Origin of the sequence: Parasaccharibacter apium (assembly GCF_002917995.1) — a bacterium.
GTDB classification, from domain to species: Bacteria; Pseudomonadota; Alphaproteobacteria; order Acetobacterales; family Acetobacteraceae; genus Bombella; species Bombella apis.
In genome coordinates, this window is the sequence record NZ_LMYH01000007.1 from 57672 (window position 1) to 173014 (window position 115343).

Annotated in this window: 94 protein-coding genes and 1 tRNA gene (2 of these 95 cut by a window edge); 67 read left to right on the plus strand and 28 right to left on the minus strand. The window is 59.4% G+C overall.

The features are described 5' to 3' along the window. From ASO19_RS03140 to ASO19_RS03150, 3 genes are all read left to right on the plus strand, one after another. Positions 1-1255 carry the 3' portion of an alginate export family protein gene (locus tag ASO19_RS03140; RefSeq protein WP_249079350.1) on the plus strand. The gene continues 194 nt to the left of window position 1, outside the view, so the window shows 1255 of its 1449 coding nt (coding positions 195-1449); the start codon falls outside the window, past its left edge; it ends in the stop codon at positions 1253-1255. Between the two features lie 248 nt (positions 1256-1503). After that, complete coding sequence (locus tag ASO19_RS03145) at positions 1504-3033, plus strand: alginate export family protein (RefSeq protein ID WP_103765366.1); 1530 nt, start codon at positions 1504-1506, stop codon at positions 3031-3033. A 134-nt stretch (positions 3034-3167) separates the two neighbouring features. Beyond that, positions 3168-4583 carry an amino acid permease gene (locus tag ASO19_RS03150; RefSeq protein ID WP_052349139.1) on the plus strand — a complete coding sequence of 472 codons (1416 nt, stop codon included), beginning with the start codon at positions 3168-3170 and terminating at the stop codon, positions 4581-4583. Positions 4584-4703: 120 nt separating this feature from the next. Here the strand turns inward: ASO19_RS03150 and ASO19_RS03155 are convergent, their stop codons facing one another. Next, the gene (locus ASO19_RS03155; protein WP_043561539.1) at positions 4704-5132 is read right to left on the minus strand and encodes an EamA family transporter; all 429 of its coding nucleotides are present in this window, start codon (positions 5130-5132) and stop codon (positions 4704-4706) included. Between the two features lie 334 nt (positions 5133-5466). On the opposite strand from ASO19_RS03155, the gene ASO19_RS03160 reads away from it, so the two are divergent. The 5 genes from ASO19_RS03160 to ASO19_RS03180 all read left to right on the plus strand — a co-directional run bounded on the left by ASO19_RS03160 (position 5467) and on the right by ASO19_RS03180 (position 13514). Then, positions 5467-6867: a carbohydrate porin gene (locus tag ASO19_RS03160; RefSeq protein WP_248460423.1), complete on the plus strand. Its 1401-nt coding sequence runs from the start codon at positions 5467-5469 to the stop codon at positions 6865-6867. Positions 6868-6877: 10 nt separating this feature from the next. Continuing rightward, positions 6878-8044, plus strand: a complete 1167-nt coding sequence (locus ASO19_RS03165) for an NHL repeat-containing protein (protein WP_043560787.1) — start codon at positions 6878-6880, stop codon at positions 8042-8044. A gap of 10 nt (positions 8045-8054) precedes the next feature. Continuing rightward, positions 8055-9251: a Dyp-type peroxidase gene (locus ASO19_RS03170; protein WP_103765416.1), complete on the plus strand. Its 1197-nt coding sequence runs from the start codon at positions 8055-8057 to the stop codon at positions 9249-9251. A gap of 526 nt (positions 9252-9777) precedes the next feature. Beyond that, positions 9778-11223, plus strand: a complete 1446-nt coding sequence (locus ASO19_RS03175) for a YobI family P-loop NTPase (RefSeq protein ID WP_103791297.1) — start codon at positions 9778-9780, stop codon at positions 11221-11223. Beyond that, positions 11220-13514, plus strand: a complete 2295-nt coding sequence (locus tag ASO19_RS03180) for a hypothetical protein (RefSeq protein WP_146046908.1) — start codon at positions 11220-11222, stop codon at positions 13512-13514. The genes ASO19_RS03175 and ASO19_RS03180 overlap by 4 nt, the downstream gene beginning before the upstream one ends. 367 nt (positions 13515-13881) lie before the next feature. Here ASO19_RS03180 and ASO19_RS03185 read toward each other — a convergent pair. Together ASO19_RS03185 and ASO19_RS03190 are read right to left on the minus strand one after the other, a co-directional pair. After that, positions 13882-13958 (minus strand) — tRNA-Arg (locus ASO19_RS03185). A gap of 70 nt (positions 13959-14028) precedes the next feature. Then, positions 14029-15009 (minus strand): lysophospholipase, encoded by a 981-nt coding sequence (locus ASO19_RS03190; protein WP_258036064.1) that lies wholly within the window; start codon positions 15007-15009, stop codon positions 14029-14031. Positions 15010-15106: 97 nt separating this feature from the next. Here ASO19_RS03190 and polA point away from each other — a divergent pair, with 97 nt between their 5' ends. The 3 genes from polA to ASO19_RS03205 are packed head-to-tail and all read left to right on the plus strand — an operon-like array spanning position 15107 to position 19281. Next, positions 15107-17887, plus strand: a complete 2781-nt coding sequence (gene polA, locus ASO19_RS03195; protein WP_258036075.1) for a DNA polymerase I — start codon at positions 15107-15109, stop codon at positions 17885-17887. A gap of 35 nt (positions 17888-17922) precedes the next feature. Then, positions 17923-18585 carry an SCO family protein gene (locus tag ASO19_RS03200; protein WP_043561521.1) on the plus strand — a complete coding sequence of 221 codons (663 nt, stop codon included), beginning with the start codon at positions 17923-17925 and terminating at the stop codon, positions 18583-18585. An 18-nt stretch (positions 18586-18603) separates the two neighbouring features. After that, a complete protein-coding gene (locus ASO19_RS03205) occupies positions 18604-19281 on the plus strand; it encodes an HAD family hydrolase (RefSeq protein ID WP_103765371.1) in 678 nt (225 codons plus the stop codon). Between the two features lie 81 nt (positions 19282-19362). Here ASO19_RS03205 and purD read toward each other — a convergent pair whose 3' ends face one another. Then, positions 19363-20601, minus strand: a complete 1239-nt coding sequence (gene purD / locus ASO19_RS03210) for a phosphoribosylamine--glycine ligase (protein ID WP_103765372.1) — start codon at positions 20599-20601, stop codon at positions 19363-19365. Between the two features lie 75 nt (positions 20602-20676). Here purD and xseA point away from each other — a divergent pair, with 75 nt between their 5' ends. After that, complete coding sequence (xseA, locus tag ASO19_RS03215) at positions 20677-22128, plus strand: exodeoxyribonuclease VII large subunit (RefSeq protein ID WP_103765373.1); 1452 nt, start codon at positions 20677-20679, stop codon at positions 22126-22128. Positions 22129-22213: 85 nt separating this feature from the next. Further along, the gene (locus ASO19_RS03220; protein ID WP_052349135.1) at positions 22214-22615 is read left to right on the plus strand and encodes a hypothetical protein; all 402 of its coding nucleotides are present in this window, start codon (positions 22214-22216) and stop codon (positions 22613-22615) included. A 94-nt stretch (positions 22616-22709) separates the two neighbouring features. Here ASO19_RS03220 and ASO19_RS03225 read toward each other — a convergent pair whose 3' ends face one another. Further along, positions 22710-25508 carry an Rne/Rng family ribonuclease gene (locus tag ASO19_RS03225; protein WP_181005191.1) on the minus strand — a complete coding sequence of 933 codons (2799 nt, stop codon included), beginning with the start codon at positions 25506-25508 and terminating at the stop codon, positions 22710-22712. 597 nt (positions 25509-26105) lie between these two features. Here ASO19_RS03225 and ASO19_RS03230 point away from each other — a divergent pair. From ASO19_RS03230 to ASO19_RS03265, 8 genes are all read left to right on the plus strand, one after another. Further along, positions 26106-26930 (plus strand): N-acetylmuramoyl-L-alanine amidase family protein, encoded by an 825-nt coding sequence (locus ASO19_RS03230; RefSeq protein WP_043561514.1) that lies wholly within the window; start codon positions 26106-26108, stop codon positions 26928-26930. Between the two features lie 192 nt (positions 26931-27122). Further along, positions 27123-28694 carry a 2-isopropylmalate synthase gene (locus ASO19_RS03235; protein WP_103765374.1) on the plus strand — a complete coding sequence of 524 codons (1572 nt, stop codon included), beginning with the start codon at positions 27123-27125 and terminating at the stop codon, positions 28692-28694. Between the two features lie 255 nt (positions 28695-28949). Next, positions 28950-29996, plus strand: a complete 1047-nt coding sequence (locus tag ASO19_RS03240) for a rod shape-determining protein (RefSeq protein ID WP_043560776.1) — start codon at positions 28950-28952, stop codon at positions 29994-29996. Positions 29997-30063: 67 nt separating this feature from the next. Further along, positions 30064-30996, plus strand: coding sequence for a rod shape-determining protein MreC (mreC, locus tag ASO19_RS03245; protein ID WP_086431136.1), 933 nt, complete (start codon positions 30064-30066; stop codon positions 30994-30996). 230 nt (positions 30997-31226) lie between these two features. Beyond that, complete coding sequence (locus ASO19_RS03250) at positions 31227-31793, plus strand: hypothetical protein (RefSeq protein WP_043560774.1); 567 nt, start codon at positions 31227-31229, stop codon at positions 31791-31793. A 172-nt stretch (positions 31794-31965) separates the two neighbouring features. Beyond that, on the plus strand, positions 31966-33801 hold the full coding sequence (mrdA, locus tag ASO19_RS03255; protein ID WP_227449652.1) for a penicillin-binding protein 2: 1836 nt from the start codon (positions 31966-31968) through the stop codon (positions 33799-33801). Positions 33802-33817: 16 nt separating this feature from the next. After that, positions 33818-34972: a rod shape-determining protein RodA gene (gene rodA / locus ASO19_RS03260; RefSeq protein WP_052349127.1), complete on the plus strand. Its 1155-nt coding sequence runs from the start codon at positions 33818-33820 to the stop codon at positions 34970-34972. A gap of 88 nt (positions 34973-35060) precedes the next feature. Next, complete coding sequence (locus ASO19_RS03265; RefSeq protein ID WP_043561507.1) at positions 35061-35717, plus strand: LysE family translocator; 657 nt, start codon at positions 35061-35063, stop codon at positions 35715-35717. A 78-nt stretch (positions 35718-35795) separates the two neighbouring features. On the opposite strand, the gene glyS is transcribed toward ASO19_RS03265, so the two are convergent. Together glyS and ASO19_RS03275 are read right to left on the minus strand one after the other, a co-directional pair. Continuing rightward, a complete protein-coding gene (gene glyS / locus ASO19_RS03270) occupies positions 35796-37901 on the minus strand; it encodes a glycine--tRNA ligase subunit beta (RefSeq protein ID WP_103765375.1) in 2106 nt (701 codons plus the stop codon). Next, a complete protein-coding gene (locus ASO19_RS03275; RefSeq protein WP_081562978.1) occupies positions 37894-38790 on the minus strand; it encodes a glycine--tRNA ligase subunit alpha in 897 nt (298 codons plus the stop codon). The genes glyS and ASO19_RS03275 overlap by 8 nt, the downstream gene beginning before the upstream one ends. 278 nt (positions 38791-39068) lie before the next feature. Between ASO19_RS03275 and ASO19_RS03280 the strand changes: the two genes are divergently transcribed. From ASO19_RS03280 to ASO19_RS03300, 5 genes are all read left to right on the plus strand, one after another. Further along, positions 39069-39854, plus strand: coding sequence for a DUF2076 domain-containing protein (locus ASO19_RS03280; protein WP_043560769.1), 786 nt, complete (start codon positions 39069-39071; stop codon positions 39852-39854). 150 nt (positions 39855-40004) lie between these two features. Continuing rightward, the gene (locus tag ASO19_RS03285) at positions 40005-41621 is read left to right on the plus strand and encodes an FAD-dependent oxidoreductase (protein WP_081562979.1); all 1617 of its coding nucleotides are present in this window, start codon (positions 40005-40007) and stop codon (positions 41619-41621) included. 332 nt (positions 41622-41953) lie between these two features. Further along, the gene (locus tag ASO19_RS03290; RefSeq protein ID WP_081562980.1) at positions 41954-42904 is read left to right on the plus strand and encodes a GNAT family N-acetyltransferase; all 951 of its coding nucleotides are present in this window, start codon (positions 41954-41956) and stop codon (positions 42902-42904) included. A gap of 192 nt (positions 42905-43096) precedes the next feature. Beyond that, positions 43097-44917, plus strand: coding sequence for an aspartate--tRNA ligase (aspS, locus tag ASO19_RS03295; RefSeq protein WP_043560765.1), 1821 nt, complete (start codon positions 43097-43099; stop codon positions 44915-44917). Positions 44918-45052: 135 nt separating this feature from the next. Further along, complete coding sequence (locus ASO19_RS03300) at positions 45053-45868, plus strand: nucleotidyltransferase domain-containing protein (protein WP_258036066.1); 816 nt, start codon at positions 45053-45055, stop codon at positions 45866-45868. On the opposite strand, the gene xth is transcribed toward ASO19_RS03300, so the two are convergent. Both xth and ASO19_RS03310 read right to left on the minus strand, forming a co-directional pair. Continuing rightward, positions 45865-46635, minus strand: a complete 771-nt coding sequence (gene xth / locus ASO19_RS03305) for an exodeoxyribonuclease III (RefSeq protein WP_103765376.1) — start codon at positions 46633-46635, stop codon at positions 45865-45867. The genes ASO19_RS03300 and xth overlap by 4 nt on opposite strands. 27 nt (positions 46636-46662) lie before the next feature. Beyond that, positions 46663-46998 carry a HesB/IscA family protein gene (locus ASO19_RS03310; RefSeq protein WP_043561500.1) on the minus strand — a complete coding sequence of 112 codons (336 nt, stop codon included), beginning with the start codon at positions 46996-46998 and terminating at the stop codon, positions 46663-46665. Positions 46999-47143: 145 nt separating this feature from the next. Here ASO19_RS03310 and ASO19_RS03315 point away from each other — a divergent pair, with 145 nt between their 5' ends. From ASO19_RS03315 to ASO19_RS03355, 9 genes are all read left to right on the plus strand, one after another. Continuing rightward, the gene (locus tag ASO19_RS03315) at positions 47144-48319 is read left to right on the plus strand and encodes a deoxyguanosinetriphosphate triphosphohydrolase (RefSeq protein WP_081562981.1); all 1176 of its coding nucleotides are present in this window, start codon (positions 47144-47146) and stop codon (positions 48317-48319) included. A 180-nt stretch (positions 48320-48499) separates the two neighbouring features. Beyond that, the gene (argS, locus tag ASO19_RS03320) at positions 48500-50311 is read left to right on the plus strand and encodes an arginine--tRNA ligase (RefSeq protein WP_103765377.1); all 1812 of its coding nucleotides are present in this window, start codon (positions 48500-48502) and stop codon (positions 50309-50311) included. Between the two features lie 3 nt (positions 50312-50314). Next, complete coding sequence (locus ASO19_RS03325) at positions 50315-51493, plus strand: SPOR domain-containing protein (RefSeq protein ID WP_052349121.1); 1179 nt, start codon at positions 50315-50317, stop codon at positions 51491-51493. An 18-nt stretch (positions 51494-51511) separates the two neighbouring features. Continuing rightward, a complete protein-coding gene (locus ASO19_RS03330; RefSeq protein ID WP_081562984.1) occupies positions 51512-52273 on the plus strand; it encodes a segregation and condensation protein A in 762 nt (253 codons plus the stop codon). A 34-nt stretch (positions 52274-52307) separates the two neighbouring features. After that, positions 52308-52898 (plus strand): SMC-Scp complex subunit ScpB, encoded by a 591-nt coding sequence (gene scpB, locus ASO19_RS03335; RefSeq protein WP_408868411.1) that lies wholly within the window; start codon positions 52308-52310, stop codon positions 52896-52898. Positions 52899-52914: 16 nt separating this feature from the next. Beyond that, on the plus strand, positions 52915-53538 hold the full coding sequence (gene tatB / locus ASO19_RS03340; protein WP_103765378.1) for a Sec-independent protein translocase protein TatB: 624 nt from the start codon (positions 52915-52917) through the stop codon (positions 53536-53538). Between the two features lie 118 nt (positions 53539-53656). Continuing rightward, positions 53657-54439 (plus strand): twin-arginine translocase subunit TatC, encoded by a 783-nt coding sequence (tatC, locus tag ASO19_RS03345; protein ID WP_043561487.1) that lies wholly within the window; start codon positions 53657-53659, stop codon positions 54437-54439. A gap of 79 nt (positions 54440-54518) precedes the next feature. Further along, on the plus strand, positions 54519-55784 hold the full coding sequence (gene serS / locus ASO19_RS03350) for a serine--tRNA ligase (protein WP_103765379.1): 1266 nt from the start codon (positions 54519-54521) through the stop codon (positions 55782-55784). Between the two features lie 195 nt (positions 55785-55979). Beyond that, positions 55980-57086 carry a hypothetical protein gene (locus ASO19_RS03355; protein ID WP_086431125.1) on the plus strand — a complete coding sequence of 369 codons (1107 nt, stop codon included), beginning with the start codon at positions 55980-55982 and terminating at the stop codon, positions 57084-57086. 78 nt (positions 57087-57164) lie between these two features. On the opposite strand, the gene ASO19_RS09045 is transcribed toward ASO19_RS03355, so the two are convergent. Together ASO19_RS09045 and ASO19_RS03365 are read right to left on the minus strand one after the other, a co-directional pair. Further along, the gene (locus ASO19_RS09045; protein WP_146046909.1) at positions 57165-57959 is read right to left on the minus strand and encodes a toll/interleukin-1 receptor domain-containing protein; all 795 of its coding nucleotides are present in this window, start codon (positions 57957-57959) and stop codon (positions 57165-57167) included. Positions 57960-58512: 553 nt separating this feature from the next. Further along, a complete protein-coding gene (locus ASO19_RS03365) occupies positions 58513-60975 on the minus strand; it encodes a helicase-related protein (protein WP_103765381.1) in 2463 nt (820 codons plus the stop codon). 194 nt (positions 60976-61169) lie between these two features. Between ASO19_RS03365 and ASO19_RS03370 the strand changes: the two genes are divergently transcribed. From ASO19_RS03370 to ASO19_RS03380, 3 genes are all read left to right on the plus strand, one after another. Beyond that, positions 61170-62063 (plus strand): ferredoxin--NADP reductase, encoded by an 894-nt coding sequence (locus ASO19_RS03370; RefSeq protein ID WP_081562988.1) that lies wholly within the window; start codon positions 61170-61172, stop codon positions 62061-62063. A gap of 203 nt (positions 62064-62266) precedes the next feature. Beyond that, on the plus strand, positions 62267-63658 hold the full coding sequence (gene gorA, locus ASO19_RS03375) for a glutathione-disulfide reductase (RefSeq protein ID WP_086431123.1): 1392 nt from the start codon (positions 62267-62269) through the stop codon (positions 63656-63658). 28 nt (positions 63659-63686) lie between these two features. Then, complete coding sequence (locus ASO19_RS03380) at positions 63687-65780, plus strand: FUSC family protein (protein WP_081562990.1); 2094 nt, start codon at positions 63687-63689, stop codon at positions 65778-65780. Between the two features lie 76 nt (positions 65781-65856). Here the strand turns inward: ASO19_RS03380 and ASO19_RS03385 are convergent, their stop codons facing one another. Continuing rightward, entirely contained in the window at positions 65857-66303 is a 447-nt protein-coding gene (locus tag ASO19_RS03385; RefSeq protein ID WP_043560745.1) for a hypothetical protein, read from the minus strand. Positions 66304-66589: 286 nt separating this feature from the next. Here ASO19_RS03385 and ASO19_RS03390 point away from each other — a divergent pair, with 286 nt between their 5' ends. The 4 genes from ASO19_RS03390 to gltX all read left to right on the plus strand — a co-directional run bounded on the left by ASO19_RS03390 (position 66590) and on the right by gltX (position 71159). Beyond that, a complete protein-coding gene (locus ASO19_RS03390) occupies positions 66590-67969 on the plus strand; it encodes a class II 3-deoxy-7-phosphoheptulonate synthase (protein ID WP_103765382.1) in 1380 nt (459 codons plus the stop codon). A 59-nt stretch (positions 67970-68028) separates the two neighbouring features. After that, positions 68029-69204 (plus strand): beta/alpha barrel domain-containing protein, encoded by a 1176-nt coding sequence (locus ASO19_RS03395; RefSeq protein ID WP_103765383.1) that lies wholly within the window; start codon positions 68029-68031, stop codon positions 69202-69204. Between the two features lie 107 nt (positions 69205-69311). Further along, the gene (locus ASO19_RS03400; protein WP_103765420.1) at positions 69312-69761 is read left to right on the plus strand and encodes a hypothetical protein; all 450 of its coding nucleotides are present in this window, start codon (positions 69312-69314) and stop codon (positions 69759-69761) included. A gap of 60 nt (positions 69762-69821) precedes the next feature. Beyond that, positions 69822-71159 (plus strand): glutamate--tRNA ligase, encoded by a 1338-nt coding sequence (gene gltX, locus ASO19_RS03405; protein WP_103765384.1) that lies wholly within the window; start codon positions 69822-69824, stop codon positions 71157-71159. 27 nt (positions 71160-71186) lie between these two features. On the opposite strand, the gene ASO19_RS03410 is transcribed toward gltX, so the two are convergent. The 3 genes from ASO19_RS03410 to cysS all read right to left on the minus strand — a co-directional run bounded on the left by ASO19_RS03410 (position 71187) and on the right by cysS (position 74422). Next, positions 71187-72170 carry an ion channel gene (locus tag ASO19_RS03410; protein ID WP_103765385.1) on the minus strand — a complete coding sequence of 328 codons (984 nt, stop codon included), beginning with the start codon at positions 72168-72170 and terminating at the stop codon, positions 71187-71189. 72 nt (positions 72171-72242) lie between these two features. Continuing rightward, on the minus strand, positions 72243-73025 hold the full coding sequence (locus ASO19_RS03415; protein ID WP_043560726.1) for an RNA methyltransferase: 783 nt from the start codon (positions 73023-73025) through the stop codon (positions 72243-72245). A gap of 8 nt (positions 73026-73033) precedes the next feature. Beyond that, positions 73034-74422 carry a cysteine--tRNA ligase gene (gene cysS, locus ASO19_RS03420; protein ID WP_103765386.1) on the minus strand — a complete coding sequence of 463 codons (1389 nt, stop codon included), beginning with the start codon at positions 74420-74422 and terminating at the stop codon, positions 73034-73036. A 92-nt stretch (positions 74423-74514) separates the two neighbouring features. Here cysS and ASO19_RS03425 point away from each other — a divergent pair, with 92 nt between their 5' ends. From ASO19_RS03425 to ASO19_RS03445, 5 genes are all read left to right on the plus strand, one after another. Beyond that, the gene (locus tag ASO19_RS03425) at positions 74515-75912 is read left to right on the plus strand and encodes an MATE family efflux transporter (RefSeq protein WP_248460447.1); all 1398 of its coding nucleotides are present in this window, start codon (positions 74515-74517) and stop codon (positions 75910-75912) included. 272 nt (positions 75913-76184) lie between these two features. After that, positions 76185-76481 carry a YtcA family lipoprotein gene (locus tag ASO19_RS03430; RefSeq protein WP_081562994.1) on the plus strand — a complete coding sequence of 99 codons (297 nt, stop codon included), beginning with the start codon at positions 76185-76187 and terminating at the stop codon, positions 76479-76481. 15 nt (positions 76482-76496) lie between these two features. Then, entirely contained in the window at positions 76497-77549 is a 1053-nt protein-coding gene (gene mdtN, locus ASO19_RS03435) for a multidrug transporter subunit MdtN (protein ID WP_081562995.1), read from the plus strand. Further along, on the plus strand, positions 77542-79404 hold the full coding sequence (locus tag ASO19_RS03440) for an FUSC family protein (protein ID WP_166651624.1): 1863 nt from the start codon (positions 77542-77544) through the stop codon (positions 79402-79404). The genes mdtN and ASO19_RS03440 overlap by 8 nt, the downstream gene beginning before the upstream one ends. After that, the gene (locus ASO19_RS03445) at positions 79404-81101 is read left to right on the plus strand and encodes a TolC family protein (RefSeq protein ID WP_052349106.1); all 1698 of its coding nucleotides are present in this window, start codon (positions 79404-79406) and stop codon (positions 81099-81101) included. Before ASO19_RS03440 ends, ASO19_RS03445 begins: the two co-directional genes overlap by 1 nt. A 16-nt stretch (positions 81102-81117) precedes the next feature. Here the strand turns inward: ASO19_RS03445 and ASO19_RS03450 are convergent, their stop codons facing one another. Further along, positions 81118-82320, minus strand: coding sequence for an MFS transporter (locus ASO19_RS03450; RefSeq protein WP_103765388.1), 1203 nt, complete (start codon positions 82318-82320; stop codon positions 81118-81120). A 330-nt stretch (positions 82321-82650) separates the two neighbouring features. Between ASO19_RS03450 and rpsD the strand changes: the two genes are divergently transcribed. Beyond that, positions 82651-83268 (plus strand): 30S ribosomal protein S4, encoded by a 618-nt coding sequence (gene rpsD, locus ASO19_RS03455; RefSeq protein ID WP_043560719.1) that lies wholly within the window; start codon positions 82651-82653, stop codon positions 83266-83268. Between the two features lie 90 nt (positions 83269-83358). Further along, the gene (locus tag ASO19_RS03460) at positions 83359-84900 is read left to right on the plus strand and encodes a peptide chain release factor 3 (protein ID WP_043560717.1); all 1542 of its coding nucleotides are present in this window, start codon (positions 83359-83361) and stop codon (positions 84898-84900) included. A 64-nt stretch (positions 84901-84964) separates the two neighbouring features. Here the strand turns inward: ASO19_RS03460 and ASO19_RS03465 are convergent, their stop codons facing one another. The 6 genes from ASO19_RS03465 to aroB form a co-directional block, all read right to left on the minus strand. Next, complete coding sequence (locus ASO19_RS03465) at positions 84965-85906, minus strand: endonuclease/exonuclease/phosphatase family protein (RefSeq protein WP_181005192.1); 942 nt, start codon at positions 85904-85906, stop codon at positions 84965-84967. Beyond that, entirely contained in the window at positions 85899-86591 is a 693-nt protein-coding gene (locus tag ASO19_RS03470; RefSeq protein ID WP_043560716.1) for a carbonic anhydrase, read from the minus strand. Before ASO19_RS03470 ends, ASO19_RS03465 begins: the two co-directional genes overlap by 8 nt. Positions 86592-86870: 279 nt before the next feature. After that, positions 86871-89510 (minus strand): alanine--tRNA ligase, encoded by a 2640-nt coding sequence (alaS, locus tag ASO19_RS03475; protein WP_103765389.1) that lies wholly within the window; start codon positions 89508-89510, stop codon positions 86871-86873. A 143-nt stretch (positions 89511-89653) separates the two neighbouring features. Continuing rightward, the gene (locus ASO19_RS03480) at positions 89654-90070 is read right to left on the minus strand and encodes a GtrA family protein (RefSeq protein WP_166651622.1); all 417 of its coding nucleotides are present in this window, start codon (positions 90068-90070) and stop codon (positions 89654-89656) included. A gap of 215 nt (positions 90071-90285) precedes the next feature. Beyond that, positions 90286-91443: an OmpA family protein gene (locus ASO19_RS03485; protein WP_043560711.1), complete on the minus strand. Its 1158-nt coding sequence runs from the start codon at positions 91441-91443 to the stop codon at positions 90286-90288. Positions 91444-91654: 211 nt separating this feature from the next. Further along, entirely contained in the window at positions 91655-93331 is a 1677-nt protein-coding gene (gene aroB / locus ASO19_RS03490) for a 3-dehydroquinate synthase (RefSeq protein WP_103765390.1), read from the minus strand. Between the two features lie 151 nt (positions 93332-93482). Here aroB and ASO19_RS03495 point away from each other — a divergent pair, with 151 nt between their 5' ends. The 3 genes from ASO19_RS03495 (at position 93483) to ASO19_RS03505 (ending at position 95705) form a co-directional block, all read left to right on the plus strand. Further along, positions 93483-93689, plus strand: a complete 207-nt coding sequence (locus ASO19_RS03495; RefSeq protein ID WP_103765391.1) for a hypothetical protein — start codon at positions 93483-93485, stop codon at positions 93687-93689. 12 nt (positions 93690-93701) lie between these two features. Next, positions 93702-94655, plus strand: coding sequence for a tyrosine recombinase (locus ASO19_RS03500; protein ID WP_103765392.1), 954 nt, complete (start codon positions 93702-93704; stop codon positions 94653-94655). Between the two features lie 81 nt (positions 94656-94736). Then, entirely contained in the window at positions 94737-95705 is a 969-nt protein-coding gene (locus ASO19_RS03505; RefSeq protein WP_043560709.1) for an acetyl-CoA carboxylase carboxyltransferase subunit alpha, read from the plus strand. A gap of 61 nt (positions 95706-95766) precedes the next feature. Here ASO19_RS03505 and ASO19_RS03510 read toward each other — a convergent pair whose 3' ends face one another. Then, a complete protein-coding gene (locus ASO19_RS03510) occupies positions 95767-96528 on the minus strand; it encodes a competence/damage-inducible protein A (protein ID WP_103765393.1) in 762 nt (253 codons plus the stop codon). 138 nt (positions 96529-96666) lie between these two features. Here ASO19_RS03510 and ASO19_RS03515 point away from each other — a divergent pair, with 138 nt between their 5' ends. Next, positions 96667-97560 (plus strand): SMP-30/gluconolactonase/LRE family protein, encoded by an 894-nt coding sequence (locus ASO19_RS03515; protein ID WP_258036067.1) that lies wholly within the window; start codon positions 96667-96669, stop codon positions 97558-97560. Positions 97561-97623: 63 nt separating this feature from the next. On the opposite strand, the gene mutT is transcribed toward ASO19_RS03515, so the two are convergent. After that, entirely contained in the window at positions 97624-98043 is a 420-nt protein-coding gene (mutT, locus tag ASO19_RS03520) for an 8-oxo-dGTP diphosphatase MutT (protein WP_103765395.1), read from the minus strand. A gap of 218 nt (positions 98044-98261) precedes the next feature. Here mutT and ASO19_RS03525 point away from each other — a divergent pair, with 218 nt between their 5' ends. Next, positions 98262-100799 (plus strand): TonB-dependent receptor, encoded by a 2538-nt coding sequence (locus ASO19_RS03525; RefSeq protein WP_258036068.1) that lies wholly within the window; start codon positions 98262-98264, stop codon positions 100797-100799. 56 nt (positions 100800-100855) lie between these two features. On the opposite strand, the gene ASO19_RS03530 is transcribed toward ASO19_RS03525, so the two are convergent. Next, positions 100856-101731, minus strand: a complete 876-nt coding sequence (locus ASO19_RS03530; protein ID WP_103765396.1) for an ATP-binding protein — start codon at positions 101729-101731, stop codon at positions 100856-100858. An 85-nt stretch (positions 101732-101816) separates the two neighbouring features. On the opposite strand from ASO19_RS03530, the gene yajC reads away from it, so the two are divergent. Beyond that, a complete protein-coding gene (gene yajC / locus ASO19_RS03535; protein WP_043561439.1) occupies positions 101817-102173 on the plus strand; it encodes a preprotein translocase subunit YajC in 357 nt (118 codons plus the stop codon). Positions 102174-102278: 105 nt separating this feature from the next. Here yajC and ASO19_RS03540 read toward each other — a convergent pair whose 3' ends face one another. From ASO19_RS03540 to ASO19_RS03550, 3 genes are all read right to left on the minus strand, one after another. After that, positions 102279-102887, minus strand: a complete 609-nt coding sequence (locus ASO19_RS03540) for a superoxide dismutase (protein WP_043560695.1) — start codon at positions 102885-102887, stop codon at positions 102279-102281. Positions 102888-103053: 166 nt separating this feature from the next. Next, positions 103054-103929, minus strand: coding sequence for an NAD(P)-dependent oxidoreductase (locus ASO19_RS03545; RefSeq protein WP_103765423.1), 876 nt, complete (start codon positions 103927-103929; stop codon positions 103054-103056). A 143-nt stretch (positions 103930-104072) separates the two neighbouring features. Beyond that, positions 104073-104678: a LabA-like NYN domain-containing protein gene (locus ASO19_RS03550; RefSeq protein ID WP_103765397.1), complete on the minus strand. Its 606-nt coding sequence runs from the start codon at positions 104676-104678 to the stop codon at positions 104073-104075. 341 nt (positions 104679-105019) lie between these two features. On the opposite strand from ASO19_RS03550, the gene rpoZ reads away from it, so the two are divergent. The 12 genes from rpoZ to rseP all read left to right on the plus strand — a co-directional run. Continuing rightward, positions 105020-105385, plus strand: a complete 366-nt coding sequence (rpoZ, locus tag ASO19_RS03555) for a DNA-directed RNA polymerase subunit omega (RefSeq protein WP_043560688.1) — start codon at positions 105020-105022, stop codon at positions 105383-105385. A 108-nt stretch (positions 105386-105493) separates the two neighbouring features. Next, a complete protein-coding gene (locus ASO19_RS03560; protein ID WP_081563004.1) occupies positions 105494-107815 on the plus strand; it encodes a RelA/SpoT family protein in 2322 nt (773 codons plus the stop codon). Between the two features lie 4 nt (positions 107816-107819). After that, complete coding sequence (gene acpS / locus ASO19_RS03565; RefSeq protein ID WP_081563005.1) at positions 107820-108224, plus strand: holo-ACP synthase; 405 nt, start codon at positions 107820-107822, stop codon at positions 108222-108224. A gap of 123 nt (positions 108225-108347) precedes the next feature. After that, on the plus strand, positions 108348-109190 hold the full coding sequence (lepB, locus tag ASO19_RS03570) for a signal peptidase I (protein WP_043560682.1): 843 nt from the start codon (positions 108348-108350) through the stop codon (positions 109188-109190). Next, a complete protein-coding gene (rnc, locus tag ASO19_RS03575) occupies positions 109187-109939 on the plus strand; it encodes a ribonuclease III (protein ID WP_103765398.1) in 753 nt (250 codons plus the stop codon). Before lepB ends, rnc begins: the two co-directional genes overlap by 4 nt. Continuing rightward, positions 109932-110858 (plus strand): GTPase Era, encoded by a 927-nt coding sequence (gene era / locus ASO19_RS03580; RefSeq protein WP_052349102.1) that lies wholly within the window; start codon positions 109932-109934, stop codon positions 110856-110858. Before rnc ends, era begins: the two co-directional genes overlap by 8 nt. Before the next feature lie 93 nt (positions 110859-110951). Further along, the gene (gene pyrH / locus ASO19_RS03585) at positions 110952-111689 is read left to right on the plus strand and encodes a UMP kinase (RefSeq protein ID WP_043560680.1); all 738 of its coding nucleotides are present in this window, start codon (positions 110952-110954) and stop codon (positions 111687-111689) included. Between the two features lie 74 nt (positions 111690-111763). Then, positions 111764-112330 (plus strand): ribosome recycling factor, encoded by a 567-nt coding sequence (gene frr, locus ASO19_RS03590; protein ID WP_043560677.1) that lies wholly within the window; start codon positions 111764-111766, stop codon positions 112328-112330. 11 nt (positions 112331-112341) lie between these two features. Then, positions 112342-113079, plus strand: coding sequence for a polyprenyl diphosphate synthase (uppS, locus tag ASO19_RS03595; RefSeq protein ID WP_258036069.1), 738 nt, complete (start codon positions 112342-112344; stop codon positions 113077-113079). Next, positions 113076-113846: a phosphatidate cytidylyltransferase gene (locus ASO19_RS03600; protein WP_043560672.1), complete on the plus strand. Its 771-nt coding sequence runs from the start codon at positions 113076-113078 to the stop codon at positions 113844-113846. The genes uppS and ASO19_RS03600 overlap by 4 nt, the downstream gene beginning before the upstream one ends. 95 nt (positions 113847-113941) lie before the next feature. Further along, entirely contained in the window at positions 113942-115126 is a 1185-nt protein-coding gene (gene dxr, locus ASO19_RS03605; protein WP_043560670.1) for a 1-deoxy-D-xylulose-5-phosphate reductoisomerase, read from the plus strand. Next, positions 115119-115343, plus strand: the start of a protein-coding gene (gene rseP / locus ASO19_RS03610) for an RIP metalloprotease RseP (RefSeq protein WP_103765399.1). Its footprint extends 861 nt past the window's final position; only the first 225 of its 1086 coding nucleotides appear in the window; its start codon is at positions 115119-115121; the stop codon falls past the right edge of the window. Before dxr ends, rseP begins: the two co-directional genes overlap by 8 nt.

A 115343-nucleotide genomic window follows, 5' to 3' on the forward strand; every position in this document is an offset into this window, starting at 1 on the left:
CCCGTGGGGTTTTTCGGTGTTCGGGCTGGTTTCGGCCATCGGGTCCACGACGTTGGGTGACGGCGATGCAGAGAGCGTGAGCCAGACCTCCGGCACGCCCCGGCAGGTGAATCTTGAGGATGCCAATCTGGGCGTGAAGATTCCGCTGAATGGGAAAAGACGTCTGATCATCGAGGGGGGACGGCAGAAATTCCAGATTGATGACGGTTTTCTCATGGGGAAGGGAGCCTACAGCTCTGGTGAGCGTGGGGCCTGGTGGTATGCGCCCCGGTTTGCTTTCTCCGGGCCGGGGGTCATCAAGTATGAGGGGACATCCATCCGGTCCGATGTGTTCATGCTGGAGAACAACAGCAACAACCGGCAGACCTACGGCAATGACAAGCCGGAAACGAAGTTTGTCGGTTTTGACGTGACGCTCTTTCGCAGCCGTCCGGATGGAGATGGCGGCTCGTCCTACGGAGACCGGGCGGCCTATGTCACGCTGACCTATTTTTATGTCCGCCATGCCGACAAGGGAGCGGCCTACGATTACTCCAACAGGGCGGACCGTCAGGGCATGAGCGTGACGGCCCTGAGCTGGGGGGGAACGCCCTTTGCGATGAAGAGCCGCCCCTTCACGAAGAACATCACCTTCTATGGCAATTTTGTTTCCGAGCAGAACAGCCACGCAGGCAATGGGTACAAGGGGGTCAGTGCCTATGCCGTCTATGTGGAACCGGGCTATACGTTTTCCCGGGTTCCGTGGCGGCCTCATGTTTTCTACCGTTACACCCGCTTCAGCGGGGGGCGGGATCCCCACAGCCGGACGAAGCACAATTACGATACGTTTTTTCTTTATGATGGTGCCCGTTACACGTACGGCGGTTACTGGCCGGGGGAGATTGTGGGGAACAACATGTCCCCACTCTCCAACATGGAGGTTCATCAGTTTGACATTACCGGTGTGCCGCCCGTCCATCTGCTGAAGAAGGATGATGAGCTGAAGCTTGGCCTGCATTTTTACGATCTTGCCTATCTGTATCCCACGGGCGCAGGCCTGCCTGCGGGTACGAAGCGACATATGTCGGATGAAGTCAACGTTTCAGCAGAATATGCTTTTGATGCGAATACATCCGGTGCGATTGCAGCGGGTGCTGCCTTTTCTGGTCCAGCAGGGCGGGCACTGGCCAAGGCTGGCGTGCCGGATGGACAGACCATGCCGAAGATCCATGGAGCTTCCGGTGTAATGGAAATTTATTTTTATAAACATTTTTAATATTAGCGCCCATCATTCCGTTTCTGTTCTTCTGTCCGGTTTGATACGGAACAGGGCGTGGAAGGGTTAATAAACTGCCATTTAGAGCGTGTTTTCGTGAGGCAGTATCGTCATGATGAAGAAAAAGAATAAATTTTATATTGTCTCCATTTCATAGACTGTACTGATAAACAAGTCAGACGGTCGATAGACAAGGAACGGTTCTTCTGTAATAAAATTGTGAGGAAAATTTCCAAAAGGTTCCTCATATGTCATCAAAACTGCGGAAACTCTTCGTTTCGTTGGCCGTTTTGGGCAACGTTTATGTGATTTCTGACGCTTATGCTGACCAGACACTTGTTGCTACCAGAAACATTTCTCTCAAGGCCTCTCTGGATATTGGGGGTGATGCGTTCTTTCTGCCCAATACCAACTTCGGGACAGGGTCGTACCGTGAAAAGCGGACGGGCGGCTATGCCCTCATCAAGGATACGACGTATGCCGAGCTGTACGGCAAACCCATTCTTGCAGGGCAGTGGAAAACGCCCTGGGGGTTCAGCGTATTCGGGCAGGCATCGGCCATTGGCTCCACGACATTGGGGGATGGCGATGCCGAGAGCATTTCCCAGACGACACGGACCCCTCGTGCGGTCACGCTGGAGGAGGCCAATCTGGGCATAGACCTGCCCTTCAACAAGGAGCGGAAGCTGATCATTGAGGGAGGACGGCAGAAGTTCCAGATTGATGATGGCTTTCTGATGGGGAAGGGTGCTTACAGCTCCGGGGATCGTGGCGCCTGGTGGTATGCGCCCCGGTTTGCCTTTTCCGGCCCTGGTGTCATCAAATATCAGGGGAAGGCGCTGCGGGCGGATGTCTTCATGCTGGAGAACAACACCAACAACAAGCAGACCCGCAATAATGACAGGCCGGAGACCAAGTTTGAGGGGTTTGACATCACATGGTTTCGCAGCAGGCCAGGAGGGGATGGCGGGTCCGTCTACGAGGACAGGGCGGCTTATCTGACCCTGACCTATTTTCATGTGCGGAAGGCGAATATCGGTTCAGCCTACGACTACGCCAATCGTGGGGACAGGCAGGGGATGAATGTCAGTCAGCTGAGCTGGGGTGGTACGTTCGTGCCCATCCGGGCGCTGGGCATCTCAAAGCACTTCACGCTCTATGGCACATTCGTTTCCGAGCAGAACAGCCATGCGGGCAATGGTTACAAGGGGGTCAGTGCCTATTCGACATATATCGAGCCAGGCTATACGTTCACCAGCCTGCCATGGAAGCCGCACGTCTTTTACCGTTACACCCGTTTCAGCGGGGGGAAAAACCCACATAGCCGGACAAAGCACAATTATGATACGTACTTTCTGTACGATGGGCGCCGGTATACCTATGGTGGCTACTGGCCGGGGGAAATCACGGGCATGTATCTGTCTCCCCTGTCCAATATGGAGATCCATCAGGTGGATCTGACAGGTGTCCCACCTGTCCATCTGTTGCGCAAGGCGGACGAGCTGAAGCTCGGCCTGCATTTCTACGACCTGTCTTTTCTCTACCCCACAGGGTCGGGTTTGTCTCGCAATGTGGGGCGCCACATGTCGGATGAGCTTGATTTCTCCGCAGAATACACGTTTGATGGCAACACATCAGGAGCGATCGCTGGCGGTGTTGCTTTTGCGGGGCCAGCGGGAAAGGCACTGGCAAAGGCCGGTGTTCCGGGAGGTATGCCTATGCCGCCCATACATGGGACATCAGGTGTGCTGGAGCTTTATTTTTACCGTCACTTCTGAGAAGGAACGGAGTTTTAATCTGTTCCGGCTTCCATTTTGACAGTAGATGTTACAAAATGGGAATGACTTAGCGGAGAACCCGTCATCTACTGGATGGGCGATTTGCACAGCCAACTATTCATAAGGACCTTTTCATGAAGGAACCCACCACTGACCAGGCTCAGGCCGAAGATAAGGGGCTCTCGAGTCGTCATATTGCGATGATTGCCCTCGGCGGCGTGATCGGCGCCGGGCTTTTTGTTGGTAGCAGTGCCGCCATTGCCAAAGCGGGACCAGGCATTGCGCTTGTGTTCGTTGTCGTCGGATTCCTGATCATGGGGATCATGCGGATGCTTGGCGAGATCGTTGTCAGCGACCCGGGGCGTGGCTCCTTCGTGGAGTATATCCGCCTTGCGCATGGTGACCGGATCGGCTTTGCCTCCGGCTGGCTCTACTGGTTCTTCTGGGTGGTCGTGATCGGCTCGGAAGCCATCGCTGGTGCCATGATGCTGCGGGACTGGATCGACCTGCCTGTCTGGCTGCTGTCGATCATCCTCATCCTCAGCATGAAGTTTGTGAATTTCTTTGCCCCGAAGATTTTTGGTGAGTGCGAGTTCTGGCTTTCCAGCATCAAGGTTTTCACCATCGTGGCCTTCATCCTGCTGGCGCTGCTGTATGTCCTGCATGTTTTTGGTCCGGGTGTGCCGGTCCATCACAACCTGTTTGGTCGTCGTGGGCTCTTCCCCAACGGGATCGTGCCGCTGCTGGCGCTGGTGCCGACCGTGCTGTTCACCATGATGGGCTCCGAGATCTCCACCGTGGCGGCGTCCGAGACGTCTGATCCGGGGCAGAATGTCTCCCGTGTGACGCGGACACTCGGCCTGCGCATCATGATGTTCTACGTTTCCTCCATCTGCCTGATCACGATGATCGTGCCGTGGTGGAGCCTGTATCCGGGCAAGTCCCCGTTCGTGGCCGTGCTTCAGACCATGGGTGTGCCGGGTGCTGCGCTGATCATGCAGATCGCCATCCTCAGCGCCGTGCTGTCCTGTCTGAACTCCAGCATGTACATCACGTCCCGTATTCTGACAGAGCTGGCCATCCAGGGTGATGCCCCGGCGTTTCTGGTGCGTACGTCGCCGGACAAGGCGCCCCGCATGGCCATTACCATCAGCTCCGTGGCTGGTCTTCTGGTCGCCTTCTCCTCGATTTTTGCACCGAGCGAGATTTTCGGCTTCCTGCTGAACTGTAGTGGTGGTCTGATCCTGCTGACTTATGCGCTGATTTCCACGACGTACATCGTGCTGCGCCGCCGGAGCAAACGCTCTGGGACGAGCAAGCACTTCACCCTGCCGCTTTTCCCGTATCTCAGCCTCCTGTGCTTGGGTGCCATCATTCTGGTATTCGTGGCCATGCTGATCAATCCGGGTGAGCGCAACACGGCTTTTGCTTCTCTCGGTACGGCGGTCGTCTGCTACCTGATGGCCTGCAACTTTGCCAGCCGTCTGGCTCCCGTAACGACGGAAGAGCCGGCTGCGGTTGAAGAAGAAACCGGTAAAGAAGGCGAGTAAGCTGGAGGAAGAGGGAAGGCCTGCCTCCCTCTTCTGACAGAAGAGTCTTTTCTGAAGAAAACGGACCTGCCCTCTGGGTGGGTCCGTTTTTTTGTGGCGACTGATAACGGGGAGAAAGGTCTACCCCAGGGAGACCAGAATGGCTCCCAGCCCGATGAACAGGACTCCCAGCCAGCCCTTGAGGGAGAGTTGCTCCCCGAGGACGGTGACACTGAGTATGGCCACGAAAACAACGCTCAGTTTGTCAAGGGGGGCAACACGGGCAGCATCGCCCAGCTTTAGGGCACGGAAATAGCAGAGCCATGAGGCCCCCGTCGCCAGACCGGATAATAGCAGGAACAGGCAGCCCCGCATGTTGAAGCCTCTGGTCTCGTGAAATTTGCCTGTAATCAGCAAGATCATCCCCAGTACGCCGAGTATGACCAGCGTGCGGATGAAGGTGGCCAGGTCGGAATCAATGTTGTTGACGCCAATCTTGGCGCACAGAGCTGTCAGTGCAGCAAAAACTGCTGAAAGCAGAGCCCAGAAGACCCATGAGGTGGAAAGCATGATGATGTGTCCTCCTGATATTGTGGCAGAGACGTTCTGAAAGATGATCGGATGGGCCTGCGGGTTGTCTTCGTGTTTCAATCATGGTGGGGAGTAGACATCATGGCAATTCTGCTTCTTTGACGGGAATGGGCTGTTCAGAGTGCTGGTAACGTCTTTCAATTGCGAATGAGAATCAATTTTTAATTGAATCGAAAAATTTTTCCGATATCAATAATAAGAATCATTAACAGTTATCGGAGCCGCCATGCCCACCCTTACTTTCAGAAGGCTGTTCACCCGGTCCCGTTGTTGTGCTGTGCAGGTTGTAGTGATTGGCCTGCTCTCGTTTTTTATGGGAACTACAGCTCAGGCCCGTGCCCCCGTGGTCAATCTGGGCAATGCCGCAGCGGCAGGGGATGAGAGTGCAGACGGCCTCTTCGGGTTTCTGTCAAACTGGAAACGGGATTCCAACCTGCTCGGCAGCATGTGGGGCCTGCGGACAGCCATGGGGAAGGCGGGGCTGGTTTTTGCCCTTCAGGAGACGTCGGAGATTTTCGGCAATGTCACGGGCGGAACACGGCGGGGAGCTGCCTATGACGGCCTGACTGTTGCGGTGCTGCAACTGAATACGCAGCGGGCCTTTGGCTGGTACGGCGGTACCTTTCAGGTCAGCATGGAACAGATACATGGGCGCAGTCTCAGTGATGACAATCTTCAGGTGGCCCAGACCATCAGCGGGATCGAGGCAGACCGTTCCACCCGCCTGTGGGAAATGTGGTTTGACCAGAAATTTCTGGACCAGCAGGCTCTGGACATAAAGATTGGCCAGCAGAGCCTGGACCAGGAATGGATGGTGAGCAGCAATGCGCTCGTGTTTGCCAACACCATGTTCGGCTGGCCCATGGTGCCTTCGGCGGACATGCCCGGTGGCGGACCGGCCTATCCGCTCTCCTCACTGGGGGTGAGGGCGAAATACTGGATGGCCACACCATTATATGTGCAGGCTGGCGTGTTCAGTGGCAGTCCTGCTCATAATGTCAGTGTGGATGCTCAGAAGAGCAATCCATCCGGGACGAGTTTCGTGTTGAACCGGGGTGTGCTGGCTCTGGTGGAGTTCCAGTATGTCTATCCCGCCTTGGGGGCCATGGTCTCGCCAGATCAGGCCGATGCGCTCTCACGGGTCTATCGCATCGGGGCCTGGTATGATTCCGAGCCTTTTGCGGACCAGTACTGGGACAACATGCACGTGCCGCTTGCGTCTCCGGCAAGCAGTGGCGTGGCCCGCCGTCACCGTGGCCTTTTCAGCCTGTATGCGGTGGTGGACCAGATGCTGTGGCACAGCCATTACGATCCCAACCGGACATTCAATGTCTTTGGCCGGGCGATGGGGACGCCGCAGTCCGACCGTGCGCCCAACGATTTCAGCCTGAATTTCGGCTTCACGTTCAAGGACCCGCTGCCATACCGGCAGGATGACACGCTGGGGCTTGCCATGGGCTACACGCATTTCAGCAAGGCGCTGGCCAAATTTGACAGGGCGACCCGGTTCTACAACGGGAGCTACATGCCGTCCCAGAGCGGGGAAACCTACATGGAGCTGATGTATCAGTGCCAGATGACAGGCTGGCTCCAGCTCCAGCCGGACTTCCAGTACATTTTCAATCCGTCAGGTGGGGTGCCGAATACTCTTCACCCTGACAGGCGCGTGAAGGACATTGCCGTCCTTGGTCTGCGTGCGATCATTGCCCTGTAGGAGGTGCTTCATGAAACAGTTTCTACGCAGAGTTCTGCCCGGCCTGGCCTGCTTCGCTTTCGCTGCCGTGTTTGCTCCACAGGGAGGGGAGGCTGCTCCGAAGGGGTTTCTGGAGACCATCCGCCGCCATGCCATGCTGGCTTCCACAAGTCCGGGCAATGGTGATCTCAATCCCTATGCGATCTATCTGGTGCCGCAGGACATGGGCAGCCTGAAGAAGGATGAAGTGCTCATCACCAACTTCAACAATGTGAACAATCTTCAGGGAACCGGCACGACCATCGTGGCCTATTCGCCCGTGACAAAAAACATACGCCTGTTTGCCAGTGCCCCTGCCAATCTGGCGGCCTGCCCGGGGGGGATCGGCTTCACGACGGCCCTGACGGTGCTCAAGGCGGGCTGGGTCATTGTTGGCAGCACGCCAAGCAAGGACGGGACAACAGGCACGAAGGGGGATGGCTGCCTTCTGGTTTTTGATGCCAACGGAAAATTTGCCACGGCGTGGAAAGGACCGGACATTACGGGGCCGTGGGGGAATATTGCCAGCATTGATAACGGAGACACGGCCACGCTTTTCATCTCCATGGCGGCGGCAGGACTGCCAAGTCCTTATGTTCTGGACCCGGCAACGCATTATCCACCCATCCTGCACAATGCGACGGTCATGCGTTTCAATCTGCATGTTCCGCCGGGTAAGCCCCCTGTGCTGGACAGACAGTCAATCATAGCGACCGGGTTTGCCGGTCGTGCCGATCGTGACAATTTCCTTTTTGGGCCAACCGGACTGGCTCTGGACAGTGACGGCACGCTGTATGTCACGGATGGCTATGATGAGGAGGTCACGGCCATTGATGATGCCGTGAACCGCACGACCCCCGTGACACGTCAGAATGATGCCGTGGGGCGCATCATCACCAGAGGGCAGCTGCTCAACTGGCCACTGGCGATGATCTGGGTGCCGGGGCATCACCTGCTGGTGGCCAACGGGCGCAACGGGCAGGTTGTCGAGATAGACCCCGTGGCGAAGAAACAGCTCTATGCCCAGTGGGTGGACAATGACCAGGCCCAGCAGCCCCCGGGCAATGGCGACCTGTTCGGTCTGGCGATGACCCCTGACAACAGGGGATTCTATTATGTCGAAGATGACATGAACACGCTCAATGTTGCCCTTCCGTGAAAGTAGAACCATGACATTTTCTCTTTCCCGCCGCACTCTTCTGGGGGGGGCGCTGGGGCTGGCAGGGCTGGAGCTGATGCGCCCCGCTACCAGCCTTGCGATGGCCTCTTCCCTGCGTCATCAGCCCGGCATCATGCTGCCGCAGCTGCCGTTCCTGTATTTCATCACGTTTGATCTCACGGCGGAGAAGAAGGCCGATGTGGCCGACATGATGAGGGCATGGACGGAGGCCGCCGAGGCCCTGATGGCGCACCGGCCCGCCCCGCATCTTGTTGATTCCGGTGATGTGGATGGTCTGGAGCAGGCGAGCCTGACCCTGACCTTCGGCTTCGGGCCGGGACTGTTCACGAAGGAGGGGAAGGACCGGTATGGTCTTGCGGACCGGCGTCCGGCTCCGCTGGCCGACCTGCCCCGTTTTACGGGGGAACAGCTCGTTCCGGCCCATACGGGGGGTGATGTCTGCATCCAGAGCTGTGCGACGGATCCGCAGACGGCCTTTCATGCCATCCGCATCCTGGCCCGTCTGGCCGACGGCAGGGCAACCCCACGCTGGGCACAGACCGGTTTTTCACCGGAGTTTGGCCGGCATCAGACACCCCGCAATCTGATGGGCTTCAAGGATGGCACCATACAGCCCGATATAGCCAATCCCGCCGTGGCGAAGCGGGTCCTCTGGGCAGCCCCGACGGACGAAGCGTGGATGCAGGGGGGAACCTATCTTGTGGCCCGCATCATCCGCATTGCCCTGGAGCATTGGGACCGTACGAGGACGGGCTTTCAGGAGGAGACGATGGGGCGTCAGAAGCAGAGCGGTGCCCCCATTGGTGGCCATCATGAGAATGAGCCGCTGACTCTCAGCCAGACCGACAAAGACGGGAATCCTGTCACGTCTGAAAATGCACACGCCCGCCTTGCCGCCCCGCAGGAGAATGGCGGTGCGGAGCTGCTGAGGCGTTCCTATTCCTATGATAACGGTTTGAGCTACATTGCCGAACGCTGGCCCCCGTGGCGGCAGGGCAACGAGTTTGACGCCGGGCTGATGTTCCTTGCCTATCAGCAGGACCCCCGCACGGCCTTCACCAGGATATTCGAGCGTATGTCGAAATTCGACATGATGAACCAGTACACGACCCACATAGGCAGCGGCCTGTTCGCCTGCCCGGGGCGTCTTGATGGCCATTACATAGGTCAGGAGCTGCTGGGGTGAGGGGCTGGTTCCCCCTTTGTGTGGGGAGGCTCCAAGACTGAGGCACAATCTGGAGGGTAAAGTTTCCATGGCGGGTTGAGTGTGGGGGGGGTGTAGAGTGTTCTCTGGGATGTGAGATGGGAGGGGTTATTTTGTATTGGCTGACGATGTATACGTCTCTTAAAGTGAGAATTATTCTGGCGTGGAGGTAGATTTCTAGTGTCAAGAAAGTGATTTTGTCAAAATTTTTAATGGATTTTACAAGTGTATCCCCAGCTTAACTTATACTATTTTTGTACTTTCATTAAAGTTTCGATTTTTAATTTATTCGATGATGAATTATATTTTATTTATGCATGGGCATCTTCATTTCGGAATCAATAAACGTATCGGCACTATAAATGCTCCCAATGTCTGTTTTTTCTTGTTCTTTTGGAGGGTGATGCGTGTGGAGCCGGACATGAGAAATGTGTTAGGTCATGTTGCTGAAAATGGAGCTTTGAGACCACAGTGACGACTGTGAGTCTATGGCTGGAGAGTAAAAAATATGATTGATGAAAATTGTTGTGATTTTGATGTTTCTTTGGTTTCGCTGAAACCTGCCTACATAGAAGAGGAACATGGCACATATGTAAAAGCACTTGAGGAAGCTCTCAAGAATAAGGAAAATCTTAATATAGCTTTATCCGGTCCTTATGGAACGGGGAAAAGCAGTATTCTAAAGAAATTTACAGCAGGTAAGAATGGTGTAATTGAGTTGTCCTTATCCACTCTATCTTTATCTGGGAAAAGTACATATGAGAAAATAAAAGAAGGTAATATTCCAGATAATGAGGAGCAAGCTACTTTGCCTCCACAAGCAATGACGCTAACAAACCAGATTCAGAAAGAGATTGTCAAGCAGCTTTTATATAGAGAAAGTCCTAAAAAGGCTCCTGCATCACGTTTCAGGCGAATTGAGCGTTTTCAATGGATGAGATGTATATTCATATCTTTTTGGGCAAGCGTGATATTAACCGTTATTTTTTTTCTTGCGGGGTGGCTGGAGAAAATTCTAAAGGAGTTTCCTTTATTATATGCATATAAACCTTTGTCATATGCGGTATTTCCATTTATCTTTTTTGTTTCTATATTTTGTCTGTTTAAGATTTTTGATGGACGAATTAGAGTAAAGCAGTTATCAGCAGGATCAGCTACTGTTTCATTGGATGAAAATTCTGCGTCGTATTTTGATCAATATCTTGATGAGATTGTCTATTTTTTTGATACCTCTAACAAGGATATAGTAATTTTTGAGGATATCGATCGTTTTGATGACTGTCATATTTTTGATACTTTACGTTCATTGAATACATTGTTAAATAATTCTCCTCAAATAAAAAAGAATATTAGATTTATTTATGCTGTAAAGGATAGTATCTTTGAAAGGAGAGAAGGTGAGATGGATTTGGACGGATTTGTTCATAAGGAAGCGGTCAACTCTAATAGAACAAAATTTTTTGATATAATCATTCCTATTGTCCCTTTCGTGACATATTTGACATCCAAGAGTCTTGCAAAAGATATAATTGATGAGAAAATTAAAGATCATAAGATTGATAATAAGTTGATCAATATAGCCATGTCAGCCATCCCGGATATGAGGTTACTAAAGAATATATTGAATGAATTTATTGTATTCAGAAAAATGATTTTCTCAGGAGGTGGTGAAGCTCTTAAATTGAAGGATAATGAGCTTTTTGCGATGGTTGTGTATAAAAATACTCATTTAGAAGATTTTGAAAACATACGCTTTAGAAAAAGCAGGATAGATGATTTGTATAGGATGAGCCGTGAATTTATTAATAGACGCATAAATTTGAATGCTACTAAGATAAAAGAGATGAGAGATAATTTGGATAAAATTGAAAATTTAGAAGGGAATAGTGTGCGGCTACATGATATAATAAAAAAATACATAGAAAATGTGGGGCGGGATATGGGTGTTCTGTGAATGTTAAGAATTTTACTGTTGGTAGTGTTCATCATTCTATGGATGAGATGAAATCTTCTAAATTCTGGATGGATATTGAACAGGGGGCTTATAATCTTGTCTGGGAATGTAATGAACGTATAAGTAGGTCAGCTTATCTAAGTCAGTTTGAAGAATTAAAAATAAATCTATCGAGAGATCGTATCTGTGATTTGGTAGGGCGTGAGGTGGATTTTCTAAAGTTGATGGAGTTGGATAGAGAGGATCTGGAAAAGGAGATAGAGAAATTAGATAAAGAAAATAGATATTTGAATGTATGTGACTTTCATGAATTGATAACTTATTCAAGTTCTATGGAGGTCTCCAATGCGGAGGAAGGTGACAAAGATTTTATAACAGAAGTTCGTACACTATTGCAGAGCAAGCTGGCTTATCAACTTGTCGAGCACGGCTATGTTGGACGCAATTTTTCTTTATATACGACCCGTTACCATGATTCCTATTTTAGTTCCAATGCAATGAATTTTATCATCCATCATATAGAGTGTGACGTTATGGATGAATATTTTCACCTGGATCATTGTGATGTTGAGAATATCATTAATGATTATAGGGATGAAATTTCCTCAAAATATTCTTTTTATAATATTGATATTCTAAAATATCTTCTAGATAAGGAAGAGAATGCTTTAGATATTATTTCTAGAAAATTGAGTCTTCTAGGAAAACATGAAAAAAAGTTTCTTAATTCTTATTATAAGTCAGATTCGGTGACGAATGAGGACAAGATAAAACTTGCTCAAAAACTGGCTAAATTCTCGTCTGAGATTATTTTTCACTTCATAGGTGGAGAGGACTTTGACAATAACATTCGGATAATTTTAATAAATGGGATATTGTCCGACATATCTTGTCTCAAAGAGCAAAGCATAGATGAATCTGTGGCAGATTATTTGTTGGAAAATTATGATAAATTTTCTGTTCTGTCTGCTAGAATGTCTCATGAGAATGCTGAGAGTATTTCTCAACTCTATAGGAGAGCTAAGGTATGTGTGCCTGCATTGCGGTATCTTGGTGAGGAACTTCAGAAGGCTTTCGTAAGGAAAAATATTTATAAGCTTACATGTGAAAATATTTCTTTAGCCGCAGACCTTTCAAAGGATAGTATTTCACTTAATAGAATTAGAAGAAATAATAAGGAAGTATATGATTATGTATTGTCCAAAATTTCCGAGTATATTGAAGTTATCAAGGGGAAAGTTTTTTCTATAGACAATAATGAGTCTTTTGTTGAAGTAATTAGAGAGCTTTTTTCTTATAATGTTTCTTGCCTTAAAGATGTATTAATTAATGTTCATGATAGTTGTGTGGTGGAAAAAATAGAGTCTCTTCCTGATGATGTCTGGCCCCTTTTGGCGGAAACTGGAAGATTTCAACCGACACTTCATAATATCTGTTTATATGTTGGAGAAAATGGAGAAGTGGATGAAAATCTTGCTTCTTTACTTAAGGCCAAAGAGGGTATATCGGAAGTTGAAGTGATAGATGAGAATAATTCTGACGAAGGGGAAACGAGGCGTGAAAATATAGCATATCGTATTCTTAATTGTCCTGATAATTTCTTTTCATCCGACTTGCGGACGAAATTGGTCTCTGATTTGAAGTTAGGAAAGTATCTACAAGTTGATAAAATTGTCTCACGAGACAACAAGCTCTTTGGATGGCTGATTGAGAGGGATATTATTGCTGATGATGAAAAATCTTATGAACGACTCTCTCAAATGGAATGGTCAGCACGTTCTGATTTCATAAGTAAGTCCAAGAATTTTCGGTCGTATATGACTCCTGATCTCGTTGCAGGAGATCTAACTCAACTCTTTAAAGATAAGAAAATTCCATCGGATATTAAAAAGTATATTGTCCAGAACACAGAAAACTTCATAGAAGTTTTTGATGGATCTTCCTGGGAGGAAGTAATAAAATATGCTCATGAAAAAAATATTCCTATTGTTGGAGCAGTATTGGAAAGGGCTGTACATAGCCTTGAGAGGATTGATAGTAAAATTTTTGTAGGACTCTTGGTAAGAGTGATTGATCAGGTTGGAAAAGATGTTTTCTTGCGTATTCTGTGTGGTTTAGGGGGTGTTTATCTTCAGCTTTCTGATGAAAGTACCAGTAGGCTTCGTATTGAGGACAGTAAGGAGAACATTAAAATATTAGAGCGTCTTCGGAATGAAAATATTGTAAGTTCTTGGAAAAAAGCGGAGAAAGACAGCATAAAGGTGTATAAGAAACGAATGAGAAATTCATGATAGGTAAATATCAAGATCAAGAGATGGGGTTTATATCCATAACATATGATTATACCCTCTAACTCTTATCAGATGGTGGGATTGTTCCTTTAAAAGGAGCATAAATTTTACTTTATATGGGACTTGCTGATCAGCCGCTGTAAGGAATGTCGTTTGGATTGACTTAAATAATAAGTTTATTCTTCAGTGCTGTTTTGCTTGTTCTCGTTAGAGGATTCCTTTGTAGGAATGAACGATCGAGGCTATTTTTCTTCAGAATCATTTTCGATCTGATCAAAAAATACCATGGCTTAGTTCAAATCGGATCAGTTCCTTGTGGAGTGATGCCGGACTCGACGGTAAAATGCCAGAAAATTGGGAAAATCCATGGTGGACCCGGCGCGATTCGAACGCGCGACCTTTGCCTTCGGAGGGCAACGCTCTATCCAGCTGAGCTACGGGTCCCCGTTGGCGGTACTTTTAACGGCAAGTGGCGTGCTTGCCTAGCCCTTGCGGCACTCTTTTTTCATCCATGTCAGCGTGTCTGTTCCAGCCAGAGCCACATGGTGGCGGCACTGTCCCCGCCAGAGGGCAGAAAGCGGTCAGGCCGCTCGATCCATGAGATGATGTCCTTGGCCGGACGGTCCTGCGGTTCACGGGTGATGAGGTGATACCCACGGGGCAGCTCATCCAGCCGGAAGAGGGACGGTGGGGCCTGCCGTATCAGCCGACGTGTGGCAGAGGCGGGGACGAACTGGTCCCTGTCTCCCCAGACGAGCAGGGTCGGTATCTGTACGGAGGGTGCCTGCTCCAGCGCATGGGCCATCAGATGCGTCAGCCCTCTCAGGGCGTGAACGTTCGTGCCGTGGCGGGTCAGCGGGTCGAAGAACATGCGGCGTATGGCCCTGAGATTGGCCGTGGCGACATGATGCCCCGGCATATGCGCACCCGTCAGCCGTGCCTGTGGCGTGATGAGGTTCCAGCCTTCCAGAAGGGTCTGCCACGGCTCACCAATCGTCATGATGGCCGGGGCCAGAAGGATCAGCCCGTCAGGGCGGGGAGCCGTCAGGGCCGTGCTGGTCAGGAGGGCAAGGGCACCCCCCATGCTTTCCCCCATCAGATGGAGGGGCTGGCCGGGCCAGTGCTGCTGGCACCAGCGGGCTTCCTCCACGGCATCGGCAACCATCCTGTCGGTCGTGCTCCATCCTCCCTTGGCGGGGAATTCGCCAAAGCCCCGCACGTCCGGTGCGACAATGAGAAAGCCCGCCCTGTTGAGGGCCGGGGCCATGACCTCCCAGGCGTCTCGGCTGTCTCCAAAGCCATGAAAGGCCAGAATGACACCACGTTGGGGAGCAGTTGCCGGGTAGAGCCGTACCGGTGCCCTGCGGCCATCGGAGAGGGCAATTGTCGCACTGGCTGGGATGTAAGCCGCCTCGGCCGGGCGGTGGGGCAGGCTCCGGGGGGCTGGGGGTGTCTGGCATCCTCCAAGCAGGCCCATGAGCAGAAATGCGGACATGACGGACAGGGAGCCGTTTTTAAAACGGCGGAAATCGGCTAGAGAAGAAAGCATCTGCAAGACTGATCTGCCAGCACGGGCAGGGGAGAAAGACGGCGTGACGTCAGAAAACACACATCTGGTTCTGGTGGATGGTTCGGGGTTCATTTTCCGTGCCTTCTTTGCCATTCCCCCCATGAGCAGTCCGGAGGGTGTGCCCGTCAATGCCGTCTATGGCTTCACCAACATGCTCTCCCGGCTCATCAAGGAGCATGAAGGCCAGCCGATGGCTGTGATCTTCGATGCAGGCCGCAAGACCTTCCGTAACGACATTTACCCTGATTATAAAGCCCATCGCCCCGAACCGCCGGAAGACCTGCGCCCCCAGTTCGACCTTATTCGTCAGGCGACCGACCAGTTCGGGATTCCGGCCATCGAGCTGCCGGGCTGGGAGGCGGATGACCTGCTGGCGACCTATGCCCGCCAGGTCGTGGAGCAGGGCGGCAGCTGCACCATCATCTCGTCAGACAAGGACCTGATGCAGCTTGTCCGCCCCGGTGTCTCCCTGAAAGACCCGATGAAGCAGAAGCCCATCGGTCTGGCCGAGGTTGAAGCCAAGTTTGGCGTCACGCCGGACAAGGTGGTGGATGTGCAGGCCCTCATGGGGGATTCCACCGACAACGTGCCGGGCGTGCCGGGCATCGGCCCCAAGGGAGCGGCGCAGCTGATCAATGAATATGGATCGCTGGAGGCCGTTCTGGCAGCAGCCCCCGGGATGAAGCCTTCCAAGCGGCGGCAGAATCTGATCGATCACGCCGAAGGTGCCCGCATTTCCCGGCAGCTTGTCCTGCTGGCGGATGATGTGGCCGTGCCGACACCTGTCGATGAGCTGCGTCCCCGTGAGCCGGACGCCGAAACGTTGCGGAGCTGGCTGGAGAGCATGGGGTTCTCTTCCATTCTCCAGCGCATGGGTTTTGGCGGCAAGGCCCGTCACCCGACACAGCGCAGGCCCGAGGCCAGCCCGGCCTCAGCTGCGGCAGAGGGGCAGGATGCCGGGGAGATACCCCGTAGTGAGGCTCCTTTCGGTCCCTATGAGACCGTCACGGACAGGGACACGCTGGCCCGGTGGATCGACGCCGCCCGTGCCGCAGGACGTGTGGCCGTGGATACGGAAACAACCGGCCTGAACGCCCGCACGGCCGAAATTGTTGGCCTGTCTCTGGCCGTGGCTCCGGGCAGGGCCTGTTATGTGCCGTTCCGTCATGAAGGCACGCTGGAAGCTCCCGTGGGCGACCAGCTGGACGTGAAGGCAACGCTGGATCAGCTGGCCCCGCTGATGGCCGATGAGGCCGTCCTGAAGATTTTCCAGAATGCAAAATATGACCTCACCATCCTGCGGCAGGCCGGTCTGGAGGTCATTGCCCCGCTGGATGATACAATGCTGCTGTCCTACGCCCAGTCCGCCGGGGCGCACGGGCAGGGCATGGATGAACTCTCCCGCCTGCATCTGGATCATACCCCCATTCCCTATGATGACGTGACGGGCAAGGGGCGCAACCGGGTGCCTTTCACGCAGGTGCCGCTGGATAAAGCGACTGCCTATGCAGCGGAAGACGCCGACGTGACGCTGCGCCTCTGGGAGGTGCTGCGTGTGACGCTGCCCCGCCAGAAGGCGGCGGCCCTGTATGAGGAAATGGAACGCCCGCTCATCACCGTTCTGGAGCGCATGGAGGAAGCTGGCGTGCGGGTGGACGCCGATGAGCTGCGCCGCCTGTCGGAGGATTTCGCCACCCGCATGGCGGAGATGGAACAGGGGATTCATGACCGTGCGGGGCGGCCCTTCAACATCGGATCGCCCAAGCAGCTGGGGGAAATCCTGTTTGATGAGATGGGCCTTCCCGGTGGCAAGCGCACCAAAACGGGCTCGTGGGGAACGGATTCCCGTGTGCTGGAAGAGCTGGCCGAGCAGGGCCATGACCTGCCGACGGCAATCCTGAACTGGCGGCGTCTGGCCAAGCTGAAATCCACCTATGCGGATGCGCTGCTCAAGCTGATGGACCCGAAGACCCAGCGTGTGCATACGACCTTCCAGATGACGACCACGACCACGGGGCGTCTCTCCTCCAACGAGCCGAACCTCCAGAACATTCCCATCCGCACGGAGGAGGGGGCACGCATCCGTCAGGCATTCGTGGCGGCTCCGGGATACAGGCTTCTGTCTGCCGATTACAGCCAGATCGAGCTGCGCCTTCTGGCCCATGTGGCGCAGATTGAGCCGCTGCTGGATGCGTTCCGTCACGGGCAGGACATCCATGCCCGCACGGCGTCCGAAGTGTTCGGCATCCCGTTGGAAGAGATGGACCCGCTGACAAGGCGACGGGCCAAGGCCATCAATTTCGGCATCATTTACGGCATTTCAGCCTTCGGGCTGGCCCGGCAGCTTCAGGTGCCGCAGGGTGAGGCCAAACGCTATATTGAGGCCTATTTTGACCGCTATCCCGGTATCCGGGATTATATGGAAAAGATGAAGGAAGAGGCCCGGGAGAAGGGTTATGTGCTGACCCCCTTCGGTCGCCGCTGCTATGTGCCGGGAATCACGGCAAAGCAGGCAGCGCAGCGGTCCTATGCCGAGCGTCAGGCCATCAATGCTCCCCTGCAGGGTGGGGCGGCGGACATCATCAAGAAGGCCATGGTCACCCTGCCGGACCGTCTGGCCGAGGCCGGGCTGAAGGCCCGGATGCTGCTTCAGGTACATGATGAGCTGCTTTTTGAAGTCCCGGAAGCCGAGTCTGAGGAGACGGCGGCCCTCGTGAGGGAGGTCATGGAATCCGTGGCCAGGCTGGATGTCGCTCTTTCCGTGGAAACGGGGCTTGGCCAGAACTGGGCTGAGGCGCACTGATGCAGCCGGACAGGAATGAGGAGACAGGAACAGACATGACGGACCGTTCGAAGACCGGGGCAGGCCCGGAAACTGACCCGAAGAAAACAGTCGTCCGTCGGGCCGGGCTGGTCGTTCTGGGGCTGATCCTGCTGGCAGGGCTGCTGGGCTATGGTGGTTACTGGCTCTCCACAGGGGCGGATGAAGGGGCACGGGTTCACGCACAGGGCAATGTGGTGGGCGGCTCCTTCCGGGTCTTTTCCCTTGGTGGTGGCATGGTGACGGAAGGTGATTTCCGGGGCTCATGGACGGTCGTCTGGTTTGTGGACCCACGCTGCCCGCCGGAACGCTGCCAGCCTCCGCTCAAGGCTCTGGACCAGACCCTCGTGACGATGAAGCAGAAAGGCCAGCCTGTCCTGCCTCTGGTCGTCTCGCTGGATGCCCGGGCGGAAGACCCGGACACGCTGAAGGACTATGTGATGGGCGTAGCCCCGCACATCTTCCCGGTCTTTGCGACCCCGAACATGACACAGGCCATGACACGCCTCTACCATGCGCCCTATGCGCTGGAGCCGGGGCAGAGTTACTATCAGTCGGCTCCATCTTTTGTGGTCATGACACCGGAAGGTCATTACGCTGACACGCTGCCCGTGACGGATGATGCAGCTGGTCTGACGGCGGGTCTGGAACAGATCATGGCCCGTTCAGGACAGAATTGAGAGCAAGGAAGAGCCCACATGCTACGTTACCCCATTCTTCTGCTGGATTATGACGGCACTTTGGCCGAGACCCGCCCTGCCATCCTGCGGAGTCTGGAGGAGGCCTTCACGGATATCGGCCGGACGCCACCGCCCCGTTCCTACCTGAAGGAGCGGCTGGGCAAGGGGGATGCGCTACAGGGGTTCTATCAGAGCATTGTGGATGAAGGGGCCTCCATGGATGAGGCCCAGCGTTATGTGGCTGCCTACCGCCAGCGTTATGCCCAGGCGGATGAGGAAGAAACCTATCTGTATGACGGAGCCCATGAGGTGCTCCAGATTCTCCAGGGGCGGGGCTACAGGATGATTGCCGTAAGCAACAAGCACGGCCCGACCCTGCGGCACAGCCTTGCCCGGTTTCAGCTGGAGCCGTTTTTTGAGGCGTCCATCGGTGCTGAAGAGGGGCTGCCCCGCAAGCCGGAGAAGGAGGTTTTCACGCAGCGTCTGGCCCATATGCTGCCGGGCTGGGGGGCGGAGCAGTGCCTCATGGTGGGTGATACGACAGCGGATATCGGGTTTGCCCAGACCCTTGGCATGGATGTCTGCTGGGCCAGTTACGGTCACGGTGTGGCAGAGGTTTGCAGGGAGATGAAACCTACCTATCAGTTTGACAGCTTGTGGGAACTGCCGAATCTGCTGTCAGAAACGGAAAGCTGACAGAACCCGGCGGACAGGTTCATACGGAACAGGCCCGGCTCATTTTCATGGGCCGGGCCTGTTTTGCAGGTGCGGAAAATCTTACAGCCCGATGTCGCTGCGGAGCATCTTGTCATCCCACTGGATGGTCGCAGCAGCTTCATAGGCCCGGGAGCGTGCCTTGGCTGCCGTGGGACCCGTGGCGCAGATGGTCAGGACACGCCCGCCATTGGCCAGCAGCCTGTCACCATCCTGTTTCGTCCCCGCATGGAAGACGGATACACCGGGCAGCTGTTCCGTCCGGTCCAGCCCGGAAATGACACCGCCCTTGACGGGCGCATCCGGGTATCCCTTGGCGGCCAGCACCAGAGAAATGGACGGCTTGTCCGAGAAGCGGATGCTGTCCTCGGAGAGCGTGCCTTCCGCCAGAGCCTTGAGGGCAGGGAGAAGGTCGCTTTCCAGACGGATGAGCAGGGCCTGTGCTTCCGGGTCACCAAAGCGCACGTTGTATTCGATCAGCTTCGGCCCTTCTTCCGTCAGCATCAGGCCAGCAAAGATGACGCCACGGAACGGCGTGCCCCGGCGGACCATCTCGGCCAGCATCGGGCGGACCGTGAGGTCCAGTGCGGCTTCCTGCGCGGCCCGGTCGAAATCCGGTGGCGGGCAGATGGCTCCCATGCCGCCGGTGTTTGGCCCGGTATCGCCATCACCGACCCGCTTGTGGTCCCGTGCAGCCCCGATCAGGCTGGCTTTGTCATCCGCACAGAAGGCGAAGAGGGACACTTCCCGTCCGACAAGACATTCCTCGATCACCAGCGGCAGGCCGAGGCGGTCGATGGCTTCCAGAGCCTCATCCACGCTCTGGGCCACGACCACGCCTTTGCCGGCGGCCAGACCATCCGCCTTGATGACGATGGGAGCACCCTGTTCACGGACGTAGGCTTTGGCGGCCTCCTTGCTGCTGCTGGCGTCGAAACGCTGCCAGCGGGCGGTGGGGATACCGGCAGTATCGGCCACTTCCTTGGTGAAGGCCTTGCTGCCTTCCAGAGCGGCGGCAGCCTGGGAGGGGCCAGCGCAGGCGATGCCTGCTTTCTGGCAGGCATCGGTCAGCCCTGCCACGAGGGAGACTTCTGGCCCCGGTACGACGAGGTCGATCTTTTCCTTCCGGGCGAACTCGACAAGACCGGCAATGTCATCAGCCGCAATGGGAACACAGCGTGCGCAGGCTGCCATGCCGGGGTTGCCGGGGGCGGCAAAGAGTGTGTCCAGCAGAGGGGACCGGGCAATGGCTGTGGCAAGGGCATGTTCCCGCCCACCTGAACCCACCAGAAGTACGCGCATCCTGTTTCCTTTTATATCTCGTGTGATGCAGATAGCCGCTTTCACGTCATCTGCCATTTAGCATAGAATGGCCGCATGATGGAACGAGAGAGCCTTCTTTCTCCCGCCGGACCGCAGGGCGGTACGGGGCCGGAGAGCAGCAACATACCGGAATATTCCGTAGGAGCCATTTCCTCGGCGATCAAACGTGTGCTGGAAGGCACCTTCGGGCGGGTACGTGTCCGTGGCGAGATCACGGAGATGAAGAGATATGCTTCCGGTCATGTCTATCTCTCCCTCAAGGATGATGGCGGGAAGATATCGGGTGTCATCTGGCGGGGGAACGTTTCCCGGCTGGGGATGGTGCCGGAGAATGGAACGGAGGTCATCGCCACCGGGAAGATTTCGTCCTATGGCGAACGCTCAAACTATCAGCTCATCATCGACAGCATGGAGTTTGCAGGGGAAGGTGCCCTTCTGGCCCGGATCGAAGCCCTGCGTGTCCGCCTGCGGGATGAGGGGCTGTTCGATCAGGGGCGCAAGAAGCCCATTCCGTTCCTGCCCCGTTGCGTGGGGCTGGTAACGTCCCGGTCCGGGGCGGTGCTGCACGACATCTGCACGACCATATCCCGCCGTTTCCCGCGGGATGTCCTGCTCTGGCCCGTGGCAGTGCAGGGGGAAGGGGCAGCCCGTCAGATCACCCATGCCGTGCAGGCCATGGGGAACCTTCCCAATCCGCCTGATGTGCTGATCGTGGCCCGTGGTGGTGGCTCATTGGAGGACCTGATGGCCTTCAATGATGAAGCCGTGGTACGGGCCGTGGCGGCCTGCCCCCTGCCGGTGATTTCTGCCGTGGGGCATGAGACGGATACGACCCTCGTTGATTACGCTGCCGACCGTCGGGCCCCCACACCGACTGCCGCCGCTGAAATGGCGGTGCCCCTGCGGTCCGAGCTGATGGCGGACCTCGCCCATCGGGCGGCGCGGCTTTCTGGTGGTCTGGCGGGGATATTGCAGCGGCAGGGGCTGCGGCTCCAGGCCGTGGCGGCCCGGATGCCGGACCTTCCGGGGCTTCTGGACACAGCCCGGATGCGGCTGGATGATCGTGCCCAGAGGCTGGAGCTGGCCCTGCCGGGATTTGTGATGCGTGCCCGTGCCCGGCTGGGGCAGGCTGCCTATCATTTGCCCGCCGTGGAGACCGTCATGGGGCAGCGGCGTGGCCTCGTGGAGGCACAGGCCGGGCGGTTGCAGTCTGGTTGGGAGCGGTATCTGGATGGCTGCCAGATGCGTCTGCTGCGGGCGCCGTTGCGGCTGGAGACGGTGCAGTCCCGGCTTGCCCTCCAGCGGACGAGGCTGGAAGGGGTGGCCCGGCATCTGAAGGCCGTCTCACCCCTCGCCATTCTGGAACGGGGCTATGTTCTGGTGCAGGATGAGGCAGGTCATGCCGTGACATCATCCGCTGCCCTGCCAGTGGGGAGCCATGTGCAGCTTTCCTTTGCGGATGGTGTCCGGCAGGCCCGGCTGGACCCGGATGAAGGCCGCAGATAGTCTGCACAGGAGATTTCGGAGCCCCGGGAGCCATCATGGCGTCCCGAGGAAGGACAGGACATCCATGAGGATGTGGAGGAGGGATATGGTGCGTAACATTGCGAGGGGCCGCCACAGATGTGGCTTGCAGAGACTGGGCTGTGGCCTGCTTCTTGTGGCAGGGAGTGTCTTGGCAGGCTGTAGCAGCCAGCCAACAGCCCGGCAGGTCGAGGCAGCGCAACATCCGGCCATCCAGAGCTTTGCCGGGGCGCCGTCTGGTGGGGGGAGCGGGGACAGTTCGTCCTCACCACAGATGAAGACGAACCTGCCATCTGCTCCCGTCAATACACCGCTTTGTGGTACGGCCCTGCGTGAGCAGGCCAGTACGGGGAGCGAAATCTATGGTCGCAGTCTGGCCACAGGCAACAGCTGTACCCGTAATGCCTGCTTCCAGCCATTGACGGGGACGTTCATTGCGGAGGATGGCAACAATAGCGTCTGTCGCTAACATCATATTTTTTGTGTGGATGTGAAAAGGGCGGCCAGAAAGTGATCTGGCCGCCCTTTTTCATGGGCTCCGATGGGAGGGGGAGGAGGCGCCTTTAGCGCTTCCACCAGCCGACACGCCGCTTTTTGGGCTTTGCCTCATCGATATTGACAGGCTGCGGTGCTGCTACATTCTCGACCGGGGCTGTGTCCTCAGCCTTGGGGGCGGCTGCTACAGGGGCCTCTTCTGCCGTGTCCGCCTTTTTGCGGCGAGCTGGGCGCCGCCGACGGGCTGGTTTTGCCTCTGTCTCGGTTGGTGTCTCATTGTCCACACCGGTTTCAGCGACAGAAACAGGCGCCTCTTCCGCAGCCGGGGCAGCGTCCGCTTCTGCCGTTTCGTTCCGTGCCGGGCGGCGGCGGGGACGGGGGCGGCGCGCCTGACGACGAGCGGCTTCCTCTTCAGCCTCGGCAGGATCGACTGGACGGGCCGGTATCTTCACGACACGATTGTCGTCCTCTTCTTGCTCTTCGTCCACCACGATGCGGCTGCGTGTAGCCGGGCGGCGACGGGTACGGGTGCGACGGGCCGGTTTTTCATCATCCCCTTCTGCAGGGCTTCCCGTTTCCACGGGCTGCCTGTGGGGGCGGGAAGAAACGGCAGGTTCTTCTTCTGTGGCAGGAGGGGCTTCAGCACGTCCGCTCAGGCGGGCCTCCTGCTGTTCCATCATGTCGAAGATGTCGATGCCAGCCCCCTGGAAGGGATTGGCCGGTGTTGGTCCCTGATAGCCAGAAGATGCCTGACTGGGGGCCGGTTCATCCTGATGGCGTGCCGGGCGGCGCCGGGATGCCGGGCGTTCACGGCGGCGGCTGGGCTGCTCGGTCTCTTCCTCACGGTGGCTTGGAGCAGACGGAGCGGCGGTCGTGACACGCCGTGTCCTTGTCCGGCGACGACCGGGCATGAGAGCCTGGTCATCATTGGTATCTGCCGTGCTGTCAGCCTCTGGCGCCGCGGGGCTCGCCTCCTGCAGGCTGGTCTCTGCCGTTTCGTCCCGGGTCTCCTGCTCGTTGCGGCGACGTCCACCACGGCGGCGGCGGCGGCGACGGGAGATGCTTTCACTGCCCGTTTCCTGTTCGTCCCGGGTATCTTCGGCCTCGGCTGGCAGGCTGGCTTCCATTGCAGGGGCAGCCCCTTCCGTGATGTCGATCGTACGGACCGTGTTGACAGGGCTGTCCTCACGGGAGGGTTTCTGGCGTGCGGCCAGCCGTTCGATGCGGAGCTCGCCTTCCGGCAGGCTGTCGTCATTTTCGAAACGGATGGTCATGTCATGCCGTTGTTCAAGCTGGCTGATGGCAGCCCGTTTGCTGTTGAGCATGTAAAGAACGATGCTGGGGCTGACATGGACGATAATGTCCGAAGAGCGACGGCGGCTGGCTTCATCCTCCACGCTGCGGAGGACCTGGAGGGCCATGCTTTCCACACCCCGGATGAAGCCGGTACCCTGACAGTGCGGGCAGGGGCTGAGCATGCTCTCGGCAATGGAGGGGCGCAGACGCTGCCGGGACATTTCCAGCAGGCCGAAATGGGAGATGCGGCCCAGCTGGATGCGGGCACGGTCCACCCGGAGGGCATCCTTGAGGCGCTTTTCCACCTGGCTGTTGTGGCGGCGGCTTTCCATGTCGATGAAGTCGATCACGATTAGCCCGGCCAGATCACGCAGGCGCAGCTGGCGGGCGACCTCCTCGGCCGCTTCCAGATTGGTGCGGAGGGCGGTTTCCTCGATATTGCGCTGGGAGGTGGACTTGCCGGAGTTGACGTCAATGGCCACCAGAGCTTCAGTCTGGTTGATGACGAGATATCCGCCGGATTCCAGCTTTACCGTCGGTGAGAACATGGCCTCCAGGTGGCTCTCCACCTGATAATGGGCGAAGAGATTCTGCCCCCTGTTCTGCCACATGCGGATGCGGCTGGCATTGTGGGGCATCAGCAGGCGGGCAAATTCCTTCGTGTTTTTCCATGCCTCTTCCCCATCCACCAGTACGGTCTCGATATCACGGGTGAACAGGTCCCGGATGGCCCGCTTGATCAGGCTTGCTTCCTCATAGATCAGCGCCGGGGCGATGGAGGAGAGGGCGTGGTTGCGGATGTTGTCCCATAGCTGGAGAAGGTAGTCGCAGTCTTTGGTGATTTCCGCTTCCGGGCGGCCTGCACCGGCCGTGCGGATGATCATGGCCATCGTCCGGGGCAGGTCCAGCTTGCCGACAATGTCCCGCAGGCGACGACGGTCCGTTTCGGAGGTGATCTTGCGGGAGACCCCACCGCCACGCAGGGCGTTGGGCATCAGCACGCCATATCGTCCGGCAAGGGAGAGGTAGGTCGTCAGGGCGGCGCCCTTGTTGCCACGTTCTTCCTTGACAACCTGGACAAGGATCACCTGCCGACGGCGGATGACTTCCTGAATGCGGTAATTGCGGAGGAACCGGGCCATGCGGCGGCTGGCGCTCTGCTCCTCACCGGTATCATGTTCCCCGCTGACGATCTCCGGGCCGGGCTCGTCATCCTCGGGAAGGCTGTCTTCGTCATCATCAGCCTCTGGATCGCTGTCCCGGCCCCGCTGCTCGGCAGCGTATTCTTCTTCCTGCAGGGCAAGGAGCTTTTCCCTGTCCGCAACGGGGATCTGGAAATAGTCGGGGTGGATCTCGCTGAAGGCCAGAAAGCCGTGGCGGTTGCCGCCGTAATCCACGAAGGCCGCCTGGAGGCTGGGCTCTACACGGATGACCTTGGCGAGGTAGATGTTGCCTTTGAGCTGACGGCGCGCTGATGTCTCGACATCATAATCTTCGATGCGCTTGCCGTTCATGACCACAACGCGGGTTTCTTCGGCGTGTGTGGCGTCTATGAGCATCTGCTTTGTCATGAAGGACTGGACTCCGTGGCGCACGGGGCATGGCCCTGTCTGCGCCGATTGTCTTGGTCAGCAGAGGGCAGGTGGTCCGGTCTCTTGCGGGCAGATACCCTGAGGGGGTCGCCAGATTGGATAACACAGAACAGCATTGCAGCCTCTGGTAAACACGCTGATGGCAGGTCCTGCCATCGGGAATTGACGCAGCCCGCCGGGGGATGGTGTGGCCATCCGGGTAGGCTGCCTGTGGTTCGGATGCAGTGTCTCCGCCAGGGTGTGAGCACACCGGGAACAACCGTCCCGGGCTATCTGCACCAAACGGCGCGAAAGGTACTGCATGTGCGGGCCCTGTCTGATGCTGTCCTGCCTGCCCGTTGTCAGGGGCGGGGATGCATGGGAGATCCGGGCTTCTGCAAAGCGACAATGGCCTAAATCGGCCTTCATGGCAAGTGGGTAGTTGGGGGGTGGTGAAAGGGGCAGAATAAAGCCATTTTTTCCTGTCTGTATCAGGCTGTTAACCAAAGAAAGCAGGAAGATTGTTCCCGTGGCAGGAATGATCGCCTAATGGGGTGTGACAGGCAGGACCTGGACCGGAGAGGGAGGAGGATCACCATGGCAAAGCTGACACGTCGTCATCTTCTTGGTGCGGCTGCCAGCGGGCTGCTGGCGGGCGGAGCGGGAAAGGCTGCGGCAGCACGGCATGGATTGCGGAAGGCCCCCGCCGTGTTGCGTGGAGCATCACCGCCCAGACCCGTCATCATGCTGGACCCTGGCCATGGCGGAAAAGACCCCGGGGCCATCGGTGTCTCAGGAACGTATGAGAAGCATATTGCTGTGGCTGCAGCAACGGAGCTGCGTGCGCTTCTCATGGCGTCTGGCCGGTATGATGTGGTGCTGAGCCGGACGGATGACCGTTTCATCCCCCTTGCCGGGCGGGTGGAGCTGGCCCATCGGCACAAGGCGGATCTTTTCATCTCCATGCATGCCGATGCGCTGCATCAGTCTGATGTGCGTGGGGCCAGTGTCTATACGCTGTCCGGCAACGCTTCGGACAGGCAGACCGCCCTGCTGGCAGAGACGGAAAACAGTGCCGACCGTTTTGCCGGGCCGGGCATGGCCGACGTGCCGCCGGATGTGGAGGAAATACTCAACAGTCTTGTTCGTGAAGAGACGCGCCGGGGGTCTGCGCATATGGCGGCCAGTGTGATCCGGTCATTCCAGAACCGCATCCAGCTCCTGCATCATCCATCCCGCCATGCGGCCTTCCGGGTTCTGAAGTCTGGAGACATTCCGTCTGTTCTGGTGGAAATGGGGTTCATGTCCAACCATCTGGATGAACAGGCGCTGCGTCGTGCTGCCCACCGTACGCAGATCACCCAGGCCATGAAACAGGCCATTGATGGCTATTTCCTGCGGCAGCGGAAAGGGATGCTGTAAAAAACAGAGAGTTCCGCTTGCATTCCCTGTCATTGCTCGCTAGCGTGGAGGGGTAATGACATTTTTTCACGCCCTCCTTCTACGACTTATGAACCCCTGAACGCCATACAGGCGAGCAGGTTGCTTTGCTGCGTTCAGGGGTATTTTTTCCCATTTCGGGTTTTCGTAGATATCTGGAGTTAGAGCGTAGTTATGTCTTTTCAGCATCCTTCCTTTGGTCATGTTGCCGATAACCGTGTCATCATTTTTGACACGACCCTGCGTGATGGTGAGCAGTCCCCTGGTTTCTCCATGAATCTGGGCGAGAAACTGCGGATGGCCCATGCGCTGGCAGCTCTGGGCGTTGACGTCATAGAGGCAGGCTTCCCGGCTGCATCGGAAGGAGACTTCGAGAGCGTGAAGCAGATTGCCGATAATGTGGATGGCCCCGTAATCTGTGGTCTGGCCCGCAGCGCCGCCAAAGACATCGAGGCTGCCGGAAGGGCCATCAAGGGCGCACGGCGTGGGCGTATCCACAACTTCATCTCCACGTCTCCACTGCACATGAAGTACAAGCTGCGGATGGAGCCGGAGCGGGTGTTGGAGCTGATCGCTTTCGGCAACAAGGAATCCCGCCGTTACACGGATGACGTGGAATGGTCTGCTGAGGATGGATCCCGCACGGACCCGGATTTTCTGTGCCGCTGTGTGGAAACGGCCATTGCCAACGGGGCAACGACCATCAACATTCCCGATACGGTCGGGTTTGCAACCCCCGATGAGATGGAGCGCATCTTCAATATGCTGAGGGAGCGTGTGCCGGGGGCGGATCAGGTCATTTTCTCCACGCACAACCACAATGATCTGGGACTGGCTGTTGGCAACACGCTGGCAGCGGTTGAAGGTGGTGCCCGACAGATTGAATGTACGATCAACGGCATTGGCGAGCGTGCTGGTAATGCCGCTCTGGAAGAAGTCGTGATGGCCCTGCGGACCCGTCATGACCGTTATGGCATGGAAACCGGCATTGAAACGCCCCGCCTGCTGGGCATGTCCCGTCTGTTGGCGACCATCACGGGCTTCGATGTCCAGCCGAACAAGGCCATCGTGGGGCGGAATGCCTTCGCCCATGAGAGTGGCATCCATCAGGATGGCATCCTGAAGCATGCCGGGACTTATGAGATCATGACGCCGGAAAGCGTGGGCTGGACGAGCACCTCGCTGGTGCTGGGCAAACATTCCGGCCGTGCGGCCTTCCGGGACAAGCTGAAGGCTCTGGGTTATGATGACCTGACTGAAGAGACGGTCAATGCGGCCTTCCAGCGTTTCAAGACCCTGGCAGACCACAAGAAGATCGTTTTTGATGAGGATGTGCGGGCACTGGTGGATGATGAGAGCCGTGACCATGAGCGTGTCCGTCTGACCTCGCTGGAGCTGAAGGGCGGTACGCAGCATGCTGCCCAGGTCGTTCTGGATATCGAGGTGGATGGTGAGGCCCGTCATGTCTCTGCCACGGGCAATGGGCCTGTGGATGCCGTGTTCCGGGCCATCGGTGAGGCCTTCCCGCATCAGGCGACGCTGGCGCTGTTCTCCGTGGCCAATGTGACAGAAGGTACGGATGCGCAGGCCCGTACGACCGTGCGTCTCCAGGAAGGGGGGCGCCTGGTGGACGGGCAGGGGAGTGACCCGGATACGGTCGTTTCGGCAGCCCGGGCCTATATCCATGCCCTGAACAAGCTGCTGGTGAAACGTCTGCGGGGTGAACCGGAAGAAATGTCTGCCTGAAGATGAGAGAAGGGGACCGGTAGCCGATACTGCCATGCCTGCATGTCGGCTGCTGTTTTCCTTCTGTCATGGTGGGGATGAAACGTTACCGCATGTTAATTGAAGCGGAGTTTTCTGCGAAAAATATTGTCTCTGGCAGGAATATGGCCTTGCTGAACTGTTGCGGGGCTCTATAATTTGTGGCGAATGCTGTGGGTGGTGTTCTGCTTATTTTCATTCCCCGTGCGTGCGGGGTTATCCGGCCAGGAGTTTTGAATGTTCTCTCGTCTGTTGGGGCTCATTTCCGCTGATATGGCGATCGATCTCGGCACTGCCAATACCCTCGTTTATGTCAAGGGGCGTGGCGTGGTGCTGAGTGAGCCTTCCGTCGTCGCTGTAACGGAAGTGCGCGGGCGCAGACAGGTCCTGGCCGTGGGAAATGAAGCCAAACTGATGGTTGGCCGTACGCCGGGGAACATTCAGGCCATCCGCCCTCTCCGTGACGGTGTCATCGCCGACTTCGAGAGTGCGGAGGAGATGATCAAGCATTTCATCCGCAAGGTTCACAACCGCCGTTCCTTCTTCAGTTCCCAGATCGTCATCTGCGTGCCGTCCGGTTCCACTGCCGTGGAGCGCCGTGCCATCCAGGAGAGTGCAGAGAGTGCTGGTGCCCGCAAGGTCTATCTGATTGAGGAGCCGATGGCCGCAGCCATTGGGGCCGGTCTGGCCGTGACGGAGCCTTCTGGCAGCATGATCGTGGATATCGGTGGGGGAACGACCGAGGTTGCCGTGATCTCCCTTGGCGGGATTGTCTATGCCCGGTCTGTCCGGGTTGGTGGCGACCAGATGGATGAGGCCATCATGGCTTATATCCGTCGCAACTATAACCTCATGATCGGGGAAAGCTCCGCCGAGCGGATCAAGATTGATCTCGGCGCTGCGTCTTTTGACGCCAACATACAGACGGAAGAGCGGACCATGCCGCTCAAGGGGCGTGACCTGCTGAATGGCGTCCCCCGGGAGATCACCGTCAGTGAGGCCCAGATTGCCGAAGCCCTCCAGGAGCCTGTCGGGCATATCATTGATGCCGTAGCCACCGTGCTGGAGCATACACCGCCGGAGCTGGCCGCTGACATCGTGGAGAAGGGCATTGTCCTGTCCGGCGGGGGAGCACTGCTGCGGCGTCTGGATGATGTCCTGCGTCAGGCTACCGGCCTGCCGGTTTTCGTGGCAGAGAATGCGCTTTCATGCGTGGCTGTGGGGACTGGCCGCACGCTGGAGCACATGCAGCAGCTCCGCAGTGTCCTGAGCAGCATGTATTGATCCCTGGTCTCCGGCGGGGGATGGTATCCTCCGTGACCGGGGGCTGAGCGGAGGGAAAAGGCGGGCCATGGTCTCCATTCACACACGTCAGCTTCTGTCCGGGCTTGTTCTGCCGGTCATGGTTTTTCTGGCTGTGGGGACTGTTCTGGCCGGGCAGATATGGCCGGGCAGGGCCATACAGATTCGCATGGCGGCGGCGCAGAAGGCCGGGGCCATCTATCAGGTTCTGTTGTTCCCTCAGCGGCAGTTTCATGAATGGCAGATCACCCTGCAGGGGGTGGGGGACCTGCTGGCCGCCAATGCGCAGCTTCGGCAGGAAAACCAGAAACTTGCTTACTGGCATGGTGAGGCCCAGACTCTTCGGCAGGAAAATGCCCGCCTGAAGGCTGTGCTGCACTGGGGAGCGGAAGATACCCGGGATTATGTCAGCGGATGGGTCGTTCGGGATGAGAGTGGCCCTTACCTGCGGGCGGTTCTGTTGCAGGTGGGGGAACACCGGGTGCAGCAGGGAAGTCTGGCCGTTGATTCTTTCGGGCTTGTCGGGCGTGTCAGTGAGGTGGGACCGCATGTGGTGCGAGTGCTGCTGATTGAGGATGCTGCCAGCCGGATTCCTGTCACGTTACAGAGCAGCGGGGGGGATGCCATGATGATTGGCGACAATACGCCTTATCCCCGTCTCATGTATTACAATCAGAGCCTCATGCCGGAAGAAGGCGAGCATATCGTCACACGGGGGCAGACAGGCCTGACAGGCGGTGTTGCTGTTGGTCGTGTGCATTATCTGGCGCCAGGGCAGCCGGTTGTCATCCCTGATGCCGCTCTGGGAAAACTGGAGCTGGTTCGTATTTTTGATGGTGGCTTTACCCTGGAGGCCCCACCCAGTGCGGGAAGGGTCCGGGAGAAGCCTCCGCTCCTGCCGGATCATCGGGATGGGGAAGCCCCTTCGAATTGGCAGAATCTGCGCCGCTTTCTGCCATTTTCGTCTCTCAGGAACGGCTGAGGGTACTTTCTGGACGGTCGGCGTTCCTGATATACGGTCTCAAATTAAACCGTTTGTTATCATCAATGCCTTATAAGGCGGTCAGGTGGCATTTGTGGCACGATTCGGGTAATGGCATGAAACCTGCCCCGAAGGCGTGATCTGCCCTCCAGGGAGGTTTGCTTTCTGTAGAAGAGAGCACTATTTCCGGGAAGGCACGGGGGCGGTGGAGCAGCAACGGGTACGGGGCTATGGCATTACGGTTGGAGCAGGGGCGTCTGGATCATGAGGCGCTGGAGGGAACACGGCAGCGCAAGCTGATGGTTCGTGTGCGGCGCAAGCTGTCCCCCTGTGTCATCATGGTGGTTCTGGCTTTTGTGTTGTCCGCCCCGTTTGGCATACTCGGGCAGACCGAACTCCAGACAGCCCTGACACTGGGGACGGTCTGGTTCTGGGCGCTTTACCGTCCTGCTTTCATGCCCCTGTTCGGGCTGTTCTGTAGTGGGGTGGTGATCGAGTTCTTCAGTGCCAATCCGCCCGGCGTGCTCCTGTTCTGGATGCTGGTAGCCTATGGCGTGGCTCATGGCTGCCGTGTTGGTCTGTCCCGTCGTGGATTCCTGCTTTCCTGGAGCTTGTACGGGTTGATCGTGCTGGGAGAGGCCCTGACAGACTGGGTGTTGATGGTCATCCGGGTCCGGGGGGCGCTATCGGTCTATCCCATTGTTTTTCAGGAGGCTCTCGCTGTAGGGAGTTATCCCTTTCTGCATGTTCTGTATTTATGGGGGCTTTCTGTTATGGAAAAGCATGACAGACTGTAATAGACTATGGCCATCTGAAGTGTGGAAGACTTGAGTTTTCCTTCCTTAATCTTTTTTTAAGCGTATATTGCAGATGTTCTTCCGGCGTGATGAAACTCGTCCGCCATTTCGGAAACGAAGTGGGCCAGCGGCTGACCTGTCTTTTTCAGAAGAACAGGCTGTCGGTGGGGGTATGTTCACACGCCGTGCCCTGCTGCTTCTGGCAGCGCAGACAGGGGTCATGGGGACGCTTGCCCATCATCTCTATCAGATGCAGGTCGTTCATGGCGATGAGCTGAAGGAGCAGGCACGCCGCAACCGGACCAGCCGCCGCCAGATTGCACCAGCCCGTGGTGAGATCTACGACCGCTGCGGTGTGCTGCTTGCCGGCAACCGTCCCAACTGGCGTGCGCTGATCATGACGGAGGAAACGACGGACCTCCAGGCCGTGGTGGACCGCTTTGCTACGATCGTGCCGCTGGATGACCGTGACCGGGCCCGTATCGAGCATGATCGCAAACATATCCATCGTTACGTCCCGCTGACCCTCAAGGAATTCCTCTCCTGGGATGATGTCGCCCGGCTGGGGCTGAATGCTCCGACCCTGCCCGGTGTTCTGATCGATGTGGGAACAACACGGGAATATCCGTTCAAGGACCTGTTGTCCCATATCATCGGGTATGTGGCCCCTCCCAATGAGACGGATGTCCAGCGGGATGGCATCATGGCCCTGCCGGGGATGAAGGTGGGGCGTGCCGGGGTCGAGCAGACGCAGGAAAGCCATCTGCGTGGACAGCCCGGCACGGTGGAGATGGAGGTCAACGCCCATGGCCGTGTCATGGGCGAGCTTGAGCGTGTGGAAGGCCAGCCCGGGGCCCGGCTGGAGCTGACGCTGGATAGCGCCTTGCAGACCCGCATCCGGGAGCGGATTGGCGAGCGTGTGGCCAGTGCCGTGGTGATGGACTGCCGCAATGGCGAGGTGATGGGGCTGGTCAGCACACCTTCTTTCGACCCGACCCTTTTTGATGGTGGCATCAGCCGGACACAGTGGAACAGTCTGATCACCGACCAGCGCACGCCGCTGGTGGACAAGGCCGTTTCCGGCCTTTATCCGCCGGGCTCCACTTTCAAGCCTGCCGTGGCACTGGCCGCCCTGAAGGCCCATGCCATCACCCCGTCGGACCGTTTTTCCTGTCCGGGTTATTACGACATGGGGGGCGTGCGCTTCCACTGCTGGAGCCGTTACGGGCATGGGTCGATCAACCTGCATCAGGCACTGAAATATTCCTGCGACGTCTATTTCTATCAGGTGGCCCGGCGCTGTGGCATGGAGGCGATTCATGAAGCCGCCGCCTTCCTGGGGCTGGATGGGAAGCTGCCGATAGAGCTGCCCCACATGCGGGCAGGGTCCGTTCCGACCCCGGAGATGCGCCGTCGCCATGGTCACCACTGGAATGGTGGTGATACCGTCAATGCCGGTATTGGGCAGGGGCTGGTGCAGACAACACCTCTGGCACTGGCCACTTATGTATCCCGTCTGGCAACGGGGCGGTTTGTGCAGCCACATCTTCTGCGCTCGGTGAGCGGGCAGGGCATTGCACCGGTTCTGGATCCCCTGCCTTTCGCAAAGGAGGCCCTCGCTGCTGCCCGGGGGGGGATGTTTGCTGTGGTGAATGAGCCACAGGGCACGGCTCCGGCCGCCCGGTTGAGCCTGCCTGGTGTACAGATGGCTGGCAAGACCGGCTCTGCACAGGTGCGGAACGTGCCGAGAGCCCTGCGTGAGAGCGGGCACTTCAACTCCATGAACCTGCCGTGGCAGTATCGTCCTCATGCGTTGTTCATCTGCTTTGCACCTTATGACAATCCCCGTTATGCGGTGTCTGTCGTGGTGGAGCATGGCAATGCGGGTGCGACCGAGGCGGCCCCTCTGGCTGCACAGATCATGACGGATACTCTCATCAGGGACCCGGCCAGCCGGACCTCCCTGTCCCGGGGGGTCGTGGCGAGGGCTGACGGCCTGGATGACTGAGGGATAGAAGGACGTCATGCCGCTGAAGGACTTCACCGTTCCCCGTACGGCCCGCCGCCTGCTGCGGGCAGAGCCGAACCTGCGCATGTTCTCCCGGCTCTGGCAGATCAACTGGTTCTTTGTTCTGCTGGTCTGCTGTCTGGCCGGTGTGGGGTATGTTGCCCTGTATTCAGCCGGTGGCGGGCGTGCGGAGGCTTTTGCCCAGCCCCAGCTCATCCGTTTCTGTTTCGGGCTTCTGATGATGCTGGGCGTGGCGCTGGCCAGCCCACGGGTCTTGAGGATGCTCTCCGTGCCCATTTATGGGCTATCCATCCTGCTCTTGGTACTGGTGCTGAAGATGGGGCATGTGGGCAAGGGGGCGGAACGCTGGATCAATCTGGGCGGCTTCCAGTTCCAGCCCTCCGAATTTGCCAAGATTGCCCTGGTCCTCATGCTTTCAACATGGTTCTACCGGATCGGGCGGGACCGTATGGGCAATCCGCTGCGGCTCATCATCCCGGCGCTTCTGACACTTCTGCCGGTCGTGCTGGTGTTGAAGGAGCCCAATCTGGGGACAGCAACCATTGTTGGTGTGATCGGGGCTTCACTGTTCTTTGCGGCGGGGATGCGGTGGTGGCAGATCATCATCCTTGTTGCGCCCCTGCCGTTTCTGGGGCCCTTCATCTATAATCATCTCCATGATTATCAGAAGGCTCGGATTGATACCTTTCTGCATCCTGAGCATGATCCGCTGGGGGCAGGGTACAACATTCTCCAGTCCCGTATTGCTCTGGGGGCGGGTGGGCGCTGGGGGCAAGGCTACCTGCATGGCACGCAGGGGCAGCTGAGCTTCCTGCCGGAGAAACAGACAGACTTCATCTTCACCATGATCGGGGAGGAATGGGGGTATGTCGGGGGTGTGGCCGTCATCGGGCTACTGTTCCTGATCCTGCTGAGCAGCATGCTGATTGCCCTGCGTTGTCGGAACCGCTTTGGCCGGCTGGTCGGGCTGGGCATCGCCATGGATTTCTTCCTGTATTGCGTGGTCAATCTCTCCATGGTCATGGGGGTCATCCCGGTGGGAGGCGTGCCGCTACCGCTGATCTCCTATGGAGGGTCAGCCATGCTGACCATGATGTTCGGTTTCGGTCTGCTGCTTTCCAGCTGGGTGCATCGGGATGACCCTGACTGATCTATTGGAACCGTAGGGCCGAGACCCCACCTGGAGGAGGTCGGGTTGCGGAGTATCGTGGCCGGTTTTTTTCAGGTGTCTGTTTTTTATGCATCAGTGGCTTCTTCCCCTGCTGGCTTTTACGACCGCAGCGGCAATTTTCACCATCACGCCGGGGCTGGACTCCGTCATGGTTCTGCGGACGGCTGCCTCCGATGGGCGCCGTGCTGGGATCGGGGCCATTTTTGGCATTGCCGTGGGGCTGAGCCTCTGGGGGCTGGCAGCGGCCTTCGGGCTGACGGCCCTTCTGGCGGCGTCTTCCACGGCGTTCTTCGTCGTCAAATGTGTTGGTGCGGTTTATCTGGTCTGGATGGGCGTCAGCCAGCTTCTGCGCCCCCGTATGGCACTGACGACGGAGGCCGGGCCGGAGCAGGCCCGGCGGGTGGAACATCGCAACGCCTTCTGGCCGGGATTCCGCCGTGGGATGCTGACGGACCTGCTCAACCCCAAGGCGGGTATTTTCGTGATCACCTTTTTCCCTCAGTTCATCCCGCCCGCCACGGATGTGGTGGCGTTTACGCTCGTGCAGGTGGTGATCCAGGTCGTGCTGACCTTCATATGGCTGGGGCTGCTGGTGGCCCTGACGGTCCCGCTGGCACAGTTCTTCAACCGGCCCGTCGTGGTGCGCCGTCTGGACCGGCTGACCGGGCTGGTCTTCATCGGTTTCGGAGCCAAGATATTCCTGACAGACAGTCCCTCGCACTGAGAGGGATACATAAAAAAGGCCGGTGAGAGAACGCTCCCACCGGCCTTTTTTATCGTAGCCTGTTTGTGAGACTGGAGCTCAGCCTTCGATCCGGCCAAAATCAGCAATCAGCTGGCCACTGCGGCTGAAGGCCGACAGCAGGCGCAGACGGTTGAGACGCTGGCCAGCATCTTCCGCATTGACGGTCACAGCCTCGAAGAAGCGGTCCATGATCGGACGCAGGGCGGCGAGATGCTGCATGGCACTGGTGAAGTCATCATCGGCCAGACTGGCCGTGATCTTCGGCCCGGCTTCATTCAGGGCCGCATCCAGGTCACGTTCCTCATCCTGTACATAGAGTGCCGCTTCAGGGGCCTGATGGTGCGGGCCGTCCTTTTTCTCCTCGATGCGCAGGATGTTCGTGGCCCGGCGGTAGGCTGCCAGAAGGTTCTGCCCGTCTTCCGTGCCCATCATGTCGGACAGGGCCTCCACACGGCTGAGCAGGCGGACCAGGTCGCCATCCAGATGATCGGTGAAGAGGCTCCTGTTTTCCTGCACCTGTGTGACGGCCAGCGTGGCATCCAGCACGTCGTGACGGCGTCCTTCATTGCGGAGCTGGACCCGGAGCCTGTCGGTGAAGAAGGGTTCCAGCTCACCCAGAGCGGAATCTTTGCCCTCCTTCCCGGCATAGGCCTCAGCTGCTCTGGAAAGCAGGCTGCCGAGGTCGATGCGCAGGCCATTGTCCCGGATGGTGCGGATCACCCCAAGGGCGGCACGGCGCAGACCATAAGGATCACCAGAGCCGGTGGGGGTTTCCCCGATAGCGAAGAACCCCGCCAGCATGTCCAGCCGGTCCGCCAGAGCGACGGCAACAGAGACGGGAGCACTGGCCGTGCCATCCTGCAATCCACGGGGCATGTAATGTTCGGCAACGGCTTGGGCCACTTCCGGGGCTTCACCATCATGGGCGGCGTAATAGCCGCCCATCACGCCCTGAAGCTCGGGGAACTCACCGACCATGCCGGTCGTCAGGTCGGCCTTGGCGAGCAGACCGGCCCGTTCGGCGTGTTTTACCTGTGCGTCACTCAGCTGCATGGCCGTGGCGATGATGCCTGCCAGAGTGCTGATGCGCCGTGCCCGCTCTTCCTGAGTGCCCAGTTTCGCATGGAAGGTGACGGGCTTCAGGGCCTCGACACGGTCGGCCAGTTTCGTCTTGCGGTCGAGGTCCCAGAAATGGCGGGCATCGGCGAAGCGGGCCCGCAGGACACGTTCATTCCCGGCGATGCAGAGCGTGCCGCCGTCGCTGAAGGTCTGGTTGGCCACGAAGGCGAAATAGGGAGCGGCTTTGCCGTCTTTCGTGCGCAGGGCAAAGTACCGCTGGTTGACCCGCATGGAGACCTGCATGACTTCCGGTGGAAGGTCCATGAAGGCATCATCGATGCGGCCCAGCAGGGGCACGGGATATTCCACCAGCCCGCTGACTTCACGGACCAGCCCTTCATCCTCGACAAGCGCCAGCCCCTTCTCATCAGCGAGCGCATGGACACCCTGACGGATGAGATCGGCCCGTTTCTCCTCGTTGATGACGACGTGGCGGGCTTCCAGCTCCTTCAGCCACTGTTCCGTGCCGGTGACGGTGAACGTGCCGGGGGAGAGGATGCGGTGGCCTTCGGTCACGTTGCCGCTCTTCAGCCCGTGGGCGTCGTCATCCTGACGGGCCAGGGTGAAGGGAACGGTCTGGCCATCCAGCAGGCAGACAACGTGATGGAGCGGGCGTACCCAGGTGAAGAGGGAGCCATTGCCCCAGCGCATGGCCTTGGGCCACGGGAACTTCCAGAGGAGGTCCGGCAGCTGTTCGGCAACCAGCTCCGCCGCCCTGACCGGAGGCAGGGTACGGTTGAGAACCCAGAAACCGTTTTCCTTCGTCAGCTCATCGGGGCTGACGCCATGCTTGCGGGAGAACCCGGCAAGGGCCTTTTCCGGGGCATTTTCCCGGGGGCCACGCTCGGAAATGGTGCGGGTGGGGATGCTCTCATCCACCTCGAGGCTGGCCGCAATGTGGCGGGCACCATGAAAGCTGCGGATGTTGCGGGGGTTCAGATCGGCGAGGGCCTGTTCCAGCAGGCGGGCGAGGTCCTCGGCAGCACGGGCCTGCATCCCGGAGGGGATTTCCTCGCAGAAGAGGTCAAGAAGCAGTTCAGCCATGGGTGGTTTCCTCCTCGTCTCCAGCAAGCCATGCTTCGCAGGCAGCTTTGGCCAGCGTGCGTACACGCCCGATATAGGAGGCACGTTCCGAAACGGAAATGACCCCCCGGGCATCCAGCAGATTGAACAGATGGGAGGCCTTCAGGCACTGGTCATAGGCGGGCTGGGCCACGCCAGCTTCGGAGAGGCGGATGGACTCAGCCTCGGCTGCCCGGAACTGCGCCAGAAGCATGTCCGTATCAGCCAGCTCGAAATTGTGCCGTGAATAGTCCCGCTCTGCCCGGAGGAAGACATCTCCATAGGTTAGGCCCCGGCCATTGAAGTCGAGGTCATAGACATTCTCGACCCCCTGCACATACATGGCCAGACGTTCCAGCCCGTAGGTCAGCTCGGTGGAGGGAACGACGGTCGGGATGCCACCAACCTGCTGGAAGTAGGTGAACTGTGTGACTTCCATGCCGTCGCACCAGACCTCCCAGCCCAGCCCCCAGGCCCCGATGGTGGGGTTTTCCCAGTCATCCTCCACGAAACGGATGTCGTGCTTTTCCGGGTCGATCCCGATGGCCCGGTAGCTTTCCAGCAGCAGGTCCTGGCTTTCCTGCGGGGTGGGTTTGAGTAGCACCTGATACTGGTAATAATGCTGGAGGCGGTTCGGGTTCTCGCCATAACGGCCGTCGGACGGGCGGCGGCAGGGCTGCACATAGGCGGCAGCCCACGGCTTGCGGCCCAGTGCCCGCAGGGTCGTGTGAGGGGACAGTGTACCCGCACCCAGTTCAGTATCGTAAGGCTGGAGAATGGCACAGCCCTTCTGTGACCAGAACTGATGAAGGCGCAGGATCAGATCCTGAAAGCAGGGGGGCCGGGATGTGGACAATTCACTAGGCTCCATTAACGTAAAGATGTCTGCATATTACAGGATGAGAGGCCGGATCACCAGCGGGTAGGGGTGGGAGAGGGTAAAGAAGTTGCCGCCGTGCAGGGTGGTTTCTTAAGATGGTCTTTACGGCAGGTGCATTCTGTGGGCCTCTGCCGGGAGAAGAGGGGGCCAAGACCCTTGCGGGGGATGGAGAGCTGTATCATATCATGTGGCATGAAGAGACAGCGCCCATGTCGCGCCCCGCCCGGGCGGGCGGGGGCTGCTGAGCAGTTGTGAAGGACAGCACGCCCATGAACTCGGAAGAACGTGATCTCATAAGTCGCTTTGTTGCCCGTGTTGGGGGAGGCGTGGGGCTGCCGAATGGCCAGAGCCCGGCGTCCCTGCCGCCGATCGACCCGGAGGCAGACCGCTTCATCGCCGAGAATTTCCAGCGTTTCCCGGAGGCCCGCTACCGTATCACGCAGCTGGCTGTCGTGCAGGAGGCGGCTCTCTCCCAGGCGCAGGCCCGCATCCGTGATCTGGAGTTCCAGCTCCAGCAGGCGAGGGGGCAGATCGCCCAGCTCCAGCAGCAGGCCAGTCAGCCGGGGCAGCAGTCAGGTGGGTTCTTCTCCGGGCTGTTCGGTCGGGGGGCTTCTGCGTCCGCTCCACCGCCTCGCGGGGCCTCCCTGCCACCGGGCTGGGGGCCTGCCTCTGGTGCTGCTGCGCCGGAGATGGGGCGGAGCTATGCCCCGCCACCGGGTTATCAGCCGGGTATGTTCGGGCGGTCCGGCTCCGGCTTTCTGGGGTCTGCCCTGTCCACGGCGGCCGGTGTCGCAGGCGGGATGATGGCGGCCCATGCGCTGGAGGGTCTGTTCTCCGGGGAGCATGGCCATGAAGGTGTCGGTGGTGCTGGCGATGGTTTTGGCAGTGAAACGACCATCATCAACAATTATGGGGACAATTATTCTGATCCGTTTGCCGGAAGCGGGACAGATGCCGCAGGGTTCTCTCCGCAGGATTTTGGCCCGCAGGATGCGCCGGTTGATAATGGTGGTGGCTTCGGTGGTGATGACATCGACAGGGACGATTTTTTCTGAGATCGGCTCCGAACGGAGCATGATGCAGGCGGGGCCTTCAGGGGCCCCGTCTTGTCATCATGGAGTACATATTCCGGCCGTGATGGCCCCATGTTCGGAACAGGCTATGTGACCGCCGGGGGCTGACAGAAAGGGACAGGACAGAGAGTTATGGAAAAAGCCCCCCAGCCCGTTCTCGGGCCTGATGCCAGCGCTGAGACACCGGACCAGCAGCCGGACCGGACCCTGTATGATGTGGCTGCTGTTGAGGATGTCAGGGAAGGAGAGGTTTTTTCTGTCATCATCAAGGAGCAGTCCATTGCTCTCGTGCGTGTCGGGGGGGAGGTTCATGCGCTGGGGGGGCGTTGCCCGCACAAGGGGGCGCCGCTGCGGGGGCGTCTGCACTGTTACAGCAAGGCTCACGGTGATGTGATTGTCTGCCCGTGGCACAAGGCGGTGTTTGGCGTACGGGATGGCCGGGTGAAGGAGCCGGTCGCCTTTTCTGGCCTGCCCGTCTATCCTGTCCGCCTCGTGGAGGGGCGGGTGCTGGTCGGGGTCAGTCCTTTGCCTGCCAGAGTTCCTGAGCCCTGCATGGAGGACAGTTCCGTGCTGGTGCTGGGTGGTGGTGCGGCGGCAGCCAGTGCCATCTATACCCTGCGTGAGGAGGGTTTTGCCGGTAGCATCATCCTCATCGGAGATGAGAGCCTGCCTCCTTATGACCGTCCATCGCTCAGCAAGGGCATTTTTCTTGGGGGGCCGGACAAGGTTCAGCCTCCGCTGCTGCTGAATGATGCTTTTTTTGCCCATCATGAGATCACCCGTGTGCAGGGGACAATCACCAGTCTGGACTGCACGGCAAAGCGTGTCGAACTGGCTGACGGGCGGGATTACAGTGCGGACCATGTGCTGATCACGACAGGGGGGCGGCCTGCGAAGCCGGATCTTCCCGGCATCGAGCTGACCGGGGTGATGACCATGCATGGCGTGCAAGATGCCCGCCAGATTGCAGAGGAGATCACGGGGGAGCAGGCTGTCGTGCTGATAGGTGGCGGGCTGACCACGCTGGAGCTGGCTTCTGCCCTGCGGCAGAAAGGGGCTGGTGTGACGGTGATTGCCCCGGAGCAGGTCATTCCCATGGAGGCCCAGTGGGGGCGGGAGGTCGGGCGCATCCTGCTGCGCCTGCATGCTGACAATGGTGTAGCTTTCATCACGGATAGTGAAGTGGTGAACATATACGGAAAGGACCATGTGGAGGGCATCGAGCTTGATGATGGCATGAAGCTGCCCTGCACCCATGTTCTGGTGGCTGTCGGCAATGAGCCATGCCGCAGTTTCCTGCCTGATGATGTTGGGACGGACGCTGATGGTGGGGTGTCTGGCATTGTTGTGGATGAGGACATGCGGGTTCTGCCCGGCATTTATGCGGCGGGGGATGTGGCCGCCTTCCAACATGAAGGAACGCTTTGTCGCATTGAACACTGGCGTCAGGCGCAGATAGAGGGGCGGGCCGCTGCCCGGACCATTCTTGGTCTGTCCCGGCAGCCCATGCCCATCCCCTGGTACTGGACCCAGCAGTTCGGCAAAAAGCTGGAATATATGGGGTGGGGAGAGCCGTTCGACCGGGTCCTGATAGAAGGGGACTTGAGCGGGTTCGACTTCATGGCGGCTTACATGAGGGGGCAGAAGGTGGTGGCGCTGGTTTCGGCTGGCCGGTCTTCCGCCATGGCTCGTGCTGCGGTCGATTTTGATGGGTTCGTTGCAAAAGAGGTGCGGACAAGCATCGTGTGATAGGGCTTGCATCCTGTTTGTTCCACATGGTTAACGGCTGCCTTCTGCAGGGCAGCCGTTTTCTGTTTCCGCAGCTGTTTTGTCGGGAGAGGGGGACATGGGATGGCATGACTGTCAGCCCATGCTCATGCCGTGTGTACAAGTGAGAGTCTTCGTATCTGTTCTGCAATAATTGTAAGTTCTGTTTTTACCAAAAAGAAATATTAATGATACATTATGAATGTTTCATGTGGTCTGGATTTGAAAATTAAAAAAATAATTAATTTTTATATGATTATGCAAGTGCTATGAGGCGCCATCCATTCTTTTGTTACAACATGTATTGAGATATTATGCCAGATACTGCACCGTCTCGTCCGCATACTTCCATTTTTCATCAGGAGTGGTGGCTTGCTACGGCCAGTCGGCAGGCAGTGTCCTTCATTGATGTGGAAATGGGGGGCAGGGTTGTTTCCCGTTTTCCTTTCGTAATGAAAAAGAGGCTTGGCTCTCCTGTCATCAGGATGCCCAAATATACCCGCACGCTGGGGCCGGATTTTGCTCTGCCCCCCTCAAAAACATTTCGCCAGGAGCAAAATATCAGGCATGTCGTGGACAGGACCGTTGCCAGCCTGCCCAAATATCATGGTGTCCATTTCTATCTGGACCCCGACAATGCGTCCTCCTTTGCGTTCAGGCTGGCTGGGTTCAGGGTGTACCAGGATTTCACCTTCCGCATCATGCCTGAAAAAACTCTGGACATGGCCTGGCAGGATTGTGACCAGAAGACCCGCAACCTCATCCGCACGGCGGATAAAAAACTCACTGTCCAGCAGTCTGGGGATGTGGCTCCGTTCATCGACCTGGTCAGGCAGGAACTGCCACAGAACCATCATGACTATGCCCTGCTGGAAGACCTGTTTACGGAGGCCCGTAATCGGGACCAGGCCATGGCGCTCTATGCTCATGATGGGGGCGTGCCCGTCTCGGCAGCCCTGCTCGTCTGGGATGACAGGGTGCTGTACTACTGGCAGGCCGTCCGTGTCCGCCGCTCCAGAGTGCCGGGCATGAACATGCTGCTGATCTGGAAGGCGATCGAGGAAGCCAAGAGGCGCAACCTGATTTTTGATTTCGATGGTTTCGGGTCTGTCAGAACGGCCAAGATGCTGGCCAGTTTCGGGCAGAAGCCGGTCATAAGGCCGGAAATCCGCTTCGAGACGCCCCTTTACGCCATGAAGTGCCGTCTCATCAATGTTGTCCGGCGGCATGTGCTCAGGAAGTACCGGGGTTACGATCTTTTCTGAGGCCATCATCTGGCCCTGGTTCCGGGGTGGTGGCGCTGATTAGGATTGGCTTTTCCACCACGATTGGGGTAGGAAATCCCTTACGGGGAGAGCTGCGTTCAGGGCGTGGCCGCCATTCCATGTAGCGAGCCGGAGCATTGGGCACAGCCTGTGCGGAGCCGGGTCACAGACAGATTGACGAGGTTTGAATTCATGCATCAGTACCGTACCCATTTCTGCAACGCCCTGCGTGCTGATGATGCAGGCAGGACCGTACGGCTGTCGGGCTGGATTCACAGCAAGCGTGACCATGGCGGGCTGCTCTTCATCGACCTGCGGGACAATTATGGCGTGACGCAGATCGTCGTTCCGTCCGAAGGGGCGCTGCTGGAACAGGCCGAGCGTCTGCGGGTGGAGAGCGTCATCACCGTGACGGGTGAGGTCGTGGTGCGTGAGGAGGGGCAGCGCAACCCTTCCCTGCCAACGGGTGATGTGGAGGTCCGGGCCAGCGGGATTGACGTGCAGTCCCGGGCGGAGGTTCTGCCCTTCCAGGTGGCCGGGCAGGAGAACTATCCCGAGGACCTGCGCCTGAAATACCGTTACATCGACCTGCGCCGGGAGAAGATGCACCGCAACATCATGCTGCGCAGCCAGGTCATCACCAGCCTGCGCCGCCGCATGGTCGAGCAGGGCTTCACGGAATTCCAGACTCCCATCCTGACGGCCTCCTCCCCGGAAGGCGCACGGGACTTCCTCGTTCCGGCCCGTCTGCATCCCGGCAAGTTCTACGCCCTGCCGCAGGCTCCGCAGCAATTCAAGCAGCTGGCGATGGTGGCCGGGTTCGACCGTTATTTCCAGATCGCCCCCTGCTTCCGTGATGAGGCCTCCCGTGCGGACCGCAGCCCTGGCGAGTTCTATCAGCTCGATTTTGAGATGTCCTTCGTCACGCAGGAAGACATCTTCAGCGTGCTGGAGCCGGTTCTGGCTGGCGTGTTCAACGAATTCACACCGGAAGGCTGGAAGATCACGGACGGGGCCTTCCCCCGCATCCCGTATGCCGATGCGATGCGGGATTACGGGTCCGACAAGCCGGACCTCCGCAACCCGCTCATCATCAGGGACGTGACGGAACAGTTCGCTGACTCCGGCTTCGGTCTGTTCGCCCGCATTGCAGCCTCTGGTGGCCGTGTGCGTGCCATCCCCGCACCGGGTGCGGGCAGCCGCCCCCGGGCGTTCTTCGACAAGCTCAATAACTGGGCACGGGATCAGGGGGCCGGGGGCCTCGGTTACATCATCTTTGATGAGGAAGGTGGCAAGGGGCCGATCGCCAAGAACCTGGAAGCTGACCGTGTCGAGAAAATCCGTGAAATCTGCGGCCTGAAGGCCGGTGATGCGGTCTTCTTTGCAGCGGGCAAGGGGGATGAGGTCGTCAAGTTCTCCGGCGTGGTGCGGACGAAGGTGGCGACCGATCTGGATCTCATCGAGAAGAATGCCTTCCGCTTCTGCTGGGTCGTGGACTTCCCGATGTATGAGCGCAACGAGGAAACGGGCGAGATCGACTTCTCCCACAATCCGTTCTCCATGCCGCAGGGCGGTCTGGAAGCCCTGAACACGCAGGACCCGCTGACCATCAAGGCCTATCAGTACGACATCGTCTGTAACGGTGTGGAGCTGTCCTCCGGTGCCGTGCGTAACCACCTGCCGGACGTGATGCTGCGGGCCTTCGAGATCGCCGGTTATGGCCCGGATGTGGTGGAGGCCCGCTTTGGCGGGATGCTCAATGCGTTCCGTTATGGTGCCCCGCCGCATGGTGGCGCTGCGCCGGGTGTGGACCGTATCGTCATGCTGCTGGCCGATGAGCCGAACATCCGTGAGGTCATTCTCTTCCCGCTGAACCAGAGCGGTGAGGACCTGATGATGGAAGCTCCGGCTCCGGTCGAGCCTGCCCGCCTGAAGGAACTTTCCCTCAAGCTGGACCTGCCCAAGCCGAAGCCCTCTGCTGGTGGCAGCAAAGCTCAGGAAAAGCAGGGCTGATTCTGGTTCTCTGATCTGTTGATCTGATCCGGGCAAGGCCGGGGCGGCGCGATCCGCTCCGGCCTTTTTCGTGTCAGGTGTTTCTTCCTGCGCCGCTCTGTCCCATTCTGGGAAAGAAAGGGAAGGAGACCTGTCATGAATTTTGATGAGATCATGCCGGATTATGTGCCGGAAATTGCACCGGCCGTACGGGAGGAGGTCATGACCATCCTGCGTCAGATCGAGCGGGACCATGATGTTGACATCCTGTTCGCTGTGGAAAGTGGTAGCCGGGCCTGGGGCTTTCCCTCACCGGACAGTGACTACGATGTCCGCTTCATCTACCGTCACAGGCTGGACTGGTACCTGTCCCTGAAGCCGGGCCGGGACGTGATCGAGCTGCCCATTTCCGATGATCTGGACGTGAATGGCTGGGACCTGCGCAAGGCCCTGAACCTGCTGACGAAACCCAACCCAACCCTGATGGAGTGGCTGGTCAGCCCGGTGCGTTATCTGTGGCGGGAGGAAGCGGATGAGCTGGCTGCTTTTGCCAGACAGGTCGAAGCTGGACTGAGCTGCCAGCTTCACTACCTGAATCTGGGCCGCAACAGCTGGAGACGGGCGATCCGGGAGGATGGCAGCACGCATTACAAGCGGCTCTTCTATGCACTTCGTCCAGCCATGGCCTTACGCTGGATGCGCCTGCATGAGCATGGCCAGCCTCCGATGAACTTTCAGGCCCTCTGTCAGGGCTGCGACCTTCCGGCCGCCGTGCTCAGGCCCATCCGGGAGCTGCTGCACCTCAAGTCCAGAAGCCGGGAGCAGCAGAGCGGCCCTTTCATCCCTGCCGTGAATGAGCTGATCGAAGCCGAATTTGCTTACGCCGAGGCCATGACCCTGCCAAGGCCGGGCATGGACGTTCACGAGCAGGCCGAAGCCTTGTTTCGGAAGCTGGTGAAAGCCGAGTTCTAGGAAAGGCTGACCACTACCGGCACATGGTCGGATGGCTTTTCCCGTCCCCGTTCGTCCTTGTCGATGGTGAAGCCGGTCAGGCGGTCGGCAAGGCGGGGGGAGAGCAGGGCATGGTCGATCCGCAGGCCGGAATTGCGCTGGTAGGCTCCCGCCTGATAGTCCCAGAACGTGTAATGCCGCCCCGCAGGGTGCAGGCAGCGCAGGGCGTCCGTCAGGCCGGACCAGAGAAGGCGGCGGAAGCCCGCACGGCTTTCCGGGCGGAGCAGGGCATCGTCCGGGGACAGGGCCCTGGGGGCGTAATCCTCTTCTGTCGGGCAGACATTGTAATCCCCGATGAAGGCAAAGGATCGTTCCTCTTTCTGCAGGGTCAGGGACCGCTGGTGCAGGGCCTCAAGAAAGTTCAGCTTTTTGGCGAAACCGGCGTCCCCGCCTGAATTGCCATTGGGCAGGTAGAGATTGCCGATGGTGACCCCTTCAAGCTCCGTCTCGATGTAGCGGGCCTCGTCACTCTCGAAGCCGGGCAGATGATCAGTCGTGACGGTCAGAGGGACACGGCTGATGAGAGCTACCCCATTATAGGCCTTCTGCCCCGCCACGGCGACGTGAAATCCGGCTTCCTCAAAGAGTTTCGGAAACTGGTGCGCCTCGCACTTGATCTCCTGAAGGCACAGCAGGGTGCAGTCCGGGTTACGGTCCAGCCAGTCCTTTACCAGATGGGCACGGGTGCGGATGGAGTTGATGTTCCAGCTGGCAAAGGTCAGGGACATGGGGTGGAGGGCCTCCAGAGTGAAAAGTCAGGCGAGGGAGAAGCTGCTGCCACACCCGCAGGATGAGGCGGCATTGGGGTTGTTGACGGTGAAATGGGCACCCATCAGCTTGTCGATGAAGTCCAGCTCGGCCCCTTCCAGAAGGTCGAAGCTGACGGGGTCGATGAACACGCGGGCCCCGTCCTTTTCAATCAGATGGTCACCAGCCTTTTTCTCCCGCACCAGTTTGAACTGGTACTGGAAGCCATTGCATCCTCCGGCGAGAACGGACACACGCAGGGCCATGCCGTCCGGTTCGGACTGCTGGCTGATGATCTCTGCAATGCGGGCAGCTGCCGCCCCTGAAATGCTAAAATCGGCCACGGACAATCTCCATAATCATCACAAAATTTCACGCCATTGCAGCATACATGGCGGAGAGATGTTGACACTATAAGGCCGGCCGCCAAGAATCGAAACCGGAAAGGCTGTATGCTTCGTGCGGCCCGCTCGGATATGGGGATGGCAGATGGAAATGGCCAGATACGCAGTGCAGCGGCAGGGTGCCCGTGGGCGTCAGTTTGCCGAGGAGGAAAGCCGCACCCGCACGCCGTGGCAGCGGGACAGGGACAGGGTGCTTCATTCATCCGGTTTCCGCCAGCTGCAGTACAAGACGCAGGTCTTCCTCAATCACGAGGGGGATTTCTTCCGTACCCGCCTGACCCATTCGCTGGAAGTTGCCCAGATTTCCCGTTCCATTGCCCGGACACTCGGTGTCAACGAGGACCTTGCGGAGGTGATCGCCCTGGCGCATGACCTTGGCCATACGCCTTTCGGTCATGCCGGTGAGGATGCGTTGCAGGCCGCCATGAAGGACTGGGGCGGGTTCGACCACAATATCCAGTCCCTCCGGCAGGTCACCGAGATCGAGGCCCGCTATCATGGTTTCGACGGCCTCAACCTGACATGGGAAACGCTGGAGGGGCTGGCGAAACATCACGGGCCTGTCCGCCGTCCTGCACCGTGGCTGGCCAGTTTTGATGGGCGCTACCCGCTGGAACTCTCCAGCCATGCCTCCGTGGAAGCGCAGATAGCCGCCATCTGTGACGACGTGGCCTATCACGGGCATGACCTTGATGATGGTCTCCGTGCCGGTCTTCTGAGTTTTGAGGACATCGAGGCGGTTCCCCTGCTGAAAACCTGCCTCGAGGAGGCCCGGTCTCTGAACTGGTCAGGGCATGGAGCGTTCGACCGTGACCAGCGCATCCGTCATGAAACGGTCCGGCGTGTCATCAATCGGCTCGTCAGCGACCTGATTGAACAGAGCCGGAAAGCTCTGGATGAGCTGAAGCCGCAGAATGCCGATGACGTACGCCATGCGGGTCGTGCCATCGTCGAATTTTCTCCGGAAATGGCAGACCGGAACAAGGAAATCCGCACATTCCTTCACGCCCGGATGTATCGCCACTGGCGTGTCCGGCGGATGACCCGCAAGGCCCGCATCGCTCTGGCCGACATATGTGCCATTCTGGGGGATGAGCCGGAACTTCTGCCCACGCCCTGGCAGGAGCTGGCCCTGGAGCGGCGACGTGCAGGCAACGAGGCTGCTGCACGTCGTGTCGTGGCTGATTATATTGCCGGGATGACAGACCGTTTCGCCATGGAGGAACATCGCCGCCTGATGGACCTGTCCGTTCTGGGGTAAGAGGTTGCAAGAATCGCCTGTTCTGGCAGCGAGTGCCTGCTGGGCTGTTCCAAAAAGAGGCGGTGGCTTTTATAGTGGCACGGAACAAGGATGGCAGGCAGTTCTGGTGGCCTGTCATGTAGTGGATCATGACCCCCTTTCAGGGGATTTTGACAGGTTGGATAGAGAAAGTTGCAGAATATGGCCGGCATTGCCCCGACAGCATCATCCCCGGATTGTCTTTTCGCCATCATGCGGGAGAAGGTCGTAACAGCTCTCAAGGCCGTTCTGCCAGACCTGCCGGACGATGTCGCAGCCCGGGTGGAGGTCACGCCTCCCCGTGATGCCGCCCATGGGGACATGGCCACCAATGCCGCCCTGCTGGCCGCCAAGCCCGCAAAGCGCAAGCCGTTCGAAATCGCCAGGGAGCTGGTGGCCGAGCTGGCCGCCCTGCCGGAGATCGCCCATGTGGAGATGGCCGGTCCGGGCTTCGTGAACATGACGCTGAAGCCGGAGCTGTTCCACGATGTCGCCCGGGCCGTGCTGAAGCGTGGGGCCGCCTATGGGCGGTCCACCCTCGGGGCGGGGCGCCGTGCCAATGTGGAATATGTGTCCGCCAACCCGACAGGCCCGATGCATGTCGGTCATTGCCGTGGTGCTGTTGTGGGGGATGCGCTGGCCAACCTGCTGGAGGCGGCAGGTTTCAGGGTCACACGGGAGTATTATGTCAATGATGCCGGGGCACAGGTCATCGCCCTGACATGGGCCGCCTACTGGCGCTACCTTCAGGCCATCGGTACGGATATTCCTGCCGAAGAATTCGGAGAGCTGGCACCCAGCGGCCTGCAATATCAGGGTGAGTATCTCATTGCCGTCGGGCAGGCGCTGGCCGAAAAGCATGGCCGCTCCCTCGCATCCGCCGATGGTGGCGTGGCCCCGGTCGAGACATGGTTCGAGACCGTCCGTGCGGAAGCCCTTGAGCACATGATGGGCATGATCCGGGATGACCTTGCCGCTCTGGGTATCCATCACGAGATTTTCAGCAGCGAGGCCGAAGTGCTGAAGAGCGGCGAGGTTGATGCCGCCATTGCCAGCCTTGAGACGCGTGGCCTGCTTTACGAAGGCGTGCTGGAGCCCCCCAAGGGCAAGAAGCTGGAAGACTGGGAAGCCCGCCCGCAGACGCTGTTCCGTTCCACCGAATTCGGTGACGATCAGGACCGTGCCCTGCGGAAGTCTGACGGGTCCAACACCTACTTCGCCAATGATGTCGGCTATCACGCCCGCAAGGCGTCCCGCTCCGATCTGCTGATCGATGTTCTGGGAGCTGACCATGGCGGGTATGTCTCCCGCATGAGGGCTGCCGTCGCCGCCCTGACGGAAGGGAAGACGGATTTTGAGGTCGTCATGTGCCAGATCGTCCGTGTGGTGAAGGACGGTGAGCCGGTGCGCATGTCCAAGCGGGCCGGGACCTTCGTCACGCTGCGGGATCTGATTGATGAGGTGGGCCGGGATGCCGTGCGCTTCACCATGCTGACCCGCAAGGCTGATGCGCAGATGGAGTTCGACCTGAACGCCGTCGTGGCGCAGACCCGGGACAACCCGGTCTTCTACGTCAACTATGCCCATGCACGCTGCCGGTCCGTCCTGCGGTTGGGAGAAGAAACCTATGGTGCCGCCGCCGTGACGGACGAGGCGCTCGCCGGGCAGGACCTGTCCATCCTGACAGCGGATGAGGAGCTGGCCGTCCTGCGCCGCATTGCCAGCCTGCCACGGCAGGTCGAGGCTGCCGCTCTTGCCCGGGAGCCGCACCGCATCGCCACATACTGCATCGATCTGGCATCGGACTTCCATGCGCTCTGGAACCGGGGGCGTGAGGAAACCAGCCTGCGTTTTATCCAGGATGATGCACCGGAGGCCAGCAAGGCCCGGCTGGCCCTCGTGGCCGCCATTGCCTCAACATTGCGGATCGGCCTTGGCATCCTTGGTGTCGAAGCCGTAGAGGAGCTGCGCTGAACCATGTCCATGCCGGACGATCACCATAACGACATAGCGCCCCCTCAGGCTGATGACCGCCTGGGGGGAGGAAGCCGCAGGCCGCCCCGCAGCCGCCCTGATGAATCTCGGGGAGAACGGGCCGAGGTACGGTCAGGCCTGCTGGCGTCGCTCATGGGGGGGCAGTCCGGCACACGGGGATTGATGCTGCTTGGCGTGATCGGGGCTGCGCTGCTGCTGGGGATTGGTGGGGTCTGGAGCTGGATGGCCAGCCATCATCCGTCTGGTGTTCCGGTCATCGGTCCGCCACCTTACCCTGTGAAGGATCGTCCGGCTGATCCGGGTGGCATGATGGTCATGGGTGATGACACCACGAAGAGCGATGTGACCGGTCGTGGAGCCGTGCATCTGGCTCCCCCGCCTGAACAGCCGGATGCCAGCCTGCTGGCCGGTCGTCTGGCACCGTCCGCCTCCGGGCCTGGGGCAGGAGAAGCGGCCCAGAAGGTAGCGTCTGCCAATAGCGGACCGGCAGGGGATGCAGTGTCGCCCGGGAAACAGGTGGCTGCCCCCGGAGGGGACGCGGATGCTGGAAAAGGTGGCGTGACCCAGGGCGGGGACATCCAGAGCACGTCCCTGCCGCCAGATGATACGGCGGATCAGACGGCAAAGGGAGATGTGGCGGATAAGGGGGCGTCCTCAGCCACAGTGTCCGCACCGAAGAAGCGTGAGCCATCATCCGATGCTGGGGATGAGGCCGATGAGGCGGACAACAGCCCGGATGAGGCCAGCAGCAGGGTGGAGACGCCAAAGCGGAAGACACCGCCGGCCCGCAAGGCTGCTGGGGATGATGTGTCTGATGAGGCGTTGCCGCCGCCTGTACCCGCCCGGGCAAAGCCTGCCACTCCGATGGTGTCTTCTGAGGGACCCCGCAGAAAGGCTGCTGAAACAGGTGCGGCAGGGCGGTATGAGGTCCAGCTTGCTGCTCTGGCCAGTGAGGATCAGGCCCGGCAGGAATGGAGCCGCCTGCGCCACAGGCTGCCCGACCTTCTGGGAGGGTATGATCCGGTCTACCGGAAGGTGGAACGGGACGGGAAAACCTTCATTCGGCTGCGCATAGGCGGGTTCGAAGACAGGGCGGCGGCACGCCAGCTCTGTGTCCGGCTGCATGCACAGGCACAGGCCTGCGCCGTGGCGACGAACTGATCGTGGCAGCATCAGCCAGTGAGTGACGCATTGCATCTCGTGCTGGAGGGATTCGAGGGACCGCTGGACCTTCTGCTTGACCTTGCACGTTCCCAGAAGGTGGACCTCCAGCAGATTTCCATTCTCCAGCTCAGTGAGCAGTATCTGGAGGTTGTGGAGCGGGCCCGGCAGGGGGCGGCGGCGCTGCGGCTGGAAATTGCGGCGGACTGGCTCGTCATGGCAGCCTGGCTGGCGTGGCTGAAGTCCCGCCTTCTTCTGCCCTCGGCCGAGCAGGATGATGAAGCGGAGGATGCTGCGGGCCAGCTGCATGAGCGGTTGATCGACCTGGAGCAGATGCACCGGGCGGCCGCCTGGCTGGAGGAACAGCCACGGCTGGGACGGGATGTTTTCGCCCGGGCCGAGGCGGAAAATCACACACGGATTGAAATGGCACCGCTGAAGGGGGATGTGCCGTCCCTTGTTCTGGCCTATCTGGCGGCACGGCGGCGGGGAGGGCGCAAGCGGACCTATTCCCCCCGTGTGGCACGGTACTGGAGTGCCCAGCAGGCGCGGGAGGCTCTGGCCCGCCTGCTGGGGCGCAGGCGGGTGGCAGGCTGGCAGTCCCTGACAGATGTTCTGCCAGAGCTGATGGAAGGTGGAGCGCTGGAGAAGCGGGCTGCTTTGGCCGGTGCCCTGATGGCCGGGCTGGAAATGGCTCGTGGCGGCAGGCTGGAGCTGCGGCAGGACAGGGCCTTCGGCACTATTGAATGGCGGGAAAGAGAGGAGACCGGGCATGAATGAGAGAGGGCCAGCCTTTCAGGAGCTCCCGCCGGACATGGCCGGGCAGGATGAGTTTGCCAGAGCTGTAAGCCTCGTGGAGGCTCTGCTTTTTGCCAGTGCAGGGCCGGTGACGGCCAGCAGCATTGTGGGGCTTCTGCGGGAGCAGGGGCTGGAGGCACAGGCCGACAGTCCGGGTGCCGTGCTGGATGGGGTAGCCCAGCGGTACAGGGGCCATGCGGTGGAGCTTCAGGCCATTTCCGGTGGCTGGCAGTTTCGGACGAGAGCCATGTTCGGCCCGGCTCTGGCACGGGTGATCGAGCGGCCGAGACGGCTGAGCCAGGGGACACTGGAGGCTCTGGCCATCGTGGCCTATCACCAGCCCTGCACCCGGGTGGAGATCGAGACGATCCGCGGGGTCCGGCTGGGGCAGAGCATTCTTGATACATTGCTGGAGGAAGGGCTGATCACGCCCAAGGGTCGCAAGGAGGTACCGGGCCGTCCCGTACTGTGGGGAACGACGCCCCAGTTCCTGAAACTGTTTGGCCTTGCAAGCCTTGCAGACCTGCCCCGTAGGGAGGAATTGCTTTTCGAGCCTTCTTCCGATGGGGCGGGAACTGGGCTAGAAGACACCATACAGCCTTCATGAGGGGAGATGGCCACCGATGTTCGACCTGAGCTGGACAGAAATTGCCCTTCTGGTGATCGTGGCCCTCGTCTGCATCGGCCCCAAGGACCTTCCGGTAGCCATGCGGACCCTGTCCAGAGCCATAAAGGGCATCCGTCGGTTGGGGGCAGAGTTCCAGCAGCATATTGATGAGATGGTCAAGGAGGCGGATCTCAGCGAGGCGAGGGACCAGCTGCGGGAGATCAGGCAGTTCAGCCCACGGGAGCAGCTGCGCAGGGCCATTGACCCGGATCGCTCGCTGGACAGGCAGCTGGATGTTGGGCGGCAGGAAGGGATGCCCATGGCGCCTCCACCGCCACCACCACCACCTCCACCACCGCCCGCACCGGGCAGTGAGGAGTTGGGGGGCTCCCGGTCCCATGCTCCCCCCGCCCAGCCTCATAACGCCCGTATGCAGGCACAGGCAGAAGCGCTGGAGCGTGCCCCGGCCATCCTTCCTCCGACAACAGCCCTGCGGTTGATCGAGGAATCCCGCTACTGGCACCGTCCGGCATTTCTTCCGCCGGAGATTGCCCTGCATAATGGTCGTCGTGCGGCCATCCTGACAGTAGCCCAGCCCTCTGAGAGCATGAAAGGAGAGCCGCAGCATGGTTCAGCCTGAGACATCCGGTGATACGGCACGGACACCCGCCCAGCAGGTGGAGCAGCCTGCTGGGGCGCCGGGGGGCGGAACGGTGCCAGGGCAGGCGCAGGAGCGCAGCGTGGCCGGTGATACGCCCATGCCCCTGCTTGATCATCTGATGGAACTGCGGCGGCGGCTCATCTGGTCTCTGGCAACCTTTGTGGTGGCCTTTCTCGTCTGCTATCATTTTTCCGGCGAGATATACCGGTTTCTGGCGGCGCCTCTGGCCAGCATCATGCGGCAGAAGGGCGAGCAGCCGCATCTCATCTATACCGCCCTGTACGAGGCTTTCTTCACCTATGTGCGTGTGGCCGTGTTCGGGGCGTTCTTCCTGTCTTTTCCCATGATGGCCATCCAGGCATGGATATTCATTGCGCCGGGTCTGTACCGCAATGAGAAGAAGGCGTTCGCCCCGTTCCTGATCGCCACGCCGCTGCTGTTTCTGGCCGGGGCGGCGCTGGCCTATTATCTGGTCTTTCCGTTTGCGTGGAAGTTCTTCCTGTCCTTCCAGCAGCTTGGTGGTGAGAACCAGATGGGGATCGAACTTCAGGCCCGCGTGTCGGAATATCTGAATCTGGTCACGAAGATGATCATGGCCTTTGGCATCTGTTTCGAGCTGCCTGTGGTGCTGACCCTTCTGGTCCGGGCCGGACTGGTGGGTACGGCCCTGCTGCGGCGCATCCGCCGTTATGCCTATGTAGGTGCCTTCGCCATTGCGGCGGTCATCGCCCCGCCGGATGCCATCACCATGCTTGGGCTGGCCATACCGCTGGTCGGGCTGTACGAGGTGTCCATCCTTGCCGCCCGCATGGTCGAGCCGAAGCCGGTTACGGCCGATGACGATGATGAGGCCCTGCCCGAGCGTGGGGACGCCGCCTGAAGGCGACATTTCCCCGGCAGGGGAAACTGGTATAGACAGACCCTGACAGTTGTAGAGACCCAGCGGAGTATCCCGACCCATGCATGACCTCAAAGCCCTACGTGCAGACCCCGCCGCTTTTGATGCCGCCCTTGCCCGTCGTGGCCTGCCCGCCGTGGCTGAATCCCTCGTGAAGGAGGATGAGCAGCGCCGTGCCGCCCTGGCCGAGTTGCAGGAGGCACAGGGGCAGAGAAAAGGGCTGGCCAAGGAAATCGGACAGGCCAAGCGCAAAGGTGAGGATACGGCTGGGATTGAGGCTCGTGGTGCTGCCCTTCGGGACCAGATCGCCACTCTGGAAGCCCGTGCCAATGAGATACAGAAGCGTATCGATGATGTACTCCAGCAGCTGCCGAATCAGCTGGATGTAAACGTGCCTGATGGCCGGGATGAAAACGACAATGTGGTCGTGCATCAGCGGGGGGAGGTGCCGTCCTTCGCTTTCGAGGCGAAGCAGCATTTCGAGCTGGGCGAGGCTCTGGGCCTGATGGACTTCCCTTCTGCGGGAAAGATCGCCGGGTCCCGTTTCGTGATGCTGCGGGGCGCACTGGCCCGGCTGGAGCGGGCACTGGGGCAGTTCATGCTGGATACCCATACGGGTGAATTCGGTTATGAGGAAGTGACTGTCCCTCTGCTCGTCAATGATGCAGCCATGTATGGCACGGACAAGCTGCCGAAATTTGCCGAGGATTCCTTCCATACCGATGATGGCCGCTGGCTGATCCCGACCGGTGAAGTGCCGCTGACGGCCTCCGTCATGGGGGACATCCTGCCCGCCGAGAGCCTGCCACGCCGCATGACGACCCTTTCCACCTGTTTCCGGTCCGAGGCCGGGTCGGCAGGGCGGGACGTGCGGGGGATGCTCCGTCAGCATCAGTTTACCAAATGTGAGCTTGTGTCCGTCGTGGCACCGGAGGAGAGCGACGCGGAGCATGAGCGCATGACCCGTGCTGCCGAAACGGTGCTGGAAAGGCTGGGCCTGCCCTTCCGCCGGGTGCTGCTCTGTGCCGGGGATACGGGCTTTGGTGCGGCAAAGACGTACGATCTGGAAGCCTGGCTGCCGGGGCAGCAGGCATGGCGTGAGGTGTCGTCCTGCTCCAACACGAGGGATTTTCAGGCCCGCCGCATGAATGCCCGGATGCGCCGGGAGAAGACGACGGTTTTCGTCCATACCCTCAACGGCTCCGGCCTTGCTGTGGGCCGGGTCATGATCGCCCTGATGGAAGTCCACCAGCAGGAAGATGGCAGCATCAGGGTGCCGGAGGTTCTGCGCCACTACATGGGTGGTCTGGACGTCATCCGGGCCTGAGAAAGCAGGAGGGATCATCCGTATCGGCTGGGATATGGATGATTGCCTGATGGTGCTTGAGGCCTGAAAAATATTTCCATTGAGTCATGAGCCTGCTTGCTGGTCAGTGGCGGGGGGCTTGTGATAGATGTCGTGGACTTGATCATGTGCAGGCGGCATGGACGCTCTGGCATATTTTGTTTTTCAGGATAACTCATGACACTGCTTCGTTCTCTGGGATGTGCCTTTGCTGTGGGTACATTGGCCCTGTCTGCCTGCTCATCATCTATCGGGCCACACAACATGCGGCGCGACCGGCTGGATTATGAGAAGGAGATGAGTCGGCAGCAGAATCAGGAGATGCTCTTCAACATCGTGCAGCTCCGCTATTCCCTGTCACCTACATTGATCGAACCGACACAGATCATCTCGGCCTATACGGCAGAGACGAATACCAGTGCGAACATCAGCGGCACGCCCTGGATTCAGGGTGCCGGGGGAACACTGGGCGGCTCGCTGGGCTATTCCTATAGTGACAGCCCGACGGTGACGTATCAGCCGGTTTCCGGGATGCAGTTCTCGGTCAACATCCTGCGGCCCATCTCACCGCAGACGCTTCTGCCGCTGATTTCCAGCGGTCTGCCGGTCGATACGCTGTTGCAGATGACGATGCAGTCCATCGGTCCAGCCAGCAACACGACCAGCACGATTGCCGGGACGGAAGGCAAGGAAGCTTCCATCCGTTTCACCTATCTGCTGCGGGCACTGCGGAAACTCCAGGCAGGCAATGCGCTGAGTATCCGGAGCATTGCGCCGACACCGGCAACCAAGACGCAACCCGCTCAGCCAGAACGGACCTTCATCCTGCTGCCCCACAGCAGTGCGCCGGAGATTACCGAGCTTCAGGGGCAGGTGCGGCAGGCTCTCCAGCTTCCGCCGGGCTGTGAACAGGCCGAGGTCATCTATGGCCGTACGGCGGATCATCCGGGCCAGGTGGCGATGGTGACACGTTCCATGCTGTCGATCTGGGAAGACGTTGCGAGCACGATGGAAGTGCCGAAAAAGATGGTGGACAAGGGGATCACGGCTCCGTCCGTGGTCCGTGGTCCGAACGAACCGCAGCCGGCCATCATCATTCATTGCAGTCCGGAGAAACCCAGCAACGAGCAGGCTTATACCTCCGTCGAGTATGAGGGATCATGGTACTGGATTGCCAAGGATGATCTGGCCAGCAAGCTGGCTTTTTCGATGCTCCAGTTCATTCATGCCATTGCAGAGACAGCGTCTGCCAAGGGGGCCATGGTCACCATTCCCAGCCGCTGAGGCTGACAGGTTGACCTGAAACAGGAACGGGCGGGCCTTTCACAAGGCACGCCCGTTTTTTTGTGTGGAACTATCTATTCATATTTTACTGTTATCAATTGTTTCAAAAAAATACCTCATAGTTTTTCTTCTATTTGATGGGACTCCAAGTTTTTGAAAAAAATCAAAAAATTCCTTGCAATGAATTGAAGGCATATTTCTTATTTCGGATGATAGATCGAATCTAAACTTAGCAACTACCTGATCTTCGGCTAAAAAATCTTCAGAACTGATAGATGTATCTCGTGAATCTCCCATTTTTGATAGCATATACCAAGGTATTTTTTTCTGTAGCAATGATGTCATAGAAATTTCATGATATAGCCATGGCGAATAAGTACTACTTCTTAGATCGTTTGTTTTGAGTAGAGAATTTTCTGTATTTATAAAAATAATACAGTCACTTTTGTCCATAGCCTTTGATAATTGTGTTGTCAGGATAGAATAAACTGCTGCGGTGGTAGCATTCCTTTTCTTATAGTTAAATGTATCAATCTCACCATTTTTATCATATTTGGAAACACAATGTTTACTATCAATGTCACGTAGGACATCGTATACACAATCCCAGTACATGGAATCTATGAAGCACTTTATGCCAAATTTTTTTAAAAAATTTGAAATCTCAAGAGCCAGCTCCATATCTTCGTGAGAGTGCGAGATAAAAAAATCAAAATGTTCTTCTGTTGACAAATGTTTGTCTATTATCTCATTTACATTATATTCTCCATTTTTGAAAAGATATGTTATTGTCGAGAATTCATTATAGCAATTTATTTTCCTTGGAGATTTACTATTATAGTCTTTGGCAAGAAGATTGATGGCTTTGTACATATTGACAGACTCTCTTAAATTGTTTACTCTATGCCTCCCCGCATGAAAAGGCAATGGTTCATTATAATGTTCTTAAATAAAAAAACAAATCCTTTTTCTAAAGCTATACAATCTAAACCCACAATGGAAGATAAGCGACAGTATCTTTCTTTCATACAGGCGATTGTTTCGCGCCTATCCGATCACTGTAAAGCTATTAAAATGGGGACGGTGACATTTCTTGCTGGTGCTGTAGCCTACTTGGCAGCGCACCCTAATAACGTGCAACTGTCGTGGAAGGTAATAACGTGTTACGCTGTTATCATTGTTGTTCTATGGATTTTAGACGCCTATTATCTTAGGCAGGAGCGTCTGTTTAGAAAATTATATAATGAATCATCTGAAATTAACAATCTCAGTCAATTTACGTACAAAATGGATGTGAAACATTTAGAAAGAAAAGTGTCTGGGTTGCACAGGATAATGTTTTCGATAACGATATGGCCTATTTACACCATATCGTTATTGTTTTTATTTATTTTTAAAATGCTTTAATGCCTAATTTACATTGGGTTTATTTTGCTTTTTTGTAATTTTTCTTGCCTCGTGCTCCCTTGGGCCGACCATGATTTTCCTGCCGCCCGGGAGGCGGGCCAGTCCGGCGGCCCTGATGACGGCGGGAGGATTCACGCATCCGGCTCTGGGTGCGGAGAACCTGTTCGATCCATTCATCGAGAATGGCGGCATTGCGTTCGGCAACGATGAGTTCCGGATAGTTCTCCGGGAAGCGCATGGCCAGCCACCGCCATGTGACAAGGCGACGATGGCGTTTCTCGGCCCGTTCCAGCTCTTCCCGTCCCGCCGTGGCGGCAGCGGGGAGGCGGCCCGTGCCGGGGGGGAAGATGCGCTGCCCACGGGCATGGAGGGCGGCCCATTCCACAAGGCGGGGGATGCCGTTGTCCCGTGTGTTGATCGGGCACATGGCGTAGGTCCAGCGGGTGGAGAGGTCCAGCCCGTCCACGCCTTCCAGTGCGGCGGCAATTTCCAGAGCCTGCTCCATGTCGGCAAGACGGTAATTTGGGTCATCAGGGCGGAGGACGGCCCGCTTGATGCGGGTCAGCACGCCGTAAAGGCTGTCTGATCCCATTTCCTGCGCAACGGCCTGCACGATGTCCGCATCGGGCTGGACGAGGGGGCGGAGTTCCAGCGTGGGTTCCGGCGGAGCGTCCAGCATCTGGCGGATGAAGCTGGGGCGGCCTGCCCCTTCCAGCACGCAGACCAGTCCTTCCTCATGCTTGCCGAAACGGCCTGCTCGTCCACCGATCTGTTTGACTTCCTGCGAGACAAGGTTGCGTGTCTGCCGTCCGTCATATTTGCGCAGCGTGCTGAACACCACCCGGCGGATGGAGAGGTTGAGGCCCATGCCGATGGCATCCGTCGCGATGAGGATGTCCGCTTCACCCCGGTTGAAGCGGGCGGCCTCGGCCCGGCGGACTTCCGGGCTTAGGGCACCATAGATGACGGCGACCCGGCGGTTATGGGCCATCAGTTCGGCCCGGAGGTCCAGCACGTCCCGGCGGGAAAAGGCGATGAGGGCATCACCGGCCCGCAGGTCCGTCAGGGCCAGTGTTCCGGCGGGGCGGAGCGGGCTTTTGCGCTCCAGATGGATCTCATCCACCGGGTCATTGCAGAGTTCGGCAATGCGCTTGACGAGCGGGATGCAGTCCGCCGCTCCGAGGATGAAGACGTGCCGTGCCGGAACGCCCATGATGGCGGCCGTCCACGCCGCTCCCCGGTCCGGGTCGCTGAGCATCTGGGCCTCATCGATGATGGCTACGTCAACAGGGTTGCTGAAGGGGCACATCTCCACCGTGGCGGCCAGATGGCGGGCCGTGGGGTCGATGATGCGTTCTTCTCCGGTTGTCAGTGAGGCCGGAACACCCCGGCTGAGCATGGCTTCCCGGAATTCATGGGCCAGCAGCCGGAGGGGGGCGAGGGCCAGACCGCTCTCTGCCTGGGCGAGGGCCTCCAGCGCCGTGTGGGACTTGCCGGAATTGGTAGGGCCGGTCACCAGCGTGATGCGGCGTTTCAGCGCACGGGCAGTGCGGAAATGGGCGGCGAAGCGGTCCAGTGCGGCGACACGGGCGATGGCCGCATTGCCCTTGCGGGCCTGCGGGCTGTCATCATAGCCGTCACTCTCCTTCTGGCCCGTGCCACGTCGCCAGCTGTTGAGCAGGGGGCGGCATTTTTTCAGCTCTGCCGGGTCGAAATGGAAAATTTCCAGCCCGTCCGGCTGCATGTCCCGCTTGGCGACGGGGATGCGGTTCTCGGCGATCCAGCGCAGGGCCTCCCGGCGGGAGCAGTGCAGCAGGGCAGGAACCTTCTCGAAGCCGACAAGGGTGGCTTCCCAGTCCCTGATCTTCTGGAGTTCCCGTGCCCGGCGGGCTTCGGCCTTGGCCCGGATATCTTGCTGCTCCCGTGCCCGGCGTTCCTCCTCAAGGATCATCTCATCCTCGAAGCCAAGGTCCACGCCACCAAAGGCCCGGGCGATGCTGTGGGAGAGCCGTTCAATCTGCGTGCCGGAGAGGAAGGTGCCGACATCGGCAAAGTCCGCCCGCATGTCGTCCAGCACCCGCAGGGGGGTGTCTGCCATGTCCCGCCAGCGTTCTTCCAGCACGCTTTCCAGCACGGCGTTCTGGCCGTTCTCGTCAATCAGCGGATCGCTGATGCGTTCGGCCGCCAGAAGGACATCGGCCTTGCGGACCCAGACATCTCCGTTGCGATGGGCACGGTTCATCATGCCACTGGCCCAGCTGCGGCGGCGGACCTGGCAGAGCGCATGGAGCAGCTCGGCCTCGTTGATCTCCGTCTTGTCGGCTCCCAGCCGGCGGGCGACCTGCCGCAGGAGGGAGGCCCGTTCCCGTGGGGTGATGGCCAGGTGCGCCCCAAAGGCAGATTCAGCCTGTTCGAGGGCACGTTCTGCCGGGGAGGCGGGGGTGAAGGAGGAGGGATCGTGGGGCTGGGAACTGTCTGTCATGCAGGTGTTTTCAGGAGGGCAGGGCCGGGAAGTCAAGAGAAAAGGGGGCATGGCGTCCCGTTTCTGGTGACAATCGGGTAAAAGAAAGGCATGTTGTCGAACATGCCGGTCGGTGCCCCCGGTCTCCGGGTGGTGCCGTGCCCTGTTGACTGAACATGATGTGATTTTTGCATTTCTGGAGATGACGACGGATCATGAGCACGCCTTACCCCGCTGAATCCGCCCCCACACCCGTGATTGATGAGCCGTTGACCGGCCTTGTCCCCTTTGAAGGGCATGAGGGCCAGTATCGCCTTGCCGAACCGACCAAGGAATATGGTCACCTCTACCCGGCCAAGGTCCAGCAGGTCCATCACTGGACGAACCGCCTTTTCAGCTTCACCACGACTCGTGACCCCGGCCTGCGTTTCTCCAACGGCCAGTTTGCGATGATCGGCATCGAGGTGGAGGGCAAGCCGCTGCTGCGTGCCTATTCTCTTGCTTCCGCCAACTATGAGGACCAGATGGAGTTCCTCTCCATTGCCGTGGAGAATGGCCCGCTGACCTCCCGCCTGCGTCACGTCAAGGTGGGTGACACGGTGCTGATCGGCCGCAAGCCGGTGGGGACCCTGCTGCTGGACAACCTGAAGCCGGGCCGCAATCTGTATTTCCTCTCCACCGGGACAGGTCTTGCGCCGTTCCTGAGCCTCATCAAGGACCCGGACGCCTATGACCGTTATGAGAACGTGATTCTCACCCATACGGTGCGTGAGCGTGGCGAGCTGGCCTATCGTGATTACATCACGAACATCCTGCCCAAACATGAGTTCCTCGGTGAGGATGTGGCCGCCAAGCTGAAATATTATCCGGCTGTCACCCGTGAGGAGTTCCCCGTGCAGGAGCGCATCACGGCCCTGATCAATAACGGGCGCATCTTCCGTGACCTGAACATTGACGAGCTGGACCCCGAGCATGACCGCGTGATGATCTGCGGGTCCCCGGAGATGCTGGCCGATACCCAGAAGCTGCTGGAAGAGCGTGGCTTTGAGGAAGGCAACATGAGCCGTCAGGGCTCCTATGTGGTCGAAAAGGCTTTTGCCGAGCGGTAAAGGCGAGGCTGTAAAATCAGCGGACCCGTAAGCGGGCAGGTTCGAGCGGGTATGAGTAGGCGATGTGTGGCGGGGCCCCTCACGCATCGGTGAAGCCCCTCGGGCCTGCCCGTTCTGCTATCTGGTGGAAACGGGTCATGCAGGTGTGGCGATAATCAGGGCCTGTTTCCCCTGGCTGAAGGGGGAGAGGTGGGAGGAACGTTATGCAGGATTATGATCTCTTTGTGATCGGTGCGGGGTCGGGCGGGGTGCGCTGCGCCCGCATTGCAGCCCAGAATGGTGCCCGTGTGGGTATTGCCGAGCGCAGACATTGGGGTGGTACCTGTGTCAATCTGGGCTGTGTTCCCAAGAAGCTGATGGTCTATGCAGCCGAAACGGGCCGGATGATCGAGGATGCCCCGGCGTTCGGCTGGGATGTGCAGCGCCCGTCCTCCTTTGACTGGTACGGCTTCCTTGCCGCCAAGGACCGGGAAATCGAGCGGCTGAATGGCATTTATGTCTCCATGCTGGAGAAGGCCGGGATCGACCTCTACACGGGTGATGCCCGGCTGCTGGATGCCAATACGCTGGAGATCGGCCCGTCCGTTCTGGCACCGGAGGCTCCGGTCCAGCGCATCCGGGCCAGGAAGATCGTGCTGGCACCCGGCTCCACCCCCGTGCGGCTGGATATTCCGGGTGCTGAGCTGGCCATCACCTCTGATGAGCTGTTCCATCTGCCCGAGCGGCCCCAGAGGGTTGCCATCATTGGCGGCGGTTATATCGGGGTGGAATTCGCCGGGATTCTGGCGGGCATGGGCTCGCAGGTGGACCTGTTCTACCGCCAGCCCCTGCCACTGCGTGGATTTGATGAGGAAGTCCGTACGCATCTCAGGGAGCTGATCGACCTGCATGGCATCACCCAGCATCCGGGCACCTCGCCGGTCCGTCTGGAGGATATTGGTGGCGGCAGGGCCGTCCGTCTGGTGATGGATGACGGGGCCTCTTACGAGGTCGATGCGGTCATCATGGCTACGGGGCGCCGGGCTGCCGTGGATTCTCTGGGGCTGGATGCCGCAGGTGTGGCGGTGGAGAAAGGACATGTCGTGGCGGGGGTGGATGGCAGGACCAATGTGCCCTCCATCTATGCCATCGGGGATGTCAGGGATCAGTACAACCTGACGCCTACTGCCATTGCGGAAGGTCACATGCTGGCCGAGCAGCTCTTCAATCCGCAGGGGCGGACATGGTCCTTCGAGACCCTGCCGAAGGCCGTCTTCTTCTCATCCCCCGTGGGTGTCGTGGGGATGAGCGAGGAAGAGGCAGCCAAAACGCATGATCTTGCCATCTATACGTCCCGCTTCACCCCCATGCGGCAGACGCTGCCCAAACGGGCAGGGAAGATACTGATGAAGCTGGTGGTGGACCGTCACAGTGATGTGGTGCTGGGTGCCCACATGGTCGGGCCGGATGCTCCTGAGATCATCCAGATGCTGGCCATTGCCGTGACGGCGAAGCTGACAAAGAAGCAGCTGGACCAGACCGTGGCCCTGCACCCCAGCACAGCAGAGGAGTTCGTGACGATGAGGACGCCCACCCGTCTGGTGGACCGCCACTGATCGGGCTGGCAGGAGGACAGGGCGGATCATGAACTGGCTCAAGTTACAGCCGAATACCCTGAGTGCCGTTCTGTTCTCCCTGCGGACGACCATCGCCTCGCTTGTGGCGCTTGCCATCGCCTTCTGGATGGAGATGGGATCGCCCCAGTGGGCTGCCATGACGGTCTGGATCGTGGCGCAGAATTCCCGTGGGATGAGCCTTTCCAAAGGGCGCTGGCGCATTGCCGGAACCCTGCTGGGCATGGTGGGAGGCATCAGCCTGATAGCGGTAGCCCCGCAGCATCCGTGGATTTTCTTTGTGTTGCTGGCCGGCTGGGTTGGCTGGTGTACCGGCATGGCCTGCATGCTGGAGAATTTCCGGGGTTATGCCATGGTTCTGGCCGGTTATACCGGGGCCATCATTGCTGTCGGTGCTTCGGAACATCCCGATCAGGTCTTCTATATTGCCATGGCCCGCGGGTCTTACATCCTGCTGGGTGTGGTGTGTGAAATGGTGGCAGGAATGGTCACCGTGCCGGGGGCAGACCGGGTGGCCCGTACGGACCTCCAGCAGCGTATGGCTGCCCTGCTCAGCCAGACAGCCGCGGCTCTGGCCCTCATCCTGCGTCAGGACGAGAAGGGTGTGGCGGAGATGACCCGCATTCTTGGCTCGTTGCAGGGGTTCAATGATCAGCTTGAATTCATCCGTATTGATTCCCGTCATGCAGGCGAAGAGGCGGATCAGGCCTATGTGACGCTGGAGCGTGTGTCCTTTGTGCTGGCCCGTGGGGTGGGGGTCCGCTCCCGGCTTGCATCAGCACCGCACATACCGGCCCGGCTGGCAGCCGGCCTGGAACGTGTCGCCGGGGAGCTGGATGGCATCGCAGCCCTGCTCAGGCAGGACACGGCTCATGTCATGGCTGGGCTGGGCCAGCTTGAAACCATGCTCCAGGAAAATCATGACGAGCTGGAACGCTGCCTCTCCCGGGATGATGAGGATGCTCTCCAGCAGGGTATTGTTGGGGTAGGGGTGGAGATCATGCTCATTGATTTCCGCTCGGCGGTGGAGTCCCACTATGCAGGTCTGCGGAAACTGCCCGCCCTGAAACGCCATCGCATAAAACGTCAGGCGGATGGGCGGCTTGCAACCATCAACGCCATCCGGGCTGCCGTGGCCATATTGATCGGCGCCTTTGTCTGGGAGGTGACGGCATGGTCCTATGGGGGGGCTTACATGAGCCTGCTCAGCGTGGTGTGCGCCCGGTTCGCAATCATGAACAACATGATCCTGATCAGCAAATATTTCTTCTATGGGGCTGTCTGCTCCGTACTGGCCAGCATCATTCCGGTTTTCCTGGTCATGCCCATCACGTCGGACTATGCCGTTTTCGCCATACCGGTTGCCGTGCTGATGTTCCTCGGGGGGCTGGCACTGCGTATACCCGCTCTGGCAGGGGTTGCAGCGTCCTATGTCAATTTCTTTCCGTGGGTTCTAACTCTGGACAATCAGGCCAGGGTGGATGAGGTGACATGGTTCAACCAGTCACTTGCCCTGTTGCTTGCCTTGTGGAGCGGTGTGCAGGTGTTCCGCACGGTTCTGCCTTTCTCCGTGACACAGGCATGGGCACAGTTGCGGCGGCAGCTGGTCAAGGAGATTCAGAAGCTGAAAGAGCCCCTGCGGGGACGGGCCCAGACCCAACGGCTCTGGACCAACGAGACAACCCTGCGGATGGAGCAGATCATCCGTTTTGCGGGCCAGATCCCGCAGGATGAGGTTGACAGCATGATTCGTGGCACGCTGGCCGTCATGACGGTCGGGCGGAACCTGTTGACCCTGCGGGACCTTGTTGCGCTCGGGCGTCTGCCCCCAAGTGCCCTGGCCGCCGGGGAGCATATGGTCCGGGACATCATCCATCTGACTGAACAGGGGCAGGAAAGCAGCCCGATGACGGTGGAAGAGTTCACGCAGGAACAGGCCCATCTGGAAACTGTCTTCCATGGCAGTAGAGGGCTGTCCCGCCGGCGGGACCTTGCTGCCGGGATAGGCTGCCTCAGGATCATCCGCTTTGAGTATCAGACAAGCCGGACGTTCTTTCTCAGGGGGTATGGCGCCGCAGCAGGGCAGGTACTGGGGGCAGGATGAAAAAAAGCCCCGTCTCCTAGCGGGGAGACGGGGCTTTTCCGGGGGCGGGCTGACCGTTTACAGGTCGCTTTTCCCCTCAGAAACCATTGCCGCGCGGGGCGACCCAGCCATTGCCGGTAGCGTCACCCACCTGGCCACTCTGGATGGGGTTGGTATCCTGATAGGAGCTGCCGAATTTGCCGAGATTGCTGCCCGTGACAGCATCACGGTTGGAGCGGAGATGGGCCTCGTGCTCCGGGTCCGGGCCATTTTCGAACTCCGTGGAGGGAACATCCTGGTAGCCCGGCGGCGGCGGACGATGCCCCCGGGCACGGAAGTGCTCACCACCTTTCACGGCGTTTTTCTGTGCCTGCTGGGCAGCCTGTTTTGAGGAGGTAGTGGCGGGGTTGTCCTGATAGGGGGTGCTGAAGTGGACCGTCTGGGCCATGGCACCCGGCATAGCAGCCGGAACAAGAGCCGCAAGACCGAGGGCAGCCGTCACGGCTGTCAGGCATCTGGAGACTGAATGAAAAGGCGAAGCCATGTGTGTTCTGTTCCTGCGTAGATGGGAAGTACTTCCTTCCCCCATATATCCTTTCAGGCGGCGGGATGATCAAGCCTTTTCAGGGTAAAATGATGAAGGAACCGCAGGGCGGTCATGGCATGGCCGCATGGGCGAAAGGAGCCGGGTTGAATATTTTGCGGCCTGCTCTACCATTCGGCGGGCATTTCGGTCATAAAATCACCCACTGGAATGACAGCTCCAACCATTACGTTACGGGCGGCCCATCCCATGAGCAGGGTCGCTTCCCTTGTCGCAGGAGAACAAGATGCAGCAGTCAGACGGGCACAGCAGCACGACACAATGGTCACCGGCCAGCTGGCGCCTGCGTCCGATCCGTCAGGCCCCGACCTATGAGGATGGGGCAGCCCTTGCCGCAGTGGAAGAACGTCTGCATCGCTATCCGCCGCTCGTTTTTGGCGGGGAGGCCCGCCGCCTGAAAGAGCGTCTGGCGGCTGCCTCCCGCGGGGAGGCCTTCGTTCTTCAGGGAGGGCCTTGTGCCGAAAGTTTCGGGGAGTTCACCGGGGACATCATCCGGGATACGTTCCGTGTCCTGTTGCAGATGGCTGCCATCCTGACCTTCTCCGCCAAGGTTCCGGTCGTGAAGATCGGGCGCATGGCCGGGCAGTATGCCAAACCCCGTTCTTCCGATGTGGAGAAGCGGGATGGCGTGGAGCTGCCCTGCTACCGTGGTGACAATGTCAATAGTCCGGAATTCACTGCCGAGGCCCGCAGGCCGGACCCGGCCCGTATGGAGATGGGCTATTTTCAGGCGGCAGGCGTGCTGAACCTGCTGCGGGCCTATTCCCGGGGCGGGTTTGCCAATCTGCATGACATCCATCGCTGGAATCTGGACTATGTCCGCAACTCCCCGCAGGGTGAGCGTTATGAGCAGCTGGCCTCCCAGGTGGAGGATACGCTGGCCTTCATGAAAGCCTGTGGCGTGGAGGACAATGCCCCGCATTACGATGAGGTGGAGTTCTATACCTCTCATGAGGCCCTGCTCCTGCCGTATGAGCAGGCTCTGGCCCGTGTGGATGAGGTGACAGGCCGCCATTATGGCCTGTCGGCCCATTTCCTCTGGATTGGCGACCGTACCCGCCAGCCGGAGGGGGCGCATGTGGAGTTCCTGCGTGGGGTGGACAACCCGATCGGCATCAAGGTCGGGCCGACCACGACCATTGAGGACCTCCAGAAACTTCTGGAAATCCTTAATCCGCAGGATGAAGCAGGCCGCATCACGCTCATTTCCCGCATGGGCCACAGCAAGGTGCGTGAGCTCCTGCCCCCGCTGCTGGAGGCCGTGCGCAGGACAGGCCGGACCGTGACATGGATATGTGACCCCATGCACGGCAACACCACCACGTCGTCCAACAAATACAAGACCCGTGCTTTCGAGCATGTTCTGGACGAGATCATGGGCTTCCTTGATGTGTTCGAGCAGGCCGGTGTGGTGCCTGGTGGCATTCATCTTGAGATGACCGGCAGCGACGTGACGGAATGTACGGGTGGTCCCCGGTGTCTGACGGATGCCGATCTGCCGACCCGGTACACGACATTCTGTGACCCGCGGCTGAATGCCGAGCAGTCTCTGGAGATCGCCTTTCAGCTTTCAGACCGGCTGAAGCGTATTTTCGAAAAACGCTGAAGGTGTCCGCCCGGCCGTAAGCGCAGGATCGGCCCAGTTCTGTCAGGGGAGACAGCGTGATGAGTTGGAAACAGACTCTCGAGCAGGCCTGCAGCCCGCAGGAGGCGTTGGATGCGCCGCAGATCGAGGGACGGACGGATGCCTATTTCCTGCGGATGCGGGACATCGTCAGCCAGTTTGGCGATTGTGAGGTCACCTATGCCGTGTTCGTCCGCCGTCCAGTCGTGGCGGCCTATGGGCTGGCCCTGCAATGGGTGCAGAATGTCGCCCGTCATCAGGGTTTTTCCGTCAGGATCACGGAGGTGCATCCAGAAGGTACATGGGTCGGAGCAGGGGATCCGCTCTTTTATCTGACAGGGTCGCTTGTTGCGCTGGCGCCGTTGGAGACGTTGCTGCTCCAGAAGACGGGTGCTGCCTGCGTGGCAGCTCATAACGCCTACCAGATGGCCCTTGCCCTGCCGAAGGTGCCTTTTCTGGCGATGGATGCCCGTCACTGTGCCGGTGGTGAGATGCAGGAGCTGATGGCCTATGCTGCCGCCGTGGGGTCACGGGCGGCACAGGCGGAAGGGGCCGTGGGCTTCATCGGCAATGCCAACCATGCCACGGCCCGTTTTTTCGGGCAGGAGCGTGGATTGGGGACCATGCCTCATGCCTTCATCGGTTATGCCGGGTCTACCCTGCGGGCGGCGGAAATGTATGTGGAGCGGTTCCCTGATGAACCTTTGACTGTGCTGGTGGACTATTTTGGGCAGGAAGTGACGGACATGCTGGAAGTCTGTCGCCGCTTTCCGGAAAGGGCCGCCGCAGGTGAGTTGAGTGTGCGGCTGGACACGCACGGAGGGCGCTTCCTCGAAGGGCTGGACCCGCAGCGTTCCTATGAGGTGCTGGAGCGGAACACGCCAGGCACCATCCGCCGCTACCGGTCGGAAAAGGAGCTGCGCTATCTGGTAGGGACGGGCGTTTCTGCGGCCGCCATCTGGCGGATGCGGGAAGCGTTGGATGAGGCAGGTTTTCCGAAGGTGAAAATTGTCGTTTCGTCCGGGTTCGGTATTTCCAAATGCACGGCCATGCATGATGCTTCTGCACCGATCGACATTGTGGGGACGGGGTCGTTCCTGCCGGATCGTTGGTCAGAAACCTACGCCACGGCTGATATTGTTTCCTACGACGGTGAGCCGAGGGTGAAGATCGGGCGTGAGTTCCTTCTTCAGAAAATTCAGGAAAGGGCCGGATGATGAATGACGAGGATAAAGAAGCCAGACGGGCTTTCATCAATGGAATCCGGGGCGGAGAAAGCGGGCAGAGTACCGAGGAAGCCGTGCAGGCAGAGGCCGAGGCAACCATGAAGCAGGATGAAGCCGGTTGGGTTGTCCGTATTCTGGATCAGTCCGGCGCCAGTGAGGGTGACGATGATGTGGTGGAAGAGGTGAAGGGCTTCTTCGACCTCGCCCATGCCAACGCCTTTGCCCGGGCCTATGTGCGGGACAGCATCGAGCGGTGCCGTGTCCCCGGTGCGGCGGATCGGGATGTGTTGCAGAGCTGGTTTGCTTTTGGCGAGAATGCCGAGGTCGTGGATGCTGGGGAAGACGGATGGAAGTCCAGCACGGAACTGGATGATTTCGTTTCCAGCCCGGCCACGCCGATGGAACGTGACTGGCGGGCACTGGACCCCCGCCGCCTCGTGAGTGACGAGGAGCTGGCCGGACCGCCTGATGAGAACGGTCAGGATGACGATGATGATGAGGCCTTCGTGGCAGAGGTCATCCGCCGCCGTCAGAACGGGCAGCAGTAAGGGACCGGGAACCGGTCCTGCAGCCATGCGTCCCATGAGAGAATGAGAACAGAGTACGGTATGAAAGTACGTTTTGCCCCTTCACCAACAGGGCATCTTCATGTTGGCAATGCCCGTCTTGCCGTGGCGAACTGGCTGTTCGCCCGTCGGCATGGTGGCCGGTTCCTGCTGCGGATGGATGATACGGATACGCAGCGTGGCAACAGTGCCTATGAGGAAGCCATCCGCCGGGACCTGACCTGGCTGGGGCTGGACTGGGACGAGTACGCCCGCCAGTCGGAACGTCTTGCCCGGTATGAGGAGGTGATCGAGCACCTCAAGGAAACGGGGCGGCTCTATCCCTGCTTTGAGAGTGAGCTGGAGCTGAAATACAAGCGGGAGCAGCGTCTGCGGGCCGGCAAGCCGCCGCTTTATGACCGTGGCATGCTGAAAATGACGGCCGAGCAGCGTGCCCGGGCGGAGGCCAACGGCAAGGTGCCGTACTGGCGTTTCAAGCTGAGCGGGGCCACCCGCCGCTGGACTGACCGCGTGATGGGGGACTGCCATGTGAAGCTGACCGCCGTTTCCGATCCTGTTCTGGTGCGGGCGGATGGCAGCATCCTCTACACGCTGGCCTCGGTGATTGATGATCTGGACATGGGCATCACCCACATCCTGCGGGGTGAGGACCATGTGACCAACACGGGCGTGCAGCTTGACCTTGCCGAGGCCCTCGGGGCGAAGGAAGGGCGTTTCACCTTCGGGCATCTGCCGCTGCTGCTGGGGCAGGATGGTGGCAAGCTGTCCAAGCGTCTGGGCGGGCTGGCCCTTTCCACATTGCGTAATGACGGGATCGAGCCCCGTGCCCTCGTGGCCTATCTGGCCCGTCTGGGCAGTTCGGATGACCCGCAGGCTGCCTCCAGCATGGATGAGATCGTGCGCGGCTATGACATCGGCCATGTGTCCCGGTCAGCGGCCCGGTTCGATGTCCCGCAGCTTCTGGGGCTGAACCGCCGTGTCCTGCATGGCATGTCCTATGAAGAGATACGGCCTCACCTGCCGGAAGGGGCTGATGAGGCCTTCTGGCTGGCCATCCGGGGCAATATCGATCTGGCCGTGGAGATCGCTCACTGGTGGTCTGTCGTGCAGGGGGACATCGTGGCTCCGTCCCAGCCTGAAGAGGCAGGGTTTCTTCAGGAAGCAGCCCGTCTCCTGCCGGAAGGACCGTGGGATGGGACGGTCTGGAAGCGTTGGACTGACGTGCTGAAGAGTGAAACCGGCCGCAAGGGAAAGGCGCTCTTCCTGCCCCTGCGTCTGGCCCTGACAGGCGAGGATTCCGGGCCGGAACTGGCAGCCCTTCTGCCGCTCATGGGGCGGGAGCGGGTCCTGCATCGTCTGAAGGACGCCGTGCAGCATTGACCTGATGAGACCGGGGCGGGCTGTTCATCAGTCTGTCCCGGCAGAGGTCTCATCTGTCACGGTGATGGGCTCCTCATCCCTGGCGGGCAGCGGGTCTGGAGATGTCGTGTGGAAGAGGCTGAAATCCACTTCCATCAGGCCCTGTCCGGAGGCTCTCAGCAGGCTGACGAAGCGTGCCCCGTAGAGCATGTCCTGTGCCATGTAGGTATGGTGGGCGAAGACATCCTGCGCTGAAACGGGATCGGTGGCATTGAAGATGAGGAAAATGCGAGCCTGCTGTTCCTCAAGGGTGGCTTTGTCCAGCCCGTGGAGTGGACTGCTTTCCGTGATGTGGTGGGTGAAGGAGAGGCTGACCGGAAAAACCGGGAAATGGTTGTAAACCAGTGGCAGTATTTCCAGCTGGAGCGAGGTATGGCCATTTTCGTCGCATCGCGTACGGGCCAGAATGGCCTCCACGCTGGTATTCATCAACGGTGTATTGCGCAGGTTTCCCAGCCGGAAATTGAGTTTGAGATTCTCCCCCTCCTGGAAGATCGTGACGATGCTGCTGAACAGGACCCTGGCCTGCGGGCGTGAAAAACGGGCGAAGACAAGCCCGGTGATGATGGCGGTCGAGATGACCCCCACCAGCATCTCGAACGTGGCGAGCGCATTGGCCGCTGGGCTCTGGGGATAGATATATCCATATCCGACTGTGGAGAGGGTCTGGGCGCTGAAGAAGAAGTCTCCCCAGAAATTTCCACTGTGCACGTTGCTCAGCCCATGCGGCACGAGATAGAAACCGACGCTGAACAGCAGGTTGAGCAGCAGATAGGCGGCTGTCATCGTGGCAAAGAAGGGCAGCCACCCCATGGTCAGACAGTTGTGATACATGTCTCCCAGCAGGCGGCCCTTTGTTTTCCTGCGCGTGACGATGTTCAGGATGTTGTCCTGCGAGAGAAGGCTCAGACCCGGTGTCTGTGGTGCCGTCTTATGCTGGTGGAGCAGGGTTTCTGGCAGTTTCAGATGCATGGGGAGCCTATGGCAGGATGGAGGGATGGGGATGCTGCCTGCCCGGAATCTGGCCGGGCAGACCGGGACGGGTCATTTCATATGGCGGATTTTCCGGGCCCGTGAGAGTTCGCTCACGACACCATGCAGGGTCCGCAGTTCCTGTTCCGTTACCTCTCCACGGGCGAAAAGATGGCGCAGGTTGCGGATCATGCCCGGCCTTTTCTGCTCGTGGTGGAGGAAACCGCACTCATCGAGATCCCGCAGCAGGTGGGTCATGAAATTTTCCACCTCGCCCTTGGTTGCCACATGCGTCTCGTTGGTCATGAGATACTGCTCCGGTACCGTATCTTCGGTCAGGTACCATTCGTAGGCCATGACCAGCACCGCCTGGGCCAGATTCAGCGACATGAAGCGGGGATTGAGCGGATAGCGGATGAGTGTGTCCGCCCGGGCCATGTCCTCATTGTCCAGCCCTGCCCGTTCGGGACCGAAGAGGATGCCGCTTTTCAGCTTCCGGCTGCTGGTGGCCCGCAGTTCTGCTGCCGCTCCACGGGCTGTCATGACCGGTTTGATGATGTGGCGGGGGCGTGGACAGGTGGCAAAAACACGGTGGAGGTCGGCGATGGCGTCATCCACCGTCTCGAAGACCGTGGCCTCTTCAAGGATGCGGTCGGCACCGGAGGAGGCATACCAGGCCCGGGGCTGCGGCCAGCCGTCACGGGGGGCCACGAGGCGGAGATGGAACAGCCCGCCATTAGCCATGGCCCGGGCGGTGGTCCCAATATTTTCAGCCAGCTGCGGGCGGACAAGGATGACGACGGGGTCAAAGGGAGCGGGCGGAGCCAGATCAGCTCCACCATTACGGCCTGTCATGGGATGACTTATCCTTTCCGCCATGTTGTGCCGACAGGTCCATCTTCCAGAAGGATGCCCTGTTCTGCCAGGTCGTTGCGTATCTGGTCGGCCAGTGCAAAGTCACGGGCCTTGCGGGCGGCCAGACGTTTTTCAATCAGGGCTTCAATGGTGGCGGGGTCAAGGTCTGTCCCTCCCTGGAACCAGTCTGCCGGTTTCATGGTGAACAGCCCAAGCAGCTGCCCGCCGACCCAGAGGTGGTTCGCAGCACTCTGCTGGCCTTCCAGCGCAGCATCGGCGTAACGGTGGAGAGCGCTGAGGGCCAGCGGCGTGTTGAGGTCGTCACACAGGGCTTCCAGAATGTCGGCCGGAATGCTGTCCGTGCTGGCTGGTGGCGTTTTCTCCAGCGCCCGGTAGAATCGGTCCATGATGCGGCGGGCTTCGTCCAGCTTCTCCCATGTGAAGTCCAGCGTGGAGCGGTAATGGGAGCCAAGAAAGAGCAGCCGCAGGGCTTCGGCTGGAGTACGTTCCAGCACCTCATGGATGGTATGGAAGTTGCCCAGGGATTTGGACATCTTCTCACCATTGGAGAGCAGCATCCCGGTATGGACCCAGTGCCGGGCGAAATGGCCATGCGGATAGCAGCAGAGGGATTGTGCCCGTTCATTCTCGTGGTGGGGAAAAAGCAGGTCGTTTCCACCGCCGTGAATGTCGAAACTCTCCCCAAGATAGCGTTCTGCCATGGCAGAGCATTCAATGTGCCAGCCGGGGCGGCCACGGCCATATGGGCTGTCCCAGCCCGGCTCATCGTTGCGGGAAGGTTTCCAGAGGACGAAATCGCCAGGGTTGCGTTTGTAGTCGGCCACGTCCACCCGGGCACCGGCCAGCATGTCCTCCAGCGAGCGGCCCGACAGGGCCCCGTAACTGGGGAATGATGTGACGTCGAAGAGAACATGCCCCTCCGTCTCATAGGCATGGCCCTGCGTGATGAGGCGGCCGATCATCTCCAGCATGTCGGGAATGTGCTGGGTGGCTCTGGGTTCCACAGTGGGAGGCAGGATGTTCAGGGCAGCAAGATCGTCGTGGAAGTCTTTCGTGGTCCGTTCTGTCAGATGGGAGATGTCTTCATCATTCTCCCGTGCCCGCTGGATGATCTTGTCGTCAATGTCGGTAATGTTGCGAACGTAGGTAACCTGTGGGTAGAGCGCCTTGAGCAGCCGGACAAGCACGTCTGCACTCAGCATGGAGCGCAGATTGCCGAGATGGACCCGGTCATACACGGTTGGCCCGCAGAAATAGAGGCGGACATTGCTGGCATCATCGGGGGTGAAGGGAACAGTGGTGCGCTGATGGCTGTTGTGAAGCCTCAGGCCGGGCCGGGGGGAGATGGGGGCTGTATTGCTCTTCTGCGTGCTCATGTCTGTTCAATGCGACAGAGATGCGTTTGGTGCAACAGGGGAATTTATTTTTAGAATTTGCACTTTGCTTTATATGCGATAGAGACGGTCTCATGTCTGCATCACGTATGAAACAGGGCCCCCAGATTGTGGGGATGCCGACCCATATCCGCACTCTTGTGCAGGTTGGCCTGCCTCTTGCGCTGTCCCAGCTTTCGGAGATGGCCATGGCGGTGACGGATACCGTTCTGCTGGGCAGCCTGGGGGTGGATGCAGTCGCCATCGGGGGAATTTCCAACAATTTCTTTTTCACGACGATGATCTCCTTTCAGGCCGTGCTTGGTGGAGTCGGCGTGTTGCTGTCCCATGCCCGTGGTGGTGTGGAGCATGGCCATGGGGGCGGGCATGACAGGCGCAGCATCATCAGTGCGGGGGTCGTGCTGGGCATGGTGGCGTTTATTCCATGTCTGCTCCTTCTTCTCTGTTCCAGCGGTATTTTCAGCCTGATGGGGGAGCCGGAGATGGTGACCAGGCAGGGAGGGCAGTTCATCAATGTGCTGCTCTATGCCCTGTGGCCCAATCTGGTTCTGCTTGGCCTGTGTCGTGTGGCTCTGCCATCCTTGGGAGCGGAATCCCTGCTGTTGTGGACGATGCCAGCCATGGCCCTGTGCAATGGGGTGCTCAATGCGGCCCTGATTCACGGCTGGTCCGGCCTGCCAGCCTATGGGCTGTTCGGGTCCGCTCATGCCACGATGCTGACGGGCTGGGCCATGAGCCTCGTCCTGCTGCTTCTCTGCCTCGGGCGGCCACAGCTCCGGCACCTGCTGAAGCCTGCGAGGGTCCACTGGCCGCTCTTCAGGGAACTGCTGGTGCTGGGTCTGCCCATGATGGTCACGGCAGCCTCCGAGCTGCTGCTGTTCCAGATCACGACTCTCAATGCGGGGCGATTGGGGACACGCAGCCTTGCGGCGCATCAGGTTGCACTGAACACGATTTCTTTGCTTTTCATGGTGTGTCTGGCCATCGGGCAGGCGGCGAACGTACGGGTGGCTTACTGGCGGGGGGCCCGGAAGAGGGCAGAAGCCTGTCGGGCTTCCAGCGGTGCCCTGTTGCTGGTGCTGGCCTGGACTATTCTGACGGGCCTTGTCCTCATGCTGCTGCCGGGTTGGATCGCCCGCCTCTATTATACTGGTGGACCACCGGATGCCGGTACGTTCGCCACTACCGTCCTGCTGTTGAAGATTGCCGGAATTTTCCAGATCGTCGACGGGGTGCAGGCTGTCTGCAACGGGGCGTTGCGGGGCTGTGGGGATACCTTTGTTCCGATGGTGATCAGTATCGTGAGTTATGGTGTCGTGGGGATCGGTCTGGGGTACTGGCTGGCTTTCCACCAGGGCTATGGTGTGGAGGGGCTATGGATCGGCCTTGCGGCCGGGCTGGGTGTGACGGCCTTTGCCCTTGGGGCACGGCTTTACCTTCTGCTGTACAGGACGGGGGATGCACGGCCTTAAAAAGGTCACTTGCGGGAAGACCCTGCGGGAGGATAGGTAATCTGAAACATTTTTCAGGTTGTTAAATGTTACTTTATAGGGATTGAGATGCTGGTTGTCTCAATTCGTTTGAAAAAAGGGGTCATGCTCCCGTATCGTCGGGCGCTTCGATGTGTAAAAAAGATGAGTGGTCTGGTTGGTCAGATGCTTTGCGAGGGCAGGTGTTTCCGTATGTACGGGGGCAGGCCCTTCAGGGCTGTGTGTTGTCCCCGTAGCTGGAAACAGGAGCGTGCATGAAGCTGCCCGGAGTATTTTCTTTCAGGGCTCATGGAGCCCCAAGGTGGGGGCTGGCCCTGCTCATGGTGCCCTTGCAGGGTTGTGCCGGGATCGGGGCACCGAGCTTTCCTCTGGCCGGTGCGTATTTTCCGGCCTGGCTCATCTGCCTGTTCATCGGTGCGGTGTCCGCCGCCCTGCTGCGGCTGGTCTTTCTGATCCTGCATATTGATGGCCTGTTGCGGTATCATCTGGTCACCTACCTTTCCATGGGCACGATGATAGGGCTTGTCGGCTGGCTTCTTCTCTACGGGTAATTCAGGGGCGGTTTCATGAAAAAAGAACGGATTAAAGGCCGCTTCCCGGTGGGGAGCGTGATTGCAGCAGCCACGCTGTTATGTGCTCTCTTCGGTGTCCTGTATGTGGATCACCGGTCAGGCCAGCATCCCAACAGTGATAGTGCTGTCATCTATACGGAAAGCGTACATGTGGCCGCTCTGGTGGGTGGGCGCCTCCAGACTCTTTCTGTCCGGGAGAATCAGGTCGTCCACAAGGGGGATCTGCTGTACCAGATTGATCCCGAACCCTATGAGATTGCCCTGCACAAGGCTGAGGCCAGTGAAACACAGGCACAGGCCGACCTGAACGACGCCCGCCGTGCTCTGGCCGTCCGCATGGCCAATGCGGCAACCAACGAGCGCAAGCGGCACCAGGCCGAGGATGAGAAGGACCTTGCCTGGCGTACGGTGACCCGTCTCAAGCCATTGGCCGAGCAGCATTATGTGTCATGGCAGGTCTATGACCAGGCCGTGACGAAGTTCAACTCTGCCGTGGATGCCCTGGCAGAAGCCCAGCACGAACAGCAGGCCAGCCAGGTGGCTGTCGGTGATGTCAAACACGCCGAGGCCATGCTGCAGGAAGCATCCGTGGCGGTGGAACATGCCCGCTATGAGCTGCGTCAGACCCGTGTGACGGCCAACATAGATGGCTATGTGACGAGTCTGAATGTTCGGGAAGGCGAGGTGCTGGCTGCCAACGAGAACCTGTTTACGCTGGTTTCCAAGGATGAGTGGTATGCCATTGCCCCAATCCGGGAAATCAACCTGAAGCCGGTCCGTCCGGGTGACTGCGCCACCGTGTATTCCATGATCGACCGCAGCCATGCCATCCACGGGGTTGTCGAGAGCATTGGCCGGGGTGTGACGACCGATTACATGAGGGAAAGCGAACGTGGTGTGCCGTCTGTCGAGCGGCAGATGGACTGGGTGCATATTGCCCAGCGTTTCCCTGTGCGCATCAGGATCGAACATGCTCCTGAACATCTGATGAGACTGGGGGCAACAGCCAACGTGGAAATTCTCCATGGTGCTGCCTGTCATGGTTAAACCCTATCTGGACGCCTTCATGCGTCTCTGGCGGTTGGCCGTAAGGCCAACCCGTGGGCGCACGGCGCTGGCCTTGCGGACCGCCATCGTATGCATGGCGCTCGTCCTCATAGGTGAGATATGGCAGTTGCCCATGTTGACCCTGCTCACGCTCACCCTGGGGGCGTTGTGGCAGGGGAACAGGGTGGCGAACATGAAGATCTCCGTCATGTACATCATCTTCTTTTCCGGTGTGACGGGGGCTCTCTATGTGGGGGTTGCCACGACAATCAACAATTTTCTGGCAACGCTCATTTTCAACCTTGTTCTCAGCTTCGTCTTTTTCTTCCTCAGCACGACAACTATCCTTGGCATGATCAGTGTCATTGGCGGGTTGATCCTTTCCTACATGCTGGTGGCGCTGGACAATGTGCAGAGCGGTGACAGTATCGCCCGTCTTGTTCTGTCGGCATGGCGTGTGTTTCTCATCATCGCCGGCATGATGGCCTTTGTGGGGAGCTGTTTTTCTCCGTCTCCAGAGCATGTCCTCACGGACCAGATCATCGAGCGGCTGCGCCTGTCGGCGAAATGTCTGGGACGGCGGGGCGAGGGGCGCAACATCCCTCAGGCCTGGCAGGATGCCGTCATGGATACCGTGGGTGAGGGGGTCAGCGGCATGTTCGGCATGCTCGGTGCTGCCACCGCGGAACAGCGCTGGAGCCCGGAAGACCTGTCCTACCTGCGCCGGGCAGCTCTGAACAGTTTTGGCATCCTGCAATTTGTTGAACGCTGCCTGAAGCCCAACGCCCCCATTTCCATGGAGGATTGTGCGTATCTGGCCAAGCGGCTGGAAGAAGCGGCGGAGTGTTTTGAAACAGGTGGCCGCCCGGCCGAAACGGGCACGGATCAGGTCTGCTCAGGTGATATCGCCCAGGAGATGGAGCGCCTGCTGAACAGTCTGGACCAGCCCCTGACAGCCGAGGACGTGCAGCTGCCTTCCAGCCAGTCCGGAAATGCCGCACCGAAAAAGAAATCGGGCTTTTTCCTTCCTGGTGCCTTTACGGACCCGGAGCATGTCCGCTTTGCCGTCAAGGGGACCGTCTCTGTCTGCCTCTCCATCATCACATACAAGATGCTGAACTGGCCGGGGGTGCATACGTGCATCATCACCTGCTTCATCGTGTCCCTGCCGACGATGGGGGCCGTGCTGGACAAACAGCGGCTGCGTATTGTCGGGGCTCTGATAGGCTGTTTCATGGCCATGGGCACCATCGTATGGCTCATGCCACACATGACGGACATAGCCGAGATCATGCTGGTCATGGGTGTGGTCATTTTCATCGGGGCATGGGTCAAGGCCGGCGACCAGCGCATTTCCTACCTTGGGTTGCAGATCATCGTGACCTTCACGCTGGCTGATCTTGCCAAATATGCGCCAACGACGGACCTGACGGTGCCCCGTGACCGTATCATCGGTATCTTGATCGGTCTGGCCATCACATATGTCGTGCATACCATGTTCTGGCCACACAGTGCGATGGGTGGGGCCCTGCAAAAGCTCAAGGCGCTTGATGGCCTGCTGGCGCAGGATATCACGGACTGGAATCACGACCAGCGCATGCTTCAGGCGGCACGGATACAGGAAACGGCCAGTGGGGCCATGAGCCAGCTGCGGCAGGTCATGATAGAACCGGCCGCCATGCGTCCGACAAAACATCGCATGAGGCAGTACATGCTGTTCCTGCGGCGTGCGGCCATGAGTGCCGGGTGTCTGTTCGGGGATATTGCTGCCAGCCAGCAGAAACAGTCTCTTCGTCTGGGGCAGATACTGAAGGGGGGAGAGACCGCTTCCCTTAAGGAAGGAGGAGGTCTCTGATGGATGGTTTTGAGTGGAAACAGGTCATGGAGCGTAAAAAAATGCAGCAGCCGGGGAAGGTATGGCGCAGGGCCGTGCTGGTCTGTAGTGCCCTTCTCTGCAGCAGTGCGTTGAGTGGTTGCCAGACAACGGCCATGCGGAATATGCCGCCTGCCCCCAACCAGCCATGGAATGCACCGGTTGATGTGAATGGTCATATCATCGAGGGGCATGAAAAAGGGGCACCGGGCCAGAAGGGGGGACGTGTCCTGAAAATGCCTGCGGGGTACCGCCTCGCATCGGACCGTGTCCTGCCGCAGCCTGCTGCACTGGGCACCGTGCAGGTGGATCATTCCTACGATCTGGCTGATCTGATCGACATGGCCCAGTCCATCAACCCCTCTACACGTCAGGCCTGGGATGCAGCACGGGTCAGTGCGGCAGAGACGGGCATTGCCCGCTCGGCCTATCTGCCGCATCTGACAGCCGTAGCCATGGGGGGGTATGGCCTGCTGGAGCCACACAACCGCTTCCGGGTGGCAGGCCAGCATGCGAGTCTGAATACCCGCCTTCAGGGCACATTGGAACGTCAGCAGGTCGGGCTGGAATGGTTGCTGTTCGACTTCGGCAAACGTCGTGCCGTGATGGAGGAAGCGACCCAGAAGAGCATTGGGCAGAACATCCTCTTTACTGGTGAACACCAGAAGGTCATCCACAAGGTGGCTCTGGCTTATTACCGTTATGCGGCTGCTCTGAACAATGTGGCGCTTGTGCGCCAGTCTCTTGAGAATGCCCATGCGATTGCCCGGGCCGCAGATGCCAACCTGAGAAACGGGGAAGGGACGGTCATTGATACGTCACAGGCCGAGCAGGCCGTGGCGGAAGCCGAGCTGGTGCTGGCCAGAACGGAAGGGGATGTGGAGACATACCGGCTGGAGCTGCTGGCTGCCGTGGGCGTGAATCCATCCCAGCCACTGCATGTGCAGACGGACAGCGGGAGGAACATCCGCGTTGAGGATATCCGCCTGAGTGATGAGATGGTGCATGAGGCTGTGGCCCGTCGGCCGGATGTCCTGGCAGCCTATACGAGCCTGCGTGCCGCCCAGAGTGCGGTGGAAGGCGCCCGTGCCAGCTACAGGCCGCAGATTTTCATGAGTGGCAATGTCGGGTACAACTTTGATGACCTGCATTTTCGCAATCTGCCGCTTGTCAATGTGAACTCGATCAACGATCGTGTGCATACATTCGGGGGTCTCATCACGGCAGGTATTTCCGTGCCGATCTATGATGGCGGGCTGCGTCGCAATCGTCTGCGGCAGGCGCATGAGCGGGAAGACAGTGCCCGTGCTGCGCTGCAGGACACGCAGAACAATGCTGTCCGGACGATCGTGAGTGCAGAGGCCATGCTGCATACGGGCATCACGGCCTATCAGGCGGCACTGAGCCTCCAGAAGGCCAGCCAGACCGGCTTTGATGCCGCCCTTACAGCCTACCGTTCGGGTGATGGTACGATGACCCGGATGCTGGAGCTCCAGAATACGCTGCTCAATGCCCGTCTGTCCGTTTCGGACAGCTATTACGGCATGTTGAGTGCAGCCGCATCATTGGCTTATGCGGCTGGTACGCTGGGCAGCAGCAGTGTTCTGTCCAATATTGAAGGTTCATTGGAAGAAGCAGCTCCGGCTGTGCCGGTCTCCAGCGGTCAGGCCCCCGGCTGAGGGGCCTGCCGTTTTTTCATGGCTTGTGAAGGCGGGCGACCTGGAGCGTGACGAGGTAGATCAGCAGCCCGCTGGCTGAGAGGATGGCCCCGCCCCAGCCAACGGCGCTGATGCCCAGGCCGTGCTCTACCAGCATGGCACCCAGGGATGCCCCCAGAGCGTTGGCGATGTTGAAGGCCGAGTGATTCAGCGAGGCTGCCAGCGTCTGGGCATCTCCGGCAACATCCATGAGACGGGCCTGCATGGCGGGACTGAGGATGATCGTGGCAGCAGGCAGGAAGAAGCAGACAACCAGCATGGCAGTGCTGGAGGGAAGCAGCAGCCAGAAGGCCAGCATGAAGACAACGCTGGCAATCAGGCTGAAAATGGTCGTGCGGTTCAGGTTCCTGTCAATCATGGCCCCGCCGAAGGCATTGCCGGCGACCATTCCGCATCCCCAGATGACCTGACAGAGCGTGACCATCCAGGGGCTGAGATGCGTTACCTGTCCCAGCCCGGAGGTCAGGAAGGTATAGACGGCGAACATGCCGCCAAAACCGATGGCCCCGGTCAGCAGGGTCAGCAGGACGTGGGGGTTCCTGAAGGCGGACAGCTCGGAACGGGCATTGATGTTGTTCTGCGGGCGGTCAGCGGGGATGAAAAAGGCTACCCCGGCCACGCAGATCAGCCCCAGAACGGACAGGGCTCCATAAATCACTTCCCACGGAACATATTGGGAGAGGAACGTGCTGAGTGGTGCGCCTATGACGGTGGAGATCATGATGCCGGACAGGACCATGCTGATGGCCCGTCCCCGCCGGGCCCGTTCGACCATGGAGGCACCCGTCAGGGCAGCGATACCGAAATAGGCCCCATGGGGCAGCCCTGTGATGAAGCGCATGACCTCGATGGGCAGGAGTGAGGTAAAGAGGATGGTGCCGATATTGCCGATGCAGAACAGGGAGAGCAGAAGCAGCAGGACTGTCCGGCGGGGCAGGCGGGCTCCGGCGATGGCCATGATGGGGGCACCCACTACCACGCCAAGAGCATAGGCGGAGATGACGGCGCTGGCCTGCCCGATGGAAATGTCAAGGGCATGGGAGAAGGCAGGCAGGATGCCCATCATTCCGAATTCTCCCGTGCCAATGGTAAAGGTCCCGAGCATGAGGGCTGCAATGGCCGGGGCGACGCCATGAGGCGGGGTCAGGCGTGGGCCTGTAACCGTTTCGGTCTGCTCCATAAAGGGAGTGCTCCAGTCTGATTGGGGATGACGAGGATATACGGGATATGGCCTGTTTTTTCCAATCTCTTCTTGCCGTTCAGGCATGGCGTACGACCTTCCCACATGGTCGGATTTCTTGACACTCTGTCCTGCCTCGTGTAACGGCAGTGCCATTGCCGGGAATGTTGGATGGTCTGGCCGGGATGATGCGTGCTGTGGCGCACTGTTCCATGAGGTCCGCAGGCTGTTCCGTTCTCCAAGTACCCCGTGATGGGGGAGGGGAACCTACCGGTGCAACAAAGGGCTGTCGCACAGAGCCGCCGGTCTGAGAGAATACGGGTTTAACCGATGTCAAAACGTCTTGAGAGCAAGTACAAGATCAACCGCCGCCTCGGCGTCAACCTGTGGGGCCGTGCCAAGTCCCCGGTCAACCGTCGTGAATATGGCCCGGGTCAGCATGGTCAGCGCCGCCGTCAGAAGCCGTCTGACTACTCCGTGCAGCTGATGGCCAAGCAGAAGCTGAAGGGCTATTACGGCAACATCAGCGAGAAGCAGTTCCGCCGCTATTATGACGAGGCCGTGCGCCGCAAGGGTGATACCTCTGAGAACCTGATCGGCCTGCTGGAGCGTCGTCTGGATGCCGTCATCTACCGTCTGAAATTCGCCATGACGCCGTTCGCTGCCCGTCAGTTCGTCAGCCACGGTCATGTGCTGGTCAACGGCAAGCGCGTCAACATCCCCTCCTATCTGGTGAAGGAAGGTGATGTGATCGAGGTGCGTGAGAAGTCCAAGCAGCTCGCCATCGTTCTGGATTCCGTCCAGAGTGCCGAGCGTGATGTGCCGGAATACATCGAGGTGGATCATCGCCAGATGAAGGGTACCTTCATCCGTGTTCCGCAGCTCTCCGATGTGCCTTACCCGGTGCAGATGGAACCGAATCTGGTGGTCGAGTTCTACTCCCGCTAAGATACGGCTACTGGCTGTATATGGAGGCGCCGGGCGGTTTTACCGTCCGGCGTTTGCCGTTTCTTACGCTCTCTTCCCAGGAAGGCTGATATGTCCGACCCTACCATCGCTGCGGAGATTCCCCGGCGGCGCACTTTTGCCATCATTTCCCATCCTGATGCCGGTAAGACCACGCTGACAGAGCGCATCCTGCGGGCAGGTGGGGCCATCCAGATGGCCGGGAATGTCCGGGCCAAGGGAGAGCGGCGGCGGACACGGTCGGACTGGATGAGCATCGAGAAGGACCGTGGCATTTCGGTCGTCACCTCGGTGATGACCTTCAATTATGGTGGATGTGTCTTCAACCTGCTGGACACGCCGGGCCATGAGGACTTCTCCGAGGATACCTACCGCACGCTGACAGCGGTGGACTGCGCCGTGATGGTGATTGATGCCGCCAAGGGCATCGAGGCCCGGACCCGCAAGCTGTTCGAGATCTGCCGTCTGCGGGATATTCCCATCGTCACCTTCATCAACAAGATGGACCGTGAGGCGCAGGACTGTTTTGCCCTGCTGGATGAAATCTCCAGTGCGCTGGCTCTGGACGTCTCCCCGGCGACATGGCCGGTCGGGCGTGCGGCGAAATTTGCCGGTATTTATGACCTTCGTACGAAGTCCTTGCACCTGAAGGAAGAGCTGCCCGAGGATGATGAGCGGCTGGCCCAGATGCGGGAAGAAGTAGAACTGGCCGAGGTGGCCCTTCCTCCTTTCGAGAAGGAATTTTTCGATGAAGGACATCTGACACCCGTTTTCTTCGGTTCGGCCATGAAAGAGATTGGGGTGACGGACCTTCTGGATGCTCTGGCTGCCTATGGGCCGCCGCCCCGTGCCCAGCCCTCTGAGACACGGGATGTGCAGGCGACGGAAGAGAATGTCACGGCCCTGATTTTCAAGATTCAGGCCAATATGGACCCCAATCACCGGGATCGCATGGCTTTTGCCCGTGTCTGTTCAGGGAAGCTGACCCGTGGGATGCGTCTGAAGCATGTGCGTATCGGCAAGCAGTTCGCCCTTCATACGCCACAGTTTTTCTTTGCGCAGGACCGGCAGCTGGTGGAGGAAGCCTTTGCCGGGGACGTGGTGGGGATTCCCAACCATGGGACACTTCGCATTGGTGATACGTTGACGGATGGTGAAGACCTGCGCTTCACGGGGGTTCCGCATTTTGCCCCGGAAATCCTGCGTCGTGTGCGGCTGGATGATGCCATGAAGGCGAAGAAGCTGCGTCAGGCCCTCGTGGAGCTGGCGGAAGAGGGGGTCGTCCAGCTGTTCCGCCCGCAGGATGGAGCCCCGCCAATCGTGGGCGTGGTGGGGACCCTCCAGCTGGACGTGCTGCAGTCCCGCCTCCAGGCGGAATATAACGTGCCGGTCGGTTTTGAGAGCACGCCTTTCACGCTTGCCCGTTGGGTCACGGGCGATAAAGCTGCCCTGGAGCAGTTTGTGGCCCTAAACCGGAGTGCGATGGCTGATGATCTGGATGGTGATCCAGTCTTCCTTGCCGGTTCTGGCTTCATGATGAACCGGGCTATCGAGATGAATGAGGCTCTCAGTTTCCATGACATCAAGCAGATCGGGATGTCTGGAACGGCCTGAAGTTCTTCCTGCCCGAAACATGAGGAAAGGCCCGGGCGGGAGACCGTCCCGGGCTTTTCTGTTTTCAGGGCAGCCTGATCTGCACGGAGACAGGACAGTGGTCTGAAAGGGTCAGCCCTTGTGCCACATTGCGCAGGAGCATGACACGGAGACTTCCCGGAATGAACCAGTCCCGGGCCTGATTGCCGAGCAGGATGTGATCGATGAACAGGTCACCACTGCGGCGGCAGGGGCTGGTAAAGCCCGCCGTGGTGAGGGTCAGGCTGGCGTCGTTCTGGAGATTTTGCATGAGAGGGTCAGCCGGTGTCAGGCGGCGGTTGAAATCTCCCAGAATGGCAAAGGGCGTCCCGTCATCCACCCTGTCCAGTATCCAGTCCTCGATGACATGGAATTGTTGATAGAGTAGGGAACAGGCACGTTTTCTGGCAGCAAGAGGCTGTGCCCAGCATCCGGTCTTCAGATGGACGATGAGCAGTCTCAGGCTGGAGGCTCCTTTGCGGAGGGTGACATCCATGCCGCCCCGGAGGGGGTGATGATGCCCCGGCTGTGGGATATTGAGAGCCGTGATCTCGGGATTGACGGTGACGCTCAGGCCGGCCGTCCGCCGGATCGCCAGTCCGACCTTCTGGGGAATAGGGTCTGGCGTGATGTAGAGGTCATATTCGTCCTGAGGGAAAACAAGCTGGGCCGCCGCAAGACTGTCCACTTCTTCAAAAGCGAGGATGTCACTGTGGAGACGGTGTGCCTGATGACGCAGGGCTGCGAAGTCCGCAGCCGTGCGTGTGGGGGCATCAGGGGGCAGGGTATGGTCATTGGCAGGGCGGAGGGTGAGCCAGTCCAGGTTCCAGCTGGTCAGCTTCAGGCTTTCCGAAGCCTGTGCTGGGGACAGCAGCAGGATGAAGCTGCACAGCAGAGAGAGTGCAAGGGACAGGGCGTGGCATGAAAAACCGCCTGCCCCGGGGGACAGACGGCTCTCCGGTGCCAGAAAGGGCACGCTGTCAGGCATGGTTGGCTGTGCCGGTTTCCTTGAGAAGGGCGATGGCCTCTTCAACGGAATATTCCGTCTTGTTATTCTCGTGGAGAATGTACATGCGTCCATTCTGGATGTCGTAGTACCAGCCTTGTACGTTCAGCTCGTTACGGGACAGAGCCTTGGCAACGATCGGGTGTGTCTTCAGATGGGTGAGCTGAAGGCGGACATTGGCCTCAGCCAGATCGCGGACATCTTTGGGGCCAACATCTTCAGCCCGCAGATCGCCGATGGTGGCAGCAGCGGCCTCGGCATTGTGCAGCCAGCGGCGGACGGTTGGCATGTCGGCCAGCTTTTCCGGGTTTGTGGTCAGATTGATGAGGGCGGACATGGCCCCGCAGTTGGAGTGGCCACAGATGATGATGTTTTTTACCCCCAGAGCTCCGACGGCGTATTCGATGGCGGAAGCCACGGCCCCGACCATGTTGCCATAGGCCGGAACGATGTTGCCGACATTGCGGATGAGGAACAGCTCACCCGGTTCTGTCTGGGTGATCAGGCTCGGGCTGATGCGACTGTCGGCGCAGGTGATGAATAGCGTTGGTGGGTTCTGATCGTAAGCCAGACTCTGGAAGAGATCCTTTTTTTCCGGATACACCTCTTCTTCAAAGGTGCGGACGCCATCAAGGAGTTCCAGAAGAGTGTTACGGTGGAAGACCATAGCGTTATGTTTCCTGATCAAAGACGCATCATGCGGGGCAAAGCCCTGGCGAGCCCACTATGGGCGAGGCAGGTCACGGTGCCCATAGGCCATATATTAAAAATCTTTTTAAGAAGCGTCCAGACGAAAGCCCCTCCTGATTCAGGAAATGTCTTTCATGACCTGGGCGGGCAAGGCCAGAGCAGGATCATCTGCAAGAAAAAAGCGTCAGGCCCTCCATAACAGGCCTGACGCTCTCTTCAGGGTAGTTCTTTTCGTCAGAAAAGGGTCTCGCAGGTCTCAGCCTTCGGCCAGTGTCTTGCGCAACATGGCGAATACGGCATCGGCAGCCGGTTCGGAGCCACCAGCCTGCGCCATGTCAGGGCGGCCACCGCCGCCTTTGCCGCCCATCAGGGCGGAGGCTTCCCGGGCCAGCTTCACGGCATCGAAGCGGTCCGTAAGGTCCTTGCTGACGGCGATGACGATGCTGCCCCGGTCATTGGCGCCGGAGATCAGGGCCACCACGCCGGAGGAGATCTGCTTCAGCAGGCCATCAGCCAGCCCCTTGAGGTCTTTGGGGCTGACATCCTCAAGGAAGCGGGCCGCCAGAGTGACGCCATTGATGGTCTCGCTGGAGGCAGACCCTTCCCCCGTGGCCAGCTTGTGCTGGAGGGAGGAAATCTGCGCATTGAGGGCCTTGCGTTCTTCCAGCAGGGCGGCAAGACGGGCCGGAGCCTCGGCAGGCGTGACCTTCAGGAGGGCAGCCATTTCGGCCAGCCGTTCCTCACTGGTGCGGATGGTCTGCTCGGCCGCAGCCCCGCAGACAGCCTCGATACGGCGGACGCCGGAGGAGACGCCACTTTCGGAGACGATGCGGAACAGGCCGATCTCACCCAGACGGGTCACATGCGTACCGCCGCAGAGTTCGATGGAATAGGCCTGACGGTTTTTCTCATCCTCATTGCCCATGAAGACGACACGGACTTCATCGCCATATTTCTCACCGAAGAGGGCCATGGCGCCGCTTTCAATGGCCTGTTCCTGCGTCATCAGGCGGGTTTCGACCGGGCTGTTCTGGCGGATGCGGGTATTCACCTCGGCCTCGATGGTTTTCAGCTCATCCTCCGTCAGAGGGCGGGGCTGGCTGATGTCGAAGCGCAGACGGTCCGGCGTGTTCAGGCTGCCCTTCTGGGTGACATGCTCACCGATATGGCGGCGCAGGGCCTCATGCAGGAGATGGGTTGCGGAGTGATGCCCCCGCACGGCGGTGCGGCGCACGTGGTCGATCTCGGCATGAACATCCATGCCCGGCCTGAGCGTGCCTTCCACGATGCGGCCATAATGGACGATCAGGGAGCCGTTCTTCTTCTGCGTGTCAGTGATTTCGATCCGCAGGCCCGGGGCTGTCAGCGTACCATGATCGCCAACCTGTCCGCCGCTTTCTCCATAGAAGGGGGACTGGTTGAGCAGGATGGCGACTTCGTCACCGGCTTTGGCTTCGGCAAGCTCATCGCTGCCACGGAAGACGGCCTGCACCTGGGCATCGGCAGCCTCGCTCACATAGCCGAGGAACTCCGTGCTGCCGAAGCGGTCACGGGCATCGAACCAGACGGTCTCCACGGCACTGTCACCGGAGCCAACCCAGGCGGCACGGGCACGCTGGCGCTGCTCGGCCATGGCACTTTCAAAACCGGCCTCATCGACCTTGTGGCCACGCTCACGTAGCACGTCCTGCGTCAGGTCCAGCGGGAAGCCGAACGTGTCATAGAGCTTGAAGGCCACGTCACCGGGCAGATGACCGTTGCTGGAGAGGCGGCCCATCTCGTCTTCCAGCAGGGCCATGCCACGGCCCAGAAGGGCGGAGAAGCGTTCTTCCTCACCCTTCATGGTTTCGGTGATGAGGGCCTTGTGCTGGTTCAGCTCAGGATAGGCATGGCCCATCTGCTGGATGAGGGCAGGCAGCAGACGGTAGAAGACCGGCTCCTTCGCTCCCATCAGGTGGAGGTGACGCATGGCACGGCGCATGATGCGGCGCAGCACATAGCCACGTCCCTCACGGGAGGGCAGAACACCATCGGAGATGAGGAAGGCGGTGGACCGCAGATGGTCGGCCACCACACGATGACTGGTCTTGAAGCGGCCATCCGCATCTTGTTTCAGCAGGTCGGCAGAGGCCTCGATGAGGGCACGGATCGTGTCCGTGTCGTAATTGTCCTTCTTGCCCTGCATGACAGCGGCGAAACGCTCCAGCCCCATGCCGGTATCAATGGAAGGGTGGGGAAGATTGGTCCGCTTGCCTTCGCCTTCTTCAAAGAACTGCATGAAGACGAGGTTCCATATCTCGACGAACCGGTCGCCGTCTTCATCAGGGCTGCCTGGAGGGCCACCGGCCACGGACGGGCCATGATCGTAGAAGATTTCGGAGGACGGACCGCAGGGGCCGGTATCGCCCATACGCCAGAAATTGTCGGACGTGGCGATGGGGATGATCTTGTCATCCGAGAGGCCAGCGATCTTCTTCCATAGGGAAGCGGCCTCATGATCGTCCGCATAGACGGTGACGAGCAGCTTCTCGGCCGGGATGCCGAAGCCTTTGGTCAGCAGCGTCCAGGCAAATTCGATGACCTCAGCCTTGAAGTAATCTCCAAAGCTGAAATTCCCCATCATTTCAAAGAATGTGTGATGACGTGCCGTGTAACCGACGTTGTCCAGATCATTATGTTTGCCACCGGCACGGACGACCTTCTGGGCTGTTGTGGCCCGCTTGAAAGGCAGGGTCTCCTGCCCGGTAAAAACGTTCTTGAAAGGCACCATCCCCGCATTGGTGAAGAGCAGGGACGGATCATTCTGCGGAACCAGAGAGGCAGACGGAAGGATGCGGTGCCCGTGGGATTCAAAATACTGAAGGAATTGTGCGCGGATATCGTTGGTACTGATCATGAGTCTGTAGGTCCGGGTTCCGGAGAAAGAAAGGATGGTTCCTGTTTTCTAGCCGATTTTCTGTCTTTTGGAAATGGAGGTCCTATGGAGGAGATGCAGGGAAGCGTGCAGGAAAAGAAGACCACCAACCGGGGAATGGGGCTTTATGACTGGGGGGTCTTCTTGTGAAAGACGAAGTGATGGCAGAGGGCAAAATTGATGAACATGCCGCCTGCTGTCCCGCAGAGCAGAGCAATGACGGTGTAATGCCGTGTCAGCGGCCAAAGGCTGAAGAGGGCCAGCACGATCCCACGGTTGATGATGAAACCGGGAAGATTGGCCAGTACAAAGCGCCCCCATTGATGATGCACCTTGTGGCGTTTGCGGCAACAGTCCCGGAATGTCCAGTAACGGTTCAGAATCCAGTTGTTGCTTGAGGCAATGACATAAGCGAGCAGGGCGGCAGCACGGAGCCCGACAACATGGCGGAAAAGGGAGAGGCTTGCCCAGTCCACGAGAAAGCCGACAGCTCCCACAACTCCGAAATAGAAGAAGCGCTGCATGAGAGGAAGGAACTTCATCAGGCTTCTGGGAATGAACTGTTCAAGCATTTTTCAGCTGGAAAACCATAAGGATTGTTGCAGAGGTGGAGGGGACCCTAACACAGCTTCACAGGGGAGAGGTAAATCTTTTCTTGTGAAAGATTGCACAGGAGGAACGGGCCATAAAAAAAGGGTGCCCGAAGGCACCCTTTTTCCGTGACCGTAAGGCCCGGGCTGAAAATCAGCTCTGAAGATTACTTCAGGATGATCTCAACGCGACGGTTCTGCGGCTCACGCGTGTTCTTGGCAGTTGCCACCAGCGGGTTGGCATCGCCGTAACCGTGGATGTCGATGGCCGTAGCCGGAACGCCCAGACGGATCAGCTCAGCCTTGACGCTGTTTGCACGACGGAGGGACAGACCCATGTTGTACTTCTCACCGCGCGGACCCGGATGAGCAGCGGAGTTGTCGGTGTAACCGTTAACTTCGATGCGTGTCGTCTGCACGTGCGTGGAAGCCTGGGCAGCCTGGGCAACGATGTCGCGGGCGCGGCCTGTCAGGTTGGACTTATCCCAGTCAAAGAAGACGAGGTAAGTACGGGCAGCCTGAGCCGGCGGCGGAACGACAACATGCGGAGCCGGCGGCGGCGGCGGCGGAGCATTGTTGAAGGCATAACGCAGGCCGAGCATGAACTGGTGCGTGTAGCGCGTGTTGAAGCTTACGCGGTCACCCTTGCCATGGTTCTCGTTGTTGTTGTGCAGGTACTGACGGCCGCTGGTCACGCCGCTCATGGAACCCGTCTGGCCCATGAAGCGATACTGCGTGGTCAGAGCCAGGCCCGGAACGCCCGGGATGTCGTAAGCGGCACCAGCGATGAACTGAGCAGCGAAACCACCCTGGGTGTTGTTGAAGTTCGGGTCAGGACGACCGGTGCTGCGGTTGTAGACCTTGCGGTAACGCTGCCACATGTAACCAGCACCGATACCGACGAACGGTGTAACCGGAACATCGTTCAGGCCGAACATGCCGAGATCGATGTCATACAGCACGTTGGCGAACCCGCCCCAGCCTTCGCTCTTGCCGTGGGCCTTGCGGTTGCCACCAGCGGCAAAGGCGCCACCCAGACGGGTGATGTGGGTCTGGTTGTAGGTGCCCTCGATTTCGAGGCGCAGGCCGTTACCGAAGCCGTAACCAGTGGAGAGGTAGCCGTTGAAGCCGGTGCCGGAGTGGGCGTTGCCACCGATGCCACGACCGTGGGAGGTGCCAGGGTTACCCTGACGGAACTGCTGGTGCTGAACCAGGTTGTAACCGCCTGCCATGTCGACATACGGGCCGGTGATCGTGCTGGCCATGGCAAATGACGGCAGGGCCACCATTGAGGTCATGGCGAGAAGTGCATTACGAATACGCATTTACTTCCTCAGTCCTTAATTCTGTATACTTACGGCCATTACGGTTGGCGGGCGTCGGAACGATCACCGTATGGAGCCAGCGCGGCCGATAACCGAGATGTAATGGAAAGCTGGTGGGAAGTTAAGAGGTTTTCCGCCCTGCGTTTGCGATGGAACATACACTGTGACCAATACAACACATTATCGGAATAAAGGCTGGAATGTGGCGGTATCAGGGGGCAAAACCTTCAGCCAGAAGCAGGGCCCGGACATCATCCATGGCGACATCACGGCAGGTGAAAGCCATGCCGATTCCGCGGAGCAGAACGAAGGTGATCTTCCCGTCGCGCAACTTCTTGTCCCGGCCCATGTGGTTCAGCAGGGTTTCCGTACTGAGGCCGTGGGGCAGGTCTGCTGCACCGGCGGGCATTCCCAGGGCGTGGAGATGGGCGTCAAGCCGTGCCAGGTCATCCTCGGGGGCAAGCCCCATCCTGACGGACAGTGCCAGGGCCATGTGCAGGCCGATGGAGACGGCTTCCCCATGCAGGAGGCGGCCGTCATAATGGAACTCGGCTTCAAAGGCATGGGCGAAGGTGTGGCCCAGATTGAGCAGGGCCCGACCGCCTGATCCTGCCTGCTCCCGTTCATCGTCCTGTACGACTCCGGCCTTGAAGGCACAGGCCCGGCGGACAGCTTCACCCAGCTTCCCGGGCTCTCCCTCCAGAACGGCCTGACCATTGGCTTCGCACCAGGCAAACAGTTCGGCATCAGCGATGAGGCCTGCCTTGACGATTTCTGCATAACCCGCCACGAGCTGGCGGCGGGGGAGAGTGGCCAGCGTTTCCGTATCGGCCAGCACGAGCCGGGGCTGCCAGAAGGCACCGATGAGATTCTTTCCGGCCCGGGCATTGATTCCCGTTTTACCTCCGACAGAACTGTCCACCTGTGCCAGCAATGTTGTGGGAATCTGGATGAAGGGAATTCCGCGCAGCGCCGTAGCCGCCACAAATCCGGCAAGGTCACCAATGACCCCCCCACCCAGGGCAATGACGGTGGTGCCACGCTCGATGCCCCGTTCGAGCATTTCTTCCATGACGGCTTCAAAACGGGCGAGAGATTTGCTGCCCTCTCCCGGAGGCACGATGATGGTGTGAAAGCGGATGCCGACCTCACGGAAATTGCGTTCCAGCGTGGCCAGGTGATGGGTGGCAACTGTCTCGTCGGTCAGGATGATGGCGTGGCCATTGGGCAGATGGGGCTTTACCCGCAGGCCCGCCTGCGCCAGCAGCTCACGGCCGATGAGAACCTCATAACTGTGGCCGGCGAGAGCAACCGGGACATGATGGGGCAGACTCGTATTGGCAAGGGTATCAGTAATGGTCCGGGTGGCCTGTTCCACGCTTTCATCTCCACAGTCGATAATGATGTCTGCCTCGGCATAGCGCGGATACCGCACGGTGGCGAGCTGACGCAGGGTGGCCGCCGGGTCGCCCTGGGCGAGGAGGGGGCGGCTTCCACGGTTGTTGAGCAGGCGTCTGAGCAGGACAGCCATGGGGACATGCAGCCAGATAGCACAGACATCTGCTGCCTTGTGGATGAGGGCACGGGTCTGCGGATGCATCCAGGCGCCACCACCGGTGGCCAGAATGCAGGGGCCGTTCTTTAGGAGGCGGCGTATGACCCGATGTTCCCCGGCACGGAAATGGGCTTCGCCATGGTGGGCGAAGATTTCCGGGATGCTCTGGCGGGAGGCTTTTTCGATCTCGGCATCGGTATCGATGAAGGGGATGCCATAATGCTGGGCCAGCATCCGTCCCAGAGTCGTTTTTCCGGCCCCCATGAGGCCGACAAGGACAATGATGCGGAACGGTGGTCTGGCTGGCTGCGGGGCGTGCAAGGAAGGGGACATGCTGTCCCTCTATCACGGGTGAGAGAGGTGGGGTAGGTCTCTCATCGCCCATGTCTCTGGGAGAGTGTGTCTCCGGTGGAAGAGAAGAGGGTTTTTAAAACGGGATGATCCTTCTATAAACGGGACGTATCCTTTGACATGGAGCCGTCTTATGAAAACCGTTGCCCGTCTGGTGCTGGTCCTGCTGGTTCTTGTGGTGTTGGTGGGGGGTGGGTACGTCCTGACGGCTCACGATACGCAGCCCCCGGCACCGGTGATGGTGCATCGTGACCTGACACCGCAGGCCGTGTCCCCTGCCGCCTCTGCCCAGAAGGCGGCCCCGGGCCTGCCGGAGCTTCCACCTGTTGGAGGGCATTGAGGAGCGGCCCTCATGACGGACGGGCGGGAGGTCCGGCGCTGCCCTGCAGAATCTGCTGCCCTGATAGAGGCGTTTCTTGAGGCCATCGTGGCAGAACGGGGAGCAGCAGAGCAGACGAGAGCGGCCTATCGGGCTGATCTGGAAGATTTTGCCTCCTGGTGTGCGCCCCTGTCGTTGGCAGATGTATCCCGGGGCAGTGTACAGGCCTATTTTGCCGATCAGGGGCGCCGTGGCATTTCCGCCCGGACACAGGCCCGCCGTCTTTCCTGCTTTCGGCAGTTTGCCCGTTTCATGCTCCAGATGGGCGTGCGGGCGGACGAGCTGACCGCCGGGCAGGCATCTCCCCGCTATCAGAGTGGTCTGCCTCATCCATTGAGTGAGGATGAGGTCAGGCGACTTCTGGAAAAGGGCACCTGCGGCCATGCGGATCTGCGCCGGGACCTTCTCTCCCGTGTGGCGCTGGAGATGCTGTACACGACAGGCCTGCGCATCAGCGAGCTTCTGAGCCTGCCAGCGGGCTGTGTCCGGCAGAGAGGCGGCATGCTGCCCGTGCGGGGCAAGGGCGGGCGGGAAAGGCTCGTGCCTTTCTCCAGCGCAGCCAGGGAAGCGGCAGAGGCGCTGCTGGCCTATGATGCCGTGCTGGACAGCCCGTGGCTGTTCCCGGGGCGCAATCCCCGGAAGCCACTGACAAGGCAGGGATTCGACAAGATACTTCATGCCTGTGCGCTCAAGGCCGGGCTGGACCCCCTGCGTGTCAGCCCACACGTGCTGCGTCATTCCTTTGCGACCCACCTGCTCAACAGGGGGGCGGACCTGCGGGCGCTTCAGGTGCTGCTGGGACATGCCGATATCACGACGACCCAGATTTACACGCAGGTCATGACGGAGCGGCTGAAAGAAGTTGTCCGCCAGCATCATCCCCTGGGGCAGGACAGGCAGAGCGGGGAGGCGGGAAAGCGGGGGTGATAGCCGGCTCCGGCAGAGTTTTCCTGCTTCGTGTCAATTTAGGGCTGTCTTGCGTCCTGTTTGCGTGCTATCGGGCAGAACATGCGCCAGTTCCTAGATTTCGAAAAATCGGTTGCCGAGCTTGAGACCAAGATCGGTGAACTTCGTCAGGTTGGTCGCCAGGAGGATGGCGCTGGTCTGGATGGTCTGAACATTGATGAGGAGACAGCCCGCCTTGCGGAGAAAGCGGACAAGCAGCTCCGCACGCTTTACAGCAAGCTGACCCCTCTCCAGAAAGTGCAGGTGGCCCGTCACGCACAGCGGCCTCATGCGCTGGATTACATCCAGTCGCTGATGACGGATTATACCCCGCTCGCCGGGGACCGTGTTTTTGGGGATGATCAGGCTCTTGTAGGGGGGCTGGCCCGTTTCCGTGGGCAGCCGGTCGTGGTCATCGGGACCGAGCGTGGTTCTGATACGGAGAGTCGTCTCCGTCACAATTTTGGCATGGCCCGACCGGAAGGGTATCGCAAGGCCCAGCGTCTGATGCGCATGGCAGAGCGTTTTGGCCTGCCGATTCTGACATTCGTGGATACGGCCGGTGCGTGGCCGGGGATTGATGCCGAGGCCCGCGGGCAGGCAGAGGCGATTGCCCGGGCGATTGATACCTGCCTTCAGGTCAAGGTTCCGCTGATCGCTACGGTGATCGGCGAGGGCGGGTCTGGTGGTGCCATTGCCATTGCCGCAGGCGATCGTGTTCTGATGCTGGAACATGCCATTTATTCTGTCATCTCTCCCGAGGCGGCCGCTTCCATTCTCTGGCGTGACCCCAAGATGGCGCCAGCCGCTGCCGAAGCGCTTCGTCTGACGGCGCAGGATCTGAAAAAACTTGGCCTGATCGATCATGTGATTGATGAGCCGGTGGGGGGCGCCCAGCGTCTTCCTGCTGAAGCCATCAATCGCGTGGGTGAGGCCATTGCTGCAGAACTGGCCTCCGTCCAGGGGCTCTCAAAGGAAGAGCTGCTGGCCCGGCGTCGGGAGCGTTATCTGGAAATGACACGGGTAGGCTGACCGTTCCGCCTGACTGATATGGAGTTTTTGGGAAAGCCGCCTTTTCAGGCGGCTTTTTTTTTCAGGCTCCTCGTGGAGGATCTCCCTCCAGGGGGGTGAAGCCCAGGCTGGCAAGAAGGGTGCGCAGGGCCGCCCCAGCCAAGGTGACAGCCTCAGCGTCATAGCCTTTTGCAACAAGGGCCACACCCCGTTTCTGTCCTTCGTCAAACGGGTAGGAGCCGATATCCAGTGTAGGGAAGTCATGCTGGATGGCCGTGAGTGCCTCGGCAAGATCGCCTTCATAGACATTGTAACTGTACCAGCTGGCACTGGTCAGTGGAGCTCCGCCCTCAAGACGTGGCATGAGCCAGCCCACCATGGCTTGAAAGATGCGGGGGACTCCGGCCATGACATGAACATTGCCCAACGAGAACCCGGGTGCTGTGGACACGCTGTTTTCTATGGGCGTTGCGCCTTTGGGCAGCCATGCCATGCGCTGTCTGGCCTTGTTGAATTCTCCCGCCGGGAAGAGGGCTTCCAGCTGGTGGAAGCTCTCTTCATGGCATGTCAGGGGGACCCCAAAGGCCTCGGCCACACATGCAGCGGTAATGTCGTCATGGGTGGGGCCGATGCCGCCGCTGGTGAAGAGAAGATCGAATCGGGCCCGGCAGTTATTGATGGTGGTTATGATGTGTTCCGGGATGTCGGGAATGACCCGGACTTCAAGAAGCCGGATGCCTCGGCCATTCAGGGCCTGGGCCAGGACACGGATGTTGGCGTCCTGCGTGCGGCCTGAAAGGATTTCATTGCCGATGACAAGAAAACATGCAGTACGGGGAGCCATGAGCCTGTAATACCTTGGTGCTGGCCGCATTGTTTTTCTGCGGGCTTGGGGCCCTCGGGCGTGGCATCCGGGGGTGTGGAAATTGAACCTTCTTCATTATATGGGAGGGTATGGCCTTTTAGAAAGGGAGAGATGCCTGTGAAGCTGGAACACCATAAGCCCGTGTGCCTGTCAGAGTTTCGAGCAGTGCTGGGGGAGGGGCCGGTCTGGATCAAGGCAGAAAATTCTTTCTATTTTGTCGATATTGTGAGCCACCGCATTCATCGGTACAGCCTGACGGATGGCTCCCTGTCAGGCTGGGATGCTCCCAATCGTACGGGTTTTCTTCTGCCTGTCAGTGACGGGACATTTCTGGCCGGTCTGCCGGATGGTCTGCATCGGTTTGATGTGAAAAAAGGCTATTTCGAGCGGGCCTGCGTCATCGAGCCGGACGAGGAGGGGAACCGGCTGAATGATGGCTGTGTCGACCAGCGGGGGCGCATCTGGTTTGGTACGATGGATGACGGGGAAAGTCGGGAGAGCGGGTCTCTCTACCGGGTTGACCACAGGAACGGCCAGCTGGATATCTCACATTGGGATAGTGGTTATACCGTTTCCAACGGTCCGGCCCTGTCACCTTGTGGTCGGGTGCTTTATGCCTGCGACAGTCCCCGGCAGCGTATCTACGCCTTTGATGTCGCAGCAGATGGCCGCCTGACAGGCAAGCGCATTTTTGCCACTTTCACCAAAGGGTATCCAGATGGGGTTGTGACGGACAGCGAGGGCAATCTCTGGTGCGGGACATGGGCAGGGGGACAGATCACCCGCTTCCGCCCGGATGGCACCATGATGGACCCGATTGCCCTGCCGGTCGCCAATGTCACGAAGGTGGCGTTTGGTGGGGATGATTACAGGACCGTGTTCGTGACGACAGCCCGCAAGGGGTTGGACCCCGAGGAGCTGGCAGCCCAGCCGCAGGCTGGTGGCATTTTTGCGTTCCGGACGGACGTTCCGGGCAATCCGCAGCACAGTTTCGTGCTGGAAGGTGTCTGATCCTTCGTCTGTTGAGGGTAGACCTGCCAGGAAAGGGGCTTTCGAGGGCCCCTTTCGTCCATGTCAGCCCAGCAGGGCCTGAATACGGGGAACAAGAGGGGCATCGGCCTTGGGCATGGGGTATTCATCCAACCTTGAGGCAGGCACCCATGCCAGTGTCTGGCCTTCCCGCCCGACAGGGTCATTCTCCCACTCCCGGACAAGATAGAGCGTCATGAGCAGGTGGAAGGTAGCACAGTCTTCACTGACAAACGTGAAGGGTTCCAGGCGGTCGGGTTGAACGGTAATGCCCAGCTCTTCATGGAGCTCCCGTGCCAGGGCGGTTTCCGGGGATTCGGGTACTTCCACCTTTCCACCGGGAAATTCCCACAGTCCGGCAAATGTTTTTCCCTCCGGCCGCTGTGCCAGCAGGACAGAGCCATCCGGCTGGATGAGGATGGCTGCCACGACAAGCAGAGTGTGGGGATGGAAAGGTGAGGTCATCAGAGGCTCCGTATCCAGAATGTCCTGTTGTATGGGATGCCAGTTGAAAATGCGCCTTTTATGTCACAGGGGAAAGAGGAAACGTTAAAAAAACGTCATAACCTTTGCGGCAGAGGCTGCTGCTCTGTAGGAAGTCCACCATAACATGAGTTGATAGCTGCCCTGACAGGGAGACAACCCTGACATGGGCTTTTTATTGTGTGCCAATATTGTTGGGAGTGCCAGACGCATTGCGCCGCCATCTTCTTCTGTCCTCTGCTGCCATTTTTCTGGGAATGGGGAGTGGAACTGCCTTTGCCCAGACCCGTTCATCAACTCCGGTGAGTTCCGCTGGTAAAACGGCAGGTGTTTCTGCCGCACAGCATGGTGGGCACACCCTGACGGGGCACCGGCATGGCAGTCGCCGGGACATGACAGGCAAGGGTGGAAACCAAGCAGCAGCGGCAGGGACTGGTGCAGGGCGTGTGAAGGCGGCCAGCCATCACAGGCCGAAATATGTGTCTGCTCATGGGGTGCAGAGCCTGTCCGTCCACGCCTCGCACGTCAGCCGGGCGGCGGAGCTGGTCGTACCGAAAAGCGTGATGAAGGAATATGTGCCCGGGACCAGCCCCTACAAGGCACTGGACCGTATGCCGGGCGTGAGCTTCACCTCCACGGACCCGTTCGGAATCGACAGTTTCGGGGCGAATCTGTACGTCCGTGGCTTCTTCATGAACCAGCTGGGCGTGACGCTGGATGGCATTCCCCTGAATGACCAGACCTATCAGTCCGTCAATGGTCTGAGCCTTGCCTCGGCCATCATTCCTGATGATATCGGCAGCATGACGATGTCGCAGGGTGGGGGTGGCGTGGATGTGCCGTCCACCAACACGCTGGGCGGGACCATCCGTTTCACCTCCAGCGATCCGTCCGACAGGCTGGGGGGCAAGGTCAGCCAAGCTTTTGGCAGTTACGGGTCTTACCGCACCTATGCCCGGTTTGATTCCGGCCGTCTGAATGACTCCGGCACGAAATTCTACACCTCCTACGCCCGTACGGATGAAGGCATGTGGGAGGGGAAGGGGGACCAGTTCCTTCAGCAGGTCAATGCCAAGCTGGTGCAGCCGCTTGGCGAGCGCAGCAGGGTTTCGGCCTTCTTCGACTGGACGGACCTTCAGCAGCAGAACTATCCGGACCTCTCACTGGGGATGATCAACAATCTGGGCTGGCGTGTCCCGCATCTCTACCCGGATTATGGCAAGGCCTATCAGTGGGCGCAGCAGTGCAATAACAGCCCGAACAATTTCATGGCCTATCCGGGGTCCAACGGGCAGGTGAATGCCTGTCAGATGCCCTATTATGACGGTGGGCAGCATGAGACCAATTTTCTGGGTGGCCTGAATCTTGATCTTGCCCTGACGGACCATCTGACATGGCATACCACGGCCTATGGTCACGCCCAGTCCGGCAATTACAGCTACACGGCTGCCGCATCCGCCGCTTCGGAGGACCCTGACCTTCAGGTCGCCACGCCGAATGGCGTGCCGCTCTATCAGGAAGTCTGGAAGAACAGCCAGCAGCGTTTCGGCATCAACAGCAGTCTGGACTATCGCTGGGGGCATCACAGGATCAATACGGGTGTCTGGTACGAGAACAACAACCAGACCGCCGGGCTTTACAATTATCTGGAGCCGGAGCTGGGGGCGGGTGCGCCCGTCAAGGCGGTCGGGCCTTATAATGTGTATGGGCCGGCCGACCGGGTCTATAATTTCAGATGGCGTACCAATGTGGTGCAGACCCACCTTCAGGACACCTACACCATCCTCAAGGGGTTGACGCTGACAGCGGGTTTCCGCTCCCTGATCTCCCAAACATCCGGTGGCGGACATGAGAATGACGACTCATGGGCGGCTCTGGATGCCGGTGGCCTGCCCTCCGGCTCCCTTCATGCCACGGGAGCTTTCCTGCCCCATTTCAATCTGGACTGGCGTTTGAACCGGCAGAACGAGTTCTACATCGACGTCTCCAAGAACATGCGGGCCTATGAGGTCTCCGGCACGGGTGTGGCCAACTCGCTCTTCTCCGTGCCCAACCAGCAGGAGTTCCTGCGGCAGAAGGCGCAGACCAAACCGGCCCGGGCCTGGACCTACATGGGGGGGTATCGTTTCACGTCCTCCATCGTGCAGCTGGATGCGACCGTCTATCACTCCACCCTGATGCACGAGCTTCTGGCCGGGGCACGGGGAACGATGTTTAATCCGATTTCTGAAGAATTCGATTTCGGGCGCATCTCCATGACGGGGGCCAATGGCAGCGTGTCCGTCCGTCCCCTGCCGGGGCTGATCATCACCAATACGCTCAGTTACAACAAAGGCACCTATGACCGGAACGTGACCTCCAGTGCCGGGACCTATTATCCGCTGAAGGGCAAGAACATCGTCAATTACCCGGCATGGATGTACAAGGCTTCCATCGCCTATACATGGCGTGGGCTGAATGCACATTTTGATGCCAACTATTTTGGCAGGCGGTATTACAGCTTCATGAACGACACCTCAATCGGCAGCTACTGGCTGGCCAATACGGGGGTGACTTATACGTTCAGGAAACTGGCAGGCGTGCGGGACCTGACGGTCAGCTTCAACGTCTACAACCTGTTCAACAACAGATACATCGCCATGATGGGTGAGAACAACAACCCGCCCGTGGGGGATTACCAGTCCCTGGAGCGCGGGGCGACACGGGAATATTTCGGAACGATCAGTGCAGCCTTCTGACTGGTCCGCAGCATGAAGAACGGCCCGCTCTGGTTTCAGGCGGGCCGTTCTGCTGTTCAGCGGGCTTCTTCGGCCAGTTCGGCACTCAGGGCGGTGATGAACTGCGAGGCGACCCGGCCGGAGCGGCTGCCCCGCTGCATGGCCCATTGCAGGGCACGCCGGTGCAGCTCCTCCCTGGCGATGGGGAGCTGCCTCTCCTCCGCATAGGCATCGATGATGCTGAGATAATGGGGCTGGGAAGCACCATAGAGGCCGATCCACAGGCCGAACCGGTCGGAGAGGGACACCTTCTCCTCGATGGCCTCGCCCGGGTTGATGGCATCCCCCGCCTCATTCTCGATCATGTTCTGCGGCATGAGGTGGCGGCGGTTGGAGGTGGCATAGACCAGCACATTGTCAGGCCGTCCGGCGATGCCTCCATCCAGGACCGATTTCAGGGACTTGTAATCCGCATCCTGAGTCTCGAAGGAGAGATCGTCACAGAACAGGATGACCCGGCGGGAGGTGCGGCGCAGCAGGGCCAGAAGCTGCGGCAGGGTGGCGAGGTCATCCCGTGGAATCTCGATCAGTGCCAGCGGGGGCTGGCCGTTCCTGCGCTGTTCCTCATTGACGGCCAGAAGACAGGCCTTGACGAGCGAGGACTTGCCCATGCCTCTGGCACCCCAGAGCATCACGTTGTTGGCTGCCAGTCCGTGGGCAAAGAAGCGTGTGTTGCCCATGACCTGCCTGATCTGCCGGTCAATGCCCTTCAGCAGCTTCAGCGGGACGGCCTGCATGTGGGGGATGGGCAGCAGATGGCCGCTCCCGCCCTGCCAGATGAAGCTGTCCTGCGTGGGGTCATCCAGCATGGCAGGGTTTGCTGGTGGAGGAGCCATGCGTTCCAGACTTTCGGCAATGCGGGTCAGGAGAGGGAGAAGAGCGGTTGCTGGCATGGTCTTCCTGTGTAATGAGCTTGACGTGACGGTCTGGCACGATATGGTCCGCAATTATCTCATCAAGATGGAACCAACACCACCTATGCACAATATTCTTTTTTCCACGGCTTATGCCGCTGATGCCGGTACCAATGGCGGCGCCTTCAGTTCGGCAGCGCTTGTGCAGTATGCACCTTTCGTGCTGATCTTTGTGGTCTTCTATTTCTTCCTGATCCGCCCACAGCAGAAGCGCCAGCGTGAACTGCGGGAGGAGCAGAACAGCCTGCGTCGTGGTGACCGGATTGTCACGGCAGGTGGCATCGTGGGGACGGTACAGAACACCCGTGATGATTCGCAGGAAGTGGATGTGGAAATCGCACAGGGCGTGAAGGTGAAGGTCATCCGCAGTACGATCACGACCATCCTGCGGCGTGAGGGCAAGCCTGCCAACGAGGCGTAAGGGAACGTTCCTCAGCGGGTTTCATGCCCAGCTGGCACCATAAAGAAAAGGCCCTGCCACGATGAACCGTGGCAGGGCCTTTCTCATGTCGGGTGGGCCGGACGATCAGGCACCCTTCAGGCAGCTCTCGGCGTACTCGTAGTTGGCGAGACGGTCGAGGAAGTTGGTGACGTAGTCCGGACGACGGTTGCGGAAGTCCAGATAGTAGGAGTGCTCCCACACATCCAGCCCCAGCAGCGTACGCCCCTCATCCTCGGAGAGCGGATTGGCGGCATTGGCCGTCTTGGTGACCTTGAGCTTGCCATCGGAGCCCAGAACCAGCCATGCCCAGCCAGACCCGAACTGTGTCGTGGCAGCCTGCTTGAAAGCGGCCTTGAAGGCATCAACGGAGCCGAAATCCTCGGTCAGTTTCTTCTCCAGCGCACCGGGGATGCGGCCGCCGTTGGGGGAGAGGCAGTTCCAGAAGATGCAGTGGTTCCAGTGCTGGCCGGCATTGTTGAAGACCGGGGCCAGGGAGGAATCAGCGTGAGACAGGGCAATGATTTCTTCAAGGGCCTTGCCTGCCAGTTCCGGCTTGCTCTCGACGAAGCCGTTCAGGGCTGTGACATAGGCCTGATGGTGCTTGCCGTGGTGCAGCTCCAGTGTTTCCTGGCACATGCCGGCATCGGCCAGGGCGTTTTCGGCATAGGGGAGTTTTGGGAGTTCAAAAGCCATGTGAATCTTCCTTGACATATGAGGGGCAGGAGGCATCCCTCCTGCCAATTCATGACCCCCTCTAGCTATGGTTGCCGGGCGGCAACGTCAAGGTGTGTGGGGCGGAGTGTCTTAAAAAAAGAGTAAAACAGTCCCAATAGTGGGAAGAAGGACCGCTGGGTACCTTTCAGCGGTTGGCAGCCTCCCGTTCCATCCGGGCAATCAGGGCGGAGTAATCGTCATCAGCATGATTCCGATTGGAGGCGGCCAGATTCTGGGAGGCTGCCGCCATGCCGTGCATCGGGACGCCACAGCGGCGGGCGGCCTCCATCAGCAGGCCCATGTCCTTGCTCATCAGGCGGGTTGGAAACTGGGAGGGGAAATGCCCTGCCTTGCCCATGCCGATCTTGCGCTTGTGATGGGGGCTGATGACGGCCAGTTCCTGAAGGGCATCGAAAAGGACGCTGCGCTCCACGCCAGCGGCCAGGCCATAGGCGATCCCTTCAGCAATGATGTTCAGCGTGCCCCCCATGATGCCGTTGACGACGAGCTTCAGCCGGGTTGCGCTCCCGGCCGGACCGGCATGGATGGTGATGCGGCCGATATGGTCCAGAATGGGGCGGGCGAGCGTCACGGTCTCTTCCGGGCCGCCCACCAGCATGATGAGGGCCCCTTTTTCGGCTTCCGGCGTGCTGCCTGACATGGGGGCGTCCAGCACGGCGACATTGCGCTCACCCAGCAGGGCTGCGAGGTGGTCGGCCTGTTCCGGTGAGACGGTGGAGGTGTCCAGCACGAGCTGCCCGCTCCGCAGTCCCGCCAGGAGGCCATCCGGACCATGCAGGGCCGTGTTCTCCGCCTCGTCATTCGGGACACAGATGATGATGGCGTCGCTCCTTTCCGCCACGAGGCGGGGAGAGGCCAGCATGGGGACATCCGCCTCAGCGCCATTGCTCCGGCCTGATGGCGTGTGAGCGACGACATCATATCCGGCCTGGACCAGATTGCGTCCCATGAGGGATGCCATGGCACCATAACCGATGAAACCGATGGTCTTGATGGACATGGGCGGGTTCCTTTCAGGGTTTGTTGAGTCAGTCTTTACGGGGGAGATGGACCGGGGCGGGTAAGGATCAAAGAGGGATGGCGGAAGCGTGATGGAAAGCCGCCATGAAAAAACCCCGCCGGAGCGGGGCTGGAAGAGAAGGATCATTCCTCGTCGTCATAGTCGTCGGCATCGGCCGGGTGGCGGATGGGAGGACGGGACCGGTTGTCCGCATTGCGGCGGGTGAAGTGATGGGCGATGTCCGCCAGTTCCACGAAGTGGTCTGTCTGGCGGCGCAGGTCGTCACCAATCATCGGTGGTGTCGTCTTGACGGAGGAAATGACCGTGACCCGCACGCCACGGGACTGCACGGCCTCCACGGCACGGCGCAGGTCGGAATCCCCGCTGACGATCACGATATGGTCCAGCCGGGGGGCCTGTTCGATCAGGTCCACGGCCAGCTCGACATTCATGTTGCCCTTTACGCGGCGCTGGCCGGACTGGTTGGTGAATTCCCGTGCCGTCTTGGTGACCAGATGATAGCCGTTATAGGCCAGCCAGTCTGTCAGCGGGCGGAGGGGGGAGTAATCTTCCGTCTCCGGCATGGCCGCATAATAGAAGGCCCGCTGGAAGGAACACTGCTGTTCGAAAAGATCCCGCAGGGCGAGGAAATCGACCTCGAACCCCAGGTTGCGTGCGGCGTGGTGCAGGCTGGCCCCGTTGATGAAAAGTGATGTGCGATCGTTTTTGCGTAGGAGAAGGTTGGACATATGGCTCACATATGGTCTTGGGTTAGTCTTGGGTGCGGGGAGTGTTGATCAAGAAATGTCCTGTCAGTCTCGGGCAGGGCTGCCCTTTGATTGTTTCCCTGTTCCGTATGTATGGCGGACTCAGCACCAGATCTGATGATGGAAGGCATGTCGGGTGGAGAAAGCAGGACAGCCTCCTGCTTCCCTCTTACAGCTTTGCGTTGCGTCAATAAAGGCCTTTGTGGTAACAAAAGTCCAGATTGTGAGATAGCAATGGGACAGGCTGCCTGTTTCGGCAGGTGGGGCTGTCCCGGCCCGTTTGCAGGGGCCATTTCAGCATGTGAGTGGGGAGCGCCGGTTTTATGGCACGTGTGACCGTAGAGGACTGCATCGAGAAGGTTCCGAACCGTTTTGACCTGGTGCTGCTGGCCGCCCAGCGGGCCCGTGGTCTTTCCCGCGGGGAGGAGATGCAGGTTCCGCGGGATAATGACAAGAATACCGTTGTTGCCCTGCGTGAGATCGCCGAGGATCATGTGAGCCTCGAGGGGCTGAAGAACGGCATTGTCCGCTCCATGAGCAACCAGCCGGAAGTCGAGCCTTCCGATGAGGAAGTGATGGACCTCATCCCGACAGACCAGAACATTTTCGGTCTTCAGGATGTATCTGCGGAAGAGGAAGCTGCCAACATGGCAGCTGATGAAGCCGGCTCCGGCCGGGGGCGTCGCTAAGCCTTTCAGGAACTGAGGTGTGCGCCCTGGGGAAGGGCCCCCTTTTCTTCGCCTTCGGGCGGGGATGGGATGCAGGTTCTTCCATCAGTGAAGAATGGGGGCTGATCCATGGCTGATGAAACGCTGCTTTCCACCGATCTCCCGGCGGAGACGGTGGCTGGTGCCGGGGACGCTCTCTTGCAGGATTTTCACCCCTCCATAAGCGGCCTGCTGGAGCGGGTCCGCTGTTACGATCCCCATGCTGATCTGGCCCTGATGCAGGAGGCCTACGATCTGGCCGCCAAAGCCCATGAGGGCCAGTGCCGGGACAATGGTGATCCTTACATCACCCATCCGATTGCCGTGGCCAACATACTGGCCGGGTTCCGTATGGACCCCGTGTCCATCATGGTGGGTTTCCTGCATGATACCGTGGAGGATACGGGCATCTCTCTGGAGATGCTGGCAGGGCGTTTTGGCAAGGATGTAGCGGCCATCGTTGATGGCGTGACCAAGCTGACACGGCTGGAGCTTCAGTCCGACAGGACCAAGCAGGCGGAGAATTTCCGCAAGCTGGTGCTCGCCATGTCGCGGGACATCCGTGTGCTCATTGTCAAGCTGGCGGACCGGCTGCACAACATGCGGACGCTGCATTATGTCCAGCGGACAGACCGGCGGCAGCGTATCGCTAGGGAAACACTGGACATCTACGCCCCTCTGGCCGAACGCATCGGCATGGACCGGGTGAAGACGGAACTCCAGGATATTGCCTTTGTCAATCTGGAGCCGGAGGCTGATGCCACCATCCGGGCCCGGCTGAATTACCTGCGTGGGCAGGGTGCGGACATGATCGAGCAGATACGCTGCGAGCTGGCCACACTCTGCAAGGAAGCCGGGGTGGAGGGGGCGACCGTCATCGGGCGGGAAAAATCCCCCTATTCCATCTGGGAAAAGATGAAGCGGCGGAATGTTGCTTTCGAGCAGCTTTCCGACATCATGGCGTTCCGCATTCTCGTGCCCACGAGAGAGGCCTGTTATGCGGCGCTGGGGGCGGTGCACGGGGCCTACCCCATGATTGCCGGACGCTTCAAGGACTACATCTCCACCCCCAAGACGAACGGCTACCAGTCCCTGCATACAGGGGTGACGCTCTATCGGCCGCACAGCCAGAAGATCGAGGTGCAGATACGCACACCGGAGATGCACGATCTGGCAGAGAATGGCGTGGCCTCCCACTGGAGCTACAAGGATGGCAGCAGCCCCAGCGAGCATGAGACGGCCGTTCTTTCGGAAACATTTGGGGCCTATACCCGCAAGCTGCGTTGGGTGCAGGACCTGCTGGACATTCTGGAGGACAGTCAGGGGCCGGACGAGTTTCTGGAGAATACCAAGCTCGAACTCTATCAGGATCAGGTCTTCTGCTTCACCCCCAAGGGACAGCTCATTTCCCTGCCTCGTGGGGCTACGCCGGTGGATTTTGCCTATGCCGTACACAGTCAGGTCGGGGACCGGTGTGTGGGGGCCAAGGTCAATGGGCGTCTTGTCCCGCTGAAGCATGTTCTGGAGAATGGCGACCAGATCGACATCATGACGGCACGGGGGGGCACGCCGTCCCCGTCATGGGAGCGGTTTGTCGTCACGGGCAAGGCCCGTGCCCGTGTGCGGCGCTTCGTGGCCCTCCAGCAGCGGCAGAACAACGTTGAGAATGGCCGTGGTGCTGTTGCCCGTGCGTTCCGCCAGAAAGGTGTTGATGGGTCGGAGAAAGTGCTGGAGGGCCTTCTTGGCACGCTGAAGCAGAACAGCCTTGATGAGCTGTATGGCAGCGTCGGGGCCGGGCAGCTGGACCCGAGGGATGTTGTAGGGGCGGCCTATCCGGAGCTGTCCCGTCAGGGGCAGGTGCCCCGTATCGTGCCCGGCCTGTCCCCCCGGCTGGAGGGAAGGCTGGACCAGAAGCCCCTGCCGCCAAGACGGCCTTCCAGTTATGAGGGCACGTTGGTCAATGGTGTCGGGCGGGGTATTGAACTGCACTTTGCGGGTTGCTGCCGTCCTTTGCCGGGGGACCGCATCGTGGGCATCATTGCCCAGGGCAAGGGAGTGACCGTACATCGGCGCAAATGCCACAATCTCAGCATGTTTTCGGACATGCCCGAGCGCTTTCTTGAAATCTCATGGAGTGAGGAGGCCCTTGGGCGGACAGGGCGGGATGCCCCCCGTTACACGGCCCGCCTTTCCGTCGTGGCGGGAAATGACCCGGCTGTTCTGGCAGCGCTGACCAACCTGGCGACACGGCACGAGGCCAGCGTGATCAATCTGCGGATCGTGAACCGCCAGCTGGATTTCATGGAAATTCTGGTGGACCTCGAGGTGCGGAGCAAGGGGCATCTGGCAACGGTTCTGGCAGGGTTCCGGGCCGAGAAGGGTGTTCTTCAGGCCGAACGGACAAAGGGATGACCTCATGATTCTGGGGATCGGGGTTGATCTCTGCTCCATCGGGCGGATCGAACGGGCCCTGGCCCGCCATGGGGATGCGTTTCTGGAGCGTGTGTTCACGCTGGAGGAGCGTCAGTATGTGCAGGCATTGCGGGGGGCGGCCCGGGCAGGGGCCTGTGCCAAACGCTGGGCAGCGAAGGAGGCCTGCGCCAAGGCTCTGGGGACAGGCTTTGCCCAGGGGGTGCAGCTTCAGGATATTTCCGTGGGGCGGAATGATCTGGGGGCTCCTGTGCTCAGCCTTTCGGGCGCAGCGGCGACCCTTCTGGACCAGCGCCTGCCGGCAGGGCATCGGGCCGAATTGCTGTTGAGCCTGAGTGATGAGCCGCCCATGGCCATGGCACAGGTGCTGATACAGGCTGTTGCCCTTTAGTCTTGGCGGCTTGAAATATCGTCAGGATGGAATTAACGCATGACCCGGCGGGTCAGGCAGGCTATGGCAGAAACGGGCAGGGCAGTCTGCCTGCTTCTTGCCAGAACAGGATGAACAGGGACCATGAACGAAGACAGACAGGAAGAGCAGACAGAAAAGCCGGAAAGCCTTCTGGCCTCCATAAGACAGATTCTTCTATGGCTCATTCTGGTGGTTGCCGTACGTTCACTGCTGGTCGAACCGTTCAATATTCCGTCTGCCTCCATGATCCCGACCCTTCAGGTCGGGGATTTTGTGGCGGTCTCCAAGATGAGCTACGGTTATTCCCGGTATTCTTTTCCGTTCTCGCCGCCGTTCATTTCGGGACGTGTGTTCGCTTCCATGCCGCACCGTGGGGATGTGGCGGTGTTCCGGTTCACCAAGGATACGTCAGTCGATTACATCAAGCGGATTGTCGGCCTGCCCGGGGATCGCATCCGCATGGAACAGGGGCATCTCTTCATCAATGGTCAGGAAGTGCCGCGGGAGGACCGGGGGCATTACAGCGTGATGGATGAGCGGGGCTATGTGCTGTCTGGGACCCGTTATCGGGAAATGCTGCCCCGGGAGGATGGCAAGACGGTACCGCATGATATCCTGAAGATGCGGGATGATGACCTTGCCAACAATACGCCTGAATATACCGTGCCAGAGGGCTGCCTGTTTGCCATGGGGGATGACCGGGATGACAGTTCGGACAGCCGCTTTCAGGGAGGGCATGAGAGCGGTGCCTGCGCTGTCCCTGCCGGGCGTGATTATCTGACGGATAGCGGCGGTCATGATCTGGGGTTCGTGCCTGTGATCAATCTGGTCGGACGGGCAAAGATGGTGCTGTTCTCCGTTGATATGCGGCATCCGGCCTGGCAGTTCTGGTATTGGCCGACAGAGATACGCTGGGGCCGTTTCCTGCGTGGTATTGACGAATGATGACACGTGATGAGGCTGTCCGCCATGTCGAGGCGAAGCTGGAACACCGTTTTGCTGACCCCGCACTTCTGCATGAGGCTTTGACCCACCGGTCCGCCGTGCCACGGCGGCAGGGACGGAACCGGGGGCGGCAGAAGGGGCATCCTTCGGGGAAAACGCCACGGGGGCAGGGGTCCAACGAGCGTCTGGAGTTCGTGGGGGACAGGGTGCTTGGCCTGCTGATGGCGGAATGGCTCTTTGAGCGCTATCCGGAGGAGCAGGAAGGCGCTCTGGGGGCCCGCCACGCCCATCTGGTCTCCCGTCCTGTTCTGGCCCGGATTGCGGAAGGGATTGAGCTTTCCGAGGCGATACAGATTGCCCAGCATGAGGAAAGTGCCGGCATACGTGTTCTGGCCAGCGTTCTGGCCGATGCGATGGAAGCCCTGCTGGGCGCACTCTATCTGGATGCCGGGCTGGACCCGGCCCGGCATGTGGTCCGTCGCTTCTGGGACAGGGACATCGAGAAGAGTGGACAGCCCCACAAGGAGCCGAAAACGCTGCTTCAAGAGTTTCTGCTGGGGCGTGGCGAGGCCTTGCCGCATTATGAACTGACCGCCGCTGATGGGCCGTCCCATGCACCGATATTCCGTGTGGAGGTCCGGGCACTGGGGCAGGTGGGTGTTGGCCGTGCAGGCAGCAAGCGGCTGGCTGAAAGTGCGGCGGCGACAGATTTGCTGAAGAAGATGGGGCAGGAGACAGAACGTGCCTGAGGATACAGAAAAGACCGCCACGGGCGGAGAGACACGCTGCGGTTTTGTTGCTCTTGTCGGGGCTCCCAATGCAGGAAAATCCACCCTGCTGAACCGCATGGCTGGGGCCAAGCTGTCCATTGTCAGCCCCAAGGCGCAGACGACACGGTTCCGTACGCTTGGCATTGTGATGCGGGATGCGGCGCAGATCGTGTTTGTGGACCTGCCGGGCATCTTCAAGCCCCGCCGACGGCTGGACCAGGCGATGGTCAATGCTGCCTGGAGCGGGTCGCAGGATGCTGACCTCAACCTGCTGCTGGTGGATAGCCGCATCGGTCTGACAGACGAGATCAGGGAGATCATCGCTCGACTGAAAGAGGGGAAGCGGCCTGTCTGGCTGGTGCTGAACAAGACAGACCTCATCCAGCGGGATCAGCTTCTGCCCCTGACGAAGGCCATCACGGACCTCCTGCCGGTGGAAGAGGTCTATATGGTCAGTGCCCGGTCCGGTGATGGGGTTGAGGGCCTGCTGGACGGGTTGGCCAGGGCCATGCCCGTTGGGCCTTACCATTACCCTGAAGATGATCTGACAGATCTGCCAGACCGTCTGCTGGCAGCGGAAATCGTGCGGGAGCAGGTCTTCCTCCAGACCCATGAGGAGATTCCCTACCATGCCACGGTGGAGACGGAATCCTTCAAGACACGCAAGGACGGATCCATCCGCATCGACGTGACGATCTACGTGTCACGGGCAGGGCACAAGGCCATCCTCATCGGGGAGCGGGGGCAGCGCATCCGGGAGATCGGGATGCGGGCCCGGAAACAGCTGGAAGGCCTTCTGGATGCTCCCTGCCATCTTTTTCTCAATGTGAAGGAGAGGGCTGCGTGGGACAAGGAAACAGCCCGCCTGCGGGCCCTCGGTCTTGCAGATTATGGCTGAAGCGCACGAGTTTCGCTTGTTCATGCAGGGGTAGCTCTGTATGAGGGAGCAGACAGATTTCAGGACATCATCAACCAGAGAGCCGGTACGATCATGAGCACCGCCCCCCAAGAGCCGAACTTCCCTTATAAACGGGTCCTTCTCAAAGTGTCTGGCGAGGCGCTGATGGGCAAGGGAACTGCCGGTGTTGACCCGGAGATGGTGGACATGGTGGCTGCGGACATCGCCGGTGTGGCCGCTCTGGGCGGGCAGGTCTGTCTCGTCGTGGGGGGAGGCAACATCTTCCGTGGACTGGCCGCTGCCGCCAAGGGAATGGACCGGGTGCAGGGGGACTATGCCGGGATGCTGGCAACGGTCATCAATGCCCTGATGCTCCAGAATGCGCTGGAGAAGCGTCATGTGGAGACCCGGGTGATGACGGCCATCCACATGGCCTCCATTGCCGAGCCTTATATTCGCCGCCGGGCCGTCCGTCATATGGAGAAGGGCCGTGTGGTCATCTTCGCAGCCGGTACGGGCAATCCGTTCTTCACAACTGATACGGCTGCTGCCCTGCGGGCGAACGAGATGGAGTGCGATGCCCTTTTCAAAGGGACGCAGGTTGATGGTGTCTATTCCGATGATCCTCGCCTGAATCCCGATGCCGAGCGTTATGAACAGCTGACCTACATGGATGCCCTGGCCCGCAATCTGAAGGTCATGGATGCAGCAGCTGTCAGTCTCGCCCGGGAGAATGCTCTGCCGATCATCGTGTTCAACATGCATGCGCCGGGGGCTTTTGCGGCAGCCATGAAAGGTGAAGGGCGCTTCACCCGGATTGTTGAGGGTTGAGAGCGAGCGACCAGATTACCATGTCAGCCCGCACCGGCTGACGAACGGAACGATTACTGAGGAAGTGATTTGCCATGAGCACAGAACTGAACGACCTGCTTGATGACCTCAAACGTCGCATGGAAGGGGCGCTGGAGAGCCTGCGCCGTGATCTCTCTGGCCTGCGCTCCGGCCGTGCCAGCCCGAACCTTCTGGAGCCGGTACGTGTGGAGGCTTATGGCTCCGTGGTGCCCCTCTCCCAGGTTGGTTCCGTTGCCGTGCCGGAAGCCCGGATGCTGACGGTCTCTGTCTGGGATGCCAGTGTTGTTTCCTCTGTTGAGAAAGCCATCCGTGACAGTGGGCTGGGGCTGAACCCTGCTGCTGAAGGGCAGACCATCCGTGTGCCCATCCCGCAGCTGACAGAGGAACGCCGCAACGAGATGGCCAAGGCCGCTGCCCGTTACGCCGAAGGTGGCCGTGTGGCCGTGCGTGGTGTCCGCCGGGATGGCATGGACAAGGCCAAGGCCCTGGAAAAGAATGGCGATATCAGTCAGGACGACATGAAGGTCTGGACGGCTGCCATCCAGAAGCTGACAGATGAGCATATCGGCCGTGTGGACAGCCTGCTGGCTGACAAGGAGCGGGACATCAAACAGGTCTGATCGCCAGAACATTGTCGGAACTTCACCCTTCTTCCCGCCCGGCTGGCACACTCCCACGTCATGTTGCCGTCATCATGGATGGCAACGGACGCTGGGCCAGAGCACGTGGCGTACCGATCGCACAGGGCCATCGTGAAGGAGGCGAGGCCGTGCAGCGTTGCGTCCGTGCCGCCATGGAGCATGGGGTGGATTATCTGACACTCTATGCATTCTCATCAGAGAACTGGCGCCGGTCCGGTGAGGAGATCAGCGACCTGACAGGGCTGATGCAGTTTTATCTGCGGCATCGTTTCCGGGAGCTGGATGAGCAGGGTGTCCGGCTGCGCATCATTGGTGATCCTGAACGTTTCGGGGTGTCTTTCTGCCGGGAGCTGCGTCGGGCAGAGGAAAAGACACGCCACAATACCCGGCTGACTCTGGCTCTGGCTCTTTCCTATGGCAGTCGTGCGGAGATTGCCGGAAGTGCCCGCCAGTTGGCCGAACGGGTCCGGGCGGGCACGCTGGAGCCGCATGAGATTGACGAAGCCCTGTTCGCCAGTGCCCTCCAGACGCATGACATGCCCGACCCCGACCTTGTCATGCGGACGAGTGGAGAGAGCCGACTTTCCAATTTCCTGCTCTGGCAGTCCGCCTATGCAGAACTTGTGTTTCTTGACGTGCTCTGGCCGGATTTCGGTGAGAAGGATTTTGCCGAGGCCATGATGCGGTACATGCGCCGTCAGAGGCGTTTCGGTGGGCGGCCAGAATGACAGAGTTGCAGAAACGCATCCTCTCCAGCCTTGTGATTGTTCCGGTGGTGCTCCTCTGTCTCTGGTTTGGTGGATGGGCCTATCGGGTACTGGTGCTGCTCGTCATGGTCGGGATTGTCTGGGAAGGGGAAACCCTGCTTGGCCAGCCGATGAAAAGTCTGCGGGGTGCTCTGCTTCTGCTCTGGCCTCTCTGTGGTGGACTGATCGCCATCAAAGGGCAGTGGTTTGCGGCCTTTTACCTTCTGGTGTCCAGCGTCCTGTTTGGCAGGCGGGCCTGCGGTCCGGTTCTGGTGGCCATGCTGGGTGGTTTTTCCCTGCTCTGGCTGCGGGGGCGGCCTGACGGTTTTTTGGAGACCTTTTTCGTCATTTTCGCCGTCATAGCCAGTGACAGCTGCGCCTACGCCACCGGGCGTCTGATTGGCGGGCCGAAACTGGCCCCGGCCATTTCTCCCGGCAAGACCATTTCCGGCTCGTTGGGGGGCATCGTGGGAGCCGTGATCCTCGGCGGGCTGGTCGGGCACTGGTCGGGTCATGGCTGGTCGTTCTCTGCCTGCCTGACGGGTGGAGTGATTGCCGTGGCGGCCCAGGCAGGCGATCTGCTGGAGAGTGCCTTCAAGCGGCGTCTGGGCGTCAAGGATTCCGGGCGGCTCATCCCCGGTCATGGGGGATTGCTGGACCGGCTGGATGCCCTCCTGCTGGCGGCCCCTGTTGCAGCCATCCTGGCCCTCATGGCCGGAGAGGGGCCATTCTGGCAGCTTTTCCGTTAAGTCTTATTCTGGAGCGGCAGTCTCTGCTATAGGTCTGTCATGAGGCAGACCCGCCATCACGTATCATGTTGAAATCATCAAGGGAGAGGTATTCCATGGGGGGAGGTTCCGGGCGTCGGCGCATTAGCGTGCTTGGCAGTACAGGCAGCATTGGTGTCTCGACAGTCGATCTTCTGAAGCAGCAGGCAGACTCCATCCAGGTGCGGGCTCTCGTGGGGGGAAAGAACGCCGCCCTTCTGGCCGAACAGGCCCGTGAGCTGAACGCCGAGCTGGCCGTCCTGAATGATGAGCAGCATTACGAGGAGCTGAAAGAGCGTCTCGCTGGCACCGGCGTGAAGGTAGCTGCCGGACGGCAGGCTGTCATCGAGGCCGGTGCGCTGGAAGCGGACTGGACGATGGCCGCCATCACTGGGGCTGCCGGCCTGGCCCCCACGCTGGAAGCCGTCCGCAACGGGCACAAGGTGGCTCTGGCCAACAAGGAAGCTCTCGTTTGTGCTGGCAACGTCATGCTGGAAGCTGTGCGTGATGCCGGAGCCGAGCTGCTGCCTGTTGATTCCGAACATAATGCGATCGTGCAGTCCCTGGGTGGGGCGGACATGTCCCTCGTGGAGAAGATCGTCCTCACGGCCTCTGGCGGACCGTTCCGCTGCTCCACGAAGGAGGAGATGGCGAAAGCCACGCCCGAACAGGCCCTGAAGCATCCCACATGGTCCATGGGGGCCAAGATCACGATTGACTCCGCCTCCATGGCCAACAAGGGGCTGGAGGTCATCGAGGCCGCCCGCCTGTTCGATTTGCCTGAACATCAGATAGACGTGCTGGTTCACCCGCAGTCAGTCGTGCATGGCATGGTCTGCTTCCGTGATGGCAGCTTCGTGGCCCAGATGGGGACGGCGGACATGCGGATTCCTATCGCACACACGCTGGCCGCCCCGACCCGGATGCAGACGGGATGCGAGCGTTTGGATTTCGTGAAGCTCGGGCAGATGAATTTCGAGGCAGTGGATGAGGACCGCTTCATCCCGCTGCGTCTGGCCCGTCAGGTCCTGCGGGCTGGTGGCGTGGCCCCGACCGTGTTCTCCGCTGCCAACGAGATTGCCGTGGAGGCTTTCCTCGCCGGGAAGATCCGTTTCCTTGGCATTGGTGAGCTGATTGATGCCAGCCTTCAGGCCATGCCGGAAAACCCGGTGCCGACATCTCTGGAGGATGTCTATCACTGGGACGAAATGGGGCGTGAGCTGGCCCGGACACAGATGAAGCGGATGGCCGACCATGCATAGTCTTCAGAGCATCCTTGCCGGTCTGGCCGTTTTCGGGATCGTCGTCTTCATACACGAGCTGGGCCATTATCTGGCCGCACGCTGGCGTGGTGTGCAGGTGACCGTCTTTTCCATCGGGTTCGGTCCTGCACTGACATCATGGAAGGACCGGGTTGGAACACGCTGGCAGATCAGCCTGCTGCCGCTGGGAGGGTATGTCAAACTCCACGGGTTTGAG

What these genes read in the sequence shown, in the direction of transcription:
- ASO19_RS03145 (WP_103765366.1), top strand. Translation starts at nt 1,504, where the DNA reads ATGTCATCAAAACTGCGGAAACTCTTCGTTTCGTTGGCCGTTTTGGGC.
- ASO19_RS03150 (WP_052349139.1), top strand. Translation starts at nt 3,168, where the DNA reads ATGAAGGAACCCACCACTGACCAGGCTCAGGCCGAAGATAAGGGGCTC.
- ASO19_RS03155 (WP_043561539.1), bottom strand. Translation starts at nt 5,132, where the DNA reads ATGCTTTCCACCTCATGGGTCTTCTGGGCTCTGCTTTCAGCAGTTTTT.
- ASO19_RS03160 (WP_248460423.1), top strand. Translation starts at nt 5,467, where the DNA reads ATGGGAACTACAGCTCAGGCCCGTGCCCCCGTGGTCAATCTGGGCAAT.
- ASO19_RS03165 (WP_043560787.1), top strand. Translation starts at nt 6,878, where the DNA reads ATGAAACAGTTTCTACGCAGAGTTCTGCCCGGCCTGGCCTGCTTCGCT.
- ASO19_RS03170 (WP_103765416.1), top strand. Translation starts at nt 8,055, where the DNA reads ATGACATTTTCTCTTTCCCGCCGCACTCTTCTGGGGGGGGCGCTGGGG.
- ASO19_RS03175 (WP_103791297.1), top strand. Translation starts at nt 9,778, where the DNA reads ATGATTGATGAAAATTGTTGTGATTTTGATGTTTCTTTGGTTTCGCTG.
- ASO19_RS03190 (WP_258036064.1), bottom strand. Translation starts at nt 15,009, where the DNA reads ATGTCCGCATTTCTGCTCATGGGCCTGCTTGGAGGATGCCAGACACCC.
- ASO19_RS03200 (WP_043561521.1), top strand. Translation starts at nt 17,923, where the DNA reads ATGACGGACCGTTCGAAGACCGGGGCAGGCCCGGAAACTGACCCGAAG.
- ASO19_RS03205 (WP_103765371.1), top strand. Translation starts at nt 18,604, where the DNA reads ATGCTACGTTACCCCATTCTTCTGCTGGATTATGACGGCACTTTGGCC.
- purD (WP_103765372.1), bottom strand. Translation starts at nt 20,601, where the DNA reads ATGCGCGTACTTCTGGTGGGTTCAGGTGGGCGGGAACATGCCCTTGCC.
- xseA (WP_103765373.1), top strand. Translation starts at nt 20,677, where the DNA reads ATGATGGAACGAGAGAGCCTTCTTTCTCCCGCCGGACCGCAGGGCGGT.
- ASO19_RS03220 (WP_052349135.1), top strand. Translation starts at nt 22,214, where the DNA reads ATGGTGCGTAACATTGCGAGGGGCCGCCACAGATGTGGCTTGCAGAGA.
- ASO19_RS03225 (WP_181005191.1), bottom strand. Translation starts at nt 25,508, where the DNA reads ATGACAAAGCAGATGCTCATAGACGCCACACACGCCGAAGAAACCCGC.
- ASO19_RS03230 (WP_043561514.1), top strand. Translation starts at nt 26,106, where the DNA reads ATGGCAAAGCTGACACGTCGTCATCTTCTTGGTGCGGCTGCCAGCGGG.
- ASO19_RS03235 (WP_103765374.1), top strand. Translation starts at nt 27,123, where the DNA reads ATGTCTTTTCAGCATCCTTCCTTTGGTCATGTTGCCGATAACCGTGTC.
- ASO19_RS03240 (WP_043560776.1), top strand. Translation starts at nt 28,950, where the DNA reads ATGTTCTCTCGTCTGTTGGGGCTCATTTCCGCTGATATGGCGATCGAT.
- mreC (WP_086431136.1), top strand. Translation starts at nt 30,064, where the DNA reads ATGGTCTCCATTCACACACGTCAGCTTCTGTCCGGGCTTGTTCTGCCG.
- ASO19_RS03250 (WP_043560774.1), top strand. Translation starts at nt 31,227, where the DNA reads ATGGCATTACGGTTGGAGCAGGGGCGTCTGGATCATGAGGCGCTGGAG.
- mrdA (WP_227449652.1), top strand. Translation starts at nt 31,966, where the DNA reads ATGTTCACACGCCGTGCCCTGCTGCTTCTGGCAGCGCAGACAGGGGTC.
- rodA (WP_052349127.1), top strand. Translation starts at nt 33,818, where the DNA reads ATGCCGCTGAAGGACTTCACCGTTCCCCGTACGGCCCGCCGCCTGCTG.
- ASO19_RS03265 (WP_043561507.1), top strand. Translation starts at nt 35,061, where the DNA reads ATGCATCAGTGGCTTCTTCCCCTGCTGGCTTTTACGACCGCAGCGGCA.
- glyS (WP_103765375.1), bottom strand. Translation starts at nt 37,901, where the DNA reads ATGGCTGAACTGCTTCTTGACCTCTTCTGCGAGGAAATCCCCTCCGGG.
- ASO19_RS03275 (WP_081562978.1), bottom strand. Translation starts at nt 38,790, where the DNA reads ATGGAGCCTAGTGAATTGTCCACATCCCGGCCCCCCTGCTTTCAGGAT.
- ASO19_RS03280 (WP_043560769.1), top strand. Translation starts at nt 39,069, where the DNA reads ATGAACTCGGAAGAACGTGATCTCATAAGTCGCTTTGTTGCCCGTGTT.
- ASO19_RS03285 (WP_081562979.1), top strand. Translation starts at nt 40,005, where the DNA reads ATGGAAAAAGCCCCCCAGCCCGTTCTCGGGCCTGATGCCAGCGCTGAG.
- ASO19_RS03290 (WP_081562980.1), top strand. Translation starts at nt 41,954, where the DNA reads ATGCCAGATACTGCACCGTCTCGTCCGCATACTTCCATTTTTCATCAG.
- aspS (WP_043560765.1), top strand. Translation starts at nt 43,097, where the DNA reads ATGCATCAGTACCGTACCCATTTCTGCAACGCCCTGCGTGCTGATGAT.
- ASO19_RS03300 (WP_258036066.1), top strand. Translation starts at nt 45,053, where the DNA reads ATGAATTTTGATGAGATCATGCCGGATTATGTGCCGGAAATTGCACCG.
- xth (WP_103765376.1), bottom strand. Translation starts at nt 46,635, where the DNA reads ATGTCCCTGACCTTTGCCAGCTGGAACATCAACTCCATCCGCACCCGT.
- ASO19_RS03315 (WP_081562981.1), top strand. Translation starts at nt 47,144, where the DNA reads ATGGAAATGGCCAGATACGCAGTGCAGCGGCAGGGTGCCCGTGGGCGT.
- argS (WP_103765377.1), top strand. Translation starts at nt 48,500, where the DNA reads ATGGCCGGCATTGCCCCGACAGCATCATCCCCGGATTGTCTTTTCGCC.
- ASO19_RS03325 (WP_052349121.1), top strand. Translation starts at nt 50,315, where the DNA reads ATGTCCATGCCGGACGATCACCATAACGACATAGCGCCCCCTCAGGCT.
- scpB (WP_408868411.1), top strand. Translation starts at nt 52,308, where the DNA reads ATGGCCGGGCAGGATGAGTTTGCCAGAGCTGTAAGCCTCGTGGAGGCT.
- tatB (WP_103765378.1), top strand. Translation starts at nt 52,915, where the DNA reads ATGTTCGACCTGAGCTGGACAGAAATTGCCCTTCTGGTGATCGTGGCC.
- tatC (WP_043561487.1), top strand. Translation starts at nt 53,657, where the DNA reads ATGCCCCTGCTTGATCATCTGATGGAACTGCGGCGGCGGCTCATCTGG.
- serS (WP_103765379.1), top strand. Translation starts at nt 54,519, where the DNA reads ATGCATGACCTCAAAGCCCTACGTGCAGACCCCGCCGCTTTTGATGCC.
- ASO19_RS03355 (WP_086431125.1), top strand. Translation starts at nt 55,980, where the DNA reads ATGACACTGCTTCGTTCTCTGGGATGTGCCTTTGCTGTGGGTACATTG.
- ASO19_RS09045 (WP_146046909.1), bottom strand. Translation starts at nt 57,959, where the DNA reads ATGTACAAAGCCATCAATCTTCTTGCCAAAGACTATAATAGTAAATCT.
- ASO19_RS03365 (WP_103765381.1), bottom strand. Translation starts at nt 60,975, where the DNA reads ATGACAGACAGTTCCCAGCCCCACGATCCCTCCTCCTTCACCCCCGCC.
- ASO19_RS03370 (WP_081562988.1), top strand. Translation starts at nt 61,170, where the DNA reads ATGAGCACGCCTTACCCCGCTGAATCCGCCCCCACACCCGTGATTGAT.
- gorA (WP_086431123.1), top strand. Translation starts at nt 62,267, where the DNA reads ATGCAGGATTATGATCTCTTTGTGATCGGTGCGGGGTCGGGCGGGGTG.
- ASO19_RS03380 (WP_081562990.1), top strand. Translation starts at nt 63,687, where the DNA reads ATGAACTGGCTCAAGTTACAGCCGAATACCCTGAGTGCCGTTCTGTTC.
- ASO19_RS03385 (WP_043560745.1), bottom strand. Translation starts at nt 66,303, where the DNA reads ATGGCTTCGCCTTTTCATTCAGTCTCCAGATGCCTGACAGCCGTGACG.
- ASO19_RS03390 (WP_103765382.1), top strand. Translation starts at nt 66,590, where the DNA reads ATGCAGCAGTCAGACGGGCACAGCAGCACGACACAATGGTCACCGGCC.
- ASO19_RS03395 (WP_103765383.1), top strand. Translation starts at nt 68,029, where the DNA reads ATGAGTTGGAAACAGACTCTCGAGCAGGCCTGCAGCCCGCAGGAGGCG.
- ASO19_RS03400 (WP_103765420.1), top strand. Translation starts at nt 69,312, where the DNA reads ATGAAGCAGGATGAAGCCGGTTGGGTTGTCCGTATTCTGGATCAGTCC.
- gltX (WP_103765384.1), top strand. Translation starts at nt 69,822, where the DNA reads ATGAAAGTACGTTTTGCCCCTTCACCAACAGGGCATCTTCATGTTGGC.
- ASO19_RS03410 (WP_103765385.1), bottom strand. Translation starts at nt 72,170, where the DNA reads ATGCATCTGAAACTGCCAGAAACCCTGCTCCACCAGCATAAGACGGCA.
- ASO19_RS03415 (WP_043560726.1), bottom strand. Translation starts at nt 73,025, where the DNA reads ATGACAGGCCGTAATGGTGGAGCTGATCTGGCTCCGCCCGCTCCCTTT.
- cysS (WP_103765386.1), bottom strand. Translation starts at nt 74,422, where the DNA reads ATGAGCACGCAGAAGAGCAATACAGCCCCCATCTCCCCCCGGCCCGGC.
- ASO19_RS03425 (WP_248460447.1), top strand. Translation starts at nt 74,515, where the DNA reads ATGTCTGCATCACGTATGAAACAGGGCCCCCAGATTGTGGGGATGCCG.
- ASO19_RS03430 (WP_081562994.1), top strand. Translation starts at nt 76,185, where the DNA reads ATGAAGCTGCCCGGAGTATTTTCTTTCAGGGCTCATGGAGCCCCAAGG.
- mdtN (WP_081562995.1), top strand. Translation starts at nt 76,497, where the DNA reads ATGAAAAAAGAACGGATTAAAGGCCGCTTCCCGGTGGGGAGCGTGATT.
- ASO19_RS03440 (WP_166651624.1), top strand. Translation starts at nt 77,542, where the DNA reads ATGGTTAAACCCTATCTGGACGCCTTCATGCGTCTCTGGCGGTTGGCC.
- ASO19_RS03445 (WP_052349106.1), top strand. Translation starts at nt 79,404, where the DNA reads ATGGATGGTTTTGAGTGGAAACAGGTCATGGAGCGTAAAAAAATGCAG.
- ASO19_RS03450 (WP_103765388.1), bottom strand. Translation starts at nt 82,320, where the DNA reads ATGGAGCAGACCGAAACGGTTACAGGCCCACGCCTGACCCCGCCTCAT.
- rpsD (WP_043560719.1), top strand. Translation starts at nt 82,651, where the DNA reads ATGTCAAAACGTCTTGAGAGCAAGTACAAGATCAACCGCCGCCTCGGC.
- ASO19_RS03460 (WP_043560717.1), top strand. Translation starts at nt 83,359, where the DNA reads ATGTCCGACCCTACCATCGCTGCGGAGATTCCCCGGCGGCGCACTTTT.
- ASO19_RS03465 (WP_181005192.1), bottom strand. Translation starts at nt 85,906, where the DNA reads ATGCCTGACAGCGTGCCCTTTCTGGCACCGGAGAGCCGTCTGTCCCCC.
- ASO19_RS03470 (WP_043560716.1), bottom strand. Translation starts at nt 86,591, where the DNA reads ATGGTCTTCCACCGTAACACTCTTCTGGAACTCCTTGATGGCGTCCGC.
- alaS (WP_103765389.1), bottom strand. Translation starts at nt 89,510, where the DNA reads ATGATCAGTACCAACGATATCCGCGCACAATTCCTTCAGTATTTTGAA.
- ASO19_RS03480 (WP_166651622.1), bottom strand. Translation starts at nt 90,070, where the DNA reads ATGAAGTTCCTTCCTCTCATGCAGCGCTTCTTCTATTTCGGAGTTGTG.
- ASO19_RS03485 (WP_043560711.1), bottom strand. Translation starts at nt 91,443, where the DNA reads ATGCGTATTCGTAATGCACTTCTCGCCATGACCTCAATGGTGGCCCTG.
- aroB (WP_103765390.1), bottom strand. Translation starts at nt 93,331, where the DNA reads ATGTCCCCTTCCTTGCACGCCCCGCAGCCAGCCAGACCACCGTTCCGC.
- ASO19_RS03495 (WP_103765391.1), top strand. Translation starts at nt 93,483, where the DNA reads ATGAAAACCGTTGCCCGTCTGGTGCTGGTCCTGCTGGTTCTTGTGGTG.
- ASO19_RS03500 (WP_103765392.1), top strand. Translation starts at nt 93,702, where the DNA reads ATGACGGACGGGCGGGAGGTCCGGCGCTGCCCTGCAGAATCTGCTGCC.
- ASO19_RS03505 (WP_043560709.1), top strand. Translation starts at nt 94,737, where the DNA reads ATGCGCCAGTTCCTAGATTTCGAAAAATCGGTTGCCGAGCTTGAGACC.
- ASO19_RS03510 (WP_103765393.1), bottom strand. Translation starts at nt 96,528, where the DNA reads ATGGCTCCCCGTACTGCATGTTTTCTTGTCATCGGCAATGAAATCCTT.
- mutT (WP_103765395.1), bottom strand. Translation starts at nt 98,043, where the DNA reads ATGACCTCACCTTTCCATCCCCACACTCTGCTTGTCGTGGCAGCCATC.
- ASO19_RS03530 (WP_103765396.1), bottom strand. Translation starts at nt 101,731, where the DNA reads ATGCCAGCAACCGCTCTTCTCCCTCTCCTGACCCGCATTGCCGAAAGT.
- yajC (WP_043561439.1), top strand. Translation starts at nt 101,817, where the DNA reads ATGCACAATATTCTTTTTTCCACGGCTTATGCCGCTGATGCCGGTACC.
- ASO19_RS03540 (WP_043560695.1), bottom strand. Translation starts at nt 102,887, where the DNA reads ATGGCTTTTGAACTCCCAAAACTCCCCTATGCCGAAAACGCCCTGGCC.
- ASO19_RS03545 (WP_103765423.1), bottom strand. Translation starts at nt 103,929, where the DNA reads ATGTCCATCAAGACCATCGGTTTCATCGGTTATGGTGCCATGGCATCC.
- ASO19_RS03550 (WP_103765397.1), bottom strand. Translation starts at nt 104,678, where the DNA reads ATGTCCAACCTTCTCCTACGCAAAAACGATCGCACATCACTTTTCATC.
- rpoZ (WP_043560688.1), top strand. Translation starts at nt 105,020, where the DNA reads ATGGCACGTGTGACCGTAGAGGACTGCATCGAGAAGGTTCCGAACCGT.
- ASO19_RS03560 (WP_081563004.1), top strand. Translation starts at nt 105,494, where the DNA reads ATGGCTGATGAAACGCTGCTTTCCACCGATCTCCCGGCGGAGACGGTG.
- acpS (WP_081563005.1), top strand. Translation starts at nt 107,820, where the DNA reads ATGATTCTGGGGATCGGGGTTGATCTCTGCTCCATCGGGCGGATCGAA.
- lepB (WP_043560682.1), top strand. Translation starts at nt 108,348, where the DNA reads ATGAACGAAGACAGACAGGAAGAGCAGACAGAAAAGCCGGAAAGCCTT.
- rnc (WP_103765398.1), top strand. Translation starts at nt 109,187, where the DNA reads ATGATGACACGTGATGAGGCTGTCCGCCATGTCGAGGCGAAGCTGGAA.
- pyrH (WP_043560680.1), top strand. Translation starts at nt 110,952, where the DNA reads ATGAGCACCGCCCCCCAAGAGCCGAACTTCCCTTATAAACGGGTCCTT.
- frr (WP_043560677.1), top strand. Translation starts at nt 111,764, where the DNA reads ATGAGCACAGAACTGAACGACCTGCTTGATGACCTCAAACGTCGCATG.
- ASO19_RS03600 (WP_043560672.1), top strand. Translation starts at nt 113,076, where the DNA reads ATGACAGAGTTGCAGAAACGCATCCTCTCCAGCCTTGTGATTGTTCCG.
- dxr (WP_043560670.1), top strand. Translation starts at nt 113,942, where the DNA reads ATGGGGGGAGGTTCCGGGCGTCGGCGCATTAGCGTGCTTGGCAGTACA.